This window comes from Enterobacter sp. SM3 (assembly GCF_009811935.2).
GTDB lineage: Bacteria > Pseudomonadota > Gammaproteobacteria > Enterobacterales > Enterobacteriaceae > Enterobacter > Enterobacter asburiae_D.
In genome coordinates this window covers 3,897,219-4,012,561 of sequence record NZ_CP099971.1, presented here as the reverse complement: position 1 = coordinate 4,012,561, position 115,343 = coordinate 3,897,219, and the positions used below count along the sequence as shown (strand labels likewise).

At 54.9% G+C, this 115,343-nt stretch carries 108 protein-coding genes, 2 tRNA genes and 1 other RNA gene (2 of these 111 cut by a window edge); 67 read left to right on the top strand and 44 right to left on the bottom strand.

The annotated features are described in order from the left end of the window. The 14 genes from GVO84_RS18765 to GVO84_RS18700 all read left to right on the top strand — a co-directional run. A protein-coding gene (locus GVO84_RS18765; RefSeq protein ID WP_121424639.1) for an Hcp family type VI secretion system effector crosses the window boundary here: on the top strand, positions 1-145 show its 3' portion. The gene continues 341 nt to the left of window position 1, outside the view; the window shows 145 of its 486 coding nt (coding positions 342-486); its start codon lies beyond the left edge, outside the window; it ends in the stop codon at positions 143-145. A gap of 89 nt (positions 146-234) precedes the next feature. Further along, complete coding sequence (tssJ, locus tag GVO84_RS18760; protein ID WP_183078915.1) at positions 235-762, top strand: type VI secretion system lipoprotein TssJ; 528 nt, start codon at positions 235-237, stop codon at positions 760-762. A 3-nt stretch (positions 763-765) separates the two neighbouring features. Beyond that, on the top strand, positions 766-2,112 hold the full coding sequence (gene tssK, locus GVO84_RS18755; protein WP_121424637.1) for a type VI secretion system baseplate subunit TssK: 1,347 nt from the start codon (positions 766-768) through the stop codon (positions 2,110-2,112). Then, entirely contained in the window at positions 2,112-3,467 is a 1,356-nt protein-coding gene (gene tssL, locus GVO84_RS18750; protein ID WP_121424636.1) for a type VI secretion system protein TssL, long form, read from the top strand. Before tssK ends, tssL begins: the two co-directional genes overlap by 1 nt. A gap of 11 nt (positions 3,468-3,478) precedes the next feature. Then, positions 3,479-7,306, top strand: coding sequence for a type VI secretion system membrane subunit TssM (gene tssM, locus GVO84_RS18745; protein WP_236545887.1), 3,828 nt, complete (start codon positions 3,479-3,481; stop codon positions 7,304-7,306). 14 nt (positions 7,307-7,320) lie between these two features. Continuing rightward, on the top strand, positions 7,321-7,974 hold the full coding sequence (locus tag GVO84_RS18740; protein WP_121424634.1) for a T6SS protein Cts1T: 654 nt from the start codon (positions 7,321-7,323) through the stop codon (positions 7,972-7,974). 37 nt (positions 7,975-8,011) lie between these two features. Then, positions 8,012-10,342: a type VI secretion system Vgr family protein gene (locus GVO84_RS18735; protein WP_236545939.1), complete on the top strand. Its 2,331-nt coding sequence runs from the start codon at positions 8,012-8,014 to the stop codon at positions 10,340-10,342. A gap of 60 nt (positions 10,343-10,402) precedes the next feature. Beyond that, positions 10,403-10,666, top strand: a complete 264-nt coding sequence (locus GVO84_RS18730) for a PAAR domain-containing protein (protein WP_121424632.1) — start codon at positions 10,403-10,405, stop codon at positions 10,664-10,666. Further along, positions 10,650-11,513, top strand: a complete 864-nt coding sequence (locus tag GVO84_RS18725) for a TagK domain-containing protein (RefSeq protein WP_159514878.1) — start codon at positions 10,650-10,652, stop codon at positions 11,511-11,513. Before GVO84_RS18730 ends, GVO84_RS18725 begins: the two co-directional genes overlap by 17 nt. Before the next feature lie 17 nt (positions 11,514-11,530). Then, a complete protein-coding gene (locus GVO84_RS18720; protein WP_121424630.1) occupies positions 11,531-12,328 on the top strand; it encodes a type VI secretion system accessory protein TagJ in 798 nt (265 codons plus the stop codon). Next, positions 12,315-12,818 carry a type VI secretion system baseplate subunit TssE gene (gene tssE, locus GVO84_RS18715; RefSeq protein ID WP_121424629.1) on the top strand — a complete coding sequence of 168 codons (504 nt, stop codon included), beginning with the start codon at positions 12,315-12,317 and terminating at the stop codon, positions 12,816-12,818. Before GVO84_RS18720 ends, tssE begins: the two co-directional genes overlap by 14 nt. 268 nt (positions 12,819-13,086) lie before the next feature. After that, positions 13,087-13,704 (top strand): helix-turn-helix domain-containing protein, encoded by a 618-nt coding sequence (locus GVO84_RS18710; RefSeq protein WP_159514877.1) that lies wholly within the window; start codon positions 13,087-13,089, stop codon positions 13,702-13,704. A gap of 24 nt (positions 13,705-13,728) precedes the next feature. Beyond that, entirely contained in the window at positions 13,729-16,632 is a 2,904-nt protein-coding gene (locus GVO84_RS18705) for an autotransporter outer membrane beta-barrel domain-containing protein (protein WP_159514876.1), read from the top strand. A 399-nt stretch (positions 16,633-17,031) separates the two neighbouring features. Next, entirely contained in the window at positions 17,032-17,445 is a 414-nt protein-coding gene (locus tag GVO84_RS18700) for a hypothetical protein (protein WP_236545884.1), read from the top strand. Positions 17,446-17,585: 140 nt separating this feature from the next. On the opposite strand, the gene GVO84_RS18695 is transcribed toward GVO84_RS18700, so the two are convergent. Both GVO84_RS18695 and GVO84_RS18690 read right to left on the bottom strand, forming a co-directional pair. Next, positions 17,586-17,661: transfer RNA gene (locus GVO84_RS18695), tRNA-Phe, on the bottom strand. 95 nt (positions 17,662-17,756) lie between these two features. Continuing rightward, a complete protein-coding gene (locus tag GVO84_RS18690) occupies positions 17,757-18,473 on the bottom strand; it encodes a DUF554 domain-containing protein (protein WP_023309150.1) in 717 nt (238 codons plus the stop codon). A gap of 181 nt (positions 18,474-18,654) precedes the next feature. Here GVO84_RS18690 and GVO84_RS18685 point away from each other — a divergent pair, with 181 nt between their 5' ends. Next, positions 18,655-20,790: an ornithine decarboxylase gene (locus tag GVO84_RS18685; RefSeq protein WP_159514875.1), complete on the top strand. Its 2,136-nt coding sequence runs from the start codon at positions 18,655-18,657 to the stop codon at positions 20,788-20,790. Positions 20,791-20,897: 107 nt separating this feature from the next. Here the strand turns inward: GVO84_RS18685 and GVO84_RS18680 are convergent, their stop codons facing one another. After that, on the bottom strand, positions 20,898-21,590 hold the full coding sequence (locus tag GVO84_RS18680) for a response regulator (protein WP_121424625.1): 693 nt from the start codon (positions 21,588-21,590) through the stop codon (positions 20,898-20,900). Then, positions 21,580-23,205 (bottom strand): ATP-binding protein, encoded by a 1,626-nt coding sequence (locus tag GVO84_RS18675; RefSeq protein ID WP_201283075.1) that lies wholly within the window; start codon positions 23,203-23,205, stop codon positions 21,580-21,582. The genes GVO84_RS18680 and GVO84_RS18675 overlap by 11 nt, the downstream gene beginning before the upstream one ends. A 345-nt stretch (positions 23,206-23,550) precedes the next feature. Between GVO84_RS18675 and GVO84_RS18670 the strand changes: the two genes are divergently transcribed. Genes GVO84_RS18670 through citG form a run of 8 tightly spaced genes read left to right on the top strand, consistent with a single transcriptional unit; the run spans position 23,551 to position 30,862 of the window. After that, positions 23,551-24,912 (top strand): 2-hydroxycarboxylate transporter family protein, encoded by a 1,362-nt coding sequence (locus GVO84_RS18670; RefSeq protein ID WP_023333366.1) that lies wholly within the window; start codon positions 23,551-23,553, stop codon positions 24,910-24,912. A 17-nt stretch (positions 24,913-24,929) separates the two neighbouring features. After that, positions 24,930-25,793, top strand: a complete 864-nt coding sequence (locus GVO84_RS18665) for a fumarylacetoacetate hydrolase family protein (protein WP_059312234.1) — start codon at positions 24,930-24,932, stop codon at positions 25,791-25,793. A 13-nt stretch (positions 25,794-25,806) separates the two neighbouring features. Further along, a complete protein-coding gene (gene citC, locus GVO84_RS18660) occupies positions 25,807-26,829 on the top strand; it encodes a [citrate (pro-3S)-lyase] ligase (protein WP_159514874.1) in 1,023 nt (340 codons plus the stop codon). Between the two features lie 16 nt (positions 26,830-26,845). Next, complete coding sequence (gene citD, locus GVO84_RS18655; protein ID WP_159514873.1) at positions 26,846-27,139, top strand: citrate lyase acyl carrier protein; 294 nt, start codon at positions 26,846-26,848, stop codon at positions 27,137-27,139. Beyond that, positions 27,136-28,011 (top strand): citrate (pro-3S)-lyase subunit beta, encoded by an 876-nt coding sequence (gene citE / locus GVO84_RS18650; protein WP_032660024.1) that lies wholly within the window; start codon positions 27,136-27,138, stop codon positions 28,009-28,011. Before citD ends, citE begins: the two co-directional genes overlap by 4 nt. Before the next feature lie 10 nt (positions 28,012-28,021). Further along, the gene (gene citF, locus GVO84_RS18645; protein WP_159515667.1) at positions 28,022-29,539 is read left to right on the top strand and encodes a citrate lyase subunit alpha; all 1,518 of its coding nucleotides are present in this window, start codon (positions 28,022-28,024) and stop codon (positions 29,537-29,539) included. A gap of 2 nt (positions 29,540-29,541) precedes the next feature. Then, complete coding sequence (gene citX / locus GVO84_RS18640) at positions 29,542-30,081, top strand: citrate lyase holo-[acyl-carrier protein] synthase (protein WP_159514872.1); 540 nt, start codon at positions 29,542-29,544, stop codon at positions 30,079-30,081. Next, entirely contained in the window at positions 30,059-30,862 is an 804-nt protein-coding gene (gene citG / locus GVO84_RS18635; protein WP_159514871.1) for a triphosphoribosyl-dephospho-CoA synthase CitG, read from the top strand. The genes citX and citG overlap by 23 nt, the downstream gene beginning before the upstream one ends. Positions 30,863-30,952: 90 nt before the next feature. Here citG and GVO84_RS18630 read toward each other — a convergent pair whose 3' ends face one another. The 4 genes from GVO84_RS18630 to mutY form a co-directional block, all read right to left on the bottom strand. Further along, positions 30,953-32,209 (bottom strand): nucleoside permease, encoded by a 1,257-nt coding sequence (locus GVO84_RS18630; protein ID WP_159514870.1) that lies wholly within the window; start codon positions 32,207-32,209, stop codon positions 30,953-30,955. Between the two features lie 289 nt (positions 32,210-32,498). Next, entirely contained in the window at positions 32,499-33,575 is a 1,077-nt protein-coding gene (gene mltC, locus GVO84_RS18625) for a membrane-bound lytic murein transglycosylase MltC (RefSeq protein WP_047646327.1), read from the bottom strand. 56 nt (positions 33,576-33,631) lie between these two features. Continuing rightward, positions 33,632-33,904: an oxidative damage protection protein gene (locus GVO84_RS18620; protein WP_023309138.1), complete on the bottom strand. Its 273-nt coding sequence runs from the start codon at positions 33,902-33,904 to the stop codon at positions 33,632-33,634. Between the two features lie 26 nt (positions 33,905-33,930). Beyond that, entirely contained in the window at positions 33,931-34,983 is a 1,053-nt protein-coding gene (gene mutY, locus GVO84_RS18615) for an A/G-specific adenine glycosylase (RefSeq protein ID WP_201283074.1), read from the bottom strand. Positions 34,984-35,127: 144 nt separating this feature from the next. Between mutY and trmB the strand changes: the two genes are divergently transcribed. Genes trmB through GVO84_RS18600 form a run of 3 tightly spaced genes read left to right on the top strand, consistent with a single transcriptional unit; the run spans position 35,128 to position 36,946 of the window. Beyond that, positions 35,128-35,847: a tRNA (guanosine(46)-N7)-methyltransferase TrmB gene (trmB, locus tag GVO84_RS18610; protein ID WP_023333355.1), complete on the top strand. Its 720-nt coding sequence runs from the start codon at positions 35,128-35,130 to the stop codon at positions 35,845-35,847. Further along, complete coding sequence (locus GVO84_RS18605) at positions 35,847-36,173, top strand: YggL family protein (protein WP_014885198.1); 327 nt, start codon at positions 35,847-35,849, stop codon at positions 36,171-36,173. The genes trmB and GVO84_RS18605 overlap by 1 nt, the downstream gene beginning before the upstream one ends. A gap of 56 nt (positions 36,174-36,229) precedes the next feature. Next, positions 36,230-36,946: a DUF2884 domain-containing protein gene (locus GVO84_RS18600; protein ID WP_033146612.1), complete on the top strand. Its 717-nt coding sequence runs from the start codon at positions 36,230-36,232 to the stop codon at positions 36,944-36,946. A gap of 75 nt (positions 36,947-37,021) precedes the next feature. Here the strand turns inward: GVO84_RS18600 and GVO84_RS18595 are convergent, their stop codons facing one another. From GVO84_RS18595 to GVO84_RS18570, 6 genes are all read right to left on the bottom strand, one after another. Next, a complete protein-coding gene (locus GVO84_RS18595; protein WP_159514868.1) occupies positions 37,022-37,384 on the bottom strand; it encodes an endonuclease domain-containing protein in 363 nt (120 codons plus the stop codon). Between the two features lie 63 nt (positions 37,385-37,447). Further along, positions 37,448-38,590: a radical SAM family heme chaperone HemW gene (gene hemW / locus GVO84_RS18590; protein ID WP_121424614.1), complete on the bottom strand. Its 1,143-nt coding sequence runs from the start codon at positions 38,588-38,590 to the stop codon at positions 37,448-37,450. Continuing rightward, positions 38,583-39,176 (bottom strand): XTP/dITP diphosphatase, encoded by a 594-nt coding sequence (locus tag GVO84_RS18585; protein WP_159514867.1) that lies wholly within the window; start codon positions 39,174-39,176, stop codon positions 38,583-38,585. Before GVO84_RS18585 ends, hemW begins: the two co-directional genes overlap by 8 nt. Positions 39,177-39,179: 3 nt before the next feature. Continuing rightward, complete coding sequence (gene yggU / locus GVO84_RS18580) at positions 39,180-39,476, bottom strand: DUF167 family protein YggU (RefSeq protein WP_023333349.1); 297 nt, start codon at positions 39,474-39,476, stop codon at positions 39,180-39,182. After that, positions 39,473-40,039 carry a YggT family protein gene (locus GVO84_RS18575; RefSeq protein ID WP_121424612.1) on the bottom strand — a complete coding sequence of 189 codons (567 nt, stop codon included), beginning with the start codon at positions 40,037-40,039 and terminating at the stop codon, positions 39,473-39,475. The genes yggU and GVO84_RS18575 overlap by 4 nt, the downstream gene beginning before the upstream one ends. Positions 40,040-40,060: 21 nt before the next feature. Continuing rightward, positions 40,061-40,762, bottom strand: coding sequence for a YggS family pyridoxal phosphate-dependent enzyme (locus GVO84_RS18570; RefSeq protein WP_159514866.1), 702 nt, complete (start codon positions 40,760-40,762; stop codon positions 40,061-40,063). A 17-nt stretch (positions 40,763-40,779) separates the two neighbouring features. Between GVO84_RS18570 and GVO84_RS18565 the strand changes: the two genes are divergently transcribed. After that, a complete protein-coding gene (locus GVO84_RS18565; RefSeq protein ID WP_159514865.1) occupies positions 40,780-41,760 on the top strand; it encodes a type IV pilus twitching motility protein PilT in 981 nt (326 codons plus the stop codon). A gap of 10 nt (positions 41,761-41,770) precedes the next feature. Here the strand turns inward: GVO84_RS18565 and ruvX are convergent, their stop codons facing one another. The 8 genes from ruvX to metK form a co-directional block, all read right to left on the bottom strand. Beyond that, entirely contained in the window at positions 41,771-42,187 is a 417-nt protein-coding gene (gene ruvX / locus GVO84_RS18560; RefSeq protein WP_029739223.1) for a Holliday junction resolvase RuvX, read from the bottom strand. Further along, positions 42,187-42,747: a YqgE/AlgH family protein gene (locus GVO84_RS18555; protein WP_159514864.1), complete on the bottom strand. Its 561-nt coding sequence runs from the start codon at positions 42,745-42,747 to the stop codon at positions 42,187-42,189. Before GVO84_RS18555 ends, ruvX begins: the two co-directional genes overlap by 1 nt. 87 nt (positions 42,748-42,834) lie before the next feature. Continuing rightward, positions 42,835-43,782, bottom strand: coding sequence for a glutathione synthase (gshB, locus tag GVO84_RS18550; protein ID WP_159514863.1), 948 nt, complete (start codon positions 43,780-43,782; stop codon positions 42,835-42,837). A 19-nt stretch (positions 43,783-43,801) separates the two neighbouring features. Next, on the bottom strand, positions 43,802-44,533 hold the full coding sequence (rsmE, locus tag GVO84_RS18545) for a 16S rRNA (uracil(1498)-N(3))-methyltransferase (protein ID WP_010435451.1): 732 nt from the start codon (positions 44,531-44,533) through the stop codon (positions 43,802-43,804). 51 nt (positions 44,534-44,584) lie between these two features. Continuing rightward, entirely contained in the window at positions 44,585-45,292 is a 708-nt protein-coding gene (endA, locus tag GVO84_RS18540; protein WP_109844596.1) for a deoxyribonuclease I, read from the bottom strand. Positions 45,293-45,386: 94 nt separating this feature from the next. Continuing rightward, a complete protein-coding gene (locus GVO84_RS18535) occupies positions 45,387-45,884 on the bottom strand; it encodes a SprT family zinc-dependent metalloprotease (protein WP_045888327.1) in 498 nt (165 codons plus the stop codon). A gap of 58 nt (positions 45,885-45,942) precedes the next feature. Beyond that, positions 45,943-47,340, bottom strand: coding sequence for a galactose/proton symporter (gene galP / locus GVO84_RS18530; protein WP_023309123.1), 1,398 nt, complete (start codon positions 47,338-47,340; stop codon positions 45,943-45,945). Positions 47,341-47,755: 415 nt separating this feature from the next. Next, a complete protein-coding gene (metK, locus tag GVO84_RS18525) occupies positions 47,756-48,910 on the bottom strand; it encodes a methionine adenosyltransferase (RefSeq protein ID WP_010435443.1) in 1,155 nt (384 codons plus the stop codon). Between the two features lie 425 nt (positions 48,911-49,335). Between metK and GVO84_RS18520 the strand changes: the two genes are divergently transcribed. From GVO84_RS18520 to speB, 4 genes are all read left to right on the top strand, one after another. Continuing rightward, positions 49,336-49,479 (top strand): hypothetical protein, encoded by a 144-nt coding sequence (locus GVO84_RS18520; protein ID WP_420485051.1) that lies wholly within the window; start codon positions 49,336-49,338, stop codon positions 49,477-49,479. A 94-nt stretch (positions 49,480-49,573) separates the two neighbouring features. Then, positions 49,574-49,705 (top strand): acid stress response protein YqgB, encoded by a 132-nt coding sequence (gene yqgB / locus GVO84_RS18515; RefSeq protein WP_127312443.1) that lies wholly within the window; start codon positions 49,574-49,576, stop codon positions 49,703-49,705. An 8-nt stretch (positions 49,706-49,713) separates the two neighbouring features. Continuing rightward, positions 49,714-51,690 (top strand): biosynthetic arginine decarboxylase, encoded by a 1,977-nt coding sequence (gene speA / locus GVO84_RS18510; protein WP_047650174.1) that lies wholly within the window; start codon positions 49,714-49,716, stop codon positions 51,688-51,690. A 209-nt stretch (positions 51,691-51,899) separates the two neighbouring features. Then, on the top strand, positions 51,900-52,820 hold the full coding sequence (gene speB, locus GVO84_RS18505) for an agmatinase (protein ID WP_014071686.1): 921 nt from the start codon (positions 51,900-51,902) through the stop codon (positions 52,818-52,820). A gap of 52 nt (positions 52,821-52,872) precedes the next feature. Here the strand turns inward: speB and GVO84_RS18500 are convergent, their stop codons facing one another. Next, positions 52,873-54,141: an OprD family outer membrane porin gene (locus GVO84_RS18500; protein WP_159514861.1), complete on the bottom strand. Its 1,269-nt coding sequence runs from the start codon at positions 54,139-54,141 to the stop codon at positions 52,873-52,875. A 209-nt stretch (positions 54,142-54,350) separates the two neighbouring features. Next, a complete protein-coding gene (locus GVO84_RS18495; RefSeq protein ID WP_021242066.1) occupies positions 54,351-55,109 on the bottom strand; it encodes a M48 family metallopeptidase in 759 nt (252 codons plus the stop codon). 272 nt (positions 55,110-55,381) lie between these two features. On the opposite strand from GVO84_RS18495, the gene tkt reads away from it, so the two are divergent. The 7 genes from tkt to GVO84_RS18460 all read left to right on the top strand — a co-directional run bounded on the left by tkt (position 55,382) and on the right by GVO84_RS18460 (position 63,751). Further along, positions 55,382-57,373, top strand: a complete 1,992-nt coding sequence (gene tkt, locus GVO84_RS18490; protein ID WP_159514860.1) for a transketolase — start codon at positions 55,382-55,384, stop codon at positions 57,371-57,373. Between the two features lie 328 nt (positions 57,374-57,701). Next, entirely contained in the window at positions 57,702-58,721 is a 1,020-nt protein-coding gene (gene epd / locus GVO84_RS18485) for an erythrose-4-phosphate dehydrogenase (RefSeq protein ID WP_121424607.1), read from the top strand. Between the two features lie 49 nt (positions 58,722-58,770). Beyond that, positions 58,771-59,934, top strand: a complete 1,164-nt coding sequence (pgk, locus tag GVO84_RS18480; protein WP_121424606.1) for a phosphoglycerate kinase — start codon at positions 58,771-58,773, stop codon at positions 59,932-59,934. Positions 59,935-60,026: 92 nt separating this feature from the next. Then, a complete protein-coding gene (fbaA, locus tag GVO84_RS18475; RefSeq protein WP_029739216.1) occupies positions 60,027-61,106 on the top strand; it encodes a class II fructose-bisphosphate aldolase in 1,080 nt (359 codons plus the stop codon). A 186-nt stretch (positions 61,107-61,292) separates the two neighbouring features. Continuing rightward, positions 61,293-62,147, top strand: coding sequence for a small-conductance mechanosensitive channel MscS (gene mscS, locus GVO84_RS18470; protein ID WP_024906566.1), 855 nt, complete (start codon positions 61,293-61,295; stop codon positions 62,145-62,147). A gap of 145 nt (positions 62,148-62,292) precedes the next feature. Then, on the top strand, positions 62,293-62,928 hold the full coding sequence (gene argO / locus GVO84_RS18465; protein WP_021242063.1) for an arginine exporter ArgO: 636 nt from the start codon (positions 62,293-62,295) through the stop codon (positions 62,926-62,928). 91 nt (positions 62,929-63,019) lie between these two features. Beyond that, positions 63,020-63,751 (top strand): oxidative stress defense protein, encoded by a 732-nt coding sequence (locus tag GVO84_RS18460; RefSeq protein ID WP_008499728.1) that lies wholly within the window; start codon positions 63,020-63,022, stop codon positions 63,749-63,751. Between the two features lie 42 nt (positions 63,752-63,793). Here GVO84_RS18460 and argP read toward each other — a convergent pair whose 3' ends face one another. Continuing rightward, positions 63,794-64,687 (bottom strand): DNA-binding transcriptional regulator ArgP, encoded by an 894-nt coding sequence (gene argP, locus GVO84_RS18455; protein WP_003860089.1) that lies wholly within the window; start codon positions 64,685-64,687, stop codon positions 63,794-63,796. 127 nt (positions 64,688-64,814) lie between these two features. Here argP and rpiA point away from each other — a divergent pair, with 127 nt between their 5' ends. After that, the gene (rpiA, locus tag GVO84_RS18450) at positions 64,815-65,474 is read left to right on the top strand and encodes a ribose-5-phosphate isomerase RpiA (RefSeq protein WP_014885151.1); all 660 of its coding nucleotides are present in this window, start codon (positions 64,815-64,817) and stop codon (positions 65,472-65,474) included. Between the two features lie 266 nt (positions 65,475-65,740). Then, positions 65,741-66,973, top strand: a complete 1,233-nt coding sequence (serA, locus tag GVO84_RS18445) for a phosphoglycerate dehydrogenase (RefSeq protein WP_063144926.1) — start codon at positions 65,741-65,743, stop codon at positions 66,971-66,973. A gap of 96 nt (positions 66,974-67,069) precedes the next feature. Here the strand turns inward: serA and GVO84_RS18440 are convergent, their stop codons facing one another. The 3 genes from GVO84_RS18440 to zapA all read right to left on the bottom strand — a co-directional run bounded on the left by GVO84_RS18440 (position 67,070) and on the right by zapA (position 68,245). Continuing rightward, on the bottom strand, positions 67,070-67,666 hold the full coding sequence (locus GVO84_RS18440; RefSeq protein ID WP_159514859.1) for a 5-formyltetrahydrofolate cyclo-ligase: 597 nt from the start codon (positions 67,664-67,666) through the stop codon (positions 67,070-67,072). Between the two features lie 24 nt (positions 67,667-67,690). Continuing rightward, positions 67,691-67,874: non-coding RNA, 6S RNA (ssrS, locus tag GVO84_RS18435), on the bottom strand. 41 nt (positions 67,875-67,915) lie between these two features. Beyond that, entirely contained in the window at positions 67,916-68,245 is a 330-nt protein-coding gene (zapA, locus tag GVO84_RS18430) for a cell division protein ZapA (protein ID WP_006811891.1), read from the bottom strand. A gap of 168 nt (positions 68,246-68,413) precedes the next feature. Here zapA and GVO84_RS18425 point away from each other — a divergent pair, with 168 nt between their 5' ends. The 8 genes from GVO84_RS18425 to GVO84_RS18390 all read left to right on the top strand — a co-directional run bounded on the left by GVO84_RS18425 (position 68,414) and on the right by GVO84_RS18390 (position 78,447). Further along, a complete protein-coding gene (locus tag GVO84_RS18425; protein WP_029739212.1) occupies positions 68,414-68,992 on the top strand; it encodes a YecA family protein in 579 nt (192 codons plus the stop codon). 31 nt (positions 68,993-69,023) lie between these two features. Beyond that, positions 69,024-70,337, top strand: a complete 1,314-nt coding sequence (gene pepP / locus GVO84_RS18420) for a Xaa-Pro aminopeptidase (protein ID WP_159515666.1) — start codon at positions 69,024-69,026, stop codon at positions 70,335-70,337. Further along, positions 70,334-71,512, top strand: coding sequence for a 2-octaprenyl-6-methoxyphenyl hydroxylase (gene ubiH / locus GVO84_RS18415; RefSeq protein ID WP_159514858.1), 1,179 nt, complete (start codon positions 70,334-70,336; stop codon positions 71,510-71,512). The genes pepP and ubiH overlap by 4 nt, the downstream gene beginning before the upstream one ends. Positions 71,513-71,524: 12 nt before the next feature. After that, positions 71,525-72,727, top strand: coding sequence for an FAD-dependent 2-octaprenylphenol hydroxylase (gene ubiI / locus GVO84_RS18410; RefSeq protein ID WP_159514857.1), 1,203 nt, complete (start codon positions 71,525-71,527; stop codon positions 72,725-72,727). A gap of 397 nt (positions 72,728-73,124) precedes the next feature. Next, positions 73,125-74,219: a glycine cleavage system aminomethyltransferase GcvT gene (gene gcvT / locus GVO84_RS18405; RefSeq protein WP_159514856.1), complete on the top strand. Its 1,095-nt coding sequence runs from the start codon at positions 73,125-73,127 to the stop codon at positions 74,217-74,219. A gap of 23 nt (positions 74,220-74,242) precedes the next feature. Continuing rightward, positions 74,243-74,632 (top strand): glycine cleavage system protein GcvH, encoded by a 390-nt coding sequence (gcvH, locus tag GVO84_RS18400; RefSeq protein ID WP_159514855.1) that lies wholly within the window; start codon positions 74,243-74,245, stop codon positions 74,630-74,632. 127 nt (positions 74,633-74,759) lie between these two features. Beyond that, on the top strand, positions 74,760-77,633 hold the full coding sequence (gcvP, locus tag GVO84_RS18395; protein ID WP_159514854.1) for an aminomethyl-transferring glycine dehydrogenase: 2,874 nt from the start codon (positions 74,760-74,762) through the stop codon (positions 77,631-77,633). 70 nt (positions 77,634-77,703) lie between these two features. After that, positions 77,704-78,447: an SDR family oxidoreductase gene (locus GVO84_RS18390; RefSeq protein ID WP_159514853.1), complete on the top strand. Its 744-nt coding sequence runs from the start codon at positions 77,704-77,706 to the stop codon at positions 78,445-78,447. Positions 78,448-78,523: 76 nt separating this feature from the next. Here the strand turns inward: GVO84_RS18390 and bglA are convergent, their stop codons facing one another. Further along, positions 78,524-79,957, bottom strand: a complete 1,434-nt coding sequence (gene bglA / locus GVO84_RS18385; protein WP_159514852.1) for a 6-phospho-beta-glucosidase BglA — start codon at positions 79,955-79,957, stop codon at positions 78,524-78,526. Between the two features lie 116 nt (positions 79,958-80,073). Next, on the bottom strand, positions 80,074-80,805 hold the full coding sequence (locus GVO84_RS18380; protein ID WP_121424592.1) for a MurR/RpiR family transcriptional regulator: 732 nt from the start codon (positions 80,803-80,805) through the stop codon (positions 80,074-80,076). 265 nt (positions 80,806-81,070) lie between these two features. Here GVO84_RS18380 and trhA point away from each other — a divergent pair, with 265 nt between their 5' ends. Further along, complete coding sequence (gene trhA / locus GVO84_RS18375) at positions 81,071-81,730, top strand: PAQR family membrane homeostasis protein TrhA (protein ID WP_148243533.1); 660 nt, start codon at positions 81,071-81,073, stop codon at positions 81,728-81,730. 85 nt (positions 81,731-81,815) lie between these two features. Here the strand turns inward: trhA and ygfZ are convergent, their stop codons facing one another. Beyond that, positions 81,816-82,796, bottom strand: a complete 981-nt coding sequence (ygfZ, locus tag GVO84_RS18370; RefSeq protein WP_159514851.1) for a tRNA-modifying protein YgfZ — start codon at positions 82,794-82,796, stop codon at positions 81,816-81,818. Positions 82,797-83,090: 294 nt separating this feature from the next. Here ygfZ and sdhE point away from each other — a divergent pair, with 294 nt between their 5' ends. Then, on the top strand, positions 83,091-83,357 hold the full coding sequence (gene sdhE, locus GVO84_RS18365) for an FAD assembly factor SdhE (protein ID WP_042716098.1): 267 nt from the start codon (positions 83,091-83,093) through the stop codon (positions 83,355-83,357). Beyond that, positions 83,338-83,748 carry a protein YgfX gene (locus GVO84_RS18360; RefSeq protein WP_021242050.1) on the top strand — a complete coding sequence of 137 codons (411 nt, stop codon included), beginning with the start codon at positions 83,338-83,340 and terminating at the stop codon, positions 83,746-83,748. Before sdhE ends, GVO84_RS18360 begins: the two co-directional genes overlap by 20 nt. Before the next feature lie 6 nt (positions 83,749-83,754). On the opposite strand, the gene fldB is transcribed toward GVO84_RS18360, so the two are convergent. Next, entirely contained in the window at positions 83,755-84,276 is a 522-nt protein-coding gene (fldB, locus tag GVO84_RS18355) for a flavodoxin FldB (protein WP_023333304.1), read from the bottom strand. Between the two features lie 101 nt (positions 84,277-84,377). Between fldB and xerD the strand changes: the two genes are divergently transcribed. From xerD to lysS, 5 genes are all read left to right on the top strand, one after another. Further along, complete coding sequence (gene xerD, locus GVO84_RS18350) at positions 84,378-85,274, top strand: site-specific tyrosine recombinase XerD (protein WP_023309098.1); 897 nt, start codon at positions 84,378-84,380, stop codon at positions 85,272-85,274. A gap of 28 nt (positions 85,275-85,302) precedes the next feature. Next, entirely contained in the window at positions 85,303-86,016 is a 714-nt protein-coding gene (gene dsbC, locus GVO84_RS18345) for a bifunctional protein-disulfide isomerase/oxidoreductase DsbC (protein WP_029740340.1), read from the top strand. Positions 86,017-86,021: 5 nt separating this feature from the next. After that, positions 86,022-87,755, top strand: a complete 1,734-nt coding sequence (recJ, locus tag GVO84_RS18340) for a single-stranded-DNA-specific exonuclease RecJ (protein WP_159514850.1) — start codon at positions 86,022-86,024, stop codon at positions 87,753-87,755. Between the two features lie 90 nt (positions 87,756-87,845). Continuing rightward, a protein-coding gene (gene prfB / locus GVO84_RS18335; RefSeq protein ID WP_096151315.1) for a peptide chain release factor 2 occupies positions 87,846-88,944 on the top strand; the annotation gives its coding sequence in 2 pieces (ribosomal slippage) (positions 87,846-87,920 and positions 87,922-88,944; 1,098 coding nt in all). 9 nt (positions 88,945-88,953) lie between these two features. Then, entirely contained in the window at positions 88,954-90,471 is a 1,518-nt protein-coding gene (lysS, locus tag GVO84_RS18330; protein WP_048977204.1) for a lysine--tRNA ligase, read from the top strand. 38 nt (positions 90,472-90,509) lie between these two features. Here lysS and idi read toward each other — a convergent pair whose 3' ends face one another. Beyond that, positions 90,510-91,052: an isopentenyl-diphosphate Delta-isomerase gene (idi, locus tag GVO84_RS18325; protein ID WP_159514849.1), complete on the bottom strand. Its 543-nt coding sequence runs from the start codon at positions 91,050-91,052 to the stop codon at positions 90,510-90,512. Positions 91,053-91,215: 163 nt separating this feature from the next. Here idi and actS point away from each other — a divergent pair, with 163 nt between their 5' ends. The 3 genes from actS to GVO84_RS18310 all read left to right on the top strand — a co-directional run bounded on the left by actS (position 91,216) and on the right by GVO84_RS18310 (position 93,024). Continuing rightward, complete coding sequence (gene actS, locus GVO84_RS18320; RefSeq protein ID WP_159514848.1) at positions 91,216-91,959, top strand: amidase activator ActS; 744 nt, start codon at positions 91,216-91,218, stop codon at positions 91,957-91,959. An 80-nt stretch (positions 91,960-92,039) separates the two neighbouring features. Next, positions 92,040-92,113: transfer RNA gene (locus GVO84_RS18315), tRNA-Gly, on the top strand. Between the two features lie 596 nt (positions 92,114-92,709). Next, positions 92,710-93,024, top strand: coding sequence for a hypothetical protein (locus GVO84_RS18310; RefSeq protein WP_015673660.1), 315 nt, complete (start codon positions 92,710-92,712; stop codon positions 93,022-93,024). Here GVO84_RS18310 and GVO84_RS18305 read toward each other — a convergent pair. The 8 genes from GVO84_RS18305 to GVO84_RS18270 all read right to left on the bottom strand — a co-directional run bounded on the left by GVO84_RS18305 (position 93,021) and on the right by GVO84_RS18270 (position 105,744). Further along, entirely contained in the window at positions 93,021-93,827 is an 807-nt protein-coding gene (locus GVO84_RS18305) for a DUF4225 domain-containing protein (protein ID WP_023306876.1), read from the bottom strand. The genes GVO84_RS18310 and GVO84_RS18305 overlap by 4 nt on opposite strands. 468 nt (positions 93,828-94,295) lie before the next feature. Then, positions 94,296-96,107: a hypothetical protein gene (locus GVO84_RS18300; RefSeq protein WP_159514847.1), complete on the bottom strand. Its 1,812-nt coding sequence runs from the start codon at positions 96,105-96,107 to the stop codon at positions 94,296-94,298. Next, positions 96,104-98,623 (bottom strand): AAA family ATPase, encoded by a 2,520-nt coding sequence (locus tag GVO84_RS18295; protein ID WP_236545880.1) that lies wholly within the window; start codon positions 98,621-98,623, stop codon positions 96,104-96,106. Before GVO84_RS18295 ends, GVO84_RS18300 begins: the two co-directional genes overlap by 4 nt. A 631-nt stretch (positions 98,624-99,254) precedes the next feature. Further along, positions 99,255-100,325: an ABC transporter ATP-binding protein gene (locus GVO84_RS18290; RefSeq protein WP_159514846.1), complete on the bottom strand. Its 1,071-nt coding sequence runs from the start codon at positions 100,323-100,325 to the stop codon at positions 99,255-99,257. Further along, a complete protein-coding gene (locus tag GVO84_RS18285) occupies positions 100,318-102,087 on the bottom strand; it encodes an ABC transporter permease (RefSeq protein ID WP_023309073.1) in 1,770 nt (589 codons plus the stop codon). The genes GVO84_RS18290 and GVO84_RS18285 overlap by 8 nt, the downstream gene beginning before the upstream one ends. Positions 102,088-102,167: 80 nt before the next feature. Then, the gene (locus tag GVO84_RS18280; RefSeq protein ID WP_032660173.1) at positions 102,168-103,256 is read right to left on the bottom strand and encodes an ABC transporter substrate-binding protein; all 1,089 of its coding nucleotides are present in this window, start codon (positions 103,254-103,256) and stop codon (positions 102,168-102,170) included. A gap of 168 nt (positions 103,257-103,424) precedes the next feature. After that, the gene (locus GVO84_RS18275; RefSeq protein ID WP_159514845.1) at positions 103,425-104,120 is read right to left on the bottom strand and encodes a response regulator; all 696 of its coding nucleotides are present in this window, start codon (positions 104,118-104,120) and stop codon (positions 103,425-103,427) included. Further along, positions 104,104-105,744, bottom strand: coding sequence for an ATP-binding protein (locus GVO84_RS18270; protein WP_159514844.1), 1,641 nt, complete (start codon positions 105,742-105,744; stop codon positions 104,104-104,106). Before GVO84_RS18270 ends, GVO84_RS18275 begins: the two co-directional genes overlap by 17 nt. 176 nt (positions 105,745-105,920) lie before the next feature. Here GVO84_RS18270 and yjdI point away from each other — a divergent pair, with 176 nt between their 5' ends. Together yjdI and GVO84_RS18260 are read left to right on the top strand one after the other, a co-directional pair. Next, the gene (gene yjdI, locus GVO84_RS18265; protein ID WP_008499689.1) at positions 105,921-106,151 is read left to right on the top strand and encodes a 4Fe-4S mono-cluster protein YjdI; all 231 of its coding nucleotides are present in this window, start codon (positions 105,921-105,923) and stop codon (positions 106,149-106,151) included. Positions 106,152-106,161: 10 nt separating this feature from the next. Next, complete coding sequence (locus GVO84_RS18260) at positions 106,162-106,434, top strand: GNAT family N-acetyltransferase (protein ID WP_008499687.1); 273 nt, start codon at positions 106,162-106,164, stop codon at positions 106,432-106,434. A 27-nt stretch (positions 106,435-106,461) separates the two neighbouring features. Here GVO84_RS18260 and GVO84_RS18255 read toward each other — a convergent pair whose 3' ends face one another. Next, positions 106,462-107,073: a LysE family translocator gene (locus tag GVO84_RS18255; RefSeq protein WP_121424583.1), complete on the bottom strand. Its 612-nt coding sequence runs from the start codon at positions 107,071-107,073 to the stop codon at positions 106,462-106,464. A 115-nt stretch (positions 107,074-107,188) separates the two neighbouring features. Here GVO84_RS18255 and GVO84_RS18250 point away from each other — a divergent pair, with 115 nt between their 5' ends. Then, positions 107,189-107,641 (top strand): Lrp/AsnC family transcriptional regulator, encoded by a 453-nt coding sequence (locus tag GVO84_RS18250; protein WP_121424582.1) that lies wholly within the window; start codon positions 107,189-107,191, stop codon positions 107,639-107,641. Positions 107,642-107,696: 55 nt separating this feature from the next. Here GVO84_RS18250 and GVO84_RS18245 read toward each other — a convergent pair whose 3' ends face one another. Together GVO84_RS18245 and GVO84_RS18240 are read right to left on the bottom strand one after the other, a co-directional pair. After that, entirely contained in the window at positions 107,697-108,926 is a 1,230-nt protein-coding gene (locus tag GVO84_RS18245) for an amino acid permease (protein WP_121424581.1), read from the bottom strand. A gap of 119 nt (positions 108,927-109,045) precedes the next feature. Beyond that, positions 109,046-109,507 carry a multidrug/biocide efflux PACE transporter gene (locus tag GVO84_RS18240; protein ID WP_023333288.1) on the bottom strand — a complete coding sequence of 154 codons (462 nt, stop codon included), beginning with the start codon at positions 109,505-109,507 and terminating at the stop codon, positions 109,046-109,048. Positions 109,508-109,612: 105 nt separating this feature from the next. Here GVO84_RS18240 and GVO84_RS18235 point away from each other — a divergent pair, with 105 nt between their 5' ends. From GVO84_RS18235 to araE, 5 genes are all read left to right on the top strand, one after another. Beyond that, positions 109,613-110,479: a LysR family transcriptional regulator gene (locus GVO84_RS18235; protein ID WP_159514843.1), complete on the top strand. Its 867-nt coding sequence runs from the start codon at positions 109,613-109,615 to the stop codon at positions 110,477-110,479. A 93-nt stretch (positions 110,480-110,572) separates the two neighbouring features. After that, the gene (locus tag GVO84_RS18230) at positions 110,573-111,751 is read left to right on the top strand and encodes an acetyl-CoA C-acetyltransferase (protein ID WP_159514842.1); all 1,179 of its coding nucleotides are present in this window, start codon (positions 110,573-110,575) and stop codon (positions 111,749-111,751) included. Positions 111,752-111,986: 235 nt separating this feature from the next. Further along, a complete protein-coding gene (gene kduI, locus GVO84_RS18225) occupies positions 111,987-112,823 on the top strand; it encodes a 5-dehydro-4-deoxy-D-glucuronate isomerase (RefSeq protein ID WP_159514841.1) in 837 nt (278 codons plus the stop codon). Between the two features lie 63 nt (positions 112,824-112,886). Next, entirely contained in the window at positions 112,887-113,648 is a 762-nt protein-coding gene (kduD, locus tag GVO84_RS18220) for a 2-dehydro-3-deoxy-D-gluconate 5-dehydrogenase KduD (RefSeq protein WP_063144684.1), read from the top strand. 312 nt (positions 113,649-113,960) lie between these two features. Continuing rightward, positions 113,961-115,343, top strand: partial view of an arabinose-proton symporter AraE gene (gene araE / locus GVO84_RS18215; RefSeq protein ID WP_159514840.1) — the 5' portion only. It continues 33 nt past the right edge of the window; only the first 1,383 of its 1,416 coding nucleotides appear in the window; the start codon lies at positions 113,961-113,963; the stop codon falls past the right edge of the window.

Sequence of the window (115,343 nt, the reverse complement as noted above, 5' to 3'; positions counted from 1 at the left end):
CCACGCTGACGAAACGCGCCCGCGTGAACGTGTGACGTTCGCCTTCACTAAACTGACTCAGGATTACGTCATGCAGAACGCCGAAGGCGCGAAGTCTGGCGTAATTTCTACAAGTTATGACGTAAAAGCTAACCTGCGCAGCTAATTAACGCCAGGTTCGCTGACAGAGTTTTGCCGCTGCGGCGGCAAACTCTTCTCATAATGACGCAGTTTGGATGGATTGAGTGGAAACGTATGCTGAGCGGAAAAGAAATAAAACACATACTCAAAGGAACGGCAGTTTTTTTACTGTCACTCTTTTTAGTCGCCTGTAGTGGAAGCAGCAGTCCGGCGACCGATGGTGATGAAATAAAAATAAATCTGCTGGCGGCAAGCGATATTAACCCAAATGAAATGGGCGACCCGGCGCCACTCAATATATTTATTTATAACGTCAAGGATCTGGATGTTTTAACCAATGCGGATTTTTATGAAATTGTTGATGGGACCAGTAAGCCTGTACAGGCAGCAGCTTCAAAAGTCTATGAAGCGATTTTACAACCCGGAGAGTCGCGCACCATTCTGATTAAACCAGACGGTACTACACGCAGCCTTGCTTTCATTGGTGCCTATCGCAGCCTAAATGATTCTCTCTGGCTGGCGAGTTGGGATCTGCCAGAAAAGAAAACATCGTGGTGGCGGCCGAGTTTCTTTAGCGATGATTCGCTTGAGTTGAATGTGCATTTCCAGAAAACAGCAATAACAATTAAAGAAATGGATTAAACCGTGAGAACGAATAAAGTCGTCTGGAGTGAAGGGCTGTTTCTTCGTCCGCAGCTTTTTCAACAGCAAGAACGCTATTTTGAATACTACGCACATAAAAGAGCATCAACCCTGAGCCCCTTCTTTTGGGGATTCTCGCAGTATGAAATCGACCGCGAGGCGCTGTCGTATGGCAAGCTGGTGCTGCGGACCGCGCGCGGTGTATTGCCGGACGGTACGCCTTTTGATGTGCCCGATCACGCTGATTTACCCGAGCCGCTCACGATTTTGCCTGAACACCTGGGCAAGACGATTTTTCTGGCGGTACCGTTACGTCTTGATAATAGCGATGAGACCATCTTCAGCCAGCATGATGTCAGCTCGCTGGCGCGTTTTCACGCGCAAGAGGCGGAACTCTGCGATACCAATGCGATTCGCCAGGGGCCGAAGCCGGTTCAACTGGCCAAACTGCGGCTCAGGCTGATGTCGCAAACGGAAATGACCGAATCGTGGATTGGTCTGCCGCTGACCCGCGTCAAGGCGATTCAGCCCGATGGCAGCGTGCTGTTGCATCTGGACGATTATATTCCACCCGTTACCGGCTATGCGGCTAACCCCCTGCTGAGCGAATGGCTGACCCATCTTAATGGTCTGGTCAAAATGCGCGCCGGAATGCTGGCGCATCGCCTGTCGGCGTCAGACGGCAAGGCCAGCGCCAGCTCCGAGGTGGTGGATTATCTGCTGTTGCAGATTTTCAATAAATACGAGCCGATTCTCGATCACCTGCGCCATATCCCGGAACTACCGCCTATCGTGCTTTACGAAGAGCTGGCGAAGCTGGCCGGCGAGCTTTCGACCTTTGTGCGTACCAAAACGCGTCGTCCCAAGAGCGCACCGGGCTATGACCACGCCAGCCTCTATCCTTCCATTCGTCCCCTGGTCGACGATGTGCATGACCTGCTGAACCAGATCCTGGTGCGGGCCGGGCAGCTTATTGACCTGCAGGCTAAAGGCAACGGTGTCTGGGCGGCCTCGATGCTGCCGAACGAGTTACGTTCGTTCTCAAACCTGGTGCTGGCGGTTCATGCGCAGCTGCCGATGGACGTGTTGCTCCAGCAGTTCCAGGCGCAGGCCAAAATCAGCGCACCGCAACAGCTCCATGAACTGGTTCGCTCGCACCTGCCGGGCCTGGTGCTGCAGGGGCTGCCGGTACCGCCGCGGCAGATCCCGTACAGCACGGGCTACGTCTATTTTGAGCTGCTCAAAAATGGGCCTTTCTGGGACAAGATTTCAACCACTGGCGCGCTGGCGCTGCATATTGCGGGTGAGTTCCCTGGCCTGAAGATGGAACTTTGGGGAATCAGGAACTGATGAAAGACGATATTAATCCACAAGTCTCCGCGGAACCGACGGAGTTCGAGGACAGCTCGCCGCAGGCGTTGGGTAAGTTCCTTCTGGATGAACAAGGGGACTGGATACAGGAACCGGAAGCGACGTCGAAAGGTGAAGCCGGGCCGGTTGGCGAGCATGCGCCGCGTGGCGAACACGCGCTGAAAAGCGAAAGTGTGCAGCAGCGGATCTTACGCGTGAAGGCGGCGGAAAATCCTCTGCTGGAGGCTGCGCAACCGCTACTGCGCTCGCTTGGCGATATGCCGGAGCAAATTAAGGATATCACCCATGTAGAGATCCTCAAAAACACCCTTAAGAGCCAGATTACCCTGTTCGGCGTCGTCTGCGACGAGGTGAATATTCCGTGGAAAAAGATGGCGATCGTGCGTTATTGCCTCTGCACCGCGCTGGATGAGGCGGCGCATACCACGGCATGGGGGCTTGAGGCGGGATGGTCGCAGAGCAACCTTCTGAACCACTTTGAAGGGGATAACGACGGTGGGAATAAATTCTTCCTGCTGGTTGGCCGTCTCTCCATGAATCCTACCGAATTCGCGGATGTGCTGGAGGTATTGCTGCGCATTCTGGGGCTGGGGTTTGAAGGGCGCTACAGCATTATTGAAGATGGCGATCGCCAGCTCAGCAAAATCCGCCAGCGTCTGCTGACCCTGATCCAAAGCACGCGAAACACCACTCCGCCCACGCTGTCGCCGCATGGTCTGCAGCCGCACGGACCAGCGGTGCGCGAGAAGATAGTGATCCCCGTACGGCTAAGCGCGTTGTGCGCAGGCGTACTGGTGGCGTCGGCGTTTCTCTGCTGCAAATTCTGGTTACTGTCGCGCAGCGATGGCATCACCAATGGCATCTATGCCATGCAAAACCTCAGCGTGCCCGTGGCGCAACCTGCCATGCGTCTGAAGCTGGCGGTGCTGCTGCGTAACGAAATCAGGCAGCAGCTTCTGAGCGTGGATGAGAGCCAGAAGCAGAGCAAAGTGGTGCTGAAAGGGGATGCGCTGTTCCTGTCCGGATCTGTCCGCGTTCAGCCGGAGATGGTGAACGTCATTGAACGTATCGCCAGCGAAGTCCGACGCGTGAACGGTGACGTAGTAATTGTTGGTCATACGGACGCCACCCCGATCAGTCGGCCAGGCTTGCCCAATAACGTTGTGCTCTCGGAAAAACGAGCGGCGGAAGTAGCGCAATATTTTATTTCGGCCGGGTTGCCTGAAAGCAAAGTGAAAGTCCGTGGCGTGGGGAGTAGTCAACCCGTGGCGTCCGATGCGACGGCTCAGGGAAGGGCGAAGAATCGCCGTGTCGAGTTTTTTGTCACGTACTAATGAGGACGACAATGTCTTATTTAAATAGAGTCTTCACCACGCGGTTTATGAAGACGCTGCTGATTGTGTGCGGTGTGGCGTTATTGATCGCCGCCATCTGGTTCCTGGGACCGTTCTTTGGATTTGGTGAGTCTCGTCCTCTGCAGAGCATTGAGTCGCGCATTATTTTTATTCTGCTGGCGGCGTTTTGTCTCGTCTGTCTCTGGCTGGGCTGGCCCGCGTTTATTGCGCTGACCGCAACGCTGTGCGTCATTGTTTGGGTATTTGGCCCCTTCCTGTTGGTGGGCGAAAGCTGGCCAGTTGCGCCGGTGAGCGTCAGGCTGGCGATCATTGCCGTGATTTTGCTGGTCGCGTTGTTATACGGATTGTGGTTATTACTGCTGGCGCTGAAAGACAACCCTGAGCTGCTCAATAAGTTTGCCCGCAATAAGGGGCCGGTCGCGGACGATAATAGCTCGGAAGTGATGGCGGTCATTAGCAATGCGGTCAACTACGTGAATACAAGCCGCGGCACGCTGTCGTTTTTCCAGCGCGTGATCCTGGCACGTAAGCCGCTGGATGTGCTGCCCTGGTATATGATGATTGGGACCGCTGGCGCCGGCAAAACGTCGGCGATCCTGGCATCCGGCCAGAATTTCCCGCTGCCGGAGCAGCTGAATCAGGTCGGCAAGCCTGCCTCGCCTACCCGCAACTGCGAATGCTGGTTCGCCAATGACGCTATCTATCTTGACACGTCCGGGAAATACATCAGCGAGCCGGAAACATACCTCAGCGAGTGGCGAGCTATCCTGAAAGCGCTGAAAAAACACCGGCCGGTCAAGGCGATTAACGGCGTGGTGTTGTCCTTTTCCGCCGCCGACGTGATGTGCCGCAATAAAGCCGAACTGTTTGAGCTGGCGGCCAGCCTGCGGGCAAAAATTGAGGATGTGCGGCAGACGCTCGGCGTGCGTTTTCCGGTGTATGTGCTGGTGACGAAACTCGATCAGTTACCGGGTTTTACCGAGTATTTCAGGATCCTGACCGATCAGGAACGCGAGCAGGTCTGGGGCGTGACGTTCCCTTATGGCGATGTCAAAACCGTTTCCGTCTCGGGGCTGCGTAGCCAGATTGTCGAGGAGTTCTCCCTCCTTGAAGAGCGCCTGGAGCGCGAGATGATCGTGCGTCAGCAGGAGGAGTATGACCATCGGGATCGCAAAAAGATGTATGCGTTGCCGCAAGACTTTCACCTGCTTTCCGGCATGGTGGCGGAAGTGGTACATAACATCTTTTTTGCCTCCCGCTACGATGAAACGCAAAGCTATACCCAGCTGCGCGGTATCTATTTTAGCAGCAGCCATCAGCCGATTGATTTTAACCTGCTGAATAACCAGAGCGTGATTCGTCACTGGTCAAACTACGTCGAACATAAGTCTCCGGAGGGGATGGCGTCGCTGAGCGCGAAGTCAGACGACCAGGATTTTCTGGTTAACGATGTCTCTTACGGGCGGCAGTATTTTCTTAAACAGCCCTTTAGCGACGTGATCGTTAAGGATCTGCATTTGGCGCGCTATAACCTGGCTAACCAGTCAAAGTACCGCCTGCAACGCTTCCTTGGCCATACGCTGTGCATCGCGATCGCCTTTATATTGTTAAACGGCTTCTATAACAGCTATCACAACAACAGCGGTTATCTGGATGCCATCGAGACGAAAGTTGCCGCGCTGCGCGGAGAAGTAGACCGCTTCAACCATGCGGCGAACGACACCATGCTGCCGCGCCTGTTGGCGCTTTCACACTCGCTGCCGGACTATGGCACGCTGGATGTGTTGAACCCGATATTGTCGTGGCGTTATGGGCTGTATACCGGCACGGATGTGGCGACAGCGTCGGACTCGCTCTATCAATACTTCCTTCAGCGGCTGCTGTTGCCGCAGATCCAGCAGCAGGTGGTGGTGTCGTTACAGGACGCGATTGAAAGCGGTGACGCGGCGCGCATCTACAGCCTGTTAAAGCTCTATCTGCAGGTCACCGGCCAGGGCAAGTTCGACCAGCAAGAGATGATCGTCAGCATTACCCAACTGTGGGAGCGCATCGGCAAGCTCCAGCCCTATGAAGAGCGGCAGATTTTTGTCTCGCATCTGACCCAGCTTTTTGCGGAGCCGGAGTGGCGGCGTTTTGGTCAGGATGTGGATGAAGGCCTGGTGAAATACGCGCGGGCGGTGCTGGAACGCGAAGACTTAGCCAGCCGCCTTTATGGGCGTATCAAAGCCTCCCTGGCGCAGGACGCGCCAGCGGATTTAACCCTCGGTGAAATGGCAAAATCCCAAGGCGGTGACCTGTTTACTTTGAGCGAGGAGTATAGCGGGAGCGCCATTCCCGGCCTTTTTACCCGGGCCGGGTATTACGAGGCGTTTAAAAAAAAAATGGGTCCGGAGCTGATGCTGTTAACGCGTGAGGATGCCTGGGTGCTGGGGAAAGCGAAGCCGGACGCCGCGCCGCCAAAGGTGGCCCTCGGCAGCGACGGCACGCTGGTTAACCCGGTGCAGCAGCAAATTCTCGCCCTCTATCTGGATGAATATACCCGGTACTGGCAGGACTTTCTGAGCAATATTCGTATTAAAGAGAACGTGCTCACGCAGGATTACGGCAGCGCAGGTGTCGCGGCAAATATCTATATGCTGCGAACGCTCAGCGCCTCCAGTTCGCCGCTGGTGAATCTCATTCAGCGCATCGTGAAGGAGACGACGCTGGCGAAAAGCGATGAAAAATCGCTGCTTGATAACGTTAGCACTAAAGGCCGAATTCTGAATGCGGCGGAAAAGGTGAGTCTCGCTTATGCCAGCATGGAAAAGAAGTTGCTCAGAGAGCGGGTTGATAACCAGTTTGCCCCGCTGCGTGAATTTGCCACCGGTAGCCGGGAACTGATGCAGGAAGGAAGCCCTGCCATGACCGGCGCGGAGCTTGGCAAGTTGATGGGGGCGTTAAGCGAACAATACACGCTTTTTGTGATTTACGACGATGCGCTGAAAAACGGTAACTCGCCGTCGCTGCCGAATACCGCCCTGAAAGTTAGTGCCGAATCGCAAACCTGGCCCGATCCGCTGAGTCACCTGGTGGGACCGCTGCTGGACAGCGTTTACCATCACGCCAGCCAGGAGGCTATCGCCAGAAGCAATGAAGGGATTGAAGAGAGCATCGGGCAGGTTTGCCGCGCCACGCTGAAGGGGCGTTATCCGTTTGCCGATACCTCGCGTGAAGTCAAACGCGCTGACTTTGAGCGCTTTTTCGCGGTGGGCGGCCTGGTCGACGACTATTACAAAAAATACCTCGCGGATAAAGTCGATACTTCTTCGCAGCCGTGGCGCTATAAAGGCGATGTTGAGACGGATGATGCGAATATGTTGGCTTTTTTTGAGCAGGCGGCGGAAATTCGCGAAGCCTTTTTCCAGGGTGAGAATGGCCGAAAATTAGCGCTCGCGTTTGATATTTCGGTTCAGCATCTGGATCCGGTGATTACGCAGCTCAATATGAATTTTGATGGTCAGCAGGTGAATTATGCGCACGGTCCAGTTTCATCGGCGTCGATCGTCTGGCCGACGTCGCGTGCCGTATCAAAAACGACAATGAACGTGACCCCAAGGGTCGCAACGGGGAATTCGTCGCTGACGTTTAGCGGTCCATGGTCGCTTTTACGCTGGCTGGATAGCGCCCGCGATATTTCCTCAACGGATACTGATGAACTGATTTTGCGTTATTCTCTGGACGCCAGACGTGCGGATCTTGAGGTCGCGGGGCTAACCTTCAAAGATCAACTGGTCGTGGATATGTTGAAAGATTTTCGTTGTCCTGGCGAATATTAAAATCCGAGGGAAAGATGTCTCTACGACTGTATTTACTTGGTGGTGAGTCGCGTGCGAGTCCTTTTTGCAGAAAGAGAAAAAAACAGCGTCAGAAGGAGGCTTTTATTTCTCAGAAAATTCTGTCAAACATGGCGGCGGCAATGACAGATGAATATTTATCTACGGCTTATCCGTGGTGTTTTGTCATATCGTCCAGCACTGCACAGGATAAATATCATTATGTCGGGGCGTGTAAGATTCTTTGTAATGAACAAGGTGAAAAGTCGCTTGTGGGAATGTACAGCCCGGTATCACACCAGTGGCTGAATAAGAATATGCAGGCCGATTTTTCACTGACGTTCTGGATGAGCAGAATTTTAAATATGGTACAGGAAAATGATTTTTCTGCCTGCAACACACCATTGCTGCGGCAATGGCGCACGGCACTGCAGCGTGCTTATTCTCCATTTTGGGAGTCTTTTGCGCTGACGCCAGCGTGGCGTTTTAAAACTCGTTCGCAGGCCTTACTCAGGGAGGGATCACAGCAAGACTATTGCATCCGAAATAGCGATGGTGTTGACGTTATGCCATGGAAAAACTGGCCTGACTGCCTATTAAACGAGTCAGGGATATGGTTATGGCGGGAAAGTCGACATAGAAAAATATTGGATTCACAACGTATCAGGTGATTATATGTCACGTACTATAACATTAAGCAGTCCGGCGATGCCGTTGTTGCTGGGCAATACCGCTCTGGTCATCTCTAAGCTGGATGGTGAAGAGGCGCTGTCGTCCCTGTACTCCTATGTGATTACGGCTAAAACCCCGGCTAACCCTTTGATTCCCTGGCAGGCCGCATCAAATGTCGATTTGAAAGCGTTAATCGGCAAAGAAATGACCGTCACCATTGAACTGGATGGCAACGGGCTGGGGGATATTTTTGCGATTGGTAAAGATACCCGGGAAATTTCAGGCATTGTGCAACGTGCGCGTTATATCGGACGCGATGGTAATCAGGCGCTCTATGAAATTGTGATTCGTCCATGGCTGCATCTGGCAGAACTCACCTCTGATTTCAAAATATTCCAGCAAAAAACCGTAGTGGATATTATTGATGAGGTGTTAGGTGATTACAATTTTCCGTTAGAAAAACGGCTGTCGGGAAGCTACCCGCTGCTGGATTTCCAGGTTCAGTATGGTGAGACCGACTTTGACTTTATTGAACGGTTAATGGAAGAGTGGGGTATTTATTGGTTCTTTGAACATGCCGAACAGCACCACAAACTGATTTTAGTGGATAACGTCGGGGCGCATAAACGTTTCCCGAGTGAAGCCTATCACGTAATTCAGTATGCTGCCGATCGTCCGAAGATGGACCAGGAATATATCAGCCAGTTCCATTTTCAGGAGACCATTACTTCCGGGAAATGGGTCACCAATGATTATGATTTTACGAAATCACGTGCCGATATTATGGCGCTCGACAGCAAGCCACGGAAAACCAGTTTTAATGAGATGGAGATCTTCCATTGGCCAGGTGATTACGAGCAGCCCAATATCGGCGAGCAGCTGGCGCGGGTGCGAATGGAAGAGCGCGGGGCGCTGGGGTCACGCTGTGAAGGGGCCGGCGAACTGCGCGGTATTGCCTGCGGGTGTGATTTTGAACTGGTGAATTATCCCGTCGAGAAAGCGAACCGCGAATACATGGTTTTGCGAAGCCATCTGGTGGTGGAAGAGATTAATCAGGTGACCGGCATGGACGAATTCCGTTATCACTGCGATTTTACCGTTCAGCCCACCACCAAGATTTATCGCCACCCGATGACGGTGCCCAAGCCGAAAACCAGCGGACCGCAAACGGCAATCATTGTTGGTCCTGATGGCGAAGAGATCTGGACCGACGAATACGGCCGCGTAAAGGTGCGTTTTTTGTGGGATCGCTATGGCAAAAACAGAGAGTCCGACTCCTGCTGGCTACGTGTGAGCCAGGCCTGGGCCGGAAACAACTTTGGCGGGATCTATATTCCCCGTATCGGCCATGAAGTGATAGTCGACTTTATTAACGGCGATCCGGACAGACCGCTCATAATCGGCAGCCTGTACAACAACGTCACAATGCCGCCGTGGGATCTGCCAGTAAACGCTACGCAGAGCGGGTTGGTTAGCCGCACCGTTGGCGGTGGGCGAAGTAACTTTAACGGCATTCGCTTTGAAGATAAGCCCGGACTTGAGCAGTACTGGGAACAGGCCGAGCGCAATATGACTCGTTTAACCAAGCAAAACGAGGAGCAGACGATCGGCATGAATTCCGACGTGAATGTCGGCCTGTCGCGAAATCTGTTCGTTGGCGCGAACTATATGTCGGATGTGATCGGTAACAGTAGCGCCATGATCGGAGGCGCGCTGGCCATTCAGGTGGGAGGAGGCCAGACCGATACCGTTGCGCTTGCGAAGGGAATTAACGTCGGCGGCGCGTTTATGACGAACGTAGGTGGTTACCACTCTTTATCTGTTGGCGGCGCTCAGCAGGTCAATGTGGGGGGATATCACTCTCTGGCTGTCGGCGGCGCGAGCACGACCGTTGCGGGCGGAGCGATGACGCTCTCGGCAGGCGGTGAGCTGGTGCTCTCGGCGAAGAAAATCAAAATCGTGGGTTCCGATCAGGTCATTATCCAGGGCGGCACAGTCGAACTTAACCCTGGCGACTGCTGCGATAAATGCGGCGGTGGAGGCGGCGGCGGCGGCGGTGGTGGAATGATTGGCCTGCGTGGCCTGCCTGTGATTTCAACGCTGTTTGGCGTTGAGATTCCATTACCGCCGCTCCCGACGCCAACGGAACCTCCGACGGATACGCCAACGGAGACCCCGACGGAAACCCCGACGGAGACCCCGACGGAAACCCCGACGGAAACCCCAACGGAAACCCCAACGGAAACCCCGACGGAAACCCCGACGGAAACCCCAACGGAGACCCCGACGGAAACGCCAACGGTAACCCCGACGGTAACCCCGACGGAAACCCCAACGGAGACAGGCAGCGAAACGCCTGAACCTTAATGTGCATCTGACGGTGAAGACCTGTCGTCGTCACCCACTATTTTTAAGGGAGAGTGAAGTATGCAAAACGCAGCACGTGTCGGAGATGCCACCGCTCACGGTGGTGCCTTATGTTCCGGGTCGGGCAATGTCTACGTTAATGGCATTCCAGCCGCGATGGTGGGCGTCAGTATCGCGCCATGCGCGCTGTTGCATGGCGCAGCGCCCGTGGCCGTCGGCTCAGGAACGGTCTTTATCAACGGGGTACCGGCCGCAAGGTTGGGCGATGTAACCGGGTGCGGTGCGGCTGTCGTAACGGGCTCTGGCGATGTCTATATCGGTTAACGCGATGAAGCTCCGTTTTGAATGGCCCGTATCGCGCCAGCCCGTGACGCTGCAGGAAAATATTACGGCGGATCGGGCCATCGCAATGGAGGTAAGCAGCGGGGTCTTTGGACCCCACAGCCAGGTACCGGAGGGACAAGATGCAGTGGCTTTTTACTGGCATTTAACCCGTCCGGTCATGCGGAACTTTTGCGTCAACGCCATCTGTTTGCTCGACGGCGTCGAGCTCCGCTACGGCGAGAGCCAGCCCCTGCGCATCGGGAGTCATCTTCAGATCGGCCACTTTAAGCTGGAGACGTCCACTGAGGAGGCCGACGCGCTAACGCATCAGGGTTTTTTGCCGTTTATCGGCGCGGAGAATACCTGGCAGGCGGCGGATAAAATCCCTGAAGTTGAGGCGATTTTGCCGAACGGGGGCAGTTATATAAATGACTTACATTATTTCAATAATGTCATCGCGCAAATGAACAGTAATGATGTATTGAAAATGCTTGAAATCGAGTACAAACGATTCCTTATATGGCAAGAGCAAGGGCGCCAGTATTACGATAATGTCAGCAATGAAGCGGCTTATCTTATCAAAACCGATAATAAATTTGACCGCGTAAACGAAAGTTTAAAAGAAAAGACCTTAACGGAATGTATCGTCGACAGAACTTATCTGATGGAAAAGGTCTGGCCTGATTTTGAAAACAGCGGTGTCCCGGACGATATTTTTGCCGAAGAAGAAAAAATCGATTTACTCAAATCCCTTTCACCAGAGCACATCGTGGCGAAAGGAACTTATCAGGTTCCGGAACTGGTGTTCCGTGATTTCCACAAGATTGGCCTGGATTCACACTATTAATAACAGGAGTTACTACTATGCAGGATATTACGACATTAACCGAAACATTAAAAACCTCTTCTCTTAATGATTTGCTGGCGCAGGTTCTTTCCCAGGTGAAGGCGTCTCCGCAGGATCTCAAAGCCCGTGAAGTGCTGTTTAAATTGTATTGCGTTGACGGCGCATGGAACAGCGCGTTACTACAACTGCAGACCTTATCGCTGCTCGACGAGGAAATGAAAAAACAGTGTGAGCTATATAAAAACCTCGTCTTTAGTGAAATGCAGCGCACGCAGGTTTTATCCGGTGAGCGTCTGGCCGCAACGTTGCAGGGCGATATGCCACTGTGGATGGAGAAACTACATGAGGCGAACGGGCAATATTGCCAGGGCAATATGAAGTTATCGGATATGACGCGATCTGAAGCATTTGAACTTGCGCCGGAAAGTCATGGCAAAAGTGATACTTTGGGCGAATTTTCCTGGATTGCAGACAGCGATGGCCGTCTTGGGCCGGTATGTGAATTTATTTGTGCCGGAGGATATCGGTGGCTGCCTTTCTCTGAAGTTCAACAGCTACGCATTTCAAAACCGAAAGATCTCCTGGACCTTCTCTGGACACAGGCATCCGTTAACGTTGCGGGGGAAGAGTATTTTGGCTTCATTCCGGCACGCTACCCGATTATGACGGATGATGAACAAGGCTATAAACTGGGGTCAAAGACAGAGTGGTCCTCGCTATCCGATCTGCTTATTCTCGGCCATGGCCGTAAGGTACTGATTACCGACAGCTGTGAACATTCGATCATGGAGGTGGGTGAGATTGTCTTCGAATAAGTCGTTAACCAGAGGAGGCCGCTATCTACCCACTCTTCTGGAGCGGTTACAGGATGACGAACCTAAAAGCCCTCACGATCGCGCCCGGCCTGTCGACGCTAAAACGATACGTCAACTGGTTCAGAAAGATATTGCTGATTTAATAAATCATACCAACATCGAGGACACGATCAATGAGCAACGCTATAAAGCAGTGACGGAATCAGTGCTTAATTATGGTATTCCGGCGTTGATTGGTAGTCCTGAAAATCGGAATAACTGGCAGGTTATCGAGCGAGCAATCCGTAAGGCTATCATTCGCTTCGAACCACGTATTATCCCCGAAACATTGCTGGTGCGATCATTGCAGGAAAGGGAGCATATGGCGAGGCATGCCGTTATTGCGTTTGAGATTCGAGGGCTGATTGACTGGCAGCCCCATCCTGTAGATTTATGTATGAATGGTCGTTACGACGTGGAGTCTGAAAAGGTCGATCTGAAGCTTCTTTAATAAATCTTAACCTATCTTAAATAAAGAAATTTAACGCACAAGTTAAGGTCTTACCTTGAACGTTTTCTTGGCGAATTATCCTAAAATAATTGATGGGTATTACCAGGAGAGAGGTTTTTGAATAGTATCAAGGTGAGCTTTTTCTTAATTTGTGGGGTTCTATAGAGAACCATTTCCGCATAGCGAATACAGTTTTCGCTGAATGTTTATCTCGCTGTTTTTGGGGGTAATTTTCCTTGTAAGGGAATGCAATACATGGGTGTGGAATATGTTGAATATACTGTTGAGAGATTCTAACTATTATCGTGGGTTAGGGGTAAAATCCTTAATTTTGAGTCAATTGGCAAACGCACGTCTAAACGAGGCGCGTGTTGCATTATCAACAGACGAAATGAGTAAGGAAGACGCTAACATCATCTTCTATGATGATTATGTAACGATTAATGTTTTGAATAAAAAGAAAATTCGTAATAGCAGCGATCGCTGGCATAAAGAAAACAGGGTACCAGAAAAGCTAACGCTGCATGTTCCCTTTTTGGCCCGTAATCAAACGCTCAACGATGTATCGATGAAGATCGGTAAAATACTGGCAATCGCTACTGCGGACTATCACGTTCATCTCAATAAAGAAGATGCCTACTGGAGCTTCGGATTAAAGAAATACGCCCAGCTTTCGGATGCGGAAAACGATGTCATGCTCTTAATTGGCAAGGGTTACAACAGCGGCGATATCTCACGAATGTTGAATCGCTCGCCAAAGACAATCAGCACCCATTATCGTAACGCCAGTCGTAAGATGGGTGCCTCAAACCAGGCTGAGTTTTATCGTTACGCCTCGTTTGTTGCCCGCTGTGGATGTAATGAAAGAAACACGCTGTGTTTATAAATGGAATAGTTATAAGGCAATACTATGGACAATTATCACACCAGTCAGGGTGAGTGGCATCGTTTACTCTGCGCGTTACCAATCTATCTCCTTGTAAGTAATTATGCTTCCGCCGCAAACAGTAACACTATTGTCGTAGATGGAGGAAAACTCCATTTCGATAATTTGACGCTTGTAAATGACACAAGCGGTGCCTTTATTATCCAGGCAAAAAACGGCGCGGAATTTAACGGCAGCCAGCTGTTTCTTACCAGTAGCGGGGCGCGCGGCGGCGGTGCGTGGATTGATAGTAGCGTTTTCACTGGCGACAATCTGGAAATTAACGTCAGCGGTAACGCTGGCAGCGGCATTTATCTTGCGAATAATAGCTCAGCCGTGCTTTCCGATATTACCATCGCTGCTCAGAATAACGCTAAGGGGCTGGTGCTGGACGGTACCTGGTCCACCACGCAGGGCTCCGCGATGGCGGAGGTCAGCGATAGCACCATCGCCACCGAAAGTGCTGACGCCATCAGCATCATGGCGGGTGAGGTAACGCTGACCAATACGGTTGCCACAACAACCGGCGATAGCAGTTATGCAGTGAATGCCAACCAGGCGGCAAAAATAACTATTGAAGGGGGCCGCTACGCGACCCAGGGTAAATATAGCGATGCAGTGTGGGTCACCGCCACTGACTCCTCCGTCAATATAAACAATGCCACCCTTTCTACCGCAGGCGATCGTGCCATCGCGCTGAACGCGCAGCGCGGCACGGCAACGATTACTCACAGTACCCTCGAAACCGCGGGACTCAATTCTTATGCGCTATATAGCGGAAATCAGCAGCTCACGGGCGATAGGCTAACCATAACCACCCACGGCACCGGCGGGGCTGGCCTGTTCGCCGCAACCGGCGGGAAGGGCACGTTGACCAACAGCGATATCGCCACACACGGCGAACTCGCGCCGGGGCTATTGGTCTATCCCGGCTCGGTTATTACCGCCGATAATGTGCGCGTTACCACCACGGGCAAACAAGGCTTTGGGCTATGGAGTCGTGCAGGGGCGTTGGATATCAGCAACAGCACGATCGTGACGTCTGGCGACGCGGCAAGCGGGCTGTATGTGAATGGTTACTCCACCACGCTCAGCAATCGCGTATCGCTGAAAAATGTGACGTTGCAAAGCGCGCAGGCGCAGGCAATCGATGTCGATACCACGATGCTGGCGCTAACGGTAAATGACTCTACGCTCAGCGGCGGCAACGGCCAACTGATGAACGTTAGTCATTATGAGTATGCGGGTGATCCCGCCAACAACCTCTACAGCACTGTGACCTTAACGGCCGCCAACAGCCAGTTAAATGGCGATATTACCTCCACTGACGTCGCTAACAGCGTGGCGATTGATCTAACGTCGTCTTCGATGCTGAATGGCGCAGTCACTAATGCGACGTCGCTGGCGCTGGATAGTACCAGCCGCTGGGATATGACTGGCAGTTCGGCTGTCGGCCAGTTGACCAATAATGGCACCATCACCTTTTCCGCGCCCAACGCGGCGGACACCCTGAGGGTGACCGGCGATTATACCGGTAATGGCGGGATGCTGATGTTTAACAGCGTGCTGGGAGATGACAGCTCGCCGAGCAATAAAATGATCGTCGGCGGCGACGTGCTGGCGGGCACGACGTACGTCGCTATCAATAACCTCGGCGGACATGGTGCGCAAACGGTTGAAGGTATTGAAATTGTCGATGTCGGCGGAACCTCTTACGGCAGTTTTGTGCAATCGGGCCGTATTGTGGCGGGCGCTTATGACTACTCCCTGATGCAAAAGGGAGAAAACTGGTATCTGACCAGCCAGGCGACGCCGGTTGTGCCGGATCCAACGCCGGAGCCACTGCCAGAACCCGATCCTGGCACGAGACCTGAGCCGATGCCGGATCTGCAAAGAAAAGCGCCGGTGGTTCGTCCCGAAGCGGGCAGTTATACCGCGAACATCGGCGCGGCCAATACCCTGTTTACGATGAGCCTGCACGACCGACTGGGGGAACCTGGGTTTGTGGATGCCTTATCGGCACAGCCTGAAGTGACCAGCCTGTGGCTGCGTCAGGTTGGCGGCCACAACGGCTGGCATGACGGTAGCGGCCAGCTGACAACCCAGAGTAATCGCTATGTGGCTCAGATGGGCGGAGACGTGGCGCGCTGGAGTCGTGATGGTGTCGATCGCTGGCATCTCGGCTTTATGGCGGGCTACGGCAACAACCACAGCTCGACGCGTAGCCTGGCGAGCGGCTACCGCGCCAGCGGTTCCGTGGAGGGATACAGCATAGGTGGATACGCAACCTGGTATGCCGATGCCCCGGCGTCGCAGGGTGCCTGGCTGGATAGCTGGTTACTGTACAACTGGTTTACTAACAGCGTTCAGGGCAAAGGATTAGCGAGTGAATCGTATAAATCTCGGGGATTCACCGCGTCGCTGGAGGCGGGATACACGCAGAAACTCGCTGAGTTCATGGGGAGCAAGGGGACGCTGAATGAATGGTTTATCCAGCCTCAGGCGCAGGCGATATGGATGGGAGTAAAAGCCGATGATTTCCATGAGGCAAACGGCACCCGCATTCAAAGCGAAGGCGAGGGGAATATCCGCACCAGGCTGGGTATTCGCACCTTCCTCAAAGGCCACCATGCCATGGATAACGGTAAGGAGCGCGTGTTCCAGCCTTACGTTGAACTTAACTGGATCCATAACACCCGTGATTTTGGTACACAGATGGATGATGTGAGCGTCTACCAGGCGGGTGCGAGAAATCTGGGCGAAATCAAAACGGGCATCGAAGGGCAGATTAACCCACGGCTAAACACCTGGGGAAATATCGGCGTACAGATGGGGGATAAAGGTTATCACGACGCTGCGGCCATGCTCGGCCTCAAATACAACTTTTAACGCTGGCTAAGCCCCTGTCCCGGCAAGCGATGCTGCGGGCAGTGGGTGACCAGACGGCCTTCTTTGCGCCAGTGTTGCAGCAGATCTGAGGAACAGGATTTATCGGTACCGTTGTAGCGGACAAGGTGCCCTGACAGGCAGGCGCTAAGCAGGATTATTTCTTTGACGGGCAGGGGAGATACCTTTGATAAGGTGCGTGGTAACGCGCTTATCTCGATACCGGCGGATATAAGGTGGCAGAAAATGAGCGGGTGGCGGATGGATTTTGGGGGAGAGGAAACGCGTATTATAATGAAAAACGAATAGTATCTTCTGCTCTTCAACCCCGTTTATGAACTGCCAGAGGCTAAGCCATGTGTTTTATCCTGAGCGGGTGATACCAGAAGGAGACTCCTGGAAGTGATTGAAAAATTTAAAAGGACGTTAGAAATGAATAAATATCTGTCTGGTCTGTGTATTGTTTCTTTTTTTTATTTTTCTTCAATAGGTTACGCGCACTCTGCGGGTCCAAATAAAGTTCAGGTTAGTATCGAACCCAGCAACTTTAATAGAGGATATATCCCGGTAATTTCTGGCCTCGATGAAATCGAGGCTTCTGATTTCAGGGAGTCGGATCTACAGGATAGCCTGAGGCAGATGAAGTCCGACAACCGCAAAGTCGATGAGCTAACTCAGAAGGTTTTACAGCTTGAGAGAAAGAATTCTGAGCAGGAGAGTAAGATCGAGCGATTGCAAAGAAGCCTTGATGACATGAAGCGGAGCAACGACAACCTTTCAAATCAGGTCAGCAATTTATCCGGCAAAATAAAGTGATAAAAAAGAGCCACCGCCTGTATTAACTTACCGGGCTATTAGCGTAAGCGTGCCTGCATTAAAGCCACGCTTATCAGCGCCCAGAAATCGGCCGTAGCCATATAGCAAAAACCCAGCCATAGGCTGGGTTTTCTAAATAGTGGTGCCCGGACTCGGAATCGAACCAAGGACACGGGGATTTTCAATCCCCTGCTCTACCGACTGAGCTATCCGGGCAACGGGGCGCATTAAACCCGATCTGCCCCCTGCCGTCAACGAAAAATGTTGTTTTCGTTACAGACTGCGCAATCTCTCACCATTTCGCCGCATCCTTAAGCGAAAAAGTGCGTCCAGAGCGCGGAGAGCGGCATGGCGAGCAGCAGTGCGGGCAGCATGTTCACCACGGCAAACATCTTAATCCCACAGATGCGCAGCCCGGTAGCCAGCAGCAGCAGGCCGCCGACGGCGGTAAAGTCTGCCATCATCGCCGGCGTGGTGAGCGGGAGAATCAACGTGGCGCAGGTGGCGAGAGCCAGCTGAATAAGCAGCATCGGCACGGAAATCGCGGCAACGGCAACGCCGAGCGTGGTGGCAAAAATAGTGGCCGTAAAGAAATCAAGAAACGCCTTCGCAATCAATATGCTCGGGTCGCCCGTCATCCCCTCCTGCATCGAACCAAAAATCCCGGTGCCGCTGGCGCAAAACAGAATGATGATGGCGACGTAGTTCTGAATAAACGACTCGTGCGTGCCGTGTTTCGCCTTGCCGCCCGGTCGGGCAATCAGGTTTTTGGCTTTACTCACCGCGCTGTTAATGCCTTTTTCCAGATAGCAGAACTCGCCAATCAGCGCGCCGAGCAGGGTGGCCAGCACCATCACCGGCAGGTTGGCGCATTTGATGACTAAAAGAATACCGATCCCTAACGATGCCAGGCCGAATATCGAGGGCATGGAGGTGCGAATACGCTCCGGCAACCGCTGGCTCAGCACGGCGCCGAGTACGCCGCCCAGCAATACGGCGCCTGCGTTAATAAATGGCCCGATAACCAAAGTTAACTCCTGTTATTTAATCATTGATATTGCATTATTATGGCACGCCAGGGCTGCGCGGGCCTTAGCTTTGGGTGGTTTCGTGCATACTGATTCCTTCTTGCACCTCAAAATAAAAGGTGACATTATTGCGCGAATTTTCTCCTCCCTGTCTCACCGCTCGGTGAGGGTAACTGCGCCTATGAAAACCATGAAAATTGCCGTCAGCCGCGAGCTGGCCTCCACCGTGTCTACGCACCGCGAAAAGGTGACGCTGGACAGCACTGATTTTACCGATGTGGCGGCCGTGGTCATCACAACAGCTGAAAGTCGCAGCGGCATTCTTGCACTGCTGAAACGCACGGGCTTTCAGCTACCGGTGTTTATTTTCTCGCAGGAGCCAACGGACGTACCCGATGGCGCCACCGCGGTTATCTCGGGTAAAGCTCAGGAGTTTCTGGAACTGGAGAGTGCTGCCAGCCGCTACGAAGAGAACCTGCTGCCGCCCTTTTTTGACACCCTGAGCCAGTATGTGGAGATGGGCAACAGCACTTTCGCCTGTCCGGGCCACCAGCACGGGGCGTTTTTCAAAAAACACCCGGCAGGGCGACAGTTCTATGATTTCTTCGGCGAGAACGTGTTTCGCGCCGACATGTGCAATGCCGACGTGAAGCTGGGCGATCTGCTGATCCACGAAGGGTCCGCCAAGCACGCGCAAAAGTTCGCAGCAAAAGTGTTCAATGCGGATAAAACCTACTTCGTGCTGAACGGCACGTCGGCCGCCAACAAGGTGGTGACCAACGCGCTGCTGACCCGCGGCGACCTGGTGCTGTTCGACCGCAATAACCATAAATCTAACCACCACGGGGCGCTGATCCAGGCGGGCGCCACGCCGGTTTATCTTGAGGCCGCGCGTAACCCGTTTGGCTTTATTGGCGGGATTGACGACCACTGCTTTGACGATGGGTATCTGCGGGAGCTGATCCGCGAGACGGCGCCGGAGAAGGCCGACGAGGCGCGTCCGTTCCGCCTGGCGATCATTCAGCTTGGCACCTACGACGGGACGATCTACAACGCCCGTCAGGTGATCGACAAGATCGGCCACCTCTGCGACTACATCCTCTTTGACTCCGCCTGGGTGGGCTACGAGCAGTTTATTCCGATGATGGCGGAAACGTCCCCGCTGTTGCTGGAGCTGAACGAGAACGATCCTGGGATTTTCGTGACCCAGTCGGTGCACAAACAGCAGGCCGGGTTCTCGCAAACGTCGCAGATCCATAAAAAGGATAACCACATCCGCGGTCAGGCGCGTTTCTGCCCGCACAAGCGGCTGAACAACGCGTTTATGCTGCACGCCTCCACCAGCCCGTTTTATCCGCTGTTCGCGGCGCTAGACGTGAACGCCAAGATCCACGAAGGTGAGAGCGGACGCAGGCTGTGGGCGGAGTGCGTCGAGCTGGGCATTGAGGCGCGCAAGGCGATCATTGCCAACTGTCATATGATCAAACCGTTTATCCCACCGGTGGTGGCGGGGCGGCCGTGGCAGGATCATCCGACGCACGCCATCGCCAGCGAGCTGCGCTTCTTCAGCTTTGAGCCGGGGGCTAAATGGCACGGGTTTGAGGGCTATGCCCGCGAGCAGTACTTTGTCGACCCGTGCAAGCTCCTGCTGACTACGCCGGGTATCGATGCCGAAACCGGGGAGTACACGGATTTCGGGATCCCGGCGACGATTCTGGCGCACTACCTGCGCGAAAACGGCATCGTGCCGGAGAAATGCGACCTCAATTCGATCCTGTTCCTGCTGACGCCTGCCGAAAGCAGCGAGAAGCTGGCGCAGCTGGTGGCGATGCTGGGCCAGTTTGAACAGCATATTGAAGACGACACGCCGCTGGCGGACGTGCTGCCGACGATCTTCCAGAAATACCCGGTGCGCTACCGGGGTTACACCCTTCGCCAGCTGTGCCAGGAGATGCACGATCTCTACGTCAGCTTTGACGTCAAGGATCTGCAGAAGGCGATGTTCCGCAAGGAGAGCCTGCCTGAGGTGGTAATGAACCCGCAGGATGCAAACCGGGCCTATATTCGCGGAGAGGTGGAGCTGGTTCGCATACGGGATGCCGCAGGGCGCATTGCTGCTGAAGGGGCGCTGCCCTATCCGCCGGGCGTGCTGTGCGTGGTGCCGGGTGAAGTCTGGGGTGGGGCGGTACAGCGTTACTTCCTGGCGCTGGAGGAGGGCGTCAACCTGCTGCCGGGCTTCTCGCCGGAGCTGCAGGGGGTTTACAGCGAGAAGGATGCCGACGGGATTAAGCGGCTGTATGGGTATGTATTGAAGTAGAACCCCTCACCCTAACCCTCTCCCCAAAGGGGAGAGGGGATTGCACGGGGCCGTCTTTTCACCCTCGACCCTTTGGGGAGAGGGCCGGGGTGAGGGGTAGGGTTTCATCAAACCGCACTACGCTTGTACATCCTCCTCGGATGCCCAATCTTGCCGTACAGCATCTCCACCGTCAGAAAACCCGTCTCTACGCAGTGTTCCAGATAGCGCCGGGTGGTGGTTTTGCTTAATCCCGTTTCGCTCACCACCTCATCAACGGTAAAGCAGTGCGTTGCCTTGTCGTTGAACAGCGTCTGCACCCGCGCCAGCGTATTTTCCTCAATGCCTTTGCTGCCGTTGTCCAGGCGGTAATTTTTCGCCTGTAGCTGATAGAGCGAATCCACGTTCTGCTGGTCGACAATCTTCCAGACCCGTTGCTGTTCGGCAAACTGCACAAACCGCTCCAGCGACTGGCTGAGCCGCTTCCAGGAGACGGGTTTGAGGATGTAGTCGAACGCGCCGTTGCGAATCGCCTGGCTGCAGGTGTCCATATCGCTGGCGGCAGTAATAAAAATCACCGAGCAGTTGGCGCGTGCCAGCATGGGGTTATTGATAAGCGAGATACCTTTGCCGTCCGGCAGATAGTTATCCAGCAGCATCAGCTGCGGCTGTTTGCTTTCAAGCGCTGCCTGGGCCGCAGCCAGCGACGAGGCAATGCCCACGAGCCTCAGACGCGGATGTTTGCTTATCAGCTCCGCGTGCAGCTGTGCCAGTTCGTTCTCGTCTTCAACAATCAGTACGTCAATAAGTTCATGTTGCATAGTCGGTGTCTTCCAGTTGCCGGGCGGTTCCCGTAGCCGGGATAAACAAGGAGAAAATGGCGCCGCGCGGGGTATTATCGGCAACTTCTATCGCGCCGCCAGCCTGTGTGACATAGCTTTCGATCAGATACAGGCCAATCCCATGATCGCCGCGCGTTTTGGTGGTGATGCCGCGTTCAAAGATCCGGTCACGGATCGCCGGTGCAATGCCAACGCCCTGGTCGGCCACTTCAATAATCAGCTCCTGTTCGCTGAGTTTTATCAGTACTTCTACCGGCGCATGAGGAAGCGGCGATCGCTGCGTCGCTTCGATGGCGTTATCCAGCAGGTTGCCAATAATTGAAATCAGCTCTTGCTCCCCAAGGGGCTGGAACGGTCTGTCCAGCCGACAGGCCGGGTCGAAACTGAGTTCGACGCCTTTCTCCCGCGCGCGGGCAGCTTTCCCGAGCAGCAGGCCGCACAGGGTCGGGGAGCAGAAGCGCGAAGAAATAAAGTCCAGCAACTCCTGAGCATGCTCCGACTGCGCCTGAATGTAGCCAATGGCTTCCTCATAGCGGCCCATATGCAGCAGGCCGGAGAGGGTCGTCATCCTGTTTAACTGCTCATGACGCATAATGCGCAGGTTATCGACATAGCGTTTTACCTGGCTGAGCTGGGCGCTCAGCGAGTCGATCTCGTTGCGATCGCGGAAGGTGATCACCCAGCCCTGCAGCGACCCCTCAAGCATGATGTGCACCCGGCTGGCAATTACCGTGAGATCGTTAAAACGGCAAATCTCGTCATGGGTATCTTTCGCCAGCATCGTCTGCGTGTCGAAGAACGGGACCGGATCGAGCACCTGGCTTATCAGCTGTCCGCGCAGCTCGCGGGCCAGCTGGCTCAGACCCAGCAGCTTGCGCGCCGCCTGGTTGATGACTTCAATCCGCCGCCGATCGTCAATGGCAATCACCCCTTCATAAATCGACTCCATCATCGCCTTCTGCTGGCGCACCAGCAGGCCGATCTCTCGCGGCTCAAGGGAGAAGATCTGCTTCTTGATGCTGCGGGTAAAGAACCAGGAGAAGATAAAGAGAGCGATCAGCAGCAGCACGGCGGCAATCAGAATATTGACCACCTTACTGACGGTAATGGTATCAAGGTAGCTGGTGAGATAGCCTACCGAAACAATACCGACCACCTGTCCGGCAGCGTTAAAAATGGGGGCTTTACTGCGCAGCGAAATGCCCAGCCCGCCTTTGCGGATGGTGGTGGTGCTTTTACCCTGCAATACGGCTTCATTGTCTCCGCCCACCAGGGTAGTGCCCACTCTGTCGGCAAAGACGGAGTGAAAAAGATGCTGCCCTTTATTATCACCAATCACAATAAAACTGGCGTCGCTGTGCGCAGAAATCTTCTGCATAAAATCATGGATGGCGGAGATATTCTTTTGTTCAACTTCATTACGCAATGTCGGAATAAGCGCAATCTCTTCAGCCTGTATTTTGGCTCGCGTACTCATTTCCTGATAAAGCTGTTTACCGACATCGGCATAATAATATCCGCCCAGCAGCGCAAAAAGTACTGAGAAAAAGGCAACCAGCGAAATAAACAACTTGATCTGGAAAGAGACTTTCATAACTATCACGCGAGGTAGCAGCAAAGATCGTCAATATATCATCTTTTTTCGCGCGGACGCCCGCTTTGCCGAAAACTTGTGATCCCTTGCACAGCGGGCGCTGTAAAAGAGTTCTCCTGAAGGCTAACGTGCTTCGGGCTGCGCGAAAAAATGTTATTTGTTTGTTCAATTCGGAAAAGAAACCATAAAAACCACGGCAATAAGTAAGGTATAAATCACATTAAATAAAAGAAACCATTAAAACCATAGCTGCCATTAAAACTTCGCTTTTAATATGCCATCCCTCACATAAAGTAAGCCTTTGTGACTCTAAGCTGAACGCACAAAATAACCAAGGGGCTTATTATGAGCACAACTGACGATTCTTTCTCTGTTACCCACGACCCGATTGAAATTCAGCGACCTTCGCTCAAAGAGCGCTGGTGGCATATTATGGATACCTGGAAAATTGGGATTATTCCTCTGCCGCTGTTCGTTCTGGCGGGCGCGCTGATTGCGATTGATTGCCTGGGCGGAAAACTGCCGAGCGATATCGTGGTGATGGTGGCCACGCTGGCCTTCTTCGGCTTTGCCTGCGGCGAGTTTGGCAAACGCCTGCCGATTGTCGGCAAGCTCGGCGCGGCGGCGATTTGCGCCACCTTTATCCCTTCCGCGCTGGTCTACTATGGCCTGCTGCCGGACGTGGTGGTCGAGTCCACCACCAAGTTCTACAAATCCACCAATATTCTCTATCTCTATATCTGCTGCATTATCGTTGGCAGCATCATGAGCATGAACCGCACGGTGCTGATTCAGGGCTTCCTGCGCATCTTCTTCCCGATGCTGTGTGGCGAAATCGTCGGCATGCTGGTGGGGATGGGCGTCGGCCTGGCGCTGGGCCTTGAGCCGTTCCAGATCTTCTTCTTTATCATTCTGCCGATTATGGCGGGCGGCGTCGGGGAAGGGGCAATCCCGCTTTCCATCGGCTATGCCACCCTGCTGCACATGGACCAGGGCGTGGCGCTTGGCCGCGTGCTGCCGATGGTCATGCTCGGCGGTCTGACGGCAATCATTATCTCCGGCTGCCTGAACCAGCTCGGTAAACGTTACCCGCATCTGACCGGTGAAGGCCAGCTGATGCCTAACCGCGCGAATGCCGATGCTACCGTCTCTCAGCCTGCATTTTCCGGCAAAGCGGACGTCACCACTATCGCCTCCGGCGCGCTGCTGGCGGTGCTGCTCTACATGCTGGGCATGCTCGGCCACAAGCTGATTGGCCTGCCTGCTCCGGTCGGCATGCTGTTTATGGCGGTGCTGGTGAAGCTCTGCAACGGCGCCTCTCCGCGCCTGCTGGAAGGCTCGCAGGTGGTGTACAAATTCTTCCAGACCTCCGTGACCTACCCAATCCTCTTCGCCGTCGGTGTGGCCATCACCCCGTGGCATGAACTGGTGGCGGCGTTCACCGTCAGCAACCTGCTGGTGATTGTCAGCACCGTTTCCGCACTGGTAGCCACCGGCTTCTTTGTCGGCAAAAAGATTGGTATGCACCCGATTGATGTCGCCATCGTCTCCTGCTGCCAGAGCGGCCAGGGCGGTACCGGCGACGTGGCGATCCTGACCGCAGGCAACCGCATGAGCCTGATGCCGTTCGCCCAGATTGCTACCCGTATCGGCGGGGCGATTAACGTCTCTATCTCACTGCTGATTCTGGGCAACTTCCTCGTTTAAGTTTTCAGGAAAGAACAATGAAACTCGCAAGCTTTTTATACCAGGGAAAACGCAGCTACGGCATCGTCCAGGCCGACGGCGTGATTGATTTAGGCCGCCGTCTCGGCGACCGCTACAGCGACCTCAAGGCGCTGCTGCAGGGCAACGGGCTGGCGCAGGCCACCCGTTACCTGAACGACGCCGTGGACGTGCCGCTGAGCGCCATCACCTTCTTACCGGTGATTGTGCAGCCGGAAAAAATCCTCTGCGTCGGCATGAACTACGCCGACAAGCGCAAGGAGTTTGACCAGCATAACCCGGCCCCGACGCTGTTTGTCCGCTTCCCGGATTCACAGACCGGCCACAACGAGCCGGTGCTGAAGCCGCGCCACTCCAGCGAATTCGACTACGAAGGCGAGCTGGCGGTGATCATCGGCAAAGGCGGGGAGAACATCAGCCGCGACGACGCCCTGCGCCACGTGGCGGGCTACAGCTGCTACATGGATGGCTCCGCCCGCGACTGGCAGCACACCTGGTTTACCGCCGGTAAAAACTGGCGTCAGACCGGCGCGTTCGGCCCGTGGATGGCGACGGCGGACGAGATCCCGGACCCGCACCAGCTGGCGATCCGCACCTGGCTGAACGGCCGCATGGTGCAGGAAGACAACACCAGCAGCATGATCCACAAGGTTGCGGAGCTGATCGAGTACATCAGCACCTTTACCCGCTTAAGCCCGGGCGACGTGATCATCACCGGCTCGCCTGGCGGGGTGGGTAAAAAGCGTAACCCGCCGCTGTTTATGAAAGAGGGCGATCGCATTGAGGTGGAGATCGAGCATATCGGTCATCTGAGCAACGTGATCGTGGAAGCGCCAGCCGTCGGGCTTGCGGCAGCACATTAAGTAAGGCGGCAGCATGCACTCGCAACCCATTGATTTTCGCCACACGCTGGTGGCGAAGCACCCGGAACGCTTAAGCCAGATCCGTTACCTGCTGGCAGACAGCGGCCTTGGCCTGGACAACGACATCACGCTGTTTGTCGAAGCCTGGTCCGGCCCGCAGCTGGTGGGTTGCGCAGGGCTTGCTGCCAACGTCATCAAATGCGTGGCGGTCAATGAACAGCTTCGCGGCGAGAACCTCAGCGCGCGGCTGCTGGCAGAGGTGGAAAATGCGGCGCTGGAGCGCGGCCATTTTCACCTCTTCCTCTGCACCCGCCCGTGCAACCGGGAGCGCTTTGCCCGCAGCGGCTTCTGGCCGATTGCCCAGAGCGGAAACAACGCGGTGCTGATGGAGAACACCCCGCAGGGGATCGAGCGCTACTGCCGTTCGCTCTCGGCGAAGCGCAGGTGCGGGGAAAACATTGGCGCGATAGTGATGAACGCCAATCCCTTCACCCTCGGGCACCGCCATCTGGTGGAGCAGGCGGCGATGCAGTGCGACGCCCTGCATCTGTTCGTGGTGCGAGAGGACGCGTCGTTCTTCCCGTTTAGCGCCCGCCTTGAGATGGTGCGCGCGGGCGTGGCGCACCTGCCGAACGTGGTAGTGCATGAAGGCTCGCAGTACATCATCTCCCGCGCCACCTTCCCGGCCTACTTCCTGAAGGAGACCGGCAAAGTGCAGCAGGCGTGGAGCGAAATCGACGTGCTGATCTTCCGGGACTTTATTGCCCCGGCGCTGGGCATCACGCACCGCTTCATCGGCTCGGAGCCGTTCTGCGATATCACCCGCCAGTACAACCAGACGCTGCACGACCTGCTGGCCTCGCATATTGAGGTGGTGGAAATGCCGCGCATCAAGGCCACCGGCAACGCTATTTCAGCGTCCGAGGTGCGCCGCTTACTGAAGACACAGCAGTTTTCCCGGATCCGGGAGATTGTCCCGGACTCCACCTTCGCGCATCTCGAAACGCATTACCGTGCGAGTGCGGAAGTCGCTTAACTACCAGGAATTTATCATGAAAATTGTAAGGGAGGCGCTGGCCGGAACGCAGGAGTCCAGCGACCTGATGGTGAAAATCGCTCCCGCTCACGGCGAGCTGGAGATAGTCATCCACAGTGAAGTGATTAAGCAGTTTGGCGAGCAGATTCGCCAGGTGGTCAACGACACGTTGCGCGCCATGAACGTGCGCCAGGGATTAATCATTATTGAAGACAAAGGGGCGCTGGACTGTGTTATCCGCGCCCGCCTGCAAAGCGCGCTGATGCGTGCCGCCGATGAACAGGGCATCAACTGGGGGGCGCTGAAATGAGCAAACTCCGCCGCAGCATGCTGTTCCTGCCGGGCGCCAACGCCGCCATGCTCTCAACCGCCTTTATCTACCGTCCCGACTCCATCATGTTTGACCTTGAGGACGCCGTCGCCCTGCGTGAGAAGGACACCGCACGCATGTTGGTGTTCCACGCGCTTCAGCACCCGATGTATCAGGATATCGAAACCGTGGTGCGTATTAACCCGCTCAGCACGCCGTTTGGCCTGCTGGATCTGGAAGCCGCCGTGCGGGCTGGCGTGGACGTGATCCGCCTGCCGAAAACCGACACGCCGGACGATATCTACGAGCTGGAAGGCCACCTTGAGCGTATCGAGCGCGAGTGCGGCCGGGAGGTCGGTTCCACCCGCGTGATGGCGGCGATTGAGTCGGCCATTGGCGTCATCAACGCCGTGGCGATTGCCCGCAGCTCCCCGCGCCTCATCGGCATCGCGCTGGCCGCCTTTGACTACGTGATGGACATGCAGACCGAGCGCGGCGACGGCACCGAACTGTTCTACGCCCGCTGCGCCGTGCTGCACGCCGCCCGCGCGGCGGGCATCGACGCCTTCGACGTGGTGTGGTCAGACGTTAACGACGAGGCCGGGTTCCTGCGCGAGGTCGATCTGATCCGCAAGATGGGCTTCAACGGCAAATCGCTGATTAACCCGCGCCAGATTGACCTGCTGCACAACGCCTACGCCCCGACTCAGGAAGAGGTGGATCACGCCAAAAGGGTGATTGAGGCGGCAGAAGAGGGCGAGCGTAACGGCCTGGGCGTGGTGTCGCTCAACGGCAAAATGGTGGATGCACCGATTATTAACCACGCGCAGGTGGTGCTGGAGCGCGCGGCGGCCTCCGGCGTGCGTCGGTAAGGATGAGATGATGAATCAGACAGAACTTCTTCACGTGAATTTTCCCCATCTGCGGGACTTAAAACCCTTCGATACCGCCCACAGCACCACGCCGTGGCTGGCGGACAGCGACGCGAAGCACAGCCGCAAGCTCTGTGCCTCTGTTGAAGAGGCGGTTAAGCGCTGCGGCCTGCAGGACGGGATGACCATCTCCTTCCACCATGCGTTTCGCGAAGGCGACAGGGTGATTAACACCGTCGTGGCGCTGCTGGCGCGGATGGGTTTTAAAAACCTGACGCTGGCCTCCAGCTCGCTGATGACCTGCAACGACGCGCTGATCGAGCATATTGAAAGCGGCGTCATCACCCGGATTTACACCTCGGGCATGCGCGGCAGGCTGGCGGATGCCATCTCCCACGGGCTGATGGACGAGCCGGTGCAAATTCACTCCCACGGCGGGCGCGTGAAGCTGCTCCAGGACGGCGAGCTGAATATCGACGTGGCGTTTCTCGGCGTGCCGTGCAGCGATGAGTTTGGCAACGCCAACGGAACGCACGGTAAATCGTGCTGCGGGTCCCTGGGCTACGCGATGGTGGACGCGCACTTTGCCCGCAAGGTGGTGCTGCTGACCGAAGCCCTGGTGCCGTTCCCCAACATGCCCGCCAGCCTGGTGCAGGACCAGGTGGACTACATCGTGCAGGTTGAAAGCGTAGGCGACCCGGCGAAAATCAGCGTCGGCGCGGCGCGCGTCACCAGCAACCCGCGCGAGCTGATGATTGCCCGCTATGCGGCGGACGTCATTGAACACTCGGGCTACTTCAAACCGGGCTTCTCGATGCAGACCGGCTCCGGCGCGGCGGCGACCGCCTGTACGCGCTTTATGGAAGAGAAGATGGAGCGCAGCGGCGTGAAGGCGCGCTTTGCGCTCGGCGGCATCACCGGCAGTCTGGTGGATCTGCACGAGAAGGGGCTGATCGAAAAGCTGCTCGACACCCAGTGCTTTGACGGCCAGGCAGCGGCCTCGCTGGCGCGCAACCCGAACCACGTGGAGATCTCCACCAACGTCTACGCCAGCCCCGGCAGCAAGGCGGCAAGCTGCGACCAGCTCGACGTGGTGATCCTCAGCGCGCTGGAAATCGACGTCGATTTCAACGTCAACGTTATTACCGGCTCCGATGGGGTGATGCGCGGGGCGTCCGGCGGACACTGCGACGTGGCCGCCGCGGCGAACCTGACCATTGTGGTCGCGCCGCTGCTGCGCAGCCGTATTCCGACGGTCGTGAAGCGGGTTACCACGCGCCTCACGCCGGGCGAAAGCATCGACGTGCTGGTCACCGACCACGGCATTGCGGTCAATCCGGCGCGCCCGGAGATCCGCGAGCGGCTGCTGGAAGCCGGGCTCAACGTTGTGGATATCAGCGCGCTTTACGAGCGGGCGATTTCCCTGACGGGCGTACCTAAACCGATTGAATTTACCGACAAAATCGTCGGGGTGATCCGCTACCGCGACGGCAGCGTGATCGACACCGTGCGACAGGTAAAGGAGTAGTTATGACAACAGCGACACCCGTGCGGGCGGGTGTCAGCCTGGACGAACTGCTGGCGGCGAAAGATCGCCGCGCGGCGCGCCAGGCTGACATGCTTGAGCACTATCAACAGCCGGTGATCTCCCTCACGCTGGTCACGCCAGGGGAAATTAAAGACAGCCTGCGCTATCGCAATACCATGGGCGTGGCGCTGCAAATGTGCGACCAGCTGCTGTGGGAAAACCGCTGGCAGGTGCTGGACCGCCAGGTGCTGTGGCTCCCCACCGGGCCAGAAGCCCTGTGGTGCGTGGCCCATCCGGCGGCGGAAATCAAAGCGCACTGTGCGGATCTGGAGCAGACGCACCCGCTCGGCAGGCTGTGGGATCTGGACGTGATCTGCCCTCAGCACGGCCACGTCGGGCGTCAGTCGCTGGGGGCGAATCTCAGACGCTGCCTGATCTGCGACGAGCCCGCTCACGCCTGTTCCCGTTCGCGCAATCACCCCGTTGAGAAGGTGGTTTCCCGCGTGGAGAAGATGATTGATGACTGGTTTGCTCGCGACTAAACCGCGCCCGGCTGACGTGCCCGCGCTTGCCGAAGCGGCGCTATGGCAGGAGCTGGAGCTGACGCCCAAGCCGGGGCTGGTGGACAAGCTCAATAACGGTTCCCATCGCGATATGGACCACGCGCTGTTCGTCCGCAGCATTGCGGCGATTACGCCGTGGTTTTCGCGTTTTGCCGAGCTGGGTAGTGCGCATGCGGATAAACCCGCTGACGCACTGCTGCGGATTATCCGCCCGATGGGGATGGCCTGCGAGCAGGCGATGTACGCCGCGACGAACGGAGTGAACACCCACAAGGGCGGGATTTTTGCCCTGGGTTTACTGTGCTTCGCCGCCGGACGTGTGAAAAATATCTCCGCTGACAGCCTCTGCTGTGAGGTGAGTAACATCTGCAGCGGGCTGGTGTCGCGTGAGCTGGCCGCGCGGAGCGGGCAAGCGACGGCGGGCGAGCGGCAGTTTCAGCAGTACGGCTTAACCGGCGCGCGCGGTGAGGCGGAAAGCGGCTTTGCGACGGCGCGTAGGGCGCTGGCACAGTGGAACGGACACTCTCTTCACGGCCTGCTGCTGCGCCTGATGGCGGTTAATCAGGACAGCAATCTCGTGTCGCGCGGCGGCATTGAAGGGCTGCGCTACGTTCAGGGCTATGCGCGGGAACTGCTGGCTAACGGCTGGGATCGCGAGGCGTTACTTAAGATGGATAAGGCATTGATTGAACGCAATCTGAGCCCGGGCGGCAGTGCGGATTTGCTGTCGGTGGGGTGGGTGCTGTCTGCAATAAAATAGCCGGGTGGCGCTAACGCTCACCCGGCCTACTCTCCGTGCTTTTGTAGGCCCGGTAAGGCGAAGCCGCCACCGGGCAAAAGACATCAAGGATTAATGCGCAATCGGCTGCGCACCGTGCGGCTCGCGCACGTGCTTGTACTTGAACAGCGCGATGAACGCGAAGAACAGCACCAGCGAGTACGCCGCGAAGATCAGCCACACGGGCTGCCAGTTGGTGATGCCGTTGGTGGTGTACATCTCTACCACTTTACCGCTCACTACGCCGCCCAGAATACAGCCGAAGCCGTTGGTCATCATCAGGAACATACCCTGTGCGCTGGCGCGGATTTCAGGCTTCACCTCTTTTTCCACAAACACCGAACCGGAGATGTTGAAGAAGTCGAAGGCGCAGCCGTAAACGATCATCGACAGAACCAGCAGCACGGTGCCGAACGCGCTCGGGTCACCGTAGGCGAACAGGCCGAAGCGCAACATCCATGCCGCGATACTGATCAGCATGACGTTTTTGATGCCGTAGCGGCTCAGGAAGAACGGGATGGTCAGGATGAACAGCGTTTCAGAGATCTGAGAGATGGACATCATCACCGACGCGTGCTCGACGATAAAGCTTCCGGCAAACAGCGGGTTGTTATCGAAGCTGTGCAGGAAGGTGTTGCCGAACATGTTGGTGATCTGCAGTTCAGCGCCCAGCAGCATGGAGAAGATAAAGAAGATCGCCATGCGCCTGTTTTTAAACAGCGCGAACGCGTCCAGGCCGAGCATGGCGCTCCAGCTCTGGTTTTTCTGCTGGTTAGACACCGGAATGTGCGGCAGCGTCAGGGTGAACAGCGCCAGCACCACGGAGAGCGCCGCACCGATATAGAGCTGCATATGGCTCAGTTCAAAGCCCGCGAAGCTCACGCCCCACATCGCCATGATAAAGCCGATGGTGCCCCAGATACGGATTGGCGGGAAGTCGGTCACGATGTCCATGCCCGCAGACTTGATGCGGTGGTAGGAGATGGTGTTGATCAGGCCAAGCGTTGGCATATAGGCCAGCGAGTTAAGCAGGATCACCATGAACATCGCCCCCGGCGTGGTCACCTGGGCTGCCATAAACAGCGTCCCCGCACCCACCAGATGGCAAAGCATGTACAGCCACTTCGCACTTAACCATTTATCCGCCACGATACCGAGCAGCGTTGGCATGAAGACAGCCGCAATACCGAGCGAGCTGTATACGGCACCGATTGACGCACCGTCGAACTTGAGCGTCACAAACATATAGGAGCCGAGTGTAGTCAGCCAGCTACCCCACAGGCAGAACTGCAGAAACGACAAGATTTTAAGCTGCAGCTTAAGGTTCATGTTACTTTCCTCACAAGTGAGCGGGAGATATGTTGTTTTGGGAACATTCAGGGTTGTTATTTGATGCAATTCTATCAGTTGGCAACGATATGTTTTGTTACCTCCCGCAAAAAAATGCAATCCACATTAATTTGCAGTTTGGATTGTGATGCAAATAACATTTTCGTATGGGTGGGGGATGGAGCGATGCGGTTTGTTCCCCTCACCCTGCCCTCTCCCCAAAGGGGAGAGGGTGTTCAAGTTCCCTCTCCCCTTTGGGGAGAGGGTTAGGGTGAGGGGTGTTGGTTTTCTAGCGGCGACGATAGTTCTTCTGCGCCGTATTCACCTTATACAGATAGCGGCGTGATTCCGCAGACGGGTGGCGGGTGGTGAGGGTTGAGTAGACATCCCCCGGCGCCATGCTGTTGATGATGTTCGCGGCCTGCACCTTGTCATTTGAGAAGACGCGCAGCACGCTGCCCGCACCGCCGTTATAGGCGGTGATCACCGCATAGCGGCGCGACGTTGGGTTATCAATGCCGCCCAGGTAGACATTGTTCAGCATCGCCAGGTAGGCCGTGCCGGTATCAATGTTGCTCTGCGGATCGAACAGATAGCTGCGGCTCGGCGTGCCGGATTTCCCCTGCGCGCGGAAGACGTCTTTACCGGCGCTGTGCTGCACAACCTGCATCAGCCCCAGGGCGTCGGAACGGCTCACCGCGTATGGGTTAAACGAGGATTCGGTCTGCATAATCGCCAGGATCAGCGACTCATCCACGCCGTACTTGCGCGAGGCCTGACGCACCATCCCAATGTACTTATGTGCACGCTTGTCGAGGTGGTTCGGGACGAGGTTGATGGTGACGCTGTAGATAATCTTCAGACCGTTAGAGCGGCTTTTCAGGCGCGTCTGCAGCAGGTAGTCGGCAAATTTCGTGGCGCGACCTTCCCAGCGGATCGGTTGACCGGTCTGATCGACAACCTGGCCGTACAGGAACGGCTCTTTCGAGATCGTGATATCGTCGGCATCGGAGTAGAGATCGATAGATCCCGGATCGTCACCCATCAGCAGGGTTTTGATAATCGCCTGACGGAGTCGTGCCGCAGGGTCGGTGCCTGCGATGGTCTCAACCGTGATCGTACCCTCATCAAAGTTGATGTGGCTACGAGTCTGATAGGCATCGGTGTACTTAACGTAGTCCTTAGGTCCGGCAATAAGAACTTCGTTAAATCCCCATATATTCTCGATGTTGTGGGCAAACTGCCCCATCAAAATGTCAAAACCGTTGGTGTCCTTGATCCAGGCTTCGTTGTAATCTTCGCCTTTTTTTGACGAACACGAGACAAGCAACGGCGCAACAAGGGCTAGCGCTAAAAGTTTTTTCATCATTCCGGGAGTGCGTGTTGTGTTTGCTTTAACGGCGGGGTTTCCCCCGCGCGCTGTTATTTTTCCGGTGGCGTATAGCCTTCGATGTGCACGTCTTTGCCTTCGAACAGGAAGCTCACCATCTCCTGCTCCAGCAGCTTGCGGTGTTCCGGGTTCATCATGCTGAGTTTTTTCTCGTTGATCAGCATGGTCTGCTTTTTCTGCCACTGTCCCCAGGCTTCTTTGGAGATTTCATTGTAGATGCGTTTACCCAGATCGCCCGGATAAAGCTGGAAATCCTGGCCTTCAGCGTCACGCTGCAGGAAAGTACAAAAAATCGTTCTGGCCATACTCATTCCTCTTTTTCTTGTCGATGCTAAACCATTGCACCGGCACGTAATTGTTGTAACAGGCGCTCCACGGGAGCCGCCAGTCCGACTGATGGCGGTTGCGCTAAGTTATACCAGAGAGCGGTGCCTTCATCCATGCACGAGGCAAATGACGACACGGGAAGCCACATGGGTACAATATCCAGGTGGAAATGGCTGAAGGTATGGCGAAACGCGGTCAGCTGCGTCAGGTTATCGGCAGCAATCCCGCGCTTTTTAAGCCATTCACGCAGCAAGTCTTCATCTTCAAACTGTGGGAAGCAGTATAGACCACCCCACAGGCCGCTCGGCGGACGCTGGGCCAGGAAGACCTCGTCGCCGTGCTGCATCAGCAGCATATAGCCGGTGCGCTCCGGCAGCGTCTGTTTGGGTTTCTTACCCGGATATTGCGCCCATGAATGGTTGGCATACGCCACGCAGAGATTATTCACCGGGCAGAGTTCGCATTTTGGTTTTGAGCGCGTGCAGACCATCGCGCCGAGATCCATCATCGCCTGGTTGAAACGCTCGACGCCGTTGGCCGGGGTGACTGCTTCACTTATTTCCCACAGACGTTTTTCAACGTCCTTCTTCCCCGGCCAGCCGTCGACGGCATAGCAGCGTGCCAGCACGCGCTTCACGTTGCCGTCGAGGATCGGGAAATGCTTGCCTAAAGACAGGGAGAGAATAGCGCCTGCAGTTGAACGTCCGACGCCGGGGAGATCGGCCACCTCGTCGAAGGTTTCCGGGAATGTCCCGTTGTGGCGCGTGGCAACCTGCTGTGCGGCCTTGTGAAGGTTACGCGCGCGGGCGTAATAGCCCAGGCCGGTCCACAGGTGCAGCACTTCGTCTAATGGCGCATTCGCCAGATCGGTCACCGTCGGGAAGCGCGCCATAAAACGCTCGAAGTATGGGATCACCGTGGCGACCTGCGTTTGTTGCAACATCACCTCGGAGAGCCATACTTTGTAAGGCGTTTTTTCAATTTGCCAGGGCAGGGTTTTACGCCCGTATTTGTCGTACCAGTCCAGCACCTGGGCTGAAAATTGAGAGGCTTGCATGGTCATCGATTCGCATAATCAGGGACGCAGATTGCAGCACAGCGTCAATCTGCTGTAAACCGGATCTTTCCCATGCTTGCATAGAAGCCTTAACTTTGGATAATGCCCGTTTCCCGAACATTCTCACAAGCAGACAACTCTTTTATGAAAAACGACGTCATTTCACCGGAATTTGATGAAAACGGTCGCCCGCTGCGCCGTATTCGCAGCTTTGTCCGCCGTCAGGGCCGCCTGACAAAAGGGCAGCAACATGCGCTGGACAACTACTGGCCGGTGATGGGCGTTGAGTTCAGTGAGCAGCCTCTGGACTTTACTGAGCTGTTTGGCCGCGAAGCCCCCGTCACGCTGGAGATCGGTTTTGGTATGGGCACCTCGCTGGTGACCATGGCGAAAGCCCGTCCGGAGCAGAACTTCCTCGGTATCGAAGTTCACTCCCCGGGCGTGGGGGCATGCCTGGCAACGGCCCATGAAGAGGGCGTTGAGAACCTGCGCGTAATGTGTCACGACGCGGTGGAAGTGCTGCATAAAATGATTCCTGACAATTCTTTAACCATGGTTCAGCTCTTTTTCCCTGACCCGTGGCACAAAGCACGTCATAATAAACGCCGTATCGTTCAGGCACCGTTTGCCGAGCTGGTGAAAAGTAAGCTGAAGCTGGGCGGTGTCTTCCATATGGCGACCGACTGGGAACCGTATGCGGAACATATGCTGGAAGTGATGTCGTCGCTGGATGGGTATAAAAACCAGTCTGCGAGCAACGACTATGTACCGCGTCCGGAATCGCGTCCGGTAACGAAATTTGAACAGCGTGGCCATCGTCTTGGTCACGGTGTATGGGACTTAATGTTCGAGAGGGTGAAATAATGGCAAAGAATCGTAGCCGTCGTCTGCGTAAAAAGATGCACATCGAAGAATTCCAGGAAGTGGGCTTCTCCGTTGCGTGGCGTTTCCCGGAAGGCACCAGTGTAGAACAGATCGATCAGGACGTTGACGCGTTCATCAATGACGTGATTGAGCCAAACAAGCTGGCCTTCGACGGTAGCGGCTACCTGGCGTGGGAAGGTCTGATCTGCACCCAGGAAGTGGGTAAATGCACCGAAGAACATCAGGCGCTGGTACGTAAATGGCTTGAGGACCACAAGCTGGAAGATGTCCGCGTCAGCGAACTTTTCGACGTTTGGTGGGACTAATAAAGCAGTAAGGGGCCAGCATTAGCTGGCCCATTTTGTCTGAGGGAGTGTTTAAGATGCGCAAAACGTTGCTGGCTGTTGCTTTGATGGCAACCGGATTCACCGCCCATGCGGATTATCAATGTAGCGTCACCCCGCGTGATGACGTGGTGTTAAGCCCGCAAACCGTGCAGGTCAAAGGCGAGAACGGCAATCTGGTGATTACGCCGCAGGGGAACGTCACCTTTAACGGCAAGCAGTACAACCTGACTGCCGCACAGCGTGAGCAGGCGAAAGACTATCAGGCCGATTTGCGTACCGCGCTGCCATGGATTAATGAAGGCGCGCTGACCCGCGTTGAGAAAAGCCGCGTCGCGCTGGATAAGATCATCACCAAAGAGGTGGGGGAGAGCAGCAACATGCGCACCCGCCTGACGAAGCTCGATAAGCAGCTTAAAGAACAGATGAACCGCATTATCGAGACGCGCACCGACGGCCTGACGTTCCACTACAAGGCGATTGATCAGGTCCGTGCTGACGGGCAGCAGCTGGTGAATCAGGCGATGGGCGGCATCCTGCAGGACAGCATCAACGAGATGGGTGCCAAAGCCGTGCTGAAAGGCGGCGGTAACCCGCTGCAGGGCGTGCTGGGCAGCCTGGGTGGCTTGCAGACCTCCATTCAGAACGAGTGGAAGAACCAGGAAGATGATTTCCAGCAGTTCGGCAAAGACGTGTGTAAACGCGTGGTGTCGCTGGAAGATAGCCGGAAGGCGCTGGTGGGGACGCTTAAGTAAGATCTCTGCGCGCTGGGCCCCTCACCCTAACCCTCTCCCCAAAGGGGCGAGGGGATGGTTTGCTCCCTCTCCCTTTCAGGGAGAGGGCCGGGGTGAGGGTTGAGGCGCTTGCAGTGTTTCAAGGATCTTTTCCAACACAGCCTCTTCGTTATTCCAGAGTTCGTTGTTCCAGAATCGAATAACGAGCCAGCCCTTTTGGTTTAACCACAACGTCCTTTGACGATCGTATTCCTGCTTTTCATCATGTTGCCCGCCATCCAGCTCAACGGCCAGACGAGCCGCGCAGCAGGCGAAATCCAGAATGTAGTGACCTAAAGGATGCTGTCGACGAAATTTATAATTTTCGAAACGGCGGCTGCGCAGTAGATACCAAAGCCGCCTTTCTTCTTTTGTCAGCTCACGTCTGAGCTGTTTTGCATAAGAACGAGTAATTTCCATCCCCACACTCTGCCAGCCTTTCCCTCAGCCGGCAGAACGGGATGCAAAATCCTGAATCAGCCTTCAGGATTCTTCGGCGAGGAACAGCTCAAGAAGGGAGTTTAAGAACAGTTTGCCGTGCTCGGTGATCTGCCAGTATTCCTCACACTCGGTGAGATACCCCTGCGCCAGCGCCTCGTCGATCTGCGGGCGAATCACCGACTCCGACAGCCCGGTATAACGCACAAATTCCGCGCGCGGCGCAGCTTCCAGCAGACGGAAGCGGTTCATAAAGAACTCAAACGGCTTATCCGCCGCCTCAACGTCGTGCTGACGCTCCAGGTAGCGGCCTTCCATATACCCGCGCGGGTGGCGGGTTTTGGCGGTGCGCAGAATGCGCCCGTCCGGGAAGGTCACCTTGCCGTGCGCGCCGCAGCCAATCCCCAGATAGTCGCCAAAGCGCCAGTAGTTCAGGTTGTGCTGGCACTGGTAGCCCGGCTTCGCGTACGCGGACGTTTCATACTGCTGATAGCCCGCAGCGGTTAGAAGCCTGTGGCCCTGCTCGAAGATATCCCACAGCGCGTCGTCGTCCGGCAGCACCGGCGGGCGCGAGCCAAACAGCGTGTTTGGCTCGATGGTGAGCTGATACCACGACAGGTGCGGTGGGTTCAGTTCGATCGCCTGGCGCAGGTCGTCCAGCGCCTCTTCCAGCGACTGATCCGGCAGGCCGTGCATCAAATCGAGGTTGAAGCTGCGAAGATTAAGCCCGCTCGCCAGGTTTGCCGCGCGCTTCGCCTCTTCCGGGCCGTGAATGCGACCCAGACGTTTTAGCTTCGGCTCGCTAAAGCTCTGCACGCCGATGGAGATGCGGTTCACGCCCGCGCGCTGATAGTCGACAAAACGGTCGGCTTCAACGGTGCCGGGGTTGGCTTCCATCGTAATTTCCGCATCCGCCGCCAGGTTCAGGCGCGCACGCACGCCGTCCAGCAGCGTCTGCATCGCCGGGCCGGACAGCAGGCTAGGCGTACCGCCACCAATGAAAATGGTCTTAACTTCACGTCCCTGTGCGTAAGCGACATCGGCGTCCAGGTCGGCCAGCAGATGCGCAACGTAGTCATCGTGCGGCACTTCGCCCTTCAGCGCGTGCGAGTTGAAATCGCAGTACGGGCATTTCTGCACGCACCACGGGATGTGAATATAAAGACTCAGAGGCGGCAAATTAGCCATTACGCAGTGCTTCCAGTAACAGTTTCAGCGCGCGTCCACGGTGGGAAATCGCGCTTTTCTCTTCGCGGGTCAGTTCCGCAGCAGTTTTGCCCTCGGTCGGGACAAAGAAAATCGGGTCGTAGCCAAAGCCGCCGTTGCCAGCCGCTTCACGGGTAATCACACCCGGCCAGCTGCCGTGGCAGACGATCGGCGTCGGGTCTTCTGCGTGACGCATATAGACCAGCACGCAGTGGAACTGCGCGGTGCGCTGCTCGTCCGGGACGTCTTTCAGAGCGACAAGCAGCTTTTCCAGATTCTGCTGGTCGGTGGCGTCAACGCCGGAGTAGCGCGCGGAGTAAATCCCCGGCGCGCCGCTGAGAAAATCCACGGCCAGGCCGGAGTCGTCGGCAATTGCTGGCAGGCCGGTAATCTGCGCGGCGTGGCGTGCTTTGAGGATCGCGTTTTCGATAAACGTCAGCCCCGTCTCTTCGGCGGACTCCACGCCAAGATCGGTCTGGGCGACCACGTCCAGCCCAAAATCATTTAATAGCGAGGCCAGCTCGCGCACTTTACCGGCGTTGCCGGTCGCGAGAACAACTTTCTGCATGGTTTAGTCCTGTTCTTTCAGAGCCGCGACTTCCGTCGGGATAGATTGCGGATTAAGGATTTTTACCTGTTTATGTCGCCCAAGTTCACCTTTTTCAATGATGACCTGGCTTTTGGCGACGCGAAACTGTTTTGCCAGATATTTGGTCAGATGCGCGTTCGCCTGGCCGTCAACCGGCGGGGCGGTGATGGCGACTTTTAACTCGTCGCCATGCAGCCCGACAATACTGTCACGGCTGGCTTTGGGCTGAATATACAGCCGCAAGACCAGCCCGTCAGCGCAGGTGCTTACTGCACTCATAGCGCCATCCACAGCCCCGGCAGCAGCATGTTGCCCGTGGACTGTAACAGCTCAGCGATCCCCATGTTGACCACATAGAGCAGCAGAACCAGGATCATCGGGGAAAAATCGATGCCGCCCATAGACGGAAGCAGGTTACGGATCGGACGCAGCAGCGGCTCGGCCAGCTGAATCAAAGCATACTCCACCGGGCTACGCCCCTGGCTCACCCAACTCATAATGGCCATGACCAGCAGCACCCAGAAAATCAGCAGGCCGACGGTTTTGACCAGAATCAGGACCGCGGCAATCCAGATAATCGGCTGGAAGGTAATGACCATAAACAGCACGATTGCTTTGATAACGCTCAGAATAAACGCCACCAGCAGAGACGAACTGTCGATGGGACCCATGGCCGGGATAATACGGCGCAATGGTCCGACAATAGGCTGCGTGATTTTCACGACAAACTGCGAGAACGGATTGTAAAAATCACAGCGGGCCCACTGCATCCAGACGCGCAGCAATAGCGCCATCGTATACAGCTCAAGCACAGTTGAGAGCAGGAAAGTCAACGTCTTCATGGCGTTCCTCAGGTTTCCTTATTATTTTGAGTAGTCGCGCGCACCGAAAATTGCCGTGCCGATGCGCACCATAGTGCTGCCTGCCGCGATGGCGGCTTCCATATCATCCGACATGCCCAAAGAAAGCGTGTCTACCGTGTTATAGCGCGCTTTAAGCGCCTCAAATGCTACAGCCATTTGCTGTGCCACGGCAAACTGCCTTTCATAACTTGACTCAGGCGCCGGAATGGCCATCAGCCCGCGCAGGGTTAAGCGCGGCAGTTCTGCCACCTCTGCGGCCAGCGCGTCCAGTTCGCTCAGCGCAATGCCGGACTTGCTGTTTTCATCACTGATATTGATTTGAATCAGCACGTTAAGCGCGGACATCTCTGCGGGCCGCTGGTCGTTCAGACGGGTAGCAATGCGCAGCCGGTCAACGGTATGGCACCAGTCGAAGTGCTCTGCCACCAGACGGCTTTTGTTCGACTGCAGCGGGCCAATAAAGTGCCATTGCAGACTCGTCTTCCCCTGTTCCTGGAAGTAGCGAATTTTATCCACGCCTTCCTGCACGTAGTTTTCACCAAACGCCCGCTGGCCTGCATCAATGGCTTCTGCGATGGCGCTCGCAGGCTTGGTTTTGCTGACTGCAAGCAGCGTAATTTCTTCTGAAGCCCGGGCGCAACGCGTTGCGGCGGCTGAGATTTTGTCCCGGACCTGTGCCAGGTTATGCGCAATGTCGTTCATTTTCCGAGGAGTAGTCTATGGATGTGGAAGAAATTGTGGCCCTTAGTGTAAAGCATAACGTCTCCGATCTACACCTGTGCAGTGATTCACCGCCGCGCTGGCGCAGATTAGGCCAGCTTGAGCCAGCTCCCTTTCCGCCTCCCGACGTTGGGGCGTTATTAAAAGCGTGGCTCAACGATGAGCAGCAGGGAACCTGGTGGGCGAACGGGCAGGTGGACTTTGCCGCGACGGTAACGGGAGGCCAGCGTCTGCGCGGCAGTGCCTTTAAGCAGATGAGCGGTATCTCTGTGACGCTGCGGCTGTTGCCGCGTACCTGCCCGCAGCTCGCTTCGCTGGGCGCGCCGCGGGCAATCCCGGAACTGTTGTCCAATGATGCCGGGCTGATTCTGGTGACAGGGGCAACCGGCAGCGGTAAATCCACTACGCTGGCGGCGATGGTCGATTTTCTTAACCGCCATGCTGACGGCCATATCCTCACGCTTGAAGATCCGGTGGAGTTTATCTACCAGAGCGAGCGTTGCCTGATCCAGCAGCGGGAGATAGGCCAGCACAGCCCGTCATTTGCCGACGCGCTGCGCAGTGCCTTACGCCAGGATCCGGACGTTATTCTGCTGGGGGAGCTGCGCGACAGCGAAACGATCCGCCTGGCGCTGACGGCGGCGGAGACCGGACATTTGGTGCTGGCGACGCTGCACACGCGCGGGGCATCGCAGGCGATTGAACGGCTGGTCGATACGTTCCCGGCGCAGGAGAAAGATCCGGTGCGTAACCAGCTGGCCGGCAGCCTGCGGGCGGTGCTGGCGCAAAAGCTGCTTCCCGATCTACAGGGCGGGCGCGTCGCGTTGTATGAACTGCTGGTGAACACCGCAGCGGCGGCGAATCTTATTCGTGAAGGGAAAACGTGGCAACTGCCCGGCATCATCCAGACCGGTCAGCAGGCAGGAATGCAGAACTTTGACCAGAGTCTGGCGGAGAGACGGGCGCAGGGGCGACTGTAGGCCCCTCTGTTTAAAAGCCCTGGTCGAAATAGCTTTCGAGGATGATGACGGCAGAAGCGGAGTCCACGCTGCCTTTGTTGAGCGCACGGAAGCCGCCGTGCTCAAACAGGCCAGCACGCGCTTCGACGGTGCTAAGACGCTCGTCGTGAAGCTTCACGGAGACGCCAAAACGGCCATGGATTTTATTGGCGAACTTACGCGCCCGGGCGGTAAGCGGTTGTTCAGTGCCGTCCATGTTCAGCGGCAGCCCAACAATCACGTCATCCGGCTGCCACTCTTTGAGCAGACGCTCGATAAGATTCCAGTCTGGCGTGCCGTCATTAGCCTTCAGGGCCGTGAGCGGACGCGCGGTACCGGTGATGCGCTGACCCACGGCGACGCCAATGCTTTTGGTACCAAAATCGAAGGCCAGAAGCGTTCCGCTCATCAGGCGTGCCCCGCTACGCCAGGCATGGTCAGGATATCAATGCCAATCAGCTTCGCCGCGTCACGCCAGCGATCGGCGATAGGGGTTTTAAACAGAATATTCATGTCCGCAGGTGCGGTCAGCCACGCGTTATCGAGGATTTCTTGCTCAAGTTGGCCTTTCTCCCATGACGAATAGCCCAGCGCCACCAGCACTTCAGAAGGCTGCTCTGTGGTGCCCAGCGTTTCGAGCACGTCACGCGAGGTCGTGATAACGGTATTGTCGGAGATGCGAATGCTGGAAGAGAATACCGGCGGCGTATGCAGGATAAAACCGCGATCTTCTGCAAGAGGTCCACCCAGCATCACGGGTTTATCAAGCCGGATTTCCGGCAGTCGCGCTTCAGCCGGGATTTTCAGCTTGTCCAGAATTCCTTCAACCTGAAGATTTTCCAGCGGTTTATTGATGATAATGCCCATCGCGCCGTCTTCATTGTATTCACAAATATACACCACGGCGCGGCGAAAAATCGGGTCCTGGAGAGCAGGCATGGCAATAAGAAAGTGATGCTGTAAATTCATTGTCAGAGGTACTGTTTCCTGGTTTAAAAAGCGACAGCGCCCAGTATGGGGACAAACACAGGCGCTGTCACTAATAGTATTGTTAGGTTATTTCTGTAAACGTTTTTCGATAGCGTCCATCAGCATTCCGGTGATCGAAATCGGGAATTCCGCTTCAATTTCACGAATGCAGGTCGGGCTGGTGACGTTCACTTCGGTCAGGCGATCGCCGATGATATCCAGGCCAACGAAGATCAGGCCTTTGGCTTTAAGCGTCGGGCCAACGCGACGGGCAATTTCCCAGTCGCTTTCGGTCAGCGGGCGCGGCTCGCCGCGGCCACCGGCTGCCAGATTACCTCGGGTTTCGCCACCCTGCGGAATACGTGCCAGGCAGTAAGGAACCGGTTCACCATCCACCACTAGAACGCGTTTGTCGCCGTCTTTGATCGCCGGAATATAGTTCTGCGCCATGCAGTAACGCGTGCCGAGTTCGGTCAGCGTTTCGGCAATCACGCCAATGTTCGGATCGCTCTCTTTCACGCGGAAAATCGACGCGCCGCCCATGCCGTCCAGCGGCTTCATGATGATATCGCCGTGCTTCTGCCAGAATTCCTTCAGCTGCGCTTTGCTGCGGGTCACCAGGGTTTCCGGCGTCAGTTCAGAGAACCAGGCGGTGTAGAGCTTCTCGTTGCAGTCGCGCAGGCTCTGCGGCTTGTTGACGATCAGCGTGCCTTTCTCTTCTGCACGCTCAAGGATGTAGGTGCTGTAGATGTATTCGGTGTCGAACGGTGGATCTTTACGCATCAGGATGACGTTGAGATCGGCCAGGGCAATGTCCTGCTCGGTGCCGAACTCGTACCATTTGTCGTAGTTCTGCTCGACGTTAACGATGCGGGTGCGCGCGCGGGCTTCACCGTTGATCAGGTAAAGATCGTTCATCTCCATATAGTGGAGTTCATAGCCGCGACGCTGCGCTTCCAGCAGCATGGCGAAGCTGGAATCTTTCTTGATGTTAATGTTTGCGATGGGGTCCATCACGATGCCGAGCTTGATCATGTTCTTCTCCGTTAATGCTTCAACCCAGATCGCCAAACCGTACCTGTAGCGCGGTAATGGCCGTGAGTGCCGTTGTCTCAGTGCGCAGAACGCGAGGTCCCAACAGAATATCAGTAAACTGGTAACGTGCCGTCATCGCAATTTCGTCCGCCGACAGGCCGCCTTCGGGGCCAATCAGCAGGCGTACGCGCTCAACGGGCAGGGGCAGCGTATTGATGCTGGCGCTGGCGCGCGGATGAAGATTGAGCTTCAGCCCACTGTCCTCTTCTGCACACCAGTCCTCCAGATCCATCGCCGGGCGGATCTCCGGAATACGGTTGCGGCCACTCTGTTCGCAAGCCGCAATGGCGATTTTCTGCCACTGCTGGATCTTTTTATTCAGACGTTCCGCATCCAGTTTAACGCCACAGCGCTCAGAAAAAAGTGGCGTAATGAGGCTTACACCCAGTTCAATGGATTTCTGAATGGTGAACTCCATTTTCTCACCGCGCGACATCACCTGGCCCAGATGGATGTGCAGCGGTGATTCCCGGTCATCCACTTCGCCACGCAGCACGTTAACGTGTACGCTTTTTTTATCCGACCGCGTGATTTCCGCGTCGAAAACCTGGTTCGAGCCGTCGAACAGCTGGATAGCCTGACCTGCGCCCATGCGCAGCACGCGGCCAACGTGGTTGGCGGCGTCATCAGACAGGGCGATTTCGCGGCCTGCGGTAATCAGTTCAGGATGGTAAATGCGGGGAATGCGCATAGTCAGAAATTCCATGTGTCATGCGATATAAGCGAATTGCCGTAGTGTAGGTTAGCTCTTTTGCGCCTGGCAAGCCCGCTGGACGTAAGGGTTGTGATTCCCCTGGACTCTGGCGATACGTTCGTCGCGCTGGCATTCCCACTCCGTCACCGGGTACTGCTTGTCCCAGGCGTTGAACAGCTGCGTCTGCTGACGGGAGAGGTTGAGGTTGTAACGGTCACGCATATAGAAGTAGGTGCGGGCGATACTGCCGCGCGCGCGGGCAGGAGGCTCGGCGACTTTCTCTTTAAAATCAACCTTCATACCGCACTGTCCGTACTGGCCTTCGCCACCGTTCCACTGGCTGTACATGAAATTACCGCGGTCGCCGTTCACTTCACCTACGGCAGGCTGCAGGTTATGCATATCGCTTTCCATCTGGCGATAAACCGGATCTTTGGCGCAGTTTTTACGTCCGCCATCCTGCCAGCACTGGCGCTGGTGGCCAAACTGCCAGGCCGGAACGACATGCTCCCATTCGATACGGCTGGCGCGGTTTTCGTTTTTACGCACCTTATAGCCGCAGGACTCAAGGTCAACAACCCCTTTTTTACCCTGCCAGTTAATTTTACAGCCGCAGTAGAAATCGCCCGGCACATCGGCGTTCACCTTCACGCCTGCTGCCTTAGCCTGGGAAAAACTGTTGATACCGTCGGCCAGAGCATGGCCTGAGAGCGCCGTCGTCAGAAAGGCGACCGCGAGAGAAAAATTACGGGACATCTTACACTCCGTGTCAAAACGAGCCCGCAACGTAACGAATGTTGTTCCTGTATGCAATCAGTCAGATCAGGAAAGTTCCTGAAAGTTCAGATGATTATTCCGCAACCAGCGGCTCGCCGCATTTGACGCAGCGGTAAGTCGCCTCGCCGCGCACCACGCGATTATGGCGGCGGACGGTAAGCTGATGCTGCTGACACTGGCAGCGGTAGGGGAAGGTATTGCGGCGCACCGATTCCAGCTCGAACTGATGGGTACGGCGTGCCGGAACGCCGAGCACCGCTTCCATCATCCACTTCCACTCTTTCCCGTGGGGCGCAACGCGTCCGAAGTGTTTCCACACCAGCAGATGCGCCAGCTCGTGCGGTACCACTTCCTCGATAAACGCCTGCTGGTTTTCCATCATCAGCACCGGGTTAAGGCGTATCTCATAAGGCTCGAGCCAGGCGGTGCCGGCCGCGGTGCCGCGCTGCTGATAAACGATCTTAGGTTCAGGGTAATTGCGACCGAGCTTCAGGTTCGCCTGGGCGAGTTTTTCCCGCAGGCAGCGCATAACGGCTTGCTGAAGGGCGATGGGGAGACGGGGTGCTTTCATAGGGGCAGAGCATAAAGCGCGAAGCGGGGAGGCGCAAGAGGCGCCTCCCGCATGAGGATCAGTCGTGGGCGCCGATTTCGCGCAGCGGGCGACCTTTCATCAGGTTACGTTCAATATGTTCAAGAGAAACGTGTTTGGTTTCTGGAACCAGCCAGATAGTCAGCACAATAAAGAAGATATTCAGACCGGCGTAGACCCAGAAGGTGTTCGCGTTGCCCAGGGTATTGAGCATGGTCAGGAACGTTGCGCCGACGATCATGTTGGCAATCCAGTTGGTTGCGGTAGAGCAGGTGATACCAAAATCACGCCCTTTCAGCGGCTGGATCTCAGAGCACAGCACCCAAATCAGCGGGCCAGCGCTCATCGCAAACCCGACGATAAACATCAGCAGCATGCCGACGGCAAAGTACTGGGCGGTTGGTGAGTGAATGCCCACATGCATCATGGTACCGAGGACACCCATACCGGCCGCCATCACCAGGAAGCCCAGCGTCAGGGTTGGCTTACGTCCCCAGCGGTCCACCAGACCGATGGCGATAAAGGTCGCCAGCACGTTGGTCAGACCCACGATAACGGTCCCCCACATCTGCTCGGTGGTGTTGGTATAGCCCGCCAGCTCAAAGATTTTTGGCGCGTAATACATGATGACGTTCATCCCGGTGAACTGCTGCATCACCTGAAGCAGTACGCCGAGGAACACCGCGCGGCGGAAGTTGCTGTTCTCTTTAAACAGCGCCCAGCCGGACTGTTTGACCTTCAGGCTTTCGCGGATCTCTTCCAGCTCGTTTTTCGCTTCGGCGCTGGTGTCGCGCAGGCGCATCAGTACGCGTTCGGCATCGTGGAATCGACGTTTCGCGGCAAACCAGCGCGGGCTGTCCGGCAGGAAGAAGACCCCAATCAGCAGCAGAATGGCCGGGATGATGATCACGCCGAGCATCCAGCGCCATGCGCCGCTGTAGCTAAACGCGGTATCGGAAAGGTACGCGCCCAGAATACCGATGGTGATCATCAGCTGATACATCGAAATCATACTGCCGCGGATTTTCTCCGGCGCGATTTCAGACAGGTAAAGCGGGGCGGTATAGGACGCCACGCCCACGGCCAGGCCGAGCAGCACGCGGGAAACCAGCAGAACCTCAACGTTAGGCGCTGCGGCAGAGAAGAGTGAACCGGCAACGAACAGGATCGCGCCGATCATCAGGCTCTTTTTACGCCCGAGCTTGAAGGAGAGCCAGCCGCTGCCGACGGCCCCGACGGCAGCGCCAAACATCATGGAGCTGACCACCCACTCCTGAGTGTGAGCGCTGATCTGGAACTCGTCAGTGATGAAAGGTAATGCACCGGCAATCACGCCGATATCCAGGCCAAAAAGTAATCCTGCCAGGGCGGCGAGGAAACAGACGAAGAATGTCATCGCCTTGTTGGACGTACGCCCCTGTTTTTTATTGTCAGGCATTATGCCCTCCAGTTGGGTTATCAGTTTTATTGATGTAAAGGGTAGGTGAGTGACCCGTAAAAATATGTGAGATTAATCACATAGGTGTAATCGGTTACACTAACGCGGAACCGTAAAAATAATTAAAGCTTTGAAAATATAGAGGTAAACGAGGTGATACGCATCGCGTTTGTTAGAATTTCGGACTTAACTGAAATGAAATGTAACAGCAGAAGAAAGGCGATCAGGCAAAGAGATTATTCTGAAAGCGGGATATATTCGGCATGGTGTAATCGGTTTCAAATATTGCCGGGTGGCGGCTGCGCCTTACCCAGCCTACAAACACCTCAAAACCCGTAGGTCGGGTAAGGCGCAGCCGCTACCCGACACAAAAAAGGCCAGCGCAAAGGCTGGCCTGTTTAACGCTGTCAGTCGATTACTTCAGACCGGCAGCTTCACGCAGCAGGGCGGCTTTGTCGGTTTTTTCCCATGGGAAATGTTCACGACCAAAGTGACCGTATGCCGCGGTTTCTTTGTAGATTGGGTGCAGCAGATCCAGCATCTGAATCAGGCCGTATGGACGCAGGTCGAAGAACTCGCGCACCAGCAGCGTCAGCTGTTCTGAAGGCACTTTTTCAGTACCAAAGGTTTCAACCATGATGGAGGTTGGCTCAGCCACGCCGATAGCGTAGGAAACCTGGATCTCACAGCGGTCAGCCAGGCCGGCAGCAACGATGTTTTTCGCCACATAACGTGCAGCGTACGCCGCAGAACGGTCAACTTTAGACGGATCTTTACCGGAGAACGCACCGCCGCCGTGACGCGCCATGCCGCCGTAGGTATCAACGATGATTTTACGACCGGTCAGACCGCAGTCACCCATTGGGCCGCCGATAACGAAGCGTCCGGTTGGGTTAATGAAGAATTTGGTCGCAGAGCTCAGCCATTCGGTCGGCAGAACCGGCTTGATGATCTCTTCCATCACTGCTTCCTGCAGGGATTTCTGATCGATATCTTCGGAGTGCTGGGTAGACAGAACCACCGCGTCAATACCGACGATTTTACCGTCGTCGTACTGGAAGGTGACCTGGCTTTTCGCATCCGGGCGCAGCCACGGCAGGGTGCCGTTTTTACGCACTTCGGCCTGACGCTGCACCAGACGGTGTGCGTAGGTGACCGGTGCTGGCATCAGCACGTCGGTTTCGTTGGTTGCATAGCCGAACATCAGGCCCTGGTCGCCCGCGCCCTGTTCCAGCGGATCGGCACGGTCAACGCCCTGGTTGATGTCTGGAGACTGTTTGCCAATTGCGCTCAGTACCGCGCAGGAGTTGGCATCAAAGCCCATATCAGAATGCACATAGCCGATCTCACGCACCGTGTTACGGGTGATCTCTTCGATATCAACCCATGCGCTGGTGGTGATCTCACCGCCAACCAGAACCATGCCGGTTTTGACATAGGTTTCACACGCTACGCGCGCTTTTGGATCCTGCGCCAGGATCGCATCCAGCACCGCATCGGAGATTTGGTCAGCAATTTTATCAGGATGTCCTTCTGATACGGACTCGGACGTAAACAGGTGTTTTGCCATGTTTTATTTCACCTAAGAGGAATTTGGTTAGCTCAAGCTGCTGTGTGGAATAGCCAAAGGAGATAATTCTACCAAGGCCTGCAGGTTTTTGACACTGGCAGTATGAGTGTTAATCAGTATAGATGGATTAACATCTGGATGGCTATTTTAGGTCACTTCTTCGCCCGATTTCCAGTTTTTTTTGACTAACCTCTCACTCAGTTGAAATTGCGGCTGGCAATAATTCCTGACGGCCCCGGCAACACGCACATTTATCTTTTGCTTTTTACCCCTGTTCTCGGTATAAAACGCGGCGCGCGGCTCATATAAAATAAGCGCTCGATGAACTCATCGTGTCGCCACTTCCAGCCGGGTTAAGCAGTGAACTTTTAGCTTTGGCTTGTGGTCCGTTTCATTAGAGGCGGCCGTGGAGGTGATACGAGATAATGAACCATCGTTTTCCGCACATTCAGCGCAGCCGTTCTGGCGCGTATTTGATTCCCGCAACCCGCATTTCTAGTCTGCAAACCTGCCGATGTTATACCCATCTCGGCGCTTCTCAGGATTCAAGGGCCGGTTACGCTCTGTGAAAACTGAACAAGGGCGCTCTTGTTAATACAAGAGTTTTCTCGTGGTTTCGCCGAACCTTGTCATACAGAGTTCGGATACGTGTTTTACAATGATATGAATAAGAAACCGGTCGCACGGTCTGGTTTTCAGCATACTCTGCTGGGAAACGGAGCCGTTTATGGGTTGTTATCGCCGTATAACGCTGCGATAGTAGTCAACTGTTTTACACTTAATACAAAGAGTTGAGGTTCGCTATGTCTGACGACATGTCTTCTTTTTCGCCTTCGTCAGCGGGCGAACAGGGTGTACTACGTTCTATGCAGGAGGTTGCGATGAGCTCCGAGGAAGCCAGCAAGATGCTGCGCACTTACAATATTGCCTGGTGGGGCAATAACTACTACGACGTCAACGAACTGGGCCACATCAGCGTCTGCCCGGATCCGGACGTCCCTGAAGCGCGCGTGGACCTTGCTAAACTGGTGAAAGCCCGTGAAGCTCAGGGCCAGCGTTTGCCTGCACTGTTCTGCTTCCCGCAGATCCTGCAACATCGCCTGCGTTCTATCAACGCCGCCTTCAAGCGCGCGCGTGAGTCCTACGGCTATAAAGGCGACTATTTCCTGGTTTACCCGATCAAGGTGAACCAGCACCGCCGCGTGATTGAATCCCTGATCCACTCCGGCGAGCCGCTGGGCCTGGAAGCAGGCTCCAAGGCGGAACTGATGGCGGTTCTGGCGCATGCGGGCATGACCCGTTCGGTGATCGTCTGTAACGGCTATAAAGACCGTGAATACATTCGTCTGGCGCTGATTGGCGAGAAGATGGGCCACAAGGTCTATCTGGTTATCGAAAAGATGACCGAAATCGCCATCGTGCTGGAAGAGGCCGAGCGTCTGAACGTCATCCCACGCCTTGGCGTGCGTGCGCGTCTGGCGTCACAAGGTTCCGGTAAATGGCAGTCCTCCGGCGGCGAGAAATCCAAGTTCGGCCTGGCGGCAAACCAGGTGCTGCAGCTGGTGGAAATCCTGCGCGAGCGCGGTCGTCTGGACAGCATTCAGCTGCTGCACTTCCACCTCGGCTCGCAGATGGCCAATATTCGCGACATCGCCACCGGCGTGCGTGAATCCGCGCGCTTCTACGTGGAGCTGCACAAGCTTGGCGTGAATATTCAGTGCTTCGACGTGGGCGGCGGCCTCGGCGTGGACTACGAAGGGACCCGCTCGCAGTCTGACTGCTCGGTGAACTACGGCCTGAACGAATACGCGAACAATATCATCTGGGCGATCGGCGATGCCTGTGAAGAGAACGGCCTGCCGCACCCGACGGTGATCACCGAATCCGGTCGCGCGGTGACCGCGCACCATACGGTGCTGGTCTCTAACATCATCGGCGTTGAGCGTAGCGAAATCTCAGAAGCGACGCCTCCGGCAGACGATGCCCCGCGTTCCCTGCAAAGCATGTGGGAAACCTGGCAGGAGATGCACGAGCCGGGCACGCGTCGTTCCCTGCGCGAATGGCTGCACGACAGCCAGATGGACCTGCACGACATTCACGTGGGGTATTCTTCAGGCACCTTCAGCCTGCAGGAGCGCGCGTGGGCGGAGCAGCTTTATCTGAACATGTGCCATGAAGTGCAGAAGCAGCTCGACCCGAGCAACCGCGCGCACCGTCCGATTATCGACGAGCTGCAGGAGCGTATGGCGGATAAGATTTACGTCAACTTCTCGCTGTTCCAGTCGATGCCGGATGCCTGGGGTATCGACCAGCTGTTCCCGGTTCTGCCGCTGGAAGGGCTGAATCATGCCCCGGAACGTCGTGCGGTGCTGCTGGACATCACCTGTGATTCCGACGGCGCTATCGACCACTACGTTGACGGCGACGGTATTGCGACGACGATGCCAATGCCGGAGTACGACCCGGAGAACCCGCCGATGCTGGGCTTCTTTATGGTCGGCGCGTATCAGGAGATCCTCGGCAACATGCACAACCTGTTCGGCGATACCGAAGCGGTGGACGTGTTCGTGTTCCCTGACGGCAACGTTGAAATCGAGCTGTCCGATGAAGGTGACACCGTGGCGGACATGCTGGAATACGTTCAGCTGGATCCGAAAAAACTGCTCACCCAGTTCCGCGACCAGGTGAAAAACACCGGTCTGGACGATGCGCTCCAGCAGCAGTTCCTGGAAGAGTTTGAAGCGGGTCTGTACGGGTACACCTACCTGGAAGACGAGTAAGAAAACCTCCCTCTCCCCGTGGGAGAGGGGCGGGGTGAGGGCAAAGACCGCACAATGCCCTATACTCACTTGAACCCGTATGCATTACCGGCGATAATTCGCCCCAATAAGCGATTTACGAATCAATCCCTTCCTCGTCGGGTTTAACGACGCGGAGGGGATTTTTTTTCATCTGTTTTTAATGTATCGACTTTAAAAGAGGTCAGGACATGAGCACTTTAGGTCATCAGTACGATAACTCTCTGGTATCTAACGCGTTTGGTTTTTTACGCCTTCCGATGAACTTCCAGCCTTACGACAGCGACGCTGACTGGGTGATCACCGGCGTACCGTTCGACATGGCAACGTCCGGTCGCGCGGGTGGTCGTCACGGCCCGGCAGCAATCCGTCAGGTTTCCACGAACCTGGCCTGGGAGCATAACCGCTTCCCGTGGAACTTCGACATGCGCGAGCGCCTGAACGTGGTGGACTGCGGTGACCTGGTGTATGCCTTCGGCGACGCGCGTGAGATGAGCGAAAAGCTGCAGGCGCACGCCGAGAAGCTGCTGGCTGCCGGCAAGCGCATGCTCTCCTTCGGCGGCGACCACTTCGTGACCCTGCCGCTGCTGCGCGCCCACGCGAAGCACTTCGGTAAAATGGCGCTGGTGCACTTCGATGCGCATACCGACACCTACGCGAACGGCTGCGAGTTCGACCACGGCACCATGTTCTTCACCGCGCCGAACGAAGGTCTGATCGATCCTAACCACTCCGTGCAGATCGGTATTCGCACCGAGTTCGACAAAGACAACGGCTTCACCGTGCTGGACGCGGGCCAGGTTAACGATCGCGGCGTGGATGACATCATCGCTCAGGTGAAGCAGATCGTGGGTGATATGCCTGTGTATCTCACCTTCGACATCGACTGCCTGGATCCGGCATTTGCACCGGGCACCGGTACGCCGGTCATCGGCGGTTTGACCTCAGATCGTGCCATCAAGCTGGTGCGCGGTCTGAAGGATCTGAACATTGTCGGGATGGACGTGGTGGAAGTGGCGCCTGCGTACGATCAGTCCGAGATCACTGCGCTGGCCGCAGCGACCCTGGCGCTGGAAATGCTCTATATTCAGGCTGCTAAGAAAGGCGAGTAAGCCTCGCCTGGCGTGAAAAAAAACCTCTCTCTTGAGAGGTTTTTTATTGCCTTTAGAACACGTTAAACGGGTATTCCACGTAAGCGCGGATCTCGTCCCCGCCCACGTTGTACTCGCTGGCGTTGCTGGAGACGCGCAGGACGGAGTAGCGCAGTTTCAGTTTCAGGTCCTTCGCCGGACCATCCTGCACCTGGTACTGGATCTGGTTAAACCACTCGTGCTCTTTGCCGTTGCTGGTTTCAGAGGTTTTGATGTTATCGCCGCGCACGTAGGCGGTGGTCCAGCTCAGGCCCGGCAGGCCAAGGCCGCTAAAGTCCAGACCGTAGGATGCCTGCCAGGAACGTTCATCTTCACCGTTAAAATCAGACCAGTAGGAGTTCGCCAGCCAGATGGTGTTACCGCCGTCACCCACGCCGCCCTTGTCGCGATAGCCGCCGTAGTTGTAGCCGGTGCTGCCGCTGCTCTGCTGGTACGCCACTTTGAACGTGTGAATGTCCCAGATGTAGCTCGCCGCCAGACTCCAGATGGTGTTGCTGCGGCCCGTGTCGAGGCTGTCCGCGTAACCCTGGTCCAGACGGGAGTTATAGCCGTTGAAGTCGAGCACCAGCTGCTGCCCGGTGCTGAACGGCTGTTTGAAGTTCATGCCCAGGTACTGCTTGTTCATCACCTCTTCATTATGAGAGGCGTACAGCGCGCCGCTGAACTGGTCGTTAAACTGATAGCTCGCACCGCCGAAGGAGATGCTTTTCAGTCCGCTGTCGTGGCGGTCATCGCTTTTACGCTGCTCGTCGGTGAAGTAACCGGCGTTGACTTCCAGACCGTCGATCTCTTTCGAGGTGAGCATGGTGCCAGTGTAGCTTTCAAACAGCAGGCGGGAGCTGTCTGCATTGATGATAGGCAGCTCAGGACGCTGATTTCCGTAGCTCAGCACGGTGTTTGATATGCGCATTTTGGCGGTAGCGCCAAACTTTGCCAGATCGGATTTTGCCCGGCCATCGTCTTCCTGTTTAAAGAAGTCGATGCCGCCTGCGCCGCTTTTGCCACGGCCGCCGTCCAGGCGCACGCCGTATTGAGCAATACCGTCCACACCAAAGCCCACCAGCCCTTCGGTATAGCCGGATGCAAAGGTGGCGATGATCCCCTGACCCCATTCTGCTTTGTCCTGCTGGCCCTGATGGTAGTCGCGGCTGATATACGCATTGCGTAAAAACAGATCCAGATGGCTGTCGTCAATAAAACCCTGGCTGTCGGATTGCTGGCTTGCGGCGGCAGGTAATGCGGCAAATAAACTTAAAGCAATTAATGATATTTCTTTTTTCACGGAGGGAACGTCTCTGTCTGGATATATTAATTTGAATAACTGCGGGGTGATAATTACCGGAAAAAGTAACCTTTGCAATAATTATGTGACCAGACATTTCAATGTGACAGGGCAGATTTGGCGGGGCTTTCAGAGGTGTTATCGATACGTGCTGTTAAGTTAACAATTCATGCGAAATAAAAGGGAGGCAAAACTGCCTCCCGGTAAAATTATTTAATTCCGTCTGCGGCCATGCGGTCGCGAATATGCTGCGCGCGTTCTTCTGAGGCAGGGTGATCGTCAAACATGGAGCTTTGGCGTCCCGCTTCCAGCTTGGCCAGTTTTTCGAAACTGGTGGCTAAACCTGATGGATTAATGCCGCGTTTGCGCAACAGATCGTAGGAGTAGTCATCCGCCTCGGACTCCTGACGCTGTGAGAACTGAGAGTTAACCAGCTTTTCACCCACGTCGCCAAGCTGTGACTGCGACAGGCTGCCAACAATACCGCCCGCTGACGCCGCCGCCGCGCGGATGGCATTGGTGCCCAGGGCAACCTGCATCCCTTTCTTCACGTGGCCCAGGGCAACGTGGCCCATTTCATGGCCGATGACCGCTTCCACTTCGTTGTCGGTCATCATGTCCATCAGCCCGCTATAGACGCGGATACAGCCGTTCGCCATCGCGAAGGCGTTCACGTCTTTCGCCATATACACCTTGTAGTTCACCGGCTGGCCGTTGATGTTGTCGCCCAGCGCGGACGCAATCTTATTCAGACGCTGCGTGTAGGTACTGTTAGCCGGCGCAAGCGTGGCTTTTCCGTCCATATCTTTACAGGCCTGGTCGCTCAGCGCTTTCACCTGCGCATCGCTCAGGGAATAGGCCTGAAAGGCCTCTGCGCCTGACGTCATCAGACCGTTAGAATCCATATTCTGACAGCCGCTCAGCAGGAGCGTTGTACCCAGGGCCAGCACTATTGCACGCATTTTCATGAGGTTGCTTCCGTACTCGTTAATCTGAATAAAATCCGAAAAATGCACCGTCAGCGAAGCCGGTGTCGGGCTAAGTATAAGGAATATCGACAGAGCCGGGCGAGTAGATTGCGCAACATGCGAGCATGATCCAGAGATTTCTTAACAAGCAAAAGAATGCTCCATGTACATGACTTGCGGCTTGGGTTACATTGTTGGCACTTTTTTCCGGCGTAGCCCAAAACGCGCTGTCGTCAAGGGCATGGCCTTTAACAGTCCGATCTGGAGTTAAAATGTCCTCACGTAAAGAGCTTGCTAATGCTATTCGTGCGCTGAGCATGGACGCAGTACAGAAAGCCAAATCCGGCCACCCAGGGGCTCCTATGGGTATGGCTGATATCGCCGAAGTCCTGTGGCGTGATTTCCTGAACCACAATCCGCAGAACCCGTCATGGGCTGACCGCGACCGCTTCGTGCTGTCCAACGGCCACGGCTCTATGCTGATCTATAGCCTGCTGCACCTCACCGGCTACGATCTGCCAATTGAAGAGCTGAAAAACTTCCGTCAGCTGCACTCTAAAACTCCAGGTCACCCGGAAGTGGGTTACACCGCTGGCGTAGAAACCACCACCGGCCCGCTGGGTCAGGGTATTGCTAACGCAGTGGGTATGGCGATTGCTGAGAAGACGCTGGCGGCGCAGTTCAACCGTCCTGGTCACGACATCGTAGACCACTTCACCTATGCGTTCATGGGCGACGGCTGCATGATGGAAGGCATTTCTCACGAAGTGTGCTCCCTGGCAGGTACCCTGAAGCTGGGCAAACTGGTTGCGTTCTATGACGACAACGGTATCTCCATCGACGGCCACGTTGAAGGCTGGTTCACCGACGACACCGCAGCACGTTTCGAAGCCTACGGCTGGCACGTTGTGCGTGGCGTTGATGGCCACGATGCTGACTCGATTAAACGTGCAGTGGAAGAAGCGCGCGCTGTGACGGACAAACCGTCCCTGCTGATGTGCAAAACCATCATCGGCTTCGGCTCCCCGAACAAAGCGGGTACTCACGACTCCCACGGCGCGCCGCTGGGCGACGCGGAAATCGCACTGACCCGTGAAGCGCTGGGCTGGAAACACCCTGCATTCGAAATCCCATCTGAGATCTACGCTCAGTGGGATGCAAAAGAAGTAGGACAGGCGAAAGAAGCTGCCTGGAACGAGAAGTTCGCTGCCTATGCGAAAGCGTTCCCGCAGGAAGCGGCTGAATTCACCCGTCGTATGAAAGGTGACATGCCGTCCGACTTCGACGCGAAAGCGAACGAGTTCATCGCTAAGCTGCAGGCGAACCCGTCTAAAATCGCGAGCCGTAAAGCGTCTCAGAATGCGATTGAAGCGTTCGGTCCTCTGTTGCCTGAATTCCTCGGCGGCTCCGCTGACCTGGCGCCATCTAACCTGACCCTGTGGTCCGGTTCTAAAGCGATCAACGAAGACACTGCCGGTAACTACATCCATTACGGTGTACGTGAATTCGGTATGACTGCGATTGCCAACGGTATCTCCCTGCACGGTGGTTTCCTGCCGTACACCTCTACCTTCCTGATGTTCGTGGAATATGCACGTAACGCCGTGCGTATGGCCGCGCTGATGAAACAGCGTCAGGTGATGGTCTACACCCACGACTCCATCGGTCTGGGCGAAGATGGTCCAACTCACCAGCCGGTAGAGCAGGTGGCTTCCCTGCGCGTGACCCCGAACATGAGCACATGGCGTCCATGTGACCAGGTTGAATCCGCGGTAGCGTGGAAATACGGTGTTGAGCGTCAGGACGGTCCAACCGCGCTGATCCTCTCCCGTCAGAACCTGGCACAGCAGGAACGTACGCCTGAGCAGCTGGCGAACATCGCTCGCGGTGGTTACGTGCTGAAAGATTGCGCGGGCCAGCCAGAGCTGATCTTCATCGCCACCGGTTCTGAAGTTGAACTGGCTGTGGCAGCGTGGGAAAAACTGACTGCCGAAGGCGTGAAGGCGCGCGTGGTTTCCATGCCGTCTACCGACGCGTTCGACAAGCAGGATGCCGCTTACCGTGAATCCGTGCTGCCTAAAGCGGTTTCCGCTCGCGTGGCAGTGGAAGCGGGTATCGCTGACTACTGGTTCAAATACGTGGGCCTGAACGGTGCCATCGTCGGTATGACCACCTTCGGTGAGTCTGCTCCGGCAGAGCTACTGTTCGAAGAGTTCGGCTTCACCGTTGAGAACGTTGTCGCGAAAGCGAAAGAACTGCTGTAATTGCTGTTTTGCCCGGTGGCGCGTTAGCGCTTACCGGGCCTACAAATGGCTCGAAAGTAGGCCGGGTAAGCGCTAGTGCGCCACCCGGCTTTTTTGTAGGTATTATTCCACCTAAAATGTGACGCAAGTCATATAGCTCGCTTATTCATCTGGACAGACATTCCTTTTATTCCCCGATTCGCTTATTCTTGCTGAAGCGTTTCAGTCGATTAAATGTTCGACAATTGACCAATCAATCGCAGTTTGTGACAGCAAGGATTCCCCTTCGGGCGTAGCTGGATTACTCTTTCAGCCACCTCAAACTCAGGGATTGCTTTGCAGGAGATCTATGACCGTACGCGTAGCGATTAATGGCTTCGGTCGCATCGGACGTAATGTGGTTCGTGCTTTGTATGAATCCGGACGTCGGGCGGAAATAACCGTGGTGGCAATCAATGAACTGGCGGATGCTACGGGCATGGCGCATTTGTTGAAATATGACACCAGCCATGGACGCTTTGCCTGGGATGTTCGCCAGGAAAGAGATCAGCTGTTTGTCGGCGACGATGCCATCCGCGTACTGCATGAGAGCAGCATCGCCGGGCTACCGTGGCGTGAGCTGGGTGTGGATGTGGTGCTTGACTGTACCGGTGTCTACGGCAACCGCGAACATGGCGAAGCACATCTGGCTGCCGGCGCGAAAAAAGTCCTGTTTTCTCATCCCGGCAGTAACGACCTCGACGCGACCGTCGTGTTTGGCGTCAATCAGCATGAGCTGCAGGCCGAACACCGCATTGTTTCCAACGCCTCCTGTACCACCAACTGCATTATTCCGGTCATCAAACTGTTAGACGATGCGTATGGCATTGAATCCGGCACCGTGACCACGATTCACTCCGCCATGCACGATCAGCAGGTTATCGACGCCTACCATCCGGATTTACGACGCACTCGCGCGGCGAGCCAGTCAATCATTCCGGTGGATACTAAACTGGCGGCAGGGATCACCCGAATTTTTCCGCAGTTTAACGACCGGTTTGAAGCGATTGCCGTGCGTGTCCCAACGATTAACGTGACCGCGATCGACCTCAGCGTGACGGTGAAAAAACCGGTAAAAGCCTGTGAAGTCAACCTGTTGCTGCAAAAAGCGGCACAGGGGGCATTTCATGGTATAGTTGACTATACGGAATTACCGTTGGTCTCAGTAGATTTTAACCACGACCCGCACAGCGCCATCGTCGATGGCACGCAAACGAGAGTCAGTGGCGCACACCTTATCAAGACGCTGGTCTGGTGTGATAACGAATGGGGCTTTGCTAACCGAATGCTCGACACCACGTTAGCAATGGCCGCTCAAGGTTTCAGGTAAGACGCATTGTGCGTCTGCAAAACTTTAAGAATCAACGAGAGGATTCACCATGTCTGTAATTAAGATGACCGATCTGGATCTGGCTGGTAAACGCGTTTTCATCCGTGCCGATCTGAACGTACCGGTTAAAGATGGCAAAGTGACCAGCGACGCGCGTATCCGTGCATCTCTGCCAACCATCGAGCTGGCTCTGAAGCAGGGCGCGAAAGTGATGGTCACCTCCCACCTGGGTCGTCCAACTGAAGGCGAGTACAACGAAGAGTTCTCTCTGCTGCCAGTGGTTAATTACCTGAAAGACAAACTGTCCAGCCCGGTTCGCCTGGTGAAAGATTACCTGGACGGCGTTGAAGTTGCTGCCGGTGAACTGGTTGTTCTGGAAAACGTTCGCTTCAACAAAGGCGAAAAGAAAGACGACGAAACCCTGTCTAAAAAATACGCTGCGCTGTGCGACGTATTCGTAATGGATGCTTTCGGTACGGCTCACCGTGCACAGGCTTCAACCCACGGTATCGGTAAATTCGCAGATGTTGCTTGCGCCGGTCCTCTGCTGGCTGACGAACTGGAAGCGCTGGGTAAAGCACTGAAAGAACCTGCTCGTCCAATGGTGGCTATCGTTGGTGGTTCTAAAGTTTCTACCAAACTGACCGTTCTGGATTCCCTGTCTAAAATCGCTGACCAGCTGATCGTTGGCGGTGGTATCGCGAACACCTTCGTTGCCGCTCAGGGCCACAACGTGGGTAAATCCCTGTACGAAGCAGACCTGGTTGACGAAGCCAAACGCCTGCTGACTACCTGCGATATCCCGGTTCCGTCTGACGTTCGCGTAGCGACCGAGTTCTCCGAAACCGCAACCGCGACTCTGAAATCTGTAAACGACATCAAAGATGAAGAGCAGATTCTGGACCTGGGCGACGTTTCTGCACAGAAACTGGCTGAAATCCTGAAAAACGCAAAAACTATCCTGTGGAACGGTCCTGTTGGCGTGTTCGAATTCCCGAACTTCCGCAAAGGTACTGAAATCGTTGCTAACGCAATCGCAGACAGCGAAGCGTTCTCTATCGCAGGCGGTGGTGACACCCTGGCGGCAATCGACCTGTTCGGTATCGCTGACAAAATCTCCTACATCTCCACTGGTGGCGGCGCATTCCTCGAATTCGTGGAAGGCAAAGTACTGCCAGCAGTAGCAATGCTCGAAGAGCGCGCTAAGAAGTAAGCCATTCAAGGGCAGGGAAACCTGCCCAATTTTCAGCGCGCTTTTAAGAGCTCGCACCTTTTCTAACGGCCGAAGATACAGGACTAAGCAACATGTCTAAAATTTTTGATTTCGTAAAACCTGGCGTTATCACTGGTGATGACGTACAGAAAGTGTTCCAGGTAGCTAAAGAAAACAACTTCGCTCTGCCAGCAGTTAACTGCGTGGGTACCGACTCCATCAACGCCGTACTGGAAACTGCTGCTAAAGTTAAAGCTCCAGTTATCGTTCAGTTCTCTAACGGCGGCGCTGCGTTCATCGCAGGTAAAGGCGTGAAGACTGACATTCCTCAGGGTGCTGCAATCCTGGGTGCTATCTCTGGTGCGCACCACGTACACCAGATGGCTGAACACTACGGTGTTCCAGTTATCCTGCACACTGACCACTGCGCGAAGAAACTGCTGCCGTGGATCGACGGTCTGCTGGACGCGGGTGAAAAACACTTTGCGGCAACTGGTAAGCCACTGTTCTCTTCTCACATGATCGACCTGTCTGAAGAGTCACTGCACGAAAACATCGAAATCTGCTCCAAATACCTGGCGCGCATGGCCAAAATGGGCATGACCCTGGAAATCGAACTGGGTTGCACCGGTGGTGAAGAAGACGGCGTGGACAACAGCCACATGGACGCTTCTGCACTGTACACCCAGCCAGAAGACGTTGATTACGCTTACACCGAGCTGAGCAAAATCAGCCCACGCTTCACCATCGCAGCGTCCTTCGGTAACGTACACGGCGTTTACAAACCAGGTAACGTGGTTCTGACCCCGACCATCCTGCGTGATTCTCAGGAATACGTTTCTAAGAAACACAACCTGCCGCACAACAGCCTGAACTTCGTCTTCCACGGCGGTTCCGGTTCTTCTGCTCAGGAAATTAAAGACTCCGTAAGCTACGGCGTAGTGAAAATGAACATCGATACCGACACCCAGTGGGCAACATGGGACGGTATCCTGCAGTACTACAAAACCAACGAAGCTTACCTGCAGGGTCAGCTGGGCAACCCGAAAGGCGAAGACCAGCCGAACAAAAAATACTACGATCCACGCGTATGGCTGCGCGCTGCCCAGACTTCTATGATTACTCGTCTGGAGCAGGCATTCAAAGAGCTGAACGCGGTAGACGTTCTGTAATTTGAGCTGCTAACAGCATCAGAAGGCCCGCAAATGCGGGCCTTTTTTTATGCTTTTTCAATACCCTGCCGGGCCGGTTTTTGTGATCTGTTTGGCAATACTTGCGCTTTTTGTTTACCCTTTACGGACCTGCCTGTCTCCATGGGGGATGGATTTTGTGTTTTGGTTTAACAAAAGGAAGAATAAATGGAACAACTCGATGTTGTAGACAGCATCAATAACGCCGGTAACTGGCTGGTGCGCAACCAGGCATTGCTGCTGAGTTATGCGGTTAATATTGTAGCAGCCATTGCGATCATCATCGTCGGGATGATCGTGGCGCGTATCGTATCGAACGCGGTTAACCGCGTAATGCTGGCCCGTCACATTGACGCCACGGTGGCTGACTTCCTCTCCGCACTGGTGCGCTACGGCATTATCGCCTTTACGCTGATTGCGGCGCTGGGCCGTGTGGGCGTGCAGACCGCCTCCGTCATTGCCGTTCTCGGTGCCGCCGGTCTGGCTATTGGTCTGGCGCTGCAGGGCTCGCTTTCAAACCTGGCGGCAGGCGTTCTGCTGGTCACCTTCCGTCCGTTCCGCTCCGGCGAATACGTTGACCTTGGCGGCATTGCCGGGACCGTGCTGCAGGTGCAGATTTTCTCAACCACCATGCGTACCGTCGATGGCCGCATCGTGGTTGTGCCGAACGGGAAAATCATCGCGGGCAACATCATTAACTTTTCCCGTGAACCGGTGCGTCGTAACGAACTGATTATCAGCGTGGCGTACGACTCCGATATCGATCAGGTGAAGTCGCTGATCAGCAACATCATTGCGTCAGACGATCGCATTCTGAAAGACAAAGAGCAGACGGTTCGCCTGAACGAGCTGGGCGCGTCCTCGATTAACTTCGTGGTGCGTATCTGGAGCAAGAGCAGCGATCTGCAAAACGTGTACTGGGACGTGCTGGAACGCATTAAGCGCGACTTCGACGCCAACGGCATCAGCTTCCCGTACCCGCAGATGGACGTAAACGTCAAAAAAGTTAAAGAAGCAGAATAACGTCACCCGCAGGCCCGGTAAGCGTTAGCGACACCGGGCTTTATTCTTATAAGCGCTGCTAATCCCCAATTAATATTATCCATTTCCTCTAATGTGCTTCGCGCAGTATAGTCACCTTCCAGAACAATACTGTTAGAATTTCGTCATGTTATCCTATTACTTTCAAGGGCTTGCTTTAGGTGCGGCCATGATCCTTCCCCTCGGCCCGCAAAATGCATTCGTGATGAACCAGGGTATTCGCCGCCAGTATCATCTGATGATTGCCCTGCTGTGCGCGGTAAGCGATTTACTGCTGATCTGTGCCGGGATTTTTGGCGGCAGCGCATTGCTGATGCAGTCTCCCTGGCTGCTGGCATTGGTCACCTGGGGCGGCGTGGCGTTTCTGCTCTGGTATGGTTTTGGTGCCCTGAAAACGGCGATGAGCAGCAACCTCGAACTGGCGAGCGCGGAAGTCATGAAGCAGGGCCGCTGGAAGATTATTGTTACCATGCTGGCGGTCACCTGGCTTAATCCGCATGTTTATCTGGACACCTTCGTGGTGCTGGGCAGCCTGGGCGGACAGCTGGACGTTGAGCCGAAACGCTGGTTTGCGCTTGGCACGGTCAGCGCCTCTTTCCTCTGGTTCTTCGGTCTCGCCATTCTTGCCGCATGGCTGGCACCTCGTCTGCGTACGGCCAAAGCCCAGCGCATCATTAATACGCTGGTGGGGCTGGTGATGTGGTTTATTGCTTTTCAGCTGGCAAAAGAGGGGATTCACCACGTTCAGGAATTGTTCAACTAATCCTTGTCTTATGGACAACTGAACAAGACCCGCTAAGCTTGCTGGCATGCGCCCTGTTAATGGGCACTCTTCGCAACATGGAGGAATAACAGTGAAGTTTAAGGTGATGGCCCTGGCGGCATTAGTAAGTTTTGGTGCGGTGTCGGTGCAGGCAAGTGAACTGCCGGATGGCCCGCACATCGTCACTTCAGGCACCGCAAGCGTGGACGCGGTACCCGATGTTGCAACGCTGGCAATTGAAGTCAATGTCGCTGCGAAAGATGCGGCAACTGCCAAGAAGCAGGCTGACGATCGTGTTGCGCAATACCTCTCTTTCCTCGAGCAGAACGGTGTAGGTAAAAAGGATATCAACTCCGCGAACCTGCGTACTCAACCTGATTACGACTACCAGAATGGTAAAAGCATCCTGAAAGGCTACCGTGCCGTGCGTACCGTTGAAGTGACCGTGCGTCAGCTGGATAAGCTTAACTCGCTGCTGGATGGCGCGCTGAAGGCGGGTCTGAACGAAATTCGTTCCGTGTCGCTGGGCGTTGCGCAACCGGAGAAATACAAAGACGAAGCGCGTAAAGCGGCGATTGATGATGCCATTCACCAGGCGGAACAGCTGGCTTCTGGCTTTAAGAGCAAGCTCGGCCCGGTTTATAGCGTGCGTTACCACGTCTCTAACTACCAGCCAAGCCCGATGGTACGGATGATGAAGGCTGATGCAGCCCCGGTTTCTGCTCAGGAAACCTATGAGCAGCCAACCATTCAGTTCGACGATCAGGTGGATGTGGTCTTCCAGCTGGAACCTGTTGCAGCACAGCCGAAACCGGCTCAGTAATCTGTAGGCCGGGTAAGGCGAAGCCGCCACCCGGTTTATTTTTTAATCCTGCCTCAACACCTTGTGCCCAAACGCCAGCAGCGCGTCGGTGACGTTGCGCATCATGCGGCTTTCCGGCGCAAAACGGTGCCAGTAGAGCATCCGACGCTGATACAGCCCCGGCGTTAAGTCAATCAGCTCACCGCTTTTCAACTCTTTCTCAATCTGCAGATGCGGGATCATGCAGCAGGTGGTGCCCTGACGCGCAAGCTGCACAAAGGCTTCTGACGAGTTCACGATATGGCACGGTACGCTGCCGGGCGGCAGATCGAAGTTTTGCTGCAGGAACGCCTGATGCATATCGTCCAGATGGTCGAACGCGACGGCGGGGGCTTTCAGCAGCGCGGCGCGCGTGACGCCGTTCGGGAAGTAGCGCTCGGCAAAGGCTTTTGAACCCACAAACAGGTAGTCCAGCGCACCCAGCTGATCGACAAGACAGCTTGGCAGCGCCTGAGGCTGGATACTGACCGCCCCAACCACTTCACCGCGACGCAGGCGTTCCTGGGTTCGGGTTTCATCTTCAACCTGTAAATTCAGGCGGATAGGGGAGTCCGCTAATACCGGCGCAAGGGCCGGCAGCAGCCAGGTCGCCAGACTGTCGGCGTTGACCGCCAGAGAGAGCAGCAGCGGCGTAGAGCCCGTTTGTTCGTCACCCAGCCACTCGTCTTCCAGCAGTTCAACCTGGCGCAGCAGGGCGAGGAGCTTTTGCCCCTGCTCGGTTGGACGTGGCGGCACGGTACGCACCAGCAGCGGCTGGCCGAACATGTTTTCAAGCTGTTTGATACGCTGTGATACGGCGGACTGGGTGATGCAAAGCTTTTGCGCCGCGCGCTCAAAACCGCGTTCACGAATAACTGCATCAAGTGCCTGTAGTGTTCTGTAGTCCGGACGTTTCATTGCTCTGGCTGGCTCCTTAATTTTGCTTATTCTGCACTATGACACAATTTTCCCTTCGTGGCAGACGAATTCCATTCGACGTGTTCTATAATGCGCCCTGAGTTTTCACACCACAGGCAAAACGATCATGACGCAGGATGAACTGAAAAAAGCAGTAGGATGGGCCGCTCTCCAGTACGTGCAGCCGGGTACCATTGTCGGTGTCGGTACGGGATCAACCGCGGCACACTTTATCGATGCACTGGGCACGATGAAGGGGCAAATCGAGGGCGCGGTTTCCAGCTCTGATGCTTCCACGGAAAAGCTGAAAAGCCTCGGCATTACCGTTTTCGATCTCAACGAAGTGGATCGTCTGGGGATTTACGTTGATGGTGCGGATGAAATCAACGGCCACATGCAGATGATCAAAGGCGGCGGCGCGGCGCTGACGCGTGAAAAAATCATCGCCTCCGTTGCGGACAAGTTCATCTGCATCGCGGACGCCTCCAAGCAGGTCGACATTCTGGGTAACTTCCCGCTGCCGGTCGAAGTGATCCCGATGGCGCGTAGCGCGGTTGCCCGTCAGTTGGTGAAGCTGGGCGGTCGTCCGGAATATCGTCAGGGCGTCGTCACCGACAACGGTAACGTGATCCTCGACGTTCACGGTCTGGAAATTCTCGACGCAATTGCGCTGGAAAATGCCATCAACGCTATCCCAGGCGTAGTGACCGTAGGGCTATTCGCCAACCGTGGCGCGGATGTGGCGCTGATCGGCACCGCTGACGGCGTGAAAACCATCGTAAAATGATCTGACGGGGGGAGCCCTCCCCCCGCTAAAAAATTTTTGAAAAGCTAAATTCGGTGACTTGTGTCACGTTTTTCAGCCTCTTTTGCCGATCCTGCCGCGTTTGTAAATTTCCATAGCATTTTCCTCTGACATTTTGCTCTGGATGACTTTTCTTCAGAGTGCCGACGCAAACGTTCATATTGCTGCAATAGTTTTTTTTGATATGTTGGCTACAGCGGATTCATATCCAGCACAACATCAGTTCAGACAAAAACAGGGTCGGGTAAATGGCAAAGGTATCACTGGAGAAAGACAAGATTAAATTCCTGCTGGTCGAGGGCGTGCATCAAAAAGCAATCGATAGCCTTCGTGCGGCAGGTTACACCAACATCGAATTTCACAAAGGCGCGCTCGATACCGAAGAGCTGAAAGCGTCCATCCGTGATGCCCACTTCATTGGCCTGCGATCCCGTACTCATCTGACTGAAGACGTTATTGCCGCGGCGGAAAAGCTGGTGGCTATCGGCTGCTTCTGCATCGGAACCAACCAGGTTGACCTGAATGCTGCCGCCAAACGCGGTATTCCCGTCTTCAACGCCCCGTTCTCCAACACCCGTTCCGTGGCGGAGTTGGTGATTGGCGAGCTGCTGCTGCTGCTGCGCGGCATTCCAGAAGCGAACGCCAAGGCGCACCGCGGCGTGTGGAACAAGCTGGCGTCTGGCTCTTTCGAAGCGCGTGGAAAAAAGCTGGGGATTATCGGCTACGGCCACATCGGTACGCAGCTCGGTATTCTGGCGGAATCCCTGGGTATGCACGTATTTTTCTACGATATCGAAAGCAAGCTGCCGCTGGGCAATGCGACCCAGGTTCAACATCTGTCTGACCTGCTGAACATGAGCGACGTGGTAAGCCTGCACGTGCCGGAAAATGCCTCCACCAAAAACATGATGGGCGCGGAAGAGCTGGCGCTGATGAAGCCAGGCTCACTGCTGATCAACGCCGCGCGCGGCACGGTTGTTGATATCCCGGCGCTGGCGGATGCGCTGAAGCGTAAGCATCTGGCGGGCGCGGCCATCGACGTGTTCCCAACGGAGCCTGCGACCAACAGCGATCCGTTTACCTCTCCGCTGTGCGAGTTCGACAACGTGATCCTGACGCCGCACATCGGCGGTTCTACGCAGGAAGCGCAGGAGAATATCGGCCTGGAAGTAGCGGGTAAGCTGAGCAAATACTCCGACAACGGTTCTACGCTCTCTGCCGTCAACTTCCCGGAAGTGTCTCTGCCGCTGCACGGTGGTCGTCGTCTGCTGCACATCCACGAAAACCGTCCGGGCGTGCTGACCGCGATCAACCAGATCTTTGCCGAGCAGGGCGTCAACATTGCCGCGCAGTATCTGCAAACAAACTCGCAGATGGGCTACGTGGTCATTGATATCGAAGCGGATGACGATGTTGCCGAGAAAGCGTTGCTGAGCATGAAGTCTATTGCGGGGACGATTCGCGCGCGTCTGCTGTACTGATGGTGTGGTTTGTGGTGTCGGGTGGCGGCTGCGCCTTACCCGACCTACGCTGAGAATTTGTAGGCCGGGTAAGCGTAAGCGCCACCCGGCTTTATTCTACCAGACCCAGATTTTGCTGGGCGTCACTACCGCCGGCAGCGGCACATCCCACTTCTCTACCGGCAACGCCTCCACGCCCTGACAATCATGTGCATAGCCCACCGGCTGCAACCCGTACTGCTGCCAGTTTTGCAGCGTCCGGTCGTAAAAGCCGCCGCCCATCCCTAAACGCTGGCCCTGTTCATCAAACGCCACCAGCGGCGTAATCAGCACATCCAGCTGCGACAGCGGCAGCACGTCGCGCACGTCGAGTTTCGGCTCGGTGATTTTCAGGCGATTCACCACCAGTTCGCTGTGCGGGTGATAGTGCAGAAACAGCAGATTCCCCTCGCTGAACGGGTGCAGCACCGGCAGATAGACCTTCTTCCCGGCGCGCCAGAGCTGTTCTATCAGCGGTTGGGTATCCAGCTCTCCATCAAACGACAGAAACAGCGCAACGGTGTGCGCCATCACGACAGGGGGATACGCCATCATACGGGCGGCGGCCTGCTGGGCAAAATGCGCTTGCTGATCGGAGGTTAACGCACGGCGGCGCTGACGAATTAACTGACGGATGTCCTGGCGTGAAGCAGAAACTTCAGGGAATTGAGTCATGGTAGTCGGTAGAAGAAAAGAGAGGGAATCTCCGAGATGCCGCCGCAGGCTGTAACCCTTGAACCCTTGGTTCAAGGTGAATGTGTCGTCATAGTTTTAAGGCTTCTCGGACGGACCGAGCATGCTCACCAACCATGGAGCGCCACATTCTTGTGGTATGAAATATCGGCTCAGGGGACTGGCCCGCTTGCGAACATCTCAGAGAAATTTTGTCTTCACAGTTACTCTACCATAGTCAACTGAGAAGTGTTATTCAAACTTTGGTCCCGGTCTTTCGGGATTGCGACCTTGATCAAGCAATGCCTGTTCTATGGTCTGCTGGAGCATTTTAATGCGCTGCTCCATGCTTGCCGCGTAGTCGCGGGTCTTCGCTTTTTCCTGAGTCAGTTCATAGCTGATGTTCAACGCGGCGATGAAAACCAGCTGCTCAGTATTTGTGACTCTAGTGCGTTCTTTTAGATCTTGCAACCGCTGATTCAAATCGTCCGCTGCCTGATTCAAAGCATCCCTTTGTTCAGGCGGACAATTCACTCGCAGTGAACGGCCAAAAATCTGGAGATCGACGGGTTGTGCAGACATGCCACCTTCCTGCTGATTGACTGCGCTGCCTTCGCTTACTGCCCCGGGGGCTGCGAAGGGGCGACACTATAGCTACCCTGATGTGAAGATACAAGCCCTTTTCTGGTATCACCAGGGTCCAAAGTGGTAGCATATCATGAAACTTCCCCCCTTTGATGACGAATGCTCATGTCTATACAGAACGAAATGCCTGGTTACAAGGATTTAAACCAGTTACTGAACCAGCAGGGAGTCGGTTTAACCCCTGCCGAAATGCACGGTCTGATCAGTGGCATGCTGTGCGGCGGAAACAGCGACAGCTCATGGCAGCCGCTGATCCACGACCTCACGAATGAAGGGCTGGCGTTTGGTCACGAGCTGGCGGAAGCGCTGCGTAAAATGCACGCCGCAACCAGCGATTCGCTGGAAGACGATGGCTTCCTTTTTCAGCTTTATCTGCCTGAAGGCGACGACGTCAGCGTCTTCGATCGTGCCGATGCGCTGGCCGGCTGGGTTAACCACTATCTGCTGGGGCTGGGCGTGACGCAGCCTAAACTGGATAAGGTGACCGGCGAAGCGGGTGAAGCGATCGACGACCTGCGCAACATTGCCCAGCTCGGCTACGATGAAGACGAAGACCAGGAAGAGCTGGAAATGTCTCTTGAAGAGATTATTGAGTACGTGCGCGTGGCGGCACTGCTGTGTCACGACAACTTCACGCGCTCACAGCCGACCGCGCCGGAAGTCCGCAAGCCAACCTTACATTAAGAAAAATAACGCACAGGAGGGTGTCATGGTTATCTCGAGTCAAGAGTATTCCCGCCGCCGTCAGGCGCTGCTGGCAACAATGCAGCCGGGCAGCGCCGCGCTGATTTTTGCTGCGCCCGAAGTCACGCGCAGCGCCGACAGCGAATATCCCTATCGCCAGAGCAGCGATTTCTGGTACTTCACCGGCTTTAACGAGCCGGAAGCGGTGCTGGTGCTGATTAAGAGCAATGACACCCACAATCACAGCGTAATTTTCAACCGCGTGCGCGATCTGACGGCTGAAATCTGGTTTGGCCGCCGCTTAGGGCAGGAGGCCGCACCGGAAAAGCTGGGCGTTGACCGCGCGCTGGCGTTTAGCGAAATCAACCAGCAGCTCTATCAGCTGCTTAACGGCCTCGACGTGCTCTATCACGCGCAGGGCGAATATGCGTACGCCGATGAGATTGTTTTCACCGCGCTGGATAAGCTGCGCAAAGGCTCGCGGCAGAACCTGTCTGCTCCCGCTACGCTGACGGACTGGCGTCCGGTGGTGCATGAGATGCGCCTCTTCAAGTCAGAAGAAGAGCTGAATTTGATGCGTCGTGCGGGCGAAATCAGCGCGCTGGCGCACACCCGCGCCATGGAGAAGTGCCGTCCCGGGCTGTTCGAATACCAGCTGGAAGGTGAAATTCACCACGAATTTAACCGCCACGGCGCGCGTTATCCCTCCTACAACACCATCGTTGGCGGCGGGGAAAACGGCTGCATTCTGCACTACACCGAGAACGAAAGCGCGCTGCGCGATGGCGATCTGGTGCTGATTGACGCCGGGTGTGAGTATCTGGGCTACGCGGGCGACATCACCCGAACCTTCCCGGTGAACGGTAAATTCTCGCCTGCTCAGCGCGAGATTTACGACATCGTGCTCGAATCCCTGGAAACGGCGCTCAGGTTATACCGTCCGGGAACCTCCATTCAGGATGTCACCGGTGAAGTGGTGCGCATCATGATTACCGGTCTGGTCAGGCTCGGGATCCTGAAAGGGGATGTCGACACCCTGATTGCTGAAAACGCGCATCGACCGTATTTCATGCACGGCCTGAGCCACTGGCTGGGGCTGGATGTACATGACGTTGGCGCGTACGGGACGGACCGTTCACGCGTGCTGGAGCCGGGCATGGTGTTAACCGTGGAGCCGGGGCTGTATATCGCGCCGGATGCCGACGTGCCTGAAGAGTACCGCGGGATTGGCATTCGTATTGAAGACGACATCGTGATTACCGAAACCGGTAACGAAAACCTGACCGCGAGCGTCGTGAAAAACGCTGACGATATCGAGGCGCTGATGGCAGCGGCACGCGCATGAGCGTGATTATCGTTGGCGGCGGCATGACCGGGGCCACGCTGGCGCTGGCCATTTCGCATTTGACGAAAGGCCAGCTTCCGGTGCACCTGGTGGAAGCCGTCGCGCCGCAGACAAAGAATCATCCCGGTTTTGATTCCCGCGCCATTGCCCTGGCACAGGGTACCTGCCAGCAGCTGTCCCGCATTGGCATCTGGCAGGCCATCGCCGATTGCGCCACGGCAATTAACACCGTTCACGTAAGCGATCGCGGCCATGCTGGCTTTGTGACGCTGGATGCCCATGATTACCGTATCGACGCGCTGGGTCAGGTTGTTGAACTCCACGACGTTGGCCTGCGTCTGTTCCGTCTGTTACAGGATGCGCCGGGCGTCACGCTTCACTGTCCGGCGCGCGTCGCCAGTTTTAGCCGCAGCGAAGATGCGGTCAGCGTAGCCCTCGATAATGGCAACGTTCTCGACGGTCAGCTTCTGGTCGCCGCGGACGGTTCGCGCTCGTCGCTCGGCACGCAGTGTGGCATCGAGTGGCGGCAGCAGCCTTACGGGCAGGTTGCGGTCATTGCGAACGTCGCGACCGCAGCAGAACACCACGGCCGGGCGTTTGAGCGCTTCACGCAGCACGGTCCGCTGGCCATGCTGCCGATGTCGGACGGGCGCTGTTCGCTTGTCTGGTGTCATCCGCAGGATAAGGCTGAAGAGGTTCAGGCCTGGTCAGAAGAACGTTTTTGTACCGAGCTGCAGAAAGCTTTTGGCTGGCGGCTGGGGCGTATTACCCATGCGGGGAAACGTGCGGTCTATCCGCTGTCGTTAACCACCGCATCGCAGTCTGTTTCTCACCGCGTGGCGCTGGTCGGCAACGCCGCGCAGACATTACATCCGATTGCCGGACAAGGATTTAACCTTGGGCTGCGTGATGTCATGAGCCTGGCGGAATCGCTGGCGCAGGCATGGGGTGAGCAAAAAGATTGCGGCGCTTATTCGGTGCTAAGCCATTACCAGAAGCGACGTCAGGCCGATAAAGAGGCGACAATCGGCGTTACCGACGGCTTAGTCCATCTCTTTGCCAACCGCTGGGCACCGCTGGTTGCAGGCCGCAACCTCGGGCTGATGGCGATGGAATTATTCATTCCGGCACGTGACGTGCTGGCGCAGCGGACTCTTGGTTGGGTCGCGCGTTAAGGAGTTATCACCGTGCAAAATGTTGATGTCGCCATCGTTGGCGGCGGTATGGTCGGACTGGTGCTGGCCTGTGGTTTACAGGGCAGCGGCCTGCGCGTGGCGGTGCTGGAGCAAAAGCAGCCTCAGCCCGTTGCACCAGATGCTCCGCCGGAACTCCGCGTCTCGGCGATCAATGCCGCCAGCGAGAAATTGCTGACGCATCTTGGCGTCTGGGCAGATATTGTGGCGCAGCGCGCCAGCTGCTATCACGGCATGGAGGTGTGGGATAAAGACAGCTTTGGTCATATTGCTTTTGATGATGAAAGCATGGGCTATAGCCATCTTGGCCACATTATCGAGAATGCCGTTATCCATCATGCGCTGTGGCAAAAAGCGCAGTCCTGTAGCGATGTCACCCTGATTGCGCCTGCGCAGATCCAGCAGGTGGCATGGGGCGAAAACGAGGCGTTTATCACCTTACAAAGCGGCGACATGCTGACCGCGCGTCTGGTGGTCGGCGCTGACGGTGCCAACTCCTGGCTGCGGAATAAAGCCGATATCCCGCTGACCTTCTGGGATTACCGCCATCATGCTCTGGTGGCAACGATCCGCACCGAAGAGCCGCACGGCGGCGTGGCGCGGCAGATTTTCCACAACGACGGCATTCTGGCGTTCCTGCCGCTTGCCGATCCGCACCTGTGCTCGATTGTCTGGTCCCTGGTGCCGGAGAAAGCCCAGCAGATGCAGGAGGCGACGCCGGACGCCTTTAACCAGGCGCTGTGCGTGGCGTTCGATAACCGCCTTGGCCTGTGCACGCTTGAAAGCGAGCGTCAGGTGTTCCCGTTAACCGGCCGCTACGCGCGTCAGTTTGCGGCGCACCGTCTGGCGCTGGTGGGGGATGCGGCGCATACCATTCATCCGCTGGCCGGGCAGGGCGTTAACCTTGGCTTTATGGACGCGGCGGAGCTGGTTGAGGAGTTGCGCCGCCTGCACCGCGAAGGCAAAGATATCGGCCAGCATCTCTACCTGCGTCGCTACGAGCGCAGCCGCAAGCACAGCGCGGCGATGATGCTGGCGGGCATGCAGGGCTTCCGCGAGCTGTTTGCCGGGGCGAATCCGGCGAAAAAACTGCTGCGCGACATTGGCCTCAAGCTTGCTGACACCCTTCCGGGTGTTAAACCCCAGCTCCTCCGTCAGGCGATGGGTCTTAACGACCTGCCGGACTGGCTACGTTAATTTAGACCCCTGTCACACTTTCTTTTCCCGGCCTCTGCGCCGGGGAAATTCCCTCGTTTGAAATATTCTAATTTCACGTCATTTTTCGCATTAGATAATCTAATGTCGTGTTTTTCTCGCTACGGAAATTCGGCCCGTTTTTCCGCACGAAATATCACCATGTGCTAAATCCTGTTAGATCATTGTTAATTTTGTGCGGGGTTAATCGCATTTTTCCAGTGAATAACTCTGTAGGCTTTTTAGCGTTTTTTGGTCATAAGCTAATGTGATGACCCGTTTTACCTTATGGTTAACCGCCGGTTTCGGTGGTAAGTTCAGGTAAAAGAGAACGTTTGCGTCGGCACTCGGGAACGGGGCCGATACCGGGTTTCACGGTGAATTTTTCAACGAGGACAAGATGGCTCAACAGACTCCTTTGTACGAACAACACGTGTTATGCGGCGCCCGCATGGTGGACTTCCATGGCTGGATGATGCCGCTGCACTACGGCTCGCAGATTGATGAGCACCACGCGGTGCGCACCGATGCCGGTATGTTCGACGTGTCCCATATGACGATTGTCGATCTGCGCGGTAGCCGCACCCGGGAGTTTTTGCGTTATCTGCTGGCAAATGACGTCGCCAAACTGAAGACGCCGGGTAAAGCGCTCTATACCGGCATGCTGAATGCCTCGGGCGGCGTGATTGATGACCTTATCGTCTATTACTTCACTGAAGATTTCTTCCGCCTCGTTGTAAACTCCGCCACCCGCGAAAAAGACCTCTCCTGGATCACCCAACACGCCGAACCTTATGCCATCGACATCACCGTCCGTGACGATCTGTCGCTGATCGCCGTGCAGGGGCCGAACGCGCAGGCGAAAGCCGCGTCTCTGTTTAACGACGAGCAGCGCAAAGCAACCGAAGGCATGAAGCCGTTCTTCGGCGTGCAGGCGGGCGATCTGTTTATCGCCACCACCGGCTACACCGGTGAAGCGGGCTACGAAATTGCCATGCCGAACGAGAAGGCCGCTGATTTCTGGCGTGCGCTGGTGGAAGCGGGCGTGAAGCCTGCGGGTCTGGGCGCGCGCGATACGCTGCGTCTGGAAGCGGGGATGAACCTCTACGGTCAGGAGATGGATGAAGGCGTCTCTCCGCTGGCCGCCAATATGGGCTGGACCATCGCATGGGAACCGGCTGACCGTGACTTTATTGGCCGTGAAGCGCTGGAGATGCAGCGCGAGAAGGGCACTGAACAGCTGGTGGGGCTGGTGATGACCGAGAAGGGCGTGCTGCGCGGTGAACTGCCGGTGCGTTTTACCGATGCTGACGGCAATCCTCGTGAAGGCGTGATCACCAGCGGGTCCTTCTCCCCAACGCTGGGCTACAGTATTGCACTGGCACGCGTGCCGGCGGGTATTGGTGAAACGGCGGTGGTGCAAATCCGCAACCGCGAAATGCCGGTCAACGTAACCAAACCGATTTTTGTTCGCGCCGGTAAGCCGGTCGCCTAATTATTTTTATCAGGAGAACTTCAATGAGCAATGTGCCAGCAGAACTGAAATACAGCAAAGAACACGAGTGGCTGCGCAAAGAGGCGGACGGCACTTACACCGTAGGGATCACCGAGCACGCGCAAGAGCTGCTGGGCGACATGGTGTTTGTTGACCTGCCTGACGTGGGCACGACCGTTAGCGCGGGCGACGACTGCGCTGTGGCTGAGTCCGTAAAAGCGGCTTCTGACATCTACGCTCCTGTGAGCGGCGAAATCGTTGCCGTCAACGACGCGCTGAGCGATTCGCCAGAGCTGGTAAACAGCGAGCCTTATGAAGGCGGCTGGATCTTCAAGATCAAAGCCAGCGACGAATCTCAGGTTGCCGCGCTGCTGGATGCGATCGCGTACGAAGCACTACTGGAAGACGAATAACGTTTTGCCGGATGGCGCTGCGCTTATCCGGCCTACAGGTCAACGTAGGCCCGGTAAGCGTTAGCGCCACCGGGCAACAGCGTTACAGATAACTACGATTCACTGCACGTTTCAGGAACCATCGCTCATGACACAGACTTTAAGCCAGCTTGAAAACCGTGGCGCCTTCATTGAACGTCACATTGGGCCGGATGCTCAGCAACAGCAGGAGATGCTGAAGACAGTTGGCGCGGATTCATTAAACGCACTGATCGGCCAGATTGTGCCAAAAGACATCCAGCTTGCCACGCCGCCTCAGGTGGGGGAAGCCACTACGGAATTCGCCGCGCTGGCGGAGCTGAAGGCTATCGCAGGCCTGAACAAGCGCTATAAGTCTTACATTGGCATGGGCTACACCAACGTGCAGTTGCCTCCGGTTATCCTGCGCAACATGCTGGAAAACCCGGGCTGGTACACCGCTTACACCCCGTATCAGCCAGAAGTCTCCCAGGGCCGTCTGGAAGCGCTGCTGAACTTCCAGCAGGTGACGCTGGATCTGACCGGGATGGATATCGCTTCCGCTTCGCTGCTGGATGAAGCCACCGCTGCCGCCGAAGCAATGGCGATGGCTAAGCGCGTGAGCAAGCTGAAAAATGCCAACCGCTTCTTCGTGGCGGCGGACGTGCATCCTCAGACGCTGGACGTGGTGCGTACCCGCGCAGAGACCTTCGGCTTTGACGTGATTGTCGACGACGCTGACAAAGTGCTGGATCACCAGGACGTCTTCGGCGTGCTGTTGCAGCAGGTAGGCACCACCGGTGAAGTCCACGACTACGGCGCGCTAATTGCCGAGCTGAAGTCCCGCAAAGTGGTTGTCAGCGTTGCCGCCGATTTTATGGCGCTGGTGCTGCTGACGGCGCCGGGCAAACAGGGCGCGGATATCGTCTTCGGCTCTGCGCAACGCTTCGGCGTGCCGATGGGCTACGGCGGTCCGCACGCGGCGTTCTTCGGCGCGAAAGATGAATTCAAACGCTCCATGCCCGGCCGTATTATCGGCGTCTCAAAAGATGCTGCCGGTAACACCGCGCTGCGCATGGCGATGCAGACCCGCGAGCAGCACATCCGCCGCGAGAAAGCGAACTCCAACATCTGTACCTCGCAGGTGCTGCTGGCAAACATCGCCAGCCTGTACGCCGTGTTCCACGGCCCGGCAGGCCTGAAGCGCATTGCCAGCCGCATTCACCGCCTGGCCGATATTCTGGCCTGCGGTCTGCAGCAGAAAGGCCTTAAGCTGCGCCACGCTCACTACTTCGACACCCTGTGTGTGGAAGTGGCAGACAAAGCGGCCGTGCTGGCGCGCGCGAATGCGGCAGAGATCAACCTGCGCAGCGACATCCACAACGCCGTCGGCATTACGCTCGATGAAAGCACCACCCGCGACGATATCCTGAACCTGTTCAGCGTGCTGCTGGGCGACGCGCACGGTCTGGACGTTGACGCGCTCGACAAAGAGGTCGCGCTCGACAGCCGCTCCATTCAGGAAAGCATGCTGCGTAACGATGCGATCCTGACGCATCCGGTCTTTAATCGCTACCACAGCGAAACCGAGATGATGCGTTACATGCACTCTCTGGAGCGCAAAGATCTGGCGCTGAACCAGGCGATGATCCCGCTGGGTTCCTGCACCATGAAGCTGAACGCCGCGGCAGAGATGATCCCGATCACCTGGCCTGAATTCTCCGAGCTGCACCCGTTCTGCCCGCCAGAGCAGGCGGAAGGTTATCACATGATGATCAACCAGCTTTCCGACTGGCTGGTGAAATTGACCGGTTATGACGCGCTCTGCATGCAGCCGAACTCCGGCGCGCAGGGTGAGTACGCGGGCCTGCTGGCGATCCGCCACTATCACGAAAGCCGCAACGAAGGTCATCGCGATATCTGCCTGATCCCAAGCTCTGCCCACGGTACCAACCCGGCCTCTGCCCAGATGGCGGGTATGGAAGTGGTGGTCGTTGCGTGCGACAAGAACGGCAACATCGATCTGGCCGACCTGCGTGCGAAAGCCGAGCAGGCGGGCGACAAGCTCTCCTGCATCATGGTGACCTACCCGTCCACCCACGGCGTGTACGAAGAGACCATCCGTGAAGTGTGTGAAGTGGTGCACCAGTTCGGCGGTCAGGTATACCTCGACGGCGCAAACATGAATGCTCAGGTGGGCATTACCTCTCCGGGCTTTATCGGCGCGGACGTGTCGCACCTGAACCTGCACAAAACCTTCTGCATCCCGCACGGCGGCGGCGGCCCGGGCATGGGCCCAATCGGCGTGAAAGCGCACCTGGCGCCGTTTGTTCCAGGCCACAGCGTGGTGCAGATTGAAGGCATGCTGACCCGTCAGGGCGCGGTCTCTGCGGCACCGTTCGGCAGCGCTTCTATCCTGCCAATCAGCTGGATGTACATCCGCATGATGGGCGCGGAAGGGCTGAAGCAGGCGAGCCAGGTGGCGATCCTGAACGCCAACTATATTGCGACTCGCCTGAAATCCGCCTTCCCGGTGCTCTATACCGGCCGCGACGGTCGCGTGGCGCACGAGTGCATCCTCGACATTCGTCCGCTGAAAGAGCAGACCGGCATTAGCGAGCTGGACATTGCCAAGCGTCTGATCGACTACGGCTTCCACGCGCCTACCATGTCGTTCCCGGTTGCGGGCACGCTGATGGTGGAGCCAACGGAGTCCGAAAGCAAAGCCGAGCTGGACCGCTTTATCGACGCGATGCTGGCCATCCGCATGGAGATCGATCGCGTGCAGGACGGCGAGTGGACGCTGGAAGATAACCCGCTGGTTAACGCCCCGCACACCCAGCACGAAATGGTGGCAGAGTGGAACCACGGCTATTCCCGCGAGCTGGCGGTCTTCCCGGCAGGTGTGGCAAACAAATACTGGCCGACCGTGAAGCGTCTTGATGACGTCTACGGCGACCGTAACCTGTTCTGCTCCTGCGTACCGATGAGCGAATACCAGTAATATTGCTGATGTAGTAACGTAGGCCGGGTAAGGCGAAGCCGCCACCCGGCTTTTTTATTGGGAGAAGCGAATGGCAATTGCACTGGTCACCGGCGCCAGCCGAGGCATTGGGAAAGCTACCGCGCTGCAGCTGGCGCGCGAAGGCTACACCGTGGCGGTGAACTATCATCACAACATTAAAGCCGCGACGGACGTCATCAAGCAGATTGTGGATGCGGGGGGTAAAGCGTTTGCCGTCCGCGCGGATATCAGTGATGAAGCCCAGGTGCTGGCGATGTTTGACAGCCTCGATCGTGAAGGCGAGCCGCTTCGTGCGCTGGTCAATAATGCGGGCATTCTGTTTGAGCAATCCACTATCGAGAATCTCTCCGCTGAGCGCATTAACCGCGTTCTGACGACCAACGTCACGGGCTATTTTCTCTGCTGTCGGGAAGCGGTAAAACGCATGTCCTTCAAACATGGCGGCAAGGGTGGGGCGATAGTGAATGTCTCCTCTGCGGCGTCGCGTCTGGGCGCGCCGGGTGAATATGTGGATTATGCCGCGTCGAAGGGGGCGGTGGATTCGCTGACAACCGGGCTATCGCTGGAGGTGGCGGCACAGGGCATTCGCGTCAACTGCGTGCGTCCGGGTCTGATTTATACCGATATTCATGCGTCCGGCGGAGAGCCGGGGCGGGTAGATCGCGTTAAGTCGCTGCTGCCGATGCAGCGCGGCGGCCAGCCGGAAGAGGTGGCGCAGGCGATTGTCTGGCTGCTGAGCGAGAAGGCGTCGTACGTAACGGGCAGTTTTTTAGAGTTGGCCGGTGGGAAATAAGCCGGGTGGCGGCTTCGCCTTACCCGGCCTACTATTCGTGTAGGCCCGGTAAGCGCAGCGCCACCGGGCAAAAAAATTACAGCGCCTCGCCGTTGCTGGCAATCACTTCCTTATACCAGTTAAAGCTCTTCTTGCGGGAACGCGACATGTCGCCCGTGCCGTCGTCGTGCTTGTTCACATAGATAAAGCCGTAGCGCTTGCTGTACTGACCGGTGGTGAACGACACGCAGTCGATGCAGCCCCACGGCGTATAGCCCATCAGATCCACGCCATCGTGCGTGACGGCTTTGATCATCTCTTCCACGTGGGCACGCAGGTAGTCGATGCGATAGTCGTCGTTGATGCTGCCGTCTTCTTCCACTTTATCGTAGGCGCCGAACCCGTTTTCCACGATAAACAGCGGCTTTTGATAACGTTCGTACAGTTCACACAGGGCATAACGCAGGCCCACCGGGTCAATCTGCCAGCCCCAGTCGGAGGCTTTGACGTGCGGGTTCGGCACGCTGCCTTCGAAGCCGGAAATCGCATCGCCGGTACCGCCTTCTGCTTTCACCGCGTTGGTCATGTAGTAGCTGAAACCTAAGTAGTCGCAGGTACCTTCACGCAGGGTCTGCTCGTCGCCTGCCTCCATCTTGATGGAGAAGCCGCGGCGCTCCCACTCGTTCAGCACGTAGGACGGGTAGTAACCACGCAGCTGGACGTCGGTAAAGACATAGCGCTCGCGCATCGATTCCTGGGCGAACATCACGTCTTCTGGTTTGCAGGAGAACGGATAGAGCGCCACCATCGCCAGCATGCAGCCGACTTTCATCTCCGGATTGATGCGGCGCGCGGCTTTCACCGCCAGGGCGCTGGCCACAAACTGGTGGTGCAGGACCTGGTACATGGTCTCTTCCGGATTGTCATGTTCGGTATAGACCACGCCCGAGCAGCAGTAACCGAACAGCGGTGCGCGCCAGTTACGCTGGTTATTGATTTCGTTGAAGGTCATCCAGTATTTGACCTTGTTTTTGTAGCGCTCGAAGACCACTTCCGCGAAGCGCACAAAGAAATCGACCACTTTACGGTTGGTCCAGCTACCGTACTTCTGCACCAGGTGCAGCGGCATTTCGAAGTGGGAGAGGGTGATCACCGGTTCGATGTTGTATTTCAGCAGCTCGTCGAACATGTCGTCGTAGAACTTCAGCCCCTCTTCGTTTGGCTGCGTTTCGTCACCTTTCGGGAAGATGCGCGTCCAGGCGATAGAGGTGCGGAAGCACTTGAAACCCATCTCGGCAAACAGCTTGATGTCTTCTTTATAGTGGCCGTGGAAGTCGATGGCCTCGTGGTTTGGGTAGTATTTACCCGGCACCACCTCCTGCGTGATTTCGCGCGGGACGCCGTGCGCGCCGCCGGTCAATACGTCGCAAATGCTTGGCCCTTTGCCGCCTTTGTTCCAGCCGCCTTCAACCTGGTGAGCCGCAACCGCGCCGCCCCATAAAAAATCTTTTGGTAAGGTCAATTTTTTCATCGCTGCTATTCTCAATAAATGGCTTATTGGCATCGAGTCTAGCAAAGCGAAATTAAATGTCACGATATAACAATTCACAGGAAATGTGATTTGTTACATCAAAAAAACAGGGTGTTTTATTCTGTGAGTTTCTTCGCCAGCTTACGTCCGAGAGATTCCAGAATATAAATGACGGGAATTTGCGTGGTGATGTCGTAGACGCCTGCAATACGCGTCTGAGGAACATGCCAGGAGAGATTAAAATCCGCCAGTTTTGCGAGACGCGAGTGCTCGTGGCTGGTAATGGAGAGCACCTTGCAGTGATGCAGGCTGAACTGGCTGGCGAAGCGCAGGATCTCCTCGGTCTCGCCCGAGACGGAGAGCACTATCGCCAGCGCATTTTTCGCCATATCGTTGGTGACCGGGAAATAAGGGTCATCAATATGGTTACTGAATTTCCCGATATTAGAAAAGAAACGTGCGCCATATTTTGCCAGCGAACCCGATGTCCCGGCACCGACAAATATAATTCGCTCGGACGATAAAATAATATCTACCGCATTATCTAATAACGCGTCGAACTCTTCATTATTCACACTTTTAAAAAAGCTGATAATTTCGCTGGCGCCGAAGTTTGTCTGCTGGGACTCGTTCTGCTCAAGATAAAGCTTAAAGCGCACGCGGAATTCAGAATAGCCTTCGCAGTTAAGCTTGCGGCAAAAGCGCAGGATAGTGGTGGTTGAGACGTCTGCCGCATCCGCCAGCTCGCGGATGGTCATGTACATGACTTTGTCACGATTTTTTATGACATAGTTGTAGACCATCATCTCCAGGTTATTGAGACTGGCAATGGCGGAGTGGGTGAACATACTCACAATGGCATAACTCTCATTCTGATCTCATCGTCACATCATAACATGCACCCGGACGGCAGGATCCATTTTTATGCTCTTGATTCATAATGATTAAATTTTTATGTGAACAATTGTTAGGTGAAAGATTTCTTTATATCTATGATTTTTAGGTATAAATTTTGAAATGAATTTTTTTTAGCTAACAGGTGTTCACTGGAATCATTCTCAGTTAGCATAGTTATGCGATGAATAATCATCTTTTGTTTTCCCGGAGTTTTGTATGGTGAGCAGACCATTAATCGCACAGGGATATTCGCTGGCAGAGGAAGTAGCCAACAGCATCAGCCACGGCATTGGCCTGGTGTTTGGGATTGTCGGTTTAGTGTTATTGCTGGTGCAGGCGGTGGACGCCAATGCCAGCGCAATGGCCATTACCAGCTACAGCCTGTATGGCGGGAGTATGATCCTGCTGTTCCTGGCGTCGACGCTGTATCACGCGATCCCGCATCAGCGGGCCAAGACGTGGCTCAAGAAATTTGACCACTGTGCTATCTATCTTCTTATTGCAGGCACCTACACACCGTTTTTGCTGGTGGGGCTCAACTCGCCGCTGTCGCGTGGCCTGATGATTGTTATCTGGAGCCTGGCACTGCTGGGGATCCTGTTTAAGCTGACCATAGCGCACCGGTTTAAGGTGCTGTCACTGGTCACCTATCTGACCATGGGCTGGCTGTCGCTGATTGTGGTCTATCAACTGGCGGTCAAACTGTCGGTAGGGGGCGTAACGCTTCTGGCCTTAGGCGGCGTGGTGTACTCGCTCGGCGTGATTTTCTACGTTTGCAAGCGCATCCCTTACAACCATGCCATCTGGCACGGCTTTGTGCTGGGCGGCAGCGTGTGCCACTTTTTGGCGATTTATCTGTATGTGGGGCAGGCGTAGTATTTTTGTCGGGTGGCGGCTTCGCCTTACCCGACCTACGGGATAAGTAGGCCCGGTAAGCGCAGCGCCACCGGGCGATACAGCATCACTCTTCCAGAGAGTACGGCAGCGGCTCAATACTCAACGTATTTGCATCGTCGCGCACGCGGAACACGCTGTCGGCTTCCATGTCATTGTTCATGACAGCTTGAACTAAAAGACGTCCATCATCCAGCTGTACGGCGGCTAACACGGTGCCGGTGCGGCGCCAGTTATCACCCATCTTCAGCTCTAAGTCTTCACCCGCTTCAGGGACACGGCTGGCATGGCCCGCCAGCGTCCATAGCGCACGCTTGTTTGCGCCGCGGAATTTTGCACGCGCCACCATCTCCTGACCGGTGTAACAGCCCTTTTTAAAGCTGATGCCCCCCAGCGCCTGCAGGTTGGTTGCCTGAGGAATAAACTGCGCGCTGTTTGGGGCGTCAATCACCGGCAGACCCGCTTCGATGTTCAGCGCCAGCCACTGCTGACTGTTGTTGAGCTGTGCTTCGCCGCGGAGCGCTTCGGTCACGCGTTCGGCGGTAGCCGCATCCGTGACTAACAGGAAACGCTCCGCCGGGTGTTCAAACCACAGGATGGAGGTTGCGCCTTCGCTGACCACCTGCTTTTCTGCATCCGGCAGTTCGCTGAAGAGATTTTTCAGGGCCGCACGGGCCTGGAAACCGGCCACACCCAGAAGGACATGTTCGTCGTCCGGGGTGATCGTGACTTTGGAAAAGACCGCGTACTTTTTCAGCTCTTTGAGCTGGGCCTCTTGCAGGCTGCGGCGCTCAATAAAGGCAAAGCCGTCCTGACGGCGGAAGATACGCAGGTTGCTCCACATTTTGCCTTTTGGATCGCAGTGCGCGGCTAGCAGGTGCTGGTGTTCGGTCATCTGACTGACGTCGGCGGTCACCTGGCCCTGCAGGTATTTTTCGGCGTCGGCACCGGTGAGCGTTGCCAGCGCCCAGTCATCAAGAGAAATAAGCGTCAGCGGCAGACGCGCAGAGGCGGCGGGCTGGCGAGGAGAAAATGGTGTAAATGCCATAACGATATCCTGAATTGCTTAACGCTTTGATAATGCCTAATGGTAAAAGAGCCTGCAGGCAATGCAAGCGCTTTCAACAGGCCATTTGTGCCATAAATCGGTTATGCGTAGCGCTACGCAAAATAATGTAATCCGCTGTCTTTGTAGGGATTATTCTGGAAGCCTGCTCGGCGATCGCAATATTCCAGTAATGAAACGGTCAAAAACACGTTACACTAGCTGGTGTCCCCGTAGAGAAATAAAGAACACTGAACGGGGTACCGACTGTGCCAAACGTAATGCAGGAAACTGAACATGGATATTAACAACAAGGCCCGTATTCACTGGGCGTGCCGTCGCGGCATGCGTGAACTTGATATTTCCATCATGCCTTTCTTTGAACATGAGTATGACAGCTTAAGCGATGACGATAAGCGTCTGTTTGTTCGCCTGCTTGAGTCTGACGATCCGGATTTGTTCAACTGGCTGATGAACCACGGCAAACCCGCCGACACCGAGTTGCAACGGATGGTGCAATTAATTCAAACACGGAATCGGGAACGTGGTCCTGTGGCAATCTGATCTTCGCGTCTCGTGGCGCTCGCAGTGGATGTCTTTATTGCTCCACGGCCTGGTTGCGGCCTTTGTGTTACTGATGCCCTGGCCGCTGAGCTATACGCCGCTGTGGCTGCTGTTACTGTCGTTTGTCGTTTTTGACAGCGTTCGCAGCCAGCGTCGCATTAATGCCCGTCAGGGAGAGATTAAATTACTGATGGATTCCCGCCTGCGCTGGCAGGGTAAAGAGTGGGATATTCTCGGTATGCCCTGGATGCTCAACTGCGGCATGATGTTACGGCTACGCAAGGTGGACGGCGGGCGTTGCCAGCATCTGTGGCTGGCGGCTGACAGTATGGATGCTGCCGAATGGCGAGACCTGCGCCGGATGCTGTTGCAACAAACGACGCAGGGGTAGCGCGCGTTAGCTAAACTTTTCGGCCATTTCGCCCAGGATCTGCTCGCACCAGCTTTGCAGGCGCTCATCGCTGAGATCGTACTGATTGGTTTCATCCAGCGCGAGTCCAACAAACAGCTCGCCGTCGGCAATAATCGGTTTTTTACTGGTGAACTCGTAACCTTCGGTTGGCCAGTAGCCGATAAACGACACCCCTTTCGGCGCCAGTTTATCGTGCAGCATGCCGAGCGCGTCCAGGAACCATTCCCCGTAACCCAGCTGATCCCCCATGCCGTACATGGCAATGATTTTGCCGTCGAGGTTGAGCGTATCGAGCTGGTCCCAGATAGCTTCCCAGTCTTCCTGTATCTCGCCGAAATCCCATGTCGGGATGCCGAGGATCAGCACGTCATACTGCTCCATCAGCGTAAGCGCGTCATCTTTCAGGTTATGCAACGTCACCAGTTCCGGGCCAATGATGTCGCGAATTTTCTCTGCCGCCATTTCGGTGTAGCAGGTGCTGGAACCATAGAACAGACCAATATTCATCGCGTAACTATCTCAATTCTTGCTTTGACTATGCGCGTAGTGTACCAGAAACCGGTCGCAATCAGGCATAATGGCCTGACTGCAGAATCAAAGGGGCTGATGTGGAAAAGGATCTCGCACTGATCGAACAGTTTCTCGACGCGCTGTGGCTGGAGAAAAATCTGGCCGAGAATACCCTCAGCGCCTATCGTCGCGATCTCACCATGCTGGTGGAGTGGCTTGCGCACCGGGGGTTATCCCTTGCGAGCGCTCAGCGTGATGACCTGCAGGCGCTGCTTGGGGAACGTATCGCAGGGGGCTATAAAGCCACCAGTTCCGCGCGTTTGCTCAGCGCCATGCGTCGGCTGTTCCAGCATCTCTACCGTGAGAAGATTCGTGAAGACGATCCCAGCGCGCTGCTGGCATCCCCTAAGCTTCCGCAGCGGCTACCGAAAGATCTCAGCGAAGCACAAGTTGAGAGATTATTACAGTCTCCGGCTGTTGACCTGCCGCTGGAGTTACGCGATAAAGCCATGCTTGAGCTATTGTATGCTACCGGCTTGCGCGTTTCGGAACTGGTTGGCCTGACGATGAGCGACATCAGCCTGCGTCAGGGCGTGGTGCGCGTCATCGGTAAAGGAAACAAGGAGAGGCTGGTTCCGCTGGGGGAAGAGGCGGTTTACTGGCTGGAAACCTACCTGGAGCACGGTCGTCCGTGGCTGCTCAATGGTACGTCTATCGACGTCCTGTTTCCGAGCCAGCGCGCCCAGCAGATGACGCGGCAAACGTTCTGGCATCGCATCAAGCATTACGCCACACTGGCGGGTATCGACAGTGAAAAGCTTTCGCCGCACGTATTGCGTCACGCCTTCGCGACGCATCTGTTAAACCACGGCGCTGATTTACGCGTGGTGCAGATGCTGCTGGGGCACAGCGATCTTTCCACGACGCAAATTTATACTCATGTCGCGACGGAACGCCTGCGGCAGCTACACCAACAGCACCACCCTCGTGCGTGAGTGCCGACGAATTGTAACAGGATCATATATGAAAAAGTCTTTCGCGCTGTTCACCCTGCTGGCAGCCTCATTTACCGGTTTCGCCCATGCGGACGACGCCGCCATCAAACAGTCGCTGGCTAAGCTTGGCGTCACCGGTAGCGATATTCAGCCTGCACCGGTTGCCGGTATGAAAACGGTGCTGACTAACAGCGGCGTGCTGTACGTCACCGAAGACGGCAAGCACATTATTCAGGGGCCAATGTACGACGTGAGCGGCGCGCAGCCGGTGAACGTCACCAACCAGCTGCTGATGAAAAACCTGAACGCGCTCGAAAAAGAGATGATCGTCTATAAAGCGGCGCAGGAAAAACACGTCATTACCGTCTTCACCGACATCACCTGCGGCTACTGCCACAAGCTGCATGAAGAGATGAAAGACTACAACGCGCTGGGCATTACCGTGCGTTACCTGGCCTTCCCGCGCGCGGGCGTGCAGAGCCAGCCAGAGCAGGACATGAAGGCGATCTGGTGTGCGAAAGACCGCAACAAAGCGTTTGACGACGCCATGAACGGCAAAGGCGTTAAGCCAGCCTCCTGCGACATTGATATCGCTAACCACTACGCGCTCGGCGTGCAGTTTGGCGTGAGCGGTACGCCTGCGATTGTCCTGAGCAACGGCTATGTCGTTCCGGGCTATCAGGGACCGAAAGAGATGAAAGAGTTCCTCGACGCGCACCAGAAACAGTTTGGTGGTAAATAATCCGCGTGAAAGCCCCAATAAAATTGCGCCGCCGCGAGGCGGTTGAATCGGTTGATTTACCGGACGATCTCCCGGCGCTGCTTAAGCGCCTCTACGCCAGCCGCGGCGTGCGTAGCGCTGAGGATCTTGAACGCAGCGTGAAAGGGATGCTGCCGTGGCAGCAGCTGAGCGGTATCGAAAAAGCCGCTGAAATGCTCTACAACGCGCTTCGTGAGGGAACGCGGATTGTGGTGGTAGGTGATTTCGACGCCGACGGCGCAACCAGCACCGCGCTGAGCGTGCTCAGCCTGCGCGCGCTGGGCTGCGATAACGTCACGTATCTGGTGCCGAACCGTTTTGAAGACGGCTATGGTCTCAGTCCGGAAGTGGTCGATCAGGCCCACGCCCGTGGCGCACAGATGATCATGACCGTCGATAACGGGATCTCTTCCCATGCGGGCGTCGATCATGCTCACGCTTTGGGGATCCCGGTGCTGGTCACCGATCACCATCTGCCGGGCGAAACGCTGCCGGATGCGGAAGCGATTATTAACCCCAACCTGCGCGACTGCGATTTCCCGTCGAAATCCCTCGCAGGCGTGGGCGTGGCGTTTTATCTGATGCTGGCGTTGCGTACCCTGTTACGCGACAAGGGCTGGTTCGACTCACGCGGTATTGCCGCACCGAATCTGGCCGAATATCTCGATCTGGTGGCGCTGGGTACCGTCGCGGACGTGGTCCCCCTCGATACCAATAACCGTATTTTGACCTGGCAGGGCTTAAGCCGCATCCGGGCTGGCAAGTGCCGTCCGGGGATCAAGGCGCTGCTGGAGATTGCCAACCGCGATCCGCTCAAGCTGGCGGCAAGCGATTTGGGCTTTGCCCTCGGGCCGCGTCTTAACGCAGCCGGAAGGCTGGACGATATGTCCGTCGGCGTGGCGCTGCTGCTGTGCGATAACATTGGTGAAGCACGCGTGCTGGCCAACGAGCTGGACGCGCTGAACCAGACCCGTAAAGAGATTGAGCAGGGGATGCAGGCCGAGGCGCTGACCCTGTGCGAAAAGCTTGAGCGCAGCGGCGATACGCTGCCGGGCGGCCTGGCGATGTACCATCCTGAGTGGCATCAGGGCGTGGTCGGCATTCTGGCGTCGCGTATTAAAGAGCGTTTCCACCGCCCGGTGATCGCGTTCGCCCCCGCGGGCGACGGCACGCTGAAAGGCTCAGGCCGTTCGATTCAGGGTCTGCACATGCGCGATGCGCTGGAGCGTCTCGATACGCTTCACCCGGGTCTGATGATCAAGTTTGGCGGCCATGCGATGGCGGCGGGCCTGTCGCTGGAAGAGGCGAAGTTCGACGAGTTTCAGCGGCTGTTTGGTGAACTGGTCACCGACTGGATCGACCCGGCCCTGTTGCAGGGGGAAGTGGTGTCCGATGGCGAGCTTTCACCGCTTGAGATGACGATGGACGTGGCGCAAATGCTCCGCGATGCCGGCCCGTGGGGGCAGATGTTCCCCGAACCGCTGTTCGACGGGCGTTTCCGCCTGCTGCAGCAGCGTATCGTCGGCGAACGTCATCTGAAAGTGATGGTCGAGCCCGTGGGCGGTGGTCCGCTGCTGGACGGCATCGCCTTCAACGTTGACACGGCGGTATGGCCGGACAACGGCGTGCGCGAGGTTGAGCTGGCGTACAAACTGGACATCAACGAGTTTCGCGGTAACCGCACCCTTCAGATCATCATCGACAATATCTGGCCAATTTAGCGGCAGTAATCTCTATAAAAAAGGGCGTGGATTCGGTACAATCCCGCTCTTATCACCGCATTTTGACAAGTCCATAAAAGAAAACAGACCATGTTTGAAATTAATCCGGTAAAAAACCGTATTCAGGACCTCACGGAGCGCTCTGACGTTCTTAGGGGGTATCTTTGACTACGATGCCAAGAAAGAGCGTCTTGAAGAAGTAAACGCCGAGCTGGAACAGCCGGACGTCTGGAACGAACCTGAACGCGCACAGGCGCTGGGTAAAGAGCGTTCCTCTCTCGAAGCTATCGTAGATACGCTGGATCAAATGGCCCAGGGGCTGGAAGATGTTTCCGGTTTGCTGGAGCTGGCCGTCGAAGCCGACGACGAAGAAACCTTTAACGAAGCCGTAGCAGAACTCGACGTGCTGGAAGAGAAGCTGGCGCAACTGGAATTCCGCCGTATGTTCTCCGGCGAATACGACAGCGCTGACTGCTATCTCGATATTCAGGCTGGTTCTGGCGGCACCGAAGCGCAGGACTGGGCCAGCATGCTGACGCGTATGTACCTGCGTTGGGCAGAAGCGCGCGGCTTCAAAACCGAAATTATCGAAGAGTCTGAAGGTGAAGTTGCGGGTCTGAAATCCGTCACCATCAAGATCATTGGCGATTACGCCTACGGCTGGCTGCGTACCGAAACCGGCGTTCACCGCCTTGTGCGTAAGAGCCCGTTCGACTCCGGTGGCCGTCGTCATACCTCCTTCAGCTCCGCGTTTGTTTACCCGGAAGTTGATGAAGATATTGATATCGAAATTAACCCGGCGGACCTGCGTATCGACGTTTACCGCGCATCCGGCGCGGGTGGTCAGCACGTTAACCGTACGGAATCGGCGGTGCGTATTACCCACATTCCAACCGGGCTGGTAACACAGTGCCAGAACGACCGTTCCCAGCATAAGAACAAAGACCAGGCCATGAAGCAGATGAAAGCGAAGCTTTATGAACTGGAGATGCAGAAGAAAAATGCTGAGAAACAGGCGATGGAAGACAACAAGTCCGATATCGGTTGGGGCAGCCAGATCCGTTCTTACGTCCTTGATGACTCCCGCATCAAAGACCTGCGTACCGGGGTTGAAACCCGCAACACGCAGGCGGTGCTGGACGGCAGCCTGGACCAATTTATCGAAGCAAGTTTGAAAGCAGGGTTATGAGGAACCAACATGTCTGAACAACAAGCACAGGGCGCTGACGCGGTAGTCGATCTTAACAACGAACTGAAAACCCGCCGCGAGAAGCTGGCAGCGCTGCGCGAGCAGGGTGTGCCGTTCCCGAACGATTTTCGTCGTGACCATACCTCAGACCAACTGCACGCTGACTTCGACGCTAAAGAGAACGAAGAGCTGGAAGCGCTGAACGTTGAAGTGGCCGTTGCAGGCCGCATGATGACCCGTCGTATCATGGGTAAAGCCTCCTTCGTGACCTTGCAGGACGTAGGCGGCCGTATTCAGCTGTACGTTTCCCGTGACGACCTGCCGGAAGGCATCTACAACGAGCAGTTCAAGAAGTGGGACCTGGGCGATATCCTGGGTGCGAAAGGTAAACTGTTCAAAACCAAAACCGGTGAACTGTCTATCCACTGCACCGAGCTGCGTCTGCTGACCAAAGCCCTGCGCCCGCTGCCGGACAAATTCCACGGCCTGCAGGATCAGGAAGCGCGCTATCGTCAGCGCTACCTGGATCTCATCTCTAACGATGACTCCCGCAAGACCTTCAAAATTCGCTCCCAGATTATGGCCGGTATCCGCCAGTTCATGGTCAACCGCGACTTTATGGAAGTGGAAACCCCAATGATGCAGGTGATCCCTGGCGGCGCGTCTGCGCGTCCGTTCATCACCCATCACAACGCCCTGGACCTGGACATGTACCTGCGTATCGCGCCGGAACTGTACCTGAAGCGTCTGGTGGTCGGTGGTTTCGACCGCGTGTTCGAAATCAACCGTAACTTCCGTAACGAAGGTATCTCCGTTCGTCATAACCCAGAGTTCACCATGATGGAACTCTATATGGCGTATGCGGATTACAAAGATCTGATCGAGCTGACCGAATCCCTGTTCCGCACCCTGGCGCAGGACATTCTGGGCACCACCGAAGTGCCTTACGGTGAAGAAGTCTTCGACTTCGGCAAGCCGTTCGAAAAACTGACCATGCGCGAAGCGATCAAGAAATACCGTCCTGAAACCAACATGGCGGATCTGGATAACTTCGACTCTGCGAAAGCCATCGCGGAAAGCATCGGTATCAAGGTTGAGAAGAGCTGGGGTCTGGGCCGTATCGTGACCGAGATCTTCGAAGAAGTGGCCGAAGCGCACCTGATTCAGCCGACCTTCATCACCGAATACCCGGCTGAAGTCTCTCCGCTGGCGCGTCGTAATGACGAGAACCCGGAAATCACCGATCGCTTCGAATTCTTCATCGGCGGCCGTGAAATCGGCAACGGCTTTAGCGAGCTGAACGATGCGGAAGACCAGGCGCAGCGTTTCCAGGATCAGGTTGACGCGAAAGCGGCAGGCGACGACGAAGCGATGTTCTTCGACGAAGACTACGTGACCGCGCTGGAGCACGGCCTGCCACCAACGGCGGGTCTGGGCATCGGTATCGACCGTATGGTGATGCTGTTCACCAACAGCCACACCATCCGCGACGTGATCCTGTTCCCGGCGATGCGACCGGTGAAATAAGGCGTTAAGATGTAAAAAAAGCCCCGAAAGGGGCTTTTTTATTGCGCCGCGAAGGCTTTGAGCTTATCGCGGGCGGTCGTCGCTTCCATGACCATCCACGGGCTAAAGGCCCAGGGCGTCGCGTCCAGCGCGCGGAATAACGCGTCCAGCTCAACCCACTGATAGTCCATCACTTCGTCTTCGTTTATCGTTACGTCGTTAGTGATGCGGGCAGCGAATACCGGGCAAATCTCGTTTTCCACGATCCCGGACGGGTCGGTTTCCCGATAGCGAAATTCAGGGGCGACGGCGGTGATATTGGCCAGTTCAGCGCCCACTTCAAAGCGGCAGCGGCGGATTATCGCCTGTATCGTCTCTTCGCCGGACTGCGGGTGGCCGCAGACGGAGTTGGTCCAGACGCCGGGCCAGGCTTTTTTGCTTAAGGCGCGTCGGGTGATCAGACATTCGCCGTTTGCGTTAAAAAGCCAGGAAGAGAACGCCAGATGCAGCGGGGTATGTAAGGTGTGCGCGGCATATTTTTCCTGAGTGCCAATCACCATTCCCTGGTCGTTTACCAAAATAACGTGTTCTTGAATACTCATTGATGCTCCAGTGCCAAATTGCCGAGTGGTTCAGCACCATCAGCCGGATCATTATACGGCATTCTTATACGAACGGTTTGGCTCGTAGAGCGGAAAAGGGCATGACCCATATTCGTTTTGGCTGTTATCATAGTGCGCCATTCACGCTGACCGAGGATCTGTTTTGTTTGCAGGAAGCCTGACGAGAAACCCCATCACCGCCATTTTTTGCCTGACGCTGACGCTATTACTGGCGGGCTGTTCAGGAAGCAAATCTTCGGATATGGGCAGCTATTCCGGTTCGGTCTATACCGTTAAGCGCGGGGATACGCTGTACCGGATTTCGCGCGCGACGGGGACCAGCGCGAAGGATCTGGCGCGGCTGAACAATCTCTCACCGCCCTACACCATCGAGGTGGGGCAGCAGCTGAAGGTTAGCGGCGGATCGTCCTCGGGTAAAAAATCCTCTTCGAAAGGCAAAACCGCCAAAGTGACGCCGTCCTATCAGGTGCCGCAATCGTCATGGCCGCCGGTTGGACAGCGCTGCTGGATTTGGCCTGCCAGCGGTAAAGTGGTCGCCCCTTACTCACTCTCTGAAGGTGGCAACAAGGGTATTGATATCGCCGCTGCGCGCGGTACGCCGGTTTATGCCTCCGGGGCCGGGAAGGTGGTTTACGTCGGTAATCAGCTGCGCGGCTACGGTAACCTGATCATGATTAAGCATGGTGAAGACTACATCACGGCCTATGCGCACAACGACACGATGTTGGTCAACAACGGGCAGAACGTCAAAGCCGGGCAGAAGATTGCCACCATGGGCAGCACCGGTACGGATTCGGTGAAGCTGCACTTCCAGATCCGCTATAAGGCGACGGCCATCGATCCGCAGCGTTATCTTCCTGCGCCAGGCAGCAAACCGAAGTGCTAAGTGATTATTTTATCGCCGGTTAGTTGCGAAGAGGCTTGTATGAAGGTGCGTAAGGTCTATAATGCCTTACGCACCTCAAAGCGGGCGTAGTTCAATGGTAGAACGAGAGCTTCCCAAGCTCTATACGAGGGTTCGATTCCCTTCGCCCGCTCCAATTTCCTGATAAATCAATAAGTTATGATTTTTCAGTCAGTTACGTTGCCTCGCTTTAGCAGATACGAATTAAAATACCCATCGTTCTACGCCCGCACCTGTCGCGAGATTGGTCTGTGGTACAAGGGAGCATATCATCACGCTGGCGGTGGCTCCAAGTTCTTACCGCGACAGCACAACAACGAACAAAAAGCCGCATACCTGGCATAACTCCCGAACAGATTGATCATACGCATTTAAGCCCGATGTGCGGCCTTGTGGCTGCGTAAACAGGTGTATAGTGGTAAACGTACCTGCACACGATATGCAGGCCCTGCCAGCGCTTCGCTCACGCTCCGAAAGGTACACGAGCACCCTGATAAGGTGTGATCCCTCTGACAATCTGATTTGGTCACTGGTGACTTTCGCAAAGTGAAACCAACCAGGTTGGCCTGATGCAGTCGCTATGCTCCGCTTGTTGCTTGTACCACTAACGGGGCTTTATGGCTTCTATTGTCTGAAATCTGATACATTGCACAAACATCATGTGGATTACTGTAAAGTTCATCACTATGATTATGTGTGCCATTGCCAGTTAAGAAATGTGGAGAGGACAATATGGATGTTACTGATGAGGCTTTGTTGAGTTCTGGCTTTACACCATCGGATTTGAAGAAGATAAAGAACAACGTTGAAAGCTATGGTGGAACGTTGGGGAATGCAATCAGGGACCTGGCCAGGCGATTTATTCTTGCCGTGTGGGTTGTATCCGGTTGCCTTGCTGTATTCATTTTTCTTGTGATGTTCGCATCTGAGCAGAGTGTTTTCTCTGGTGCTATTGGCCTTTCTTGTGGCGCAGCGGTTGCAATTTTTATACAACCGCCTGTACTTGCTTATAAATCTTGGCGATTCTGTAGAGCGAACAAATCTTAATTAGTACTGTTATCAGTAGCCAGAAGATCAAAAATGACTTTCGCTTTGACACCATATCCAGCGATTTTCATCGTTAGCTTAGGCTTGCTCATTGTGTCAACTTTTCGGTAGTAATCACGCGGCAGCCAACGGAATAATCGCCAAGCTCCGGGTTTCCTTGCTAAGCCGAAGATACTATAGACACTCGCCCCTAGAGTCACCGTATTATAAAGAGCTAATCCACTTTTGGGGCTAAACCCCATAAATTGTGCGGTCTCCATTGCGCCATCAGCAAAAATTCCTTCCGATTTGGATTGTTCACCATAGCGAAGATGGCTTGCTTCTTTTGTTATACCGTTAATACCATCAACAAATAAAACTGCTCCTGCAAGAACTCCAACAGGGGTCATAGTGGACATCATAACCATCCCACCAAATAATGCTGCTCCAGATACCACTATATGGATTGCCGAAATCACGTATCCGACGATTTTATTGTTTTCCCTGACAAACTCGACCTTTGCATAAAGTTGGGCGGCTCTGGTTCTTAACAAGCGTTCTTGTTCTTGCAGATTATCTGTTTCGGCACGCAGATTTTTGATGCATGCAATGCATTCTTCATCGGTCTTGGCCCGTCGTGCAGTTTCAAATTCTTTCTCTACGACCTGCCTTATCTCTTCGACAAACTTGATACGTGTTATCCCATCTTGCAAATAGAATGCTGATAGCCGATTTGCAGTTTCGACGAGTTTCCGGGCTTCCAGATTTACCATGGTATCTGACCATGTTCTGTTCCAGCCCCTGTTGAGCAGCGCAATATCCATTAAAGACTCCTTCCCAAAATGTGTCTGGTCATTTTAAGTGCAATAAGGTCGAAGACAACAGGAAATACTTTCACAACCCGCCCCCGTGGGTGTCCCGTTGCTTTATCCTTCCAGTTTACATTCTCCTGTTCAAAATATCCCCGGCTCTGTTGGTGATCTGCTAGACCGTCAGCCTAGGCCCTCGGTGAAAAGCGCTTTTCTTCGCCAAATATCGCTACGTGATGCCTTCAGCGACACGCCTCACTGCAACAAGCAGTGCAGTTACACAATGCTGCTTTGGGCTGACGCAAGGGAGATAACTTGATGTTTTGAAGTGCATCTGTTCACTAATTGTACACCTATTTGACATATTCTTTGTTATGCGAACTGATTTTGTAGTAGATATATTTAGATATCTGTCCGAAGCCCATCGGTCAAAATGAGCATGAATAGCGGCGGCGTTTTTTAATATAAAGCCGCCTTAGATAACTACATCATTTTAAGATTATAATATTGCACTAAGCTTTTTAACTTGTCATCTAGCCCATTATTAAGTGGTGTGTATATTGTTCCAAGTGCTTGAGGTAATGCAGGATGAGATCCAGTGATGAAATGCTTAGAAGAAACGGTTTTTACTAATGTTCCTGCTTTGTCGTGTGGGAATAAAACAATCAGCAAGTCAATTGGTGTTACTGAGTTGTCGTTTGATAGAGAATGAATATTAAAGAGATAGCGTGGTACTAGTTTAGGAATATCGTAATCCCGTACATTTCTTGCATCTTTATATTTAGAATCAAGGATTAGTGTTAATGATTTTTTCCATTTTTTTGAATGTATTTTAATTACAAAGTCAGGACAGAAATGATGTTTTCCATATAGAGATGTGGCATAGGAATTGCTAGTATCGATCAAATCGCCTGGACGTGTTGAGCTTGCCATTGGAAAAATCTTTGGCTCATATAAAAGCTCCACCTGGAAAGTGTCTCCAGAGAACATAAAGTGATTATTGACTGCTCCGGTTGGCCTGTTAACCGCCACCCCACCGAACCCATTGGTTTCAGAATGCTCTCGGTATGATTGAAGGCTTAAACTTACTCCGAAAATTTCGGAGATACTCTTATGGAGCATGATAAGGCTAGTTATTTCATAAACAATAGACAGGTTTTTCAACCCGAATAAAAAATTAGTGTCATCAAAAGCAGGTGCTGATGATAAGTTCGCAATATTTATTAATCTAAACGCTTCTCTATAATGTCCTTTTTTTGCTACAAATGCTGTTATTTTAGGAATGATGTTTGGGTTAATCTTAGAGTTAATTATTTTTTTATAAAAAAACATCAATTTCTTCACTAAGGCATGATTTTCTTCAATTTCCTTTATTCGCATTTTTAAAGCTATCTTCGCATATTTTGTCATTGTATGATCAAAGCGAACATATTCAGTATCAGAGTAGCCAACCTCTTTACTTGCGAACTCTGAATAATGTTTTGTTAAAGCATATAAGAACTTATCAGCATTGTACAAGAATGAGTTTATGACTATATTCTCATAGACATTCGTGTCATCAATTAGCACTTCCTTGGGTTGTTCATCAAAATGATAGCCACGATTGTTAAAGTATATATTATAATTCTCCGCTGTAGAGGGAGATAATTTATCTAAATTCGTAAGTGCCCAATATACAGAATCAGGCCCCGTTGGTTGTCCATTTTGCGACAAAATGACCTTCTGTTTCCAGTGGGTTTTTTTGTCATTAATAAAAGCAGGTAATGTTCTTGATAAATAGTTCACAGCATAAATCACAGCATCATACTTGCTAAACTTATGTTCTTCATCACTATTAAAGCTACCTCCGTTTTTGCTTCTGGAAAAACAAATGGCTACAGCATCATCAACATTATCGCTTATAAACCCCAACATTTCTTCAGCTAACTTTGCATTTTCTTTTCTAGCTAAAATATTGAACCTAAATGTTAGAGTTTTCCCTTCGGATTTTTCAAAATATATTGTAACCTCGCTTTCACCAAAAAAGTTAAAGAAGTAACGTGATGAGTGAGAATATGATGGTTCGCAAGTTACAAAATGACACTCCCCATGTGGGGAGTTTTCATTTTCTAAAAACTTTGTTGGGATATCGCCGATTACCATAACTGGCTCACCAAGAGTTAGCAGGTCATGCTCACTTATAATTAAGTGGAAAACGAGCTTGTCATTTTCCCTAACCTCATAACTACCACTGTCAGTTAGTGGTATTCTGAATTCATCATTATCATTATAAATGTTTACATAACAATCAATCATAAATTATTCCCATACCCAAAGAGATTTTGACTTCCATGATTGATACTTCTTTTAAGTAAACGACAAGATCTTTCCATTTCCTCTGGGAGGATATTTAACAATGCTTCTAACCTTTTACCGAAACCTTGCCCATAACCATTTAGTAGAGGTAATATATGTTGAGATACTGCATAGTCCAATGCTAAGTATCGGCTCTCCATGGACATCAAAGGACCTGCGATATTATAATAATATCTTATGGCCTTTATTTTTCTGTACGAAACAATAATTGGAATGCCAAATTCCAATCTATCATCACGTAAAACACTTATTATTGATAATAATGTTTGTTCAACATCTTGCGGGATTTCTAAACTTGTTGGCTGAAATGCTTTTATAAAATCATTCCCAGATATTGCTTCCATTAGTATATTTGATTTAACTTCAGACTCTTTTATGACAACATCATAATTATGTTCAAAGTCATCAAAGTTGATAATGGCAGCTCTATCTAATAATCTAGGCGTCAGCGTCTGTACCGTTTCATCTTGGTTTATAGTACCTAGGAATCTAAGATACTCAGGAACTAATAAGTATGGCTCGTCAGGATTCCCGGTAGCAAGGGTACGTTGAGATTCAGGATCTGCCATTTCTAGGAACGGGCTAAAATAATGTTCTGGTTGAGACAAGTTAAATTCATCTAAAAGAATTATTGCAGCCGCAGATTCCACATTACTCATCTTTTCGTTATGTAAGTGAATAAGGAATTCATAGAGACCTGTTGATGAAGAGGTAAATGACTGGGATAAAGCATTATAGAAACCGAGAACATCCCTAAATGATGACCAGCCTCTTGCTACTGGAATGTTCAATAAACGATTATGAAGGCCTAAACAGTTCCCAAGCATTTTAGCAAGGGATGTTTTACCTGTTCCAGGTAGTCCGCTAAACAGAGTAAATTGCGTTTGAGAAATAGTTGTTAAAATATTGGCCGCAGTTGAATAATCTGTTTTGCGGCCTTGTTTATTTAAAGCATCCAGTACACTATCTATAATCTCTTCACGTAAATCTTCTGTCTCGATATTATTTTGTTGCTTTCTAATAGTGACATTAAAATCTCTTTTTTTAGAGTTGCTTTTCGGTCTAACACCACAGAGAGCATCAACATCAGGTTTAAGTTTTACCAAGCGACTCGTTAGAGCCTCATTGCTTTCTTTTAATTTTGAGGCTACCTCTTCAACTTGCTCCTGCATGCGTTTCATTCTATCACGAGCTCTGTCGCGATCCTTTTCGAGATCATCTATTTCTGTAGTAAGTTTTTCTAGATTTACTAGCTTAGAGAGCCTCTCTTCTTTTATTGTGATATCCGAATTTAAACTTTCTAGTTTATTTCTTTGTTCTGATAATTGTATATCAAGTTTTTTCTGAGCTTCTTCAGTAAGTCCTGGGAGTGAGTCTGTGTTATTTATCTCAATATCATTACGTTCGCGCGTTTTTTTTCTTATTTCGAGTTCAAGAGATTCTTTCTTATTATTAAGTTCTGCTATTACCTCAGTTAATTTAGAGGTTTCATTGTTTAACCTACGAGTTAAATTCTCTTTTTCTTCCTTAAAGAAAGTTTCCCGATTTTCTTCAATGAAGCTTTTAACAATCTGCTTCCCTTTTTCCGTTGATATAAAACTATCTAATAATTCAACTCTTGTTTCATCCCATCCTTCTGCATTTTCTAAGCAATTGAATAACCTATTAAATCTTTGAGGAAACGCTCTAAATTCCTTGGAGGATGAAAAATGCTTACGTATTTGAGATATAGTTCCTTTAGTAAAGCTTCTTATGTCAGAATTTTGAGCTATTTTGTTGCCGTACGTAGAAATAATTTGATCGTCGGAGATAAAGTCAATCACATCATCAATTTGTTCAAGGTTTCTCTTTATGTTTGATAAATATGAAATTTTACTTTTAGAGTTTTTTGCTATATTTGCAATGCATTTTTGAATGCCAATTTTCCCAATGTGATATTGTGGGATTCTATTTAGAGGGGTATTTATAGGTTTTAAGTTTAATGTGAATGTGTCTGATGACTCATCATGATATGATGTAAAATCGAACGGCCCAAATATATAATCATTTTCTTCAATAACAATAGTCTTTGTTGTTGGTTTTTTTTCTGTGACTATAATAGGATCTTCAGGTAAAGGGAGTTTTCCATTTATAACCTGACTGACTTGGAGTCCTTTTATTTCCTCACATGCATTAAATCTTGTAACATATTTGCAATCGCCTTCTTTTTTTTCGAAGTTTGTTGGGGAACAAGTGGCCTCGAATAAATTGTCTTTAAACTTGTCCTTAATTTCAGAAAAACCACCTGTTACGAATACTTGTTCTGTCTCGCAGAAAAACTCGCTTTGATTTATTGGTATTATTTCACCATTACTAAATACTTCATAATATGCTTTTAACTTTCCAAATTGATCTTCACGTTCACCATAAAAAGCTTGGTCAACAGTACATAAAACTTTCCTATCATTAACATTCATTTGTAACTTCCATTCTTCTGATGATTAGGATTTATCCTATCACTTTCATGCTTCTTATCAATTTTTTTGTTTACTTATTAAAATGTACCTTTGAAAAGTAGACTCTCTGCGGTACGCTTTTCGGAATCATTCACCTCGATTTTTCACGCAGCGCGCCGGAGGACTTCCGCCCCGGACGGGCCCTGAATGTCCTGATACCCGATGATGATCCTGCGCTTAACCTGTCGCTGGCTGTCATTCTGCCCAATGAGAATTTCATGCCGATGCTGCCCGGAGGTAAAGACCCGGTTAATCCTGCCCGGTCCTACTTGCTTTCCCTCAACTTTGCCCGCAGTTGGCTGACCAGGGCCTCGTTCCTTGGCATTGTCGCTGGCATGCTCGGGGCCGCTTCCCTGAGTTCTGCAGCAGGGACAGCCTGCGGCGCCATCACGTAATGGGCGCATGGAACTCCTGTGCGACACTGGCCGTGCCACTGCCACTATCTGCGGCAGCCCAGGCATTCCGCAATCACAGTAAACCAGGCAAGTGCAGACGTTGTTGACAACGGAAAAGTAACATTTGAGAGCTAGATTGCATGCTCTCACCCTGTAAAAACAAAAAGGCCGCATCCCGCAGCCTTTTCTTTTCGCATTCACCCTTTCGGGAACACCCAAACATGCTTCTCCGGCAGCGAAAGATGGCAGTGCTGCGGATCCCGAACCTCATGCCCATACGCACGAATGACAAAATCATCCCCCACCGTGCGGAACAGGTACTCCCAGCGGTCGCCGAGATACATGCTGGTGAGCAGCGGCAGCTCAAGCTGATTTTCCCCTGGCCCCTCGACCACCGCCACGCGCTCGACGCGGATCACCGCCGTGGCTTCTTCACCGCTCTGCACCCCTTCACCGGCCTGGCCCCACAGCACCCAGCCTTTTCCTTCGATACGCGCTTTGCCATCGCGCACTTCGGTGACCTTGCCGTGCAGGCGGTTGTTGCTGCCCATAAACTCGGCGGTAAACAGCGTTTTCGGCGAGCCGTACATCTCCTGCGGCGTGCCCTGTTGCTCAATTTTGCCGTTGTTCAGCAGCAGGATGCGGTCGGAAATGGACATCGCTTCGTTCTGGTCGTGCGTCACCATCAACGCGGACAGCCCGAGCTTGATAATCAGCTCGCGCAGGAACACGCGGGCCTCTTCGCGCAGCTTGGCGTCGAGGTTGGAAAGCGGCTCGTCCAGCAAAATCACCGGCGGGTTGTACACCAGCGCACGGCCAATCGCCACGCGCTGCTGCTGCCCACCGGAGAGCTGGTGCGGGTGACGTTTGCCAAGATGGCCCAGACCCAGCTGGTCCAGCACGTCCTGCACGCGCTGCTGGATCTCTTTGGCCGGGACTTTGCGCAGCTTGAGCGGATAGGCCACGTTCTCAAACACGGTTTTGTGCGGCCAGAGGGCATAGGACTGGAATACCAGCCCCAGGTTACGCTCTTCCGCTGGGACCTCGCTGCGCGGCGTGCCGTCGTAAACTTTATTTTGCCCAATGATAATCGAGCCCTGGGTCGGTTTTTCCAGACCCGCAACGGCACGCAGCAGGGTGGTTTTACCGCTGCCGGAGGGGCCTAACAGGGAGACCACTTCGCCGCGCTTCAGGTTCATGGAGACACCTTTTAAAACAGGATTGTCGCCGTAGGTTAAGTGCAGATCGTCAACCGCTAATTCAATCATGTATTTTCACTCCGAAACGAAGGGCAATGCCCAGACCTACCACGACCAGCAGGATGTTAATGAAAGAGAGCGCCGCCACGATATCGATGGCACCCGCGGCCCAGAGGGAAACCAACATCGAGCCGATGGTCTCCGTGCCGGGTGAAAGCAGGTACACACCCGTTGAATATTCGCGTTCAAAGATCAGGAACATCAGCAGCCACGAACCGATAAGACCGTAGCGGGAGAGCGGGATGGTGACGTGACGGGTGATCTGCCCGCGCGTCGCCCCGGTGCTGCGCGCCGCTTCTTCAAGCTCCGGCCCCACCTGCAGCAGCGTGGAAGAGATAAGCCTCAGCCCGTAAGCCATCCACACCACGGTATAGGCCAGCCAGACGCTGAAAATGGTGCTGCGCAGCGAACGCAGCCAGACGATGACGTTTTCGCGCATCCAGTCGGTCCAGGCGAACCCGGAAAGCCAGCCGGATTTCAGGGAGTTATCCAGCCACATCGGCAGGAACAGGAACACCCACAGGAACGCCAGACCCGCCAGCAGGCCAGGCACGGCGCGCGGCACCAGTACGCTGTAGTCCAGGAAACGCGTGGTGTTATCCGGCTTGCGGTGCATGGCAATGCCGACAAACAGGTAGCACACCACGGCCAGCGCGCCGCCAATCACGCCAATCGCCATGGAGTTGACGATGGCGCGCAGCAGGTTGGGCTGCGCCCAGATGGTGCGGAAGGTGTTCAGAGAAAGCTCGTCCCACAGCGAAACGCCCACGCCCCAGTTGGAGATAAACGCGCGCAATACCACGCCGAGCAGCGGAACGCCGATGGTGACGGTGAGCCAGAAGGCAATCACTCCGCCAGCCACCCAGCGCCATTTACCCAGCGGCAGCGCGCGGGCCTGCGAGGCCTTGCCCTTCATGGTAACGAAGCGGTTGGCGGTGCGCATCAGGCGACGCTGGAGCATCACCAGCGGGATGGTGATGCAGATCAGCACCACGGCAACCGCTGCCATCAGGTTATAGGATGGGGTGCCCATCTTGTTCGTTAGCTTATAGAGATAGGTCGCCAGCACCATGTTGCCTTCCGGGTCGCCGAGTACCAGCATCAGGCCGAACACTTCCAGCCCCAGGAAGAACAGCAGCACGGTGGCATACAGAATGGACGGACGCACCATCGGCAGGCTGACGGAGGTCATCACCTGCCAGGGCGACGCCCCCGCGGTGCGCGCGGCTTCTTCCACATCGGACCCTACGCTGCGCAGTGCCGACGAGATATACAGATAGGCGTGCGGGACGTGCGTCAGGCCAGCGATGACCACAATGCTCGACATGTCGTAGATATTCCACGGCACAAAGCCAATCAGCGCCTGAGCCCACTGGGAGAGAAAGCCCACCGGACCGGCGGCCACCACATAGCCGAAGCCCAGCACCATCGGTGAAACGAAAATCGGGACCAGGATCAGCGGCTCAATCAACCGACGACCGGGCAGGTCGGTACGCACCATCAGAAACGCCAGCACGCCGCCCAGCGGAATGGAGATAAAGACCAGCCCGAAAGCAAGAATAAAGCCGCTTTTCAGGGCCTTATAAAAATCAGGGTCGGTGAAAATAAATTCAAATGATTCAAAGCTCCACTCTTTTGACGGCGAAAAGAACGGGGCGGACAGGAAGCTCTGTATCACGATAAACGACAGCGGCGTGTAGATAACCAGGGCGGTTATCAGCACGACGATGCCTCGCGGCAGGCTTTGCCACTTTCTGCGTAATGTATTCATGGGGTATCCCTGGTGTTGCAGCCCAGAAAAACGAACTCAGTCGATAAGGGAGCGCGGCGACCTGCGCCGCGCTCAGACGCTTATTTACCGGCGGCCGTACGCCACTCTTTGATGTACTCCAGGCGTTTTTTCGGCTGCAGGTATTCCAGCAGCGTTTCATCAACCGGAATTGGCTTCAGCGCGTTGCCGAGGATTTTGGTCAGGCCGTCGATATCATTTTTCCCTTCGATATCGTTACGAATGGAGGGAATGTCCGCCTGATTGGCCAGAATGTTTTGCCCTTGTTCAGACAGCACATAGTCCAGCCACAGCTTCGCGGCGTTGCTGTTTTGCGATTGCTGGCTGATGAACGACACGCGCGACAGCACCAGGGTGTAATCTTTTGGATAGGAAATGCCGAGCGACGGATCGTTCTTCGCACGCGCTTCCGCGTAGGAACCGAGGATGTTGAAGCCGATCAGGTTTTCACCGGAGGAGACGCGCTCCATCATGGTGCCGGTAGACGACTGCACCGATAAGCCACCTTTGGCGACGTCGGCCAGGGTCTTAAAGTAATTAGGATCGGCGTTGTGATCCTGAACCGAGAGCATAAAGCCCAGACCCGATTTTTCGATGTCGTAGGTGGTGACTTTGCCCTTGAATTTGTCCGTCTGGCTGGCAATCAGCTTCGCCAGCGCGGCGTGAGAATCCGGCACGTCGCCGGCCGGGATCAGGCGCTTGTTGTAGATAAAGACCACCGGCTCATAGGTGGTGCCGTAAGCCTTATCCTTCCAGACCGCCCATTTCGGCAGCTGGCCTTGCTCCGGAGATTTGTACTCCATGGCGTAGTCGGTGGCGAGCTTCAGCCCGGTGTCCATAGAGGAGCTCCAGACCACGTCGCCGCTCACACCGCCGGAGGCCTGTTCGCTGATGAAACGGTTGTACAGCTCGGTGCTGTTCATGTCGTTGTATTCGACTTTAATGCCGGGATAGGTTTTTTCGAAGCCCTGGATCAGCGGCCCGGCGGCCTTGATGTCGGTGGTGGAGTAAATAACAACCTTGCCCTCTTTCGTTGCGGCATCAACCACTTTTTGATACTCAGCAGGATAGCCCTGCGGCAGGGCAGACAGTGCAGAAGCAGAGAACAGTACAGTAGCGGTAAGCAGAGAAATTCGGAACGTGTTCGACATTATAGTTAACCTTTTAGTTACATTTGAGGAACTAATTGTCAACATAGCGTAAAGCGCGCCTCCGGCAATAGGGAGGCGCGGGCAATGATTCCGAAGTGTGATTGTCGCCGTCGTTTCAGCAATTAACACCATAAAATCCGCGAACGTTAGCCTGTGAACGATTCTGGGTTACGGTTTATCGGGCGCTTTGCGGTATAACCTTCGCGGATGGCCAATATTGCCATACAGCATTTCGACGCTGATTAGCCCGCTCTCCACGCAGTATTCAAGGTAGCGACGCCCCGTGGTTTTGCTGATCCCCACGTTATCCACCACCTCTTCAACCGACATCGCGTTGTCGGGATGCTCGGCGAACAGGCGTTTAATCCGTTCCAGCGTTTGGGGCTCAATGCCCTTCGTCGACGGCGTAACGGAGGCTTCCGCAGCAGGCAGATTAAACAGGCGATCCAGCGCATGCTGGTCGACCACCTTCACCTGCTGCACGGTGTGGATGAAGCGCATAAACCGCTCCAGCGAGGCGTGCAGGCGCTGGAAAAAGACCGGCTTAATCAGGTAGTCAAACGCGCCGCTGCGCATGGCGTGGCTGCAGGTCTGCATATCGCTGGCGGCGGTGATGAAGATCACCGAGCACTCATAGCTTTTCAGCAGCGGGTTATCGATGAGCTCCACGCCTTTACCATCCGGGAGATAGTTGTCCAGCAGGATAAGCCGCGGCTGATGCTGACGAATCAGGCTGCACGCCTGCTCAATCGACGCGGCGATACCCACCACGCGCAAATGAAAATTTTGCTCAATATACTCGCGATGCAGCTCCGCCAGGTGCGGCTCATCCTCAACGATCACAACGTCAAGTGGTCGGGTCATGCTGTTGCCCATTCGGTATAAACACAGAAAAAATAGTGCCCTGCGGCGTGTTGTCGGCAATCTCAATACTGCCGCCAGCCTTGTCGATATATCCTGCCACCAGAAACAGGCCAATACCGTGCTCGGTACCCACAATATCGTTTTCGCTGTCGGGTTTGCTGCTGAACCCATGGCGGAAAATATGCGGCTTCATCGCATCGTCCACCCCGCATCCCCGGTCGGCCACCTCGATCAGCAGCTCCTGGTTACGGTCAGAAATATAGAGTTCTACAGGCGCGTGGACCGGCGCGTTGAGGGTCGCCTCCACGGCGTTATCCAGCAGATTACCAATAATGGACATCAGCTCCGTTTCACTCAGCGCGGCAGGCATGCGGGTGAGCTGGCAGGCGGGATCAAACAGCAGCTCGATGCCTTTTTCGCGCGCGCTGACGTATTTTCCGAGCAGCAGCCCGCACAGCGCCGGTGAGACAAAATGGGCAGAGACAAAATCCAGCACGCGCTGCGCGCCTTCTGACTGCACCTGGATGTAGCGGATCGCCTCGTCATAGTGTTTCATCTGCAGCAACCCCACCAGCGTGGCGGTCCAGTTCAGCTGTTCGTGGCGCATAATGCGCAGGTTATCCGCATAGCGTTTGATCTGACTAAGCTGGCTGCTGAGCGTGTTAATGTCATTTTTGTCGCGAAAGCTGTACACCCAGCCGCTTTCAACGCCCGGTTCGACCTCAATCGCTACGCGGTTGACGATCACCTCCCGCTGGTTCAGCACCGCAATCTGGTCGTGGCTCCCGCTGTTCACCGAGGCGTAGCGCTGGGATAAAAAGCCCGGCGACATTTGCAAAATGTCTTCCAGCGGTTTACCGATAAGTTCTTTCTCACTTTGCCGAATATCCAGCATTTCTCGTGCCGCGCGGTTAATTAAAATCAGCTGCTTCTCTCCGTTGACGGCAAATACCCCTTCGTACATGGCTTCTAATAGCGCGCGCTGCTGTAAAACCAGCTGAGCGATATCTTTTGGCTCCAGTCGGAACATCTGTTTTTTGAGGTTGCGGGTAAACAGCCAGGAGAAAATAAACAGCAGGAGCAGAAGGCCTGCGCCGTACAACCCGGACTGCCAGAGAATGCGGGCGTTAATGTTGGCAATATAGGAGGTCAGATAGCCGACCGAGACAATACCAATCACCTGATGCTGCGCGTTGAAGATGGGGGCTTTGCTGCGTAGCGACACGCCAATCCCGCCCTGGCGCACGGAAATAATGGTTTTCCCCTTTAACACCTCCGCATTATCCCCGCCGATCATCGGTAAATTAATACGCTCCGGAGATTCCGAATGATAAAGGTGCTGTTCCTCGGTATCGCCAATCACAATGTAGCTGGCATCGCTTTCGGCGCGCAGCGGCTGAATTAACCGGGCTATTCCCGGAATATCTCTGGCCGCTACCATTGCCGCCAGACCCGGCATCAGCGCGATCTGGCTGGCCTGAACCCGGGCGCGCTGGCCGAGATCGTGATGGAGCTGTCGGTCAATAAAATGAAACAGGATTGTTCCCAGCAGAACTAACAGCAGGCAGGAGAAGCACACCAGCGCTAAAAACAGCTTTACCTGAAAAGAGAGTCTGCGTTTCATTCAACCTGCGGAAGTTATGTAAAAGTGACATTTGCCGAGCCTGACATGTGCCAATAGCGGACGCAATCTGGCGAGAAAAGAGTTGTGACCTGGCTTTTCGTTTTCGGCGTTATAGCCATCAGGATCCCGTGGGGCTATGCTTCATTCAGCACGATAATAATTACAGAGGCAATGTCATGGATAAAGAACTACTGGATGCGGGTTACCGGGCCTATACCGGCGAGAAAATTGACGTTTACTTCAATACCGGGATCTGCAAACACTCAGGTAACTGCGTGCGTGGGAGCGCAAAGCTGTTTAATCTGAAACGTAAGCCGTGGATCATTCCCGATGAAGTGGATGTTGAAACGGTTGTACGCGTGATTGATACCTGCCCGAGCGGTGCGCTGAAGTATCGCCAAAAATAAGCGAGGAACCATGGATATTCTGGAAGGCCATAACAAGTTTTACGTGAATGATGCGAACGGCAACCAGGTCGCGGAGATTGTCTTCGTGCCGACCGGCGAGCACCTGAGCATTATCGAGCACACCGACGTGGATGAGAGCCTGAAAGGGCAGGGCGTCGGTAAACAGCTGGTGGCGAAAGTGGTGGAGAAGATGCGCGGTGAGAACCGCAAAATTATTCCCCTGTGCCCGTTCGCGAAGCATGAGTTTGATAAAACGCGGGAATATGACGATATTCGGGCGTAAATAACACCGGCGATGGCCGGTGTTTTTTCATCTCGCCTGCTCAAATAGCAATATCAACGCGATCAGCACCATTATCCCTCCCGATGCCATGCTTACCAGACGCGCCGCCTGTGGCCGGGTCGCCAGTACCGCTTTCGAACCATACCCCACCAGCAGATAGACCAGCGTACAGGTGATAAGGTGCATCACGCCAAGCGCGGACATTTGCATTGCTATCGACCAGCTTCCGGTCGGGTCGGTAAACTGCGGAAGCAGCGCCAGGAAAAGCAAAAAAACTTTCGGGTTAAGACCGCTAATACAGAGTCCTTTCACCGCCCACTGTCTCCAGTTTCCCGCATGGTGGGTGGCCTTTTCCGGTGCGGCAGGGTGACGCAACAACCCTATGCCAAGCCACAGGAGATACGCGGCCCCCGCGATGGTCAGCCCGGTTAACGCCAGCGGATGTTGAGCAATCACTACCCCCACGCCAGCCACCACAATCAGCGTGGCTAACAGATGCCCGGACATCAACCCCATCACCGCCGGCACCACGCGTCGCCCGTTAATTCCGGCGCTAATGGCGTAGGCCCAGTCGGCGCCTGGCGTCATGATAAGCAGAAAAGAAACCACCCAAAAGCCGGCCACAATACTCATTTCCATCGTCCTGAAGACTCCCGCAGTGCGTCAAAGGTTGAGAAAAAGAATATCGCTAACCCTGCGAAATAGGCTTTCAATGTTATGCTCATAACACCGTGAAATTGAGAAAATCTTCCACATGGATAGCATCGATCGAAAAATTCTTGCTGAGCTACAGTCTGATGGCCGCTTATCCCTGACCGAGCTGGCTGAAAGAGTGAATCTAAGCCTCTCGCCGTGCCATCGTCGCGTGCGGGCGCTGGAGCAAAGCGGGGCCATAACGGGATACCGGGCCAGCCTCGACCCCGCCAAAATGGGATTCAACTTCCTGGCGATAGTGTTTGCGACGCTGAAGGAGGGGGACAGAAAGGCGGTTAGCGCGTTTGAAACGGCGGTGGAGGAAATTCCGCAGATCGTGCTGGCACAGCGCCTGTTTGGCGATCCCGATTATCTGATGCACGTCGTGACCCGCGACCTGTCGGCTTTCCAGAAGCTCTACGACGAGAAGCTCTCCGCCATGCCTGGCGTGCAGCACCTTCGCTCAACGCTTGTCATGAAAACGGTGGTGCAGGACAGGCCTTTTCCACTGTAAGCAGCAGGCCAAAACTGAATGTCCTGCCCGGCAGAGCGCCGGGCAGGAAAGGGAATTAGCCGACAAACATCACCGATACGCACAGCACGCCGACGATCAGCGTCAGCAGGTTGCCAATGGAACGGTACTGTTTCAGGGAGGGGATCAGATACGTCGACAGCGTCGGCATGATAAACAGGATCATGGCGATAAGTGGGCCGCTGATGGCGTAAATCATCGAAATGGCGTTCGGGTTAATGCAGCAGACGGCAAAGGTGATTAACGACACCCCCATAATGGAAATCGCGCGGTTAAAGGCGCGGCTCTTTTTCACGCCCACCTGATTGAGCGACGACTTCACGATCTCCGTCGCCCCTTCAATCACCCCAAAATAGGTGCCGAGGAACGATTTCGACATCGCAATAATCGCCACGATAATCCCGGAAATGCCCAGCCACGCCGGTGAAGAAGGCATCATCGACAGCGCGGACAGGATCGTTACCCCTTGCTCTTTGGCGGCCACAATGTACGACGGCGGGATAGAGAGCAGGCAGCTGAAGACAAAAAACAGCACGCTCAGGCAGATGATCAGGTACGCCACCTTCATGATTTTCTTGCATTTATCCATGGCGCCGTCGGCAAACTTCTCGCGGCGATCAACGGCAAACGTTGAGATAATCGGGGTATGGCTGAACGCAAATACCATCACCGGAATCGAAATCCATACCTGATGCAGCGTATGACGATCGACGGTCATCTGGCTGGTCAGCAGCGAGGGTTGCCAGCTTCCGGTCAGGTAGAGCGAGACAAACAGAAAATAGGCAATCAGCGGAAACACCAGGAAGCCCATCACTTTTATCGTGATATGGCGTCCCATCAGGAAGATCAGATTCAGCACCAGCACCACGCCCAGGCTGACCAGCACGCGAACGGCGGTATCCACCGTCAGGTGTTTTGCCAGCTGCTCCGTGAGCGAGTTGGTGATGGCCACCGCATAAATCTGCACCACCACAAAGAAGGCGATGAAATAGAGCGTGGTGATCAGATTGCCAATTTTCCTGCCGTAGTAGTGCGAGACGGCGCCGGTGATCCCTTCATTGCCTTTTGTTTTTGACGACAGGATAAATTGCGCCAGCGCTCTGTGCGGCCAGTAGGTTAAGGGGTAGGCCACGAGGGCGGTAATAAACAGGACGATAGCGCCTGCGGAGCCCAGCTGGATGGGCAAGAACAGCGTTCCTGCGCCCACGGCCGTGCCATAGAGAGCGAAACTCCAGAGAGTCTCATCTTTTGACCAAATTTTCGACATTAGAGCAACGTATCAACTATCAAACCATCGGAATGGAGTGCAATTTACCATAGTTATGCACGGAGAGCGCAGTTGCTTCGAAGGAGTTTGGCCGGAACGGGCGTCCGGCCAAAGGCGGTTTAGCCTGCCAGGGCGCGCCGTTGCTGGCGACGCTTAAGAAATTTCTCGCGCAGGCAATCGTATGCCCAGTTATAGAACATGGTGTACGGCAGGAAGAACAGGAAGAAACCTATTTCCAGCGTGAATGCCTGAAGCAGGGTGACTCCCAGCACGGCGGCGACAATCGACACGCCAATCACGATAAACCCGCATTCGAACCCCAGCGCATGCAGCGCGCGCACTTTTGCCGTACGTTTGACGCGCTGAACCGGCCAGAAACGGTCGAAGCCGAAGTTATAAATAATGTTCCACAGCATGGCGGTGGTGGCCAGAATAATGGTCAACCCACCCATCTCCACCACGGAACGCTGCATGAGCCACGCCGCCGTAGGGGCGAGGATCGCCGTCGCAATCCCTTCAAAACAGACAGCATGAAAGATCCGCTCCGGCAGTTTACGTTGGAGTGCATCCTGATGTTGCATAGTCATAGACCTCATTAATTCGCCGGTATGGGCGTTGATGCAGCCAATTTTCATCGCTAAAGTTGATATAATAAAGATGGTATCCATCGCTAAAGTAGATAGGTTATGCGCTATTCACCCGAAGCCCTTAATGCGTTTGTCGAGACCGTTGCGGCGGGCTCGTTTTCTGCCGCCGCACGCCGGCTGCGTAAAAGCCAGTCGACGATCAGCACGTCCATTGCCAATCTTGAGGCCGATCTCGGTTTCGAGCTGTTTGACCGCTCGGCGCGCCAGCCGGTGTTAACGGTACAGGGAGAACAGGTGCTGGGCTACGTGCAGGCCATCCTGGCCGCCAGCACGCGGCTGGATGAGCTGGCTGTGTCGTTAACGGCGCAAACGGAGGCGCGTCTGACATTTGTCCTTTCCGATACCCTCAATCCGGACGTGCTGGAAGATATGATGAAACAGTTTGACGCGCGTTTTCCCCATACGGAATTCGAATGTCTGATTGGCGAGGAAGAGGACGTGATCGATCTGCTGCAAAAGGAGCGAGCGCAGGTTGGCCTCACCGAAGCGCGAGACGGTTATCCTACGGATATCGGCGCTATCCGGCTGCCGATGCAGACCCGCATGGCGATCTATGTCGCGACCACGCATCCGCTGGCCGGACAACATGACGTTCAGCGTGACGAGCTGCACGGCTGGCGAGAGCTGCGGCTGAGCACCTATCTTGAGCGCGAGGCCGAGATCGCGCGCGGGCCCGTCTGGTCAGCACCAAATTACCTGTTACTCTTGAGTATGGCGGTACAAGGATTTGGCTGGTGCGTATTGCCCTGTGCGCTGGTGGATGAATTTGCCGCCGCGAAATCCCTGGTACAGCTCGATGTTCCCGGCTGGCCGCGGGCGATCGGCATCGATCTGCTGTGGAATAAACGATCCCCTCCCGGCGTTGCCGGAAGCTGGCTGCGGCAGTATCTGCAGGATGCGCGCTGATCCTTGTGATTAAACTCACTATTTTTAAACAATTAAGATAATTGCCAGTAACAATCCTCTACTATCGTCATGTCATTTAACACAGAGGTCGTGATGAAAGATGTCGTAATAGTGGGTGCGTTGCGTACAGCTATCGGCTGTTTTCAGGGAGCGCTTGCGCGTCACTCGGCGGTTGACCTGGGGAGCGTGGTGGTAAAAGCGCTGGTGGAACGTAGCGGGATCGCAGCACATGAAGTTGATGAGGTGATCCTGGGACAGGTTCTCACGGCCGGTGCCGGGCAAAACCCTGCGCGCCAGGCGGCGCTGAAGGGCGGGCTGCCCAATACCGTCTCCGCCATCACCATTAACGACGTCTGTGGCTCAGGATTAAAAGCGCTGCATCTCGCGACGCAGGCCATTCAGTGTGGTGAAGCGGATGTGATCATTGCGGGCGGGCAGGAGAATATGAGCCGCGCGCCGCACGTGTTGACCGACAGCCGTACCGGCGCACAGCTGGGTAACAGTCAGCTGCTCGACAGCCTGGTGCATGACGGGCTGTGGGATGCGTTCAATGACTACCATATGGGCGTGACGGCGGAAAACCTGGCGCGCGAATACGGCATCAGCCGTGAGGTGCAGGATGCCTACGCGCTAAGCTCGCAGCAAAAAGCGCGTGCGGCGATCGATTCCGGTCGTTTTCGCGACGAGATTGTCCCGGTCAGCACGCAGCGTCTGAGCGGCGAGTCTATCGTCGTGGATACCGATGAACAGCCGCGCACCGACGCCAGCGCTGAAGGCCTGGCGAGGCTGAATCCTGCGTTTGAAATGCAGGGCTCGGTGACGGCGGGAAATGCCTCTTCCATTAACGACGGCGCTGCCGCCGTTATGATGATGAGCGAAAGCAAAGCCCTTGAGCTCGATCTCCCCGTGCTGGCCCGTATTAAGGCGTTTGCCAGCGTGGGGGTTGATCCTGCGTTAATGGGGATCGCACCGGTCTACGCGACCCGCCGCTGTCTGGAGCGCGCGGGGTGGCAGCTTTCGGATGTGGATCTGATCGAAGTGAACGAAGCCTATGCCGCGCAGGCGATCTCCGTCGGAAAAATGCTGGAGTGGGATCCCCTGCGGGTCAACGTTAACGGCGGCGCGATCGCGCTGGGTCATCCTATCGGCGCGTCAGGCTGCCGGATCCTGGTTTCGCTGGTCCACGAAATGAAAAAGCGCAATGCCCGGAAAGGGATTGCCACACTCTGTATAGGCGGCGGGCAAGGGGTGGCGCTGGCCATCGAACGCTGACCTCTCCTTATCGAAAATGACCTCCTCCGGGAGGTTTTTTTTCGTGTCCTTTTTCTTCCTGCGGTTTAATTGTGATCCGAACATCATTTTCGTCATAAACAAAAATAAAAATGAAACGTTGTTTTAAATATAATTGAAAAGCCCGCTTTATGCCGATAGTATGTGTTCATAATGAAAAACGGAACGCTGTTTCGTTTATTTCCGCCTTCGGGCATGACCACATCTGGAGGTTACCGTGGACGTCAGAGAAAGCATCCACAGTGCGCACGCCAAAACGCTGGATACTCAGGGGCTGCGCAATGCATTTTTAGTCGAGCAGGTATTCGAGGCCGACAGGTACACCATGGTTTACAGCCATATCGATCGCATTATCGTGGGCGGGATTATGCCCGTCACGAACAGCGTCTCCGTGGGCGGCGAGGTCGGTAAACAGTTGGGCGTGAGCTATTTCCTCGAGCGTCGCGAGCTGGGTGTGATTAACATCGGCGGGCCGGGCACCATCACCGTAGACGGACAGTGCTATGAGATTGGCCATCGCGAGGCGCTGTACGTGGGTAAAGGGGCGAAAGACGTGGTCTTTGCCAGCATCGACGGCAGCAAGCCTGCGAAGTTTTACTACAACTGCGCGCCGGCTCACGCCACCTACCCAACCAAAAAAGTGACCACGGCAGACGTCGCCCCCGTGACGCTGGGCGACAACCTCACCAGCAACCGCCGCACCATCAATAAATACTTCGTGCCGGACGTGCTGGAGACCTGCCAGCTCAGCATGGGATTGACCGAGCTGGCGCCAGGCAACCTGTGGAACACCATGCCGTGCCATACCCACGAGCGCCGCATGGAAGTCTACTTCTACTTCAATATGGATGAGGACGCCTGCGTGTTCCACATGATGGGACAGCCGCAGGAAACGCGCCATATCGTGATGCATAACGAGCAGGCGGTGATTTCACCGAGCTGGTCTATTCACTCCGGCGTAGGGACGAAAGCCTACACCTTTATCTGGGGAATGGTGGGCGAAAACCAGGTCTTTGATGATATGGACCACGTTGCGGTCAGCGATCTGCGCTAGTTGCGGGCAGTGAAGCATAAACCTGCCTGTGAGTGACAGGCTCTGAAAGAGTAAGGAATAAACATGATTCTGGATGCATTCTCTCTGCAGGGGAAAGTGGCTGTGGTTTCCGGGTGCGATACCGGGCTGGGTCAGGGGATGGCGTTAGGCCTGGCGGAAGCGGGCTGCGATATCGTCGGAATTAATATCGTTGAACCGACTGACACCATCGAACGCGTGACGGCCCTGGGCCGCCGTTTCCTGAGCCTGACCGCTGACCTGCGTAAAATCGATGCCATTCCTGAACTGCTGGATCGCGCGGTGGCTGAATTCGGTCATATCGACATTCTGGTGAACAACGCCGGGCTGATTCGCCGCGAAGACGCGATCAGCTTCAGCGAGCGCGACTGGGACGACGTGATGGATTTGAACATCAAGAGCGTATTTTTCATGTCCCAGGCGGCGGCGAAGCATTTTATTGCGCAGGGGAAAGGCGGCAAGATCGTTAATATTGCCTCTATGCTCTCGTTCCAGGGCGGCATCCGCGTGCCGTCTTACACCGCGTCCAAAAGCGCCGTAATGGGCGTGACCCGCCTGCTGGCAAACGAATGGGCGAAACATAATATCAACGTGAATGCGATTGCGCCGGGCTACATGGCGACCAACAACACGCAGCAGCTGCGCGCAGACGAAGAGCGCAGCGCGGCGATCCTGGAGCGTATCCCTGCGGGACGCTGGGGCCTGCCGAGCGATCTGATGGGGCCGATTGTCTTCCTGGCCTCCCCGGCATCGGATTACATCAACGGTTACACCGTGGCTGTAGACGGCGGCTGGCTGGCGCGTTAATTTCACCTGTATTAAGAACCTCTGCCCATGGGCGGAGGTTTTTTTGCGCAAAAATTGGCTTAATCCATATCGCTAAAGATGAAAAATCCATACTGAAAAATCATGAATGACGGCAATCACACTTTTATTGCTTAAATATTAAGTGATTAGTAAAAATACGTGATTATTCGCCAAGAGTTGAAATTGTAATGTCCATCACAGAACCGTATGCCGTAGCGGAATAATCCATAACTTCGCGATTTCCGGCCTGACACTTTTCCTCGCTTTCTCGTAATTTCAGTTAACGAATTTTGCTGTTGAGGCAGGAAAAATATGACATCGATAAATGACTCTACCCTAATGCCCGCTGCGCTGCGGGATACCCGCCGCATGAACCAGTTTGTCTCCATTGCCGCCGCCGTGGCGGGCCTGTTGTTTGGACTGGATATCGGCGTCATTGCCGGCGCATTACCGTTTATTACCGATCACTTTACCCTCAGCAACCGTCTGCAGGAGTGGGTGGTGAGCAGCATGATGCTCGGCGCGGCCATCGGCGCGCTGTTTAACGGCTGGCTGTCGTTCCGCCTGGGGCGCAAATACAGCCTGATGGTCGGGGCGGTCCTGTTCGTCGCGGGGTCGATCGGCTCCGCGTTTGCGACAAACGTAGAAGTGCTGCTGCTCTCCCGCGTGCTGCTGGGCGTGGCGGTGGGGATTGCCTCCTACACCGCGCCGCTTTATCTCTCCGAAATGGCGAGCGAGAACGTGCGCGGCAAGATGATCAGCATGTATCAGCTGATGGTCACGCTGGGCATCGTGCTGGCGTTCCTGTCTGATACCTACTTCAGCTACAGCGGCAACTGGCGCGCGATGCTGGGCGTGCTGGCCTTACCGGCGCTGGTGCTGATCGTCCTGGTGGTTTTCCTGCCAAACAGCCCGCGCTGGCTGGCGCAAAAAGGGCGCCACGTGGAGGCAGAAGAGGTCCTGCGCATGCTGCGCGATACTTCGGAAAAAGCGCGCGAAGAGCTGAACGAGATCCGCGAAAGCCTGAGGCTGAAGCAGGGCGGCTGGGCGCTGTTTAAGATCAATCGCAACGTGCGCCGCGCGGTCTTCCTCGGTATGTTGCTGCAGGCGATGCAGCAGTTCACCGGGATGAACATCATCATGTACTACGCGCCGCGCATTTTCAAAATGGCCGGGTTTACCACTACGGAACAGCAGATGATCGCAACTCTGGTGGTCGGGCTGACCTTTATGTTCGCCACGTTCATTGCGGTATTCACCGTGGACAAAGCCGGGCGTAAACCGGCGCTGAAAATCGGTTTTAGCGTAATGGCGATCGGCACGCTGATCCTCGGCTATTGCCTGATGCAGTTTGATAACGGCACGGCCTCAAGCGGGCTTTCCTGGCTTTCTGTCGGGATGACCATGATGTGTATCGCAGGTTACGCGATGAGCGCCGCGCCCGTGGTGTGGATCCTGTGCTCCGAAATTCAGCCGCTGAAATGCCGTGACTTTGGCATCACCTGTTCCACGACCACCAACTGGGTGTCGAACATGATTATCGGCGCGACGTTCTTGACGCTGCTGGATTCAATTGGTGCCGCCGGAACCTTCTGGCTCTACACGGTGCTGAACGTCGCGTTTATTGGCGTCACGTTCTGGCTGATCCCGGAAACCAAAGGCGTGACGCTGGAACACATCGAGCGCAAGCTGATG

Bases quoted from the DNA above. Each gene is read 5' to 3' on its own strand.
- tssJ (WP_183078915.1), top strand. From the start codon at position 235: ATGCTGAGCGGAAAAGAAATAAAACACATACTCAAAGGAACGGCAGTT.
- tssL (WP_121424636.1), top strand. From the start codon at position 2,112: ATGAAAGACGATATTAATCCACAAGTCTCCGCGGAACCGACGGAGTTC.
- tssM (WP_236545887.1), top strand. From the start codon at position 3,479: ATGTCTTATTTAAATAGAGTCTTCACCACGCGGTTTATGAAGACGCTG.
- GVO84_RS18740 (WP_121424634.1), top strand. From the start codon at position 7,321: ATGTCTCTACGACTGTATTTACTTGGTGGTGAGTCGCGTGCGAGTCCT.
- GVO84_RS18735 (WP_236545939.1), top strand. From the start codon at position 8,012: ATGCCGTTGTTGCTGGGCAATACCGCTCTGGTCATCTCTAAGCTGGAT.
- GVO84_RS18730 (WP_121424632.1), top strand. From the start codon at position 10,403: ATGCAAAACGCAGCACGTGTCGGAGATGCCACCGCTCACGGTGGTGCC.
- GVO84_RS18725 (WP_159514878.1), top strand. From the start codon at position 10,650: ATGTCTATATCGGTTAACGCGATGAAGCTCCGTTTTGAATGGCCCGTA.
- GVO84_RS18720 (WP_121424630.1), top strand. From the start codon at position 11,531: ATGCAGGATATTACGACATTAACCGAAACATTAAAAACCTCTTCTCTT.
- GVO84_RS18710 (WP_159514877.1), top strand. From the start codon at position 13,087: ATGTTGAATATACTGTTGAGAGATTCTAACTATTATCGTGGGTTAGGG.
- GVO84_RS18705 (WP_159514876.1), top strand. From the start codon at position 13,729: ATGGACAATTATCACACCAGTCAGGGTGAGTGGCATCGTTTACTCTGC.
- GVO84_RS18685 (WP_159514875.1), top strand. From the start codon at position 18,655: ATGAAAACCATGAAAATTGCCGTCAGCCGCGAGCTGGCCTCCACCGTG.
- GVO84_RS18680 (WP_121424625.1), bottom strand. From the start codon at position 21,590: ATGCAACATGAACTTATTGACGTACTGATTGTTGAAGACGAGAACGAA.
- GVO84_RS18675 (WP_201283075.1), bottom strand. From the start codon at position 23,205: ATGAAAGTCTCTTTCCAGATCAAGTTGTTTATTTCGCTGGTTGCCTTT.
- GVO84_RS18670 (WP_023333366.1), top strand. From the start codon at position 23,551: ATGAGCACAACTGACGATTCTTTCTCTGTTACCCACGACCCGATTGAA.
- GVO84_RS18665 (WP_059312234.1), top strand. From the start codon at position 24,930: ATGAAACTCGCAAGCTTTTTATACCAGGGAAAACGCAGCTACGGCATC.
- citC (WP_159514874.1), top strand. From the start codon at position 25,807: ATGCACTCGCAACCCATTGATTTTCGCCACACGCTGGTGGCGAAGCAC.
- citD (WP_159514873.1), top strand. From the start codon at position 26,846: ATGAAAATTGTAAGGGAGGCGCTGGCCGGAACGCAGGAGTCCAGCGAC.
- citE (WP_032660024.1), top strand. From the start codon at position 27,136: ATGAGCAAACTCCGCCGCAGCATGCTGTTCCTGCCGGGCGCCAACGCC.
- citF (WP_159515667.1), top strand. From the start codon at position 28,022: ATGAATCAGACAGAACTTCTTCACGTGAATTTTCCCCATCTGCGGGAC.
- citX (WP_159514872.1), top strand. From the start codon at position 29,542: ATGACAACAGCGACACCCGTGCGGGCGGGTGTCAGCCTGGACGAACTG.
- citG (WP_159514871.1), top strand. From the start codon at position 30,059: ATGACTGGTTTGCTCGCGACTAAACCGCGCCCGGCTGACGTGCCCGCG.
- GVO84_RS18630 (WP_159514870.1), bottom strand. From the start codon at position 32,209: ATGAACCTTAAGCTGCAGCTTAAAATCTTGTCGTTTCTGCAGTTCTGC.
- mltC (WP_047646327.1), bottom strand. From the start codon at position 33,575: ATGAAAAAACTTTTAGCGCTAGCCCTTGTTGCGCCGTTGCTTGTCTCG.
- GVO84_RS18620 (WP_023309138.1), bottom strand. From the start codon at position 33,904: ATGGCCAGAACGATTTTTTGTACTTTCCTGCAGCGTGACGCTGAAGGC.
- mutY (WP_201283074.1), bottom strand. From the start codon at position 34,983: ATGCAAGCCTCTCAATTTTCAGCCCAGGTGCTGGACTGGTACGACAAA.
- trmB (WP_023333355.1), top strand. From the start codon at position 35,128: ATGAAAAACGACGTCATTTCACCGGAATTTGATGAAAACGGTCGCCCG.
- GVO84_RS18605 (WP_014885198.1), top strand. From the start codon at position 35,847: ATGGCAAAGAATCGTAGCCGTCGTCTGCGTAAAAAGATGCACATCGAA.
- GVO84_RS18600 (WP_033146612.1), top strand. From the start codon at position 36,230: ATGCGCAAAACGTTGCTGGCTGTTGCTTTGATGGCAACCGGATTCACC.
- GVO84_RS18595 (WP_159514868.1), bottom strand. From the start codon at position 37,384: ATGGAAATTACTCGTTCTTATGCAAAACAGCTCAGACGTGAGCTGACA.
- hemW (WP_121424614.1), bottom strand. From the start codon at position 38,590: ATGGCTAATTTGCCGCCTCTGAGTCTTTATATTCACATCCCGTGGTGC.
- GVO84_RS18585 (WP_159514867.1), bottom strand. From the start codon at position 39,176: ATGCAGAAAGTTGTTCTCGCGACCGGCAACGCCGGTAAAGTGCGCGAG.
- yggU (WP_023333349.1), bottom strand. From the start codon at position 39,476: ATGAGTGCAGTAAGCACCTGCGCTGACGGGCTGGTCTTGCGGCTGTAT.
- GVO84_RS18575 (WP_121424612.1), bottom strand. From the start codon at position 40,039: ATGAAGACGTTGACTTTCCTGCTCTCAACTGTGCTTGAGCTGTATACG.
- GVO84_RS18570 (WP_159514866.1), bottom strand. From the start codon at position 40,762: ATGAACGACATTGCGCATAACCTGGCACAGGTCCGGGACAAAATCTCA.
- GVO84_RS18565 (WP_159514865.1), top strand. From the start codon at position 40,780: ATGGATGTGGAAGAAATTGTGGCCCTTAGTGTAAAGCATAACGTCTCC.
- ruvX (WP_029739223.1), bottom strand. From the start codon at position 42,187: ATGAGCGGAACGCTTCTGGCCTTCGATTTTGGTACCAAAAGCATTGGC.
- GVO84_RS18555 (WP_159514864.1), bottom strand. From the start codon at position 42,747: ATGAATTTACAGCATCACTTTCTTATTGCCATGCCTGCTCTCCAGGAC.
- gshB (WP_159514863.1), bottom strand. From the start codon at position 43,782: ATGATCAAGCTCGGCATCGTGATGGACCCCATCGCAAACATTAACATC.
- rsmE (WP_010435451.1), bottom strand. From the start codon at position 44,533: ATGCGCATTCCCCGCATTTACCATCCTGAACTGATTACCGCAGGCCGC.
- endA (WP_109844596.1), bottom strand. From the start codon at position 45,292: ATGTCCCGTAATTTTTCTCTCGCGGTCGCCTTTCTGACGACGGCGCTC.
- GVO84_RS18535 (WP_045888327.1), bottom strand. From the start codon at position 45,884: ATGAAAGCACCCCGTCTCCCCATCGCCCTTCAGCAAGCCGTTATGCGC.
- galP (WP_023309123.1), bottom strand. From the start codon at position 47,340: ATGCCTGACAATAAAAAACAGGGGCGTACGTCCAACAAGGCGATGACA.
- metK (WP_010435443.1), bottom strand. From the start codon at position 48,910: ATGGCAAAACACCTGTTTACGTCCGAGTCCGTATCAGAAGGACATCCT.
- GVO84_RS18520 (WP_420485051.1), top strand. From the start codon at position 49,336: ATGAACCATCGTTTTCCGCACATTCAGCGCAGCCGTTCTGGCGCGTAT.
- yqgB (WP_127312443.1), top strand. From the start codon at position 49,574: ATGAATAAGAAACCGGTCGCACGGTCTGGTTTTCAGCATACTCTGCTG.
- speA (WP_047650174.1), top strand. From the start codon at position 49,714: ATGTCTGACGACATGTCTTCTTTTTCGCCTTCGTCAGCGGGCGAACAG.
- speB (WP_014071686.1), top strand. From the start codon at position 51,900: ATGAGCACTTTAGGTCATCAGTACGATAACTCTCTGGTATCTAACGCG.
- GVO84_RS18495 (WP_021242066.1), bottom strand. From the start codon at position 55,109: ATGAAAATGCGTGCAATAGTGCTGGCCCTGGGTACAACGCTCCTGCTG.
- tkt (WP_159514860.1), top strand. From the start codon at position 55,382: ATGTCCTCACGTAAAGAGCTTGCTAATGCTATTCGTGCGCTGAGCATG.
- epd (WP_121424607.1), top strand. From the start codon at position 57,702: ATGACCGTACGCGTAGCGATTAATGGCTTCGGTCGCATCGGACGTAAT.
- pgk (WP_121424606.1), top strand. From the start codon at position 58,771: ATGTCTGTAATTAAGATGACCGATCTGGATCTGGCTGGTAAACGCGTT.
- fbaA (WP_029739216.1), top strand. From the start codon at position 60,027: ATGTCTAAAATTTTTGATTTCGTAAAACCTGGCGTTATCACTGGTGAT.
- mscS (WP_024906566.1), top strand. From the start codon at position 61,293: ATGGAACAACTCGATGTTGTAGACAGCATCAATAACGCCGGTAACTGG.
- argO (WP_021242063.1), top strand. From the start codon at position 62,293: ATGTTATCCTATTACTTTCAAGGGCTTGCTTTAGGTGCGGCCATGATC.
- argP (WP_003860089.1), bottom strand. From the start codon at position 64,687: ATGAAACGTCCGGACTACAGAACACTACAGGCACTTGATGCAGTTATT.
- rpiA (WP_014885151.1), top strand. From the start codon at position 64,815: ATGACGCAGGATGAACTGAAAAAAGCAGTAGGATGGGCCGCTCTCCAG.
- serA (WP_063144926.1), top strand. From the start codon at position 65,741: ATGGCAAAGGTATCACTGGAGAAAGACAAGATTAAATTCCTGCTGGTC.
- GVO84_RS18440 (WP_159514859.1), bottom strand. From the start codon at position 67,666: ATGACTCAATTCCCTGAAGTTTCTGCTTCACGCCAGGACATCCGTCAG.
- zapA (WP_006811891.1), bottom strand. From the start codon at position 68,245: ATGTCTGCACAACCCGTCGATCTCCAGATTTTTGGCCGTTCACTGCGA.
- GVO84_RS18425 (WP_029739212.1), top strand. From the start codon at position 68,414: ATGTCTATACAGAACGAAATGCCTGGTTACAAGGATTTAAACCAGTTA.
- ubiH (WP_159514858.1), top strand. From the start codon at position 70,334: ATGAGCGTGATTATCGTTGGCGGCGGCATGACCGGGGCCACGCTGGCG.
- gcvT (WP_159514856.1), top strand. From the start codon at position 73,125: ATGGCTCAACAGACTCCTTTGTACGAACAACACGTGTTATGCGGCGCC.
- gcvH (WP_159514855.1), top strand. From the start codon at position 74,243: ATGAGCAATGTGCCAGCAGAACTGAAATACAGCAAAGAACACGAGTGG.
- gcvP (WP_159514854.1), top strand. From the start codon at position 74,760: ATGACACAGACTTTAAGCCAGCTTGAAAACCGTGGCGCCTTCATTGAA.
- GVO84_RS18390 (WP_159514853.1), top strand. From the start codon at position 77,704: ATGGCAATTGCACTGGTCACCGGCGCCAGCCGAGGCATTGGGAAAGCT.
- bglA (WP_159514852.1), bottom strand. From the start codon at position 79,957: ATGAAAAAATTGACCTTACCAAAAGATTTTTTATGGGGCGGCGCGGTT.
- GVO84_RS18380 (WP_121424592.1), bottom strand. From the start codon at position 80,805: ATGTTCACCCACTCCGCCATTGCCAGTCTCAATAACCTGGAGATGATG.
- trhA (WP_148243533.1), top strand. From the start codon at position 81,071: ATGGTGAGCAGACCATTAATCGCACAGGGATATTCGCTGGCAGAGGAA.
- ygfZ (WP_159514851.1), bottom strand. From the start codon at position 82,796: ATGGCATTTACACCATTTTCTCCTCGCCAGCCCGCCGCCTCTGCGCGT.
- sdhE (WP_042716098.1), top strand. From the start codon at position 83,091: ATGGATATTAACAACAAGGCCCGTATTCACTGGGCGTGCCGTCGCGGC.
- fldB (WP_023333304.1), bottom strand. From the start codon at position 84,276: ATGAATATTGGTCTGTTCTATGGTTCCAGCACCTGCTACACCGAAATG.
- dsbC (WP_029740340.1), top strand. From the start codon at position 85,303: ATGAAAAAGTCTTTCGCGCTGTTCACCCTGCTGGCAGCCTCATTTACC.
- lysS (WP_048977204.1), top strand. From the start codon at position 88,954: ATGTCTGAACAACAAGCACAGGGCGCTGACGCGGTAGTCGATCTTAAC.
- idi (WP_159514849.1), bottom strand. From the start codon at position 91,052: ATGAGTATTCAAGAACACGTTATTTTGGTAAACGACCAGGGAATGGTG.
- GVO84_RS18310 (WP_015673660.1), top strand. From the start codon at position 92,710: ATGGATGTTACTGATGAGGCTTTGTTGAGTTCTGGCTTTACACCATCG.
- GVO84_RS18305 (WP_023306876.1), bottom strand. From the start codon at position 93,827: ATGGATATTGCGCTGCTCAACAGGGGCTGGAACAGAACATGGTCAGAT.
- GVO84_RS18300 (WP_159514847.1), bottom strand. From the start codon at position 96,107: ATGATTGATTGTTATGTAAACATTTATAATGATAATGATGAATTCAGA.
- GVO84_RS18295 (WP_236545880.1), bottom strand. From the start codon at position 98,623: ATGAATGTTAATGATAGGAAAGTTTTATGTACTGTTGACCAAGCTTTT.
- GVO84_RS18290 (WP_159514846.1), bottom strand. From the start codon at position 100,325: ATGATTGAATTAGCGGTTGACGATCTGCACTTAACCTACGGCGACAAT.
- GVO84_RS18285 (WP_023309073.1), bottom strand. From the start codon at position 102,087: ATGAATACATTACGCAGAAAGTGGCAAAGCCTGCCGCGAGGCATCGTC.
- GVO84_RS18280 (WP_032660173.1), bottom strand. From the start codon at position 103,256: ATGTCGAACACGTTCCGAATTTCTCTGCTTACCGCTACTGTACTGTTC.
- GVO84_RS18275 (WP_159514845.1), bottom strand. From the start codon at position 104,120: ATGACCCGACCACTTGACGTTGTGATCGTTGAGGATGAGCCGCACCTG.
- GVO84_RS18270 (WP_159514844.1), bottom strand. From the start codon at position 105,744: ATGAAACGCAGACTCTCTTTTCAGGTAAAGCTGTTTTTAGCGCTGGTG.
- yjdI (WP_008499689.1), top strand. From the start codon at position 105,921: ATGGATAAAGAACTACTGGATGCGGGTTACCGGGCCTATACCGGCGAG.
- GVO84_RS18260 (WP_008499687.1), top strand. From the start codon at position 106,162: ATGGATATTCTGGAAGGCCATAACAAGTTTTACGTGAATGATGCGAAC.
- GVO84_RS18255 (WP_121424583.1), bottom strand. From the start codon at position 107,073: ATGGAAATGAGTATTGTGGCCGGCTTTTGGGTGGTTTCTTTTCTGCTT.
- GVO84_RS18250 (WP_121424582.1), top strand. From the start codon at position 107,189: ATGGATAGCATCGATCGAAAAATTCTTGCTGAGCTACAGTCTGATGGC.
- GVO84_RS18245 (WP_121424581.1), bottom strand. From the start codon at position 108,926: ATGTCGAAAATTTGGTCAAAAGATGAGACTCTCTGGAGTTTCGCTCTC.
- GVO84_RS18240 (WP_023333288.1), bottom strand. From the start codon at position 109,507: ATGCAACATCAGGATGCACTCCAACGTAAACTGCCGGAGCGGATCTTT.
- GVO84_RS18235 (WP_159514843.1), top strand. From the start codon at position 109,613: ATGCGCTATTCACCCGAAGCCCTTAATGCGTTTGTCGAGACCGTTGCG.
- GVO84_RS18230 (WP_159514842.1), top strand. From the start codon at position 110,573: ATGAAAGATGTCGTAATAGTGGGTGCGTTGCGTACAGCTATCGGCTGT.
- kduD (WP_063144684.1), top strand. From the start codon at position 112,887: ATGATTCTGGATGCATTCTCTCTGCAGGGGAAAGTGGCTGTGGTTTCC.